The organism is Paenibacillus amylolyticus (assembly GCF_003719335.1).
In the GTDB taxonomy this organism is placed as follows: Bacteria; Bacillota; Bacilli; order Paenibacillales; family Paenibacillaceae; genus Paenibacillus; species Paenibacillus amylolyticus_D.
Genome location: NZ_RIAS01000003.1, coordinates 115343 through 230685, shown reverse-complemented (window position 1 = coordinate 230685; position 115343 = coordinate 115343). Strand labels below are relative to the sequence as shown.

General features: G+C 44.9%; 98 protein-coding genes and 2 pseudogenes (2 of these 100 running past the window's edge). 83 read left to right on the top strand and 17 right to left on the bottom strand.

The annotated features are described in order from the left end of the window. From EC604_RS07790 to EC604_RS07690, 21 genes are all read left to right on the top strand, one after another. Positions 1 to 4698: the 3' portion of a S8 family serine peptidase gene (locus EC604_RS07790; protein ID WP_123063612.1), read on the top strand. The gene continues 615 nt to the left of window position 1, outside the view; 4698 of the gene's 5313 nt are visible here — the last part of the coding sequence; its start codon lies off the left edge, out of view; its stop codon occupies positions 4696 to 4698. A gap of 228 nt (positions 4699 to 4926) precedes the next feature. After that, positions 4927 to 6114, top strand: coding sequence for a GntR family transcriptional regulator (locus tag EC604_RS07785; RefSeq protein ID WP_345789262.1), 1188 nt, complete (start codon positions 4927 to 4929; stop codon positions 6112 to 6114). Positions 6115 to 6434: 320 nt separating this feature from the next. After that, positions 6435 to 7736: a glycoside hydrolase family 125 protein gene (locus tag EC604_RS07780; protein WP_123063610.1), complete on the top strand. Its 1302-nt coding sequence runs from the start codon at positions 6435 to 6437 to the stop codon at positions 7734 to 7736. A gap of 20 nt (positions 7737 to 7756) precedes the next feature. Further along, entirely contained in the window at positions 7757 to 9136 is a 1380-nt protein-coding gene (locus EC604_RS07775) for an extracellular solute-binding protein (protein WP_123063609.1), read from the top strand. A gap of 64 nt (positions 9137 to 9200) precedes the next feature. Then, positions 9201 to 10067, top strand: coding sequence for a carbohydrate ABC transporter permease (locus tag EC604_RS07770; RefSeq protein WP_123063608.1), 867 nt, complete (start codon positions 9201 to 9203; stop codon positions 10065 to 10067). Between the two features lie 27 nt (positions 10068 to 10094). After that, a complete protein-coding gene (locus EC604_RS07765) occupies positions 10095 to 10919 on the top strand; it encodes a carbohydrate ABC transporter permease (protein ID WP_123063799.1) in 825 nt (274 codons plus the stop codon). A gap of 12 nt (positions 10920 to 10931) precedes the next feature. Beyond that, positions 10932 to 13736, top strand: a complete 2805-nt coding sequence (locus tag EC604_RS07760; RefSeq protein ID WP_123063607.1) for an alpha-mannosidase — start codon at positions 10932 to 10934, stop codon at positions 13734 to 13736. Between the two features lie 259 nt (positions 13737 to 13995). Then, the gene (locus EC604_RS07755) at positions 13996 to 15000 is read left to right on the top strand and encodes a Gfo/Idh/MocA family protein (RefSeq protein WP_123063606.1); all 1005 of its coding nucleotides are present in this window, start codon (positions 13996 to 13998) and stop codon (positions 14998 to 15000) included. A gap of 296 nt (positions 15001 to 15296) precedes the next feature. Next, the gene (locus tag EC604_RS07750) at positions 15297 to 16220 is read left to right on the top strand and encodes an AraC family transcriptional regulator (protein WP_240036713.1); all 924 of its coding nucleotides are present in this window, start codon (positions 15297 to 15299) and stop codon (positions 16218 to 16220) included. A gap of 12 nt (positions 16221 to 16232) precedes the next feature. Beyond that, entirely contained in the window at positions 16233 to 17318 is a 1086-nt protein-coding gene (locus EC604_RS07745; protein WP_123063798.1) for a Gfo/Idh/MocA family protein, read from the top strand. A gap of 226 nt (positions 17319 to 17544) precedes the next feature. Beyond that, entirely contained in the window at positions 17545 to 18258 is a 714-nt protein-coding gene (locus tag EC604_RS07740; protein WP_240036712.1) for a glycosyltransferase, read from the top strand. Positions 18259 to 18524: 266 nt separating this feature from the next. Next, on the top strand, positions 18525 to 19277 hold the full coding sequence (locus tag EC604_RS07735) for a FadR/GntR family transcriptional regulator (RefSeq protein WP_123063603.1): 753 nt from the start codon (positions 18525 to 18527) through the stop codon (positions 19275 to 19277). Further along, a complete protein-coding gene (locus tag EC604_RS07730; protein ID WP_123063602.1) occupies positions 19274 to 20485 on the top strand; it encodes a M20 metallopeptidase family protein in 1212 nt (403 codons plus the stop codon). Before EC604_RS07735 ends, EC604_RS07730 begins: the two co-directional genes overlap by 4 nt. Beyond that, entirely contained in the window at positions 20482 to 22053 is a 1572-nt protein-coding gene (locus tag EC604_RS07725; RefSeq protein WP_123063601.1) for an ABC transporter substrate-binding protein, read from the top strand. The genes EC604_RS07730 and EC604_RS07725 overlap by 4 nt, the downstream gene beginning before the upstream one ends. Before the next feature lie 105 nt (positions 22054 to 22158). After that, complete coding sequence (locus tag EC604_RS07720) at positions 22159 to 23076, top strand: ABC transporter permease (protein WP_123063600.1); 918 nt, start codon at positions 22159 to 22161, stop codon at positions 23074 to 23076. A 15-nt stretch (positions 23077 to 23091) separates the two neighbouring features. Then, entirely contained in the window at positions 23092 to 24024 is a 933-nt protein-coding gene (locus tag EC604_RS07715) for an ABC transporter permease (protein WP_123063599.1), read from the top strand. Between the two features lie 18 nt (positions 24025 to 24042). Next, entirely contained in the window at positions 24043 to 26154 is a 2112-nt protein-coding gene (locus EC604_RS07710; RefSeq protein WP_123063598.1) for an alpha/beta hydrolase family protein, read from the top strand. A 214-nt stretch (positions 26155 to 26368) separates the two neighbouring features. Further along, a complete protein-coding gene (locus EC604_RS07705) occupies positions 26369 to 26731 on the top strand; it encodes an Asp23/Gls24 family envelope stress response protein (protein WP_123063597.1) in 363 nt (120 codons plus the stop codon). Positions 26732 to 26788: 57 nt separating this feature from the next. Continuing rightward, complete coding sequence (locus EC604_RS07700; RefSeq protein WP_123063596.1) at positions 26789 to 27397, top strand: GNAT family N-acetyltransferase; 609 nt, start codon at positions 26789 to 26791, stop codon at positions 27395 to 27397. 86 nt (positions 27398 to 27483) lie between these two features. After that, positions 27484 to 28089, top strand: a complete 606-nt coding sequence (locus tag EC604_RS07695; RefSeq protein ID WP_123063595.1) for a pentapeptide repeat-containing protein — start codon at positions 27484 to 27486, stop codon at positions 28087 to 28089. Positions 28090 to 28210: 121 nt separating this feature from the next. Beyond that, the gene (locus EC604_RS07690) at positions 28211 to 28777 is read left to right on the top strand and encodes a TetR/AcrR family transcriptional regulator (protein ID WP_123063594.1); all 567 of its coding nucleotides are present in this window, start codon (positions 28211 to 28213) and stop codon (positions 28775 to 28777) included. Positions 28778 to 29001: 224 nt separating this feature from the next. Here EC604_RS07690 and dapA read toward each other — a convergent pair whose 3' ends face one another. After that, positions 29002 to 29871 (bottom strand): 4-hydroxy-tetrahydrodipicolinate synthase, encoded by an 870-nt coding sequence (gene dapA, locus EC604_RS07685; RefSeq protein WP_123063593.1) that lies wholly within the window; start codon positions 29869 to 29871, stop codon positions 29002 to 29004. A 122-nt stretch (positions 29872 to 29993) separates the two neighbouring features. On the opposite strand from dapA, the gene EC604_RS07680 reads away from it, so the two are divergent. The 6 genes from EC604_RS07680 to EC604_RS07655 all read left to right on the top strand — a co-directional run bounded on the left by EC604_RS07680 (position 29994) and on the right by EC604_RS07655 (position 36738). Continuing rightward, positions 29994 to 30899, top strand: a complete 906-nt coding sequence (locus EC604_RS07680; protein ID WP_318286355.1) for a LysR family transcriptional regulator — start codon at positions 29994 to 29996, stop codon at positions 30897 to 30899. Between the two features lie 317 nt (positions 30900 to 31216). Then, positions 31217 to 32371, top strand: a complete 1155-nt coding sequence (locus tag EC604_RS07675; RefSeq protein ID WP_161556880.1) for a glycosyltransferase family 2 protein — start codon at positions 31217 to 31219, stop codon at positions 32369 to 32371. Between the two features lie 54 nt (positions 32372 to 32425). After that, positions 32426 to 33712, top strand: a complete 1287-nt coding sequence (locus EC604_RS07670) for an aminotransferase class III-fold pyridoxal phosphate-dependent enzyme (protein WP_123063591.1) — start codon at positions 32426 to 32428, stop codon at positions 33710 to 33712. Between the two features lie 44 nt (positions 33713 to 33756). Beyond that, the gene (locus tag EC604_RS07665; protein WP_123063590.1) at positions 33757 to 34788 is read left to right on the top strand and encodes a zinc-dependent alcohol dehydrogenase; all 1032 of its coding nucleotides are present in this window, start codon (positions 33757 to 33759) and stop codon (positions 34786 to 34788) included. Positions 34789 to 34821: 33 nt separating this feature from the next. Next, on the top strand, positions 34822 to 36066 hold the full coding sequence (locus EC604_RS07660; protein ID WP_123063589.1) for an MFS transporter: 1245 nt from the start codon (positions 34822 to 34824) through the stop codon (positions 36064 to 36066). A gap of 78 nt (positions 36067 to 36144) precedes the next feature. Further along, positions 36145 to 36738, top strand: a complete 594-nt coding sequence (locus EC604_RS07655) for a DUF1349 domain-containing protein (RefSeq protein ID WP_192895071.1) — start codon at positions 36145 to 36147, stop codon at positions 36736 to 36738. 221 nt (positions 36739 to 36959) lie between these two features. Here the strand turns inward: EC604_RS07655 and EC604_RS07650 are convergent, their stop codons facing one another. Then, a complete protein-coding gene (locus EC604_RS07650) occupies positions 36960 to 37775 on the bottom strand; it encodes an AraC family transcriptional regulator (protein ID WP_123063587.1) in 816 nt (271 codons plus the stop codon). 227 nt (positions 37776 to 38002) lie between these two features. On the opposite strand from EC604_RS07650, the gene EC604_RS07645 reads away from it, so the two are divergent. The 23 genes from EC604_RS07645 (at position 38003) to EC604_RS07535 (ending at position 64125) form a co-directional block, all read left to right on the top strand. Further along, positions 38003 to 39136: an NAD(P)/FAD-dependent oxidoreductase gene (locus EC604_RS07645; RefSeq protein WP_123063586.1), complete on the top strand. Its 1134-nt coding sequence runs from the start codon at positions 38003 to 38005 to the stop codon at positions 39134 to 39136. 24 nt (positions 39137 to 39160) lie between these two features. Then, the gene (locus tag EC604_RS07640; protein ID WP_123063585.1) at positions 39161 to 39457 is read left to right on the top strand and encodes a hypothetical protein; all 297 of its coding nucleotides are present in this window, start codon (positions 39161 to 39163) and stop codon (positions 39455 to 39457) included. 46 nt (positions 39458 to 39503) lie between these two features. After that, complete coding sequence (locus EC604_RS07635; RefSeq protein WP_123063584.1) at positions 39504 to 40046, top strand: GNAT family N-acetyltransferase; 543 nt, start codon at positions 39504 to 39506, stop codon at positions 40044 to 40046. Positions 40047 to 40143: 97 nt separating this feature from the next. Continuing rightward, positions 40144 to 40821, top strand: a complete 678-nt coding sequence (locus EC604_RS07630) for a response regulator transcription factor (RefSeq protein WP_123063583.1) — start codon at positions 40144 to 40146, stop codon at positions 40819 to 40821. Further along, positions 40814 to 42184, top strand: coding sequence for a sensor histidine kinase (locus tag EC604_RS07625; RefSeq protein ID WP_123063582.1), 1371 nt, complete (start codon positions 40814 to 40816; stop codon positions 42182 to 42184). The genes EC604_RS07630 and EC604_RS07625 overlap by 8 nt, the downstream gene beginning before the upstream one ends. Positions 42185 to 42429: 245 nt before the next feature. Beyond that, on the top strand, positions 42430 to 43884 hold the full coding sequence (locus tag EC604_RS07620) for an alpha/beta hydrolase family protein (RefSeq protein ID WP_123063581.1): 1455 nt from the start codon (positions 42430 to 42432) through the stop codon (positions 43882 to 43884). Positions 43885 to 43921: 37 nt separating this feature from the next. Further along, positions 43922 to 46054, top strand: a complete 2133-nt coding sequence (locus EC604_RS07615; protein ID WP_123063580.1) for a serine hydrolase domain-containing protein — start codon at positions 43922 to 43924, stop codon at positions 46052 to 46054. A gap of 210 nt (positions 46055 to 46264) precedes the next feature. Beyond that, entirely contained in the window at positions 46265 to 47983 is a 1719-nt protein-coding gene (locus tag EC604_RS07610; protein WP_123063579.1) for an ABC transporter ATP-binding protein, read from the top strand. Positions 47984 to 48161: 178 nt separating this feature from the next. Then, on the top strand, positions 48162 to 48623 hold the full coding sequence (locus EC604_RS07605; protein ID WP_240036711.1) for a MarR family winged helix-turn-helix transcriptional regulator: 462 nt from the start codon (positions 48162 to 48164) through the stop codon (positions 48621 to 48623). Continuing rightward, entirely contained in the window at positions 48620 to 49723 is a 1104-nt protein-coding gene (locus EC604_RS07600) for a threonine aldolase family protein (protein WP_123063578.1), read from the top strand. The genes EC604_RS07605 and EC604_RS07600 overlap by 4 nt, the downstream gene beginning before the upstream one ends. Before the next feature lie 944 nt (positions 49724 to 50667). Continuing rightward, entirely contained in the window at positions 50668 to 51477 is an 810-nt protein-coding gene (locus EC604_RS07595) for a class I SAM-dependent methyltransferase (protein ID WP_240036710.1), read from the top strand. A gap of 54 nt (positions 51478 to 51531) precedes the next feature. Continuing rightward, positions 51532 to 52161 carry a pentapeptide repeat-containing protein gene (locus EC604_RS07590; protein ID WP_123063577.1) on the top strand — a complete coding sequence of 210 codons (630 nt, stop codon included), beginning with the start codon at positions 51532 to 51534 and terminating at the stop codon, positions 52159 to 52161. A gap of 105 nt (positions 52162 to 52266) precedes the next feature. Further along, the gene (locus EC604_RS07585) at positions 52267 to 53700 is read left to right on the top strand and encodes a DEAD/DEAH box helicase (protein WP_123063576.1); all 1434 of its coding nucleotides are present in this window, start codon (positions 52267 to 52269) and stop codon (positions 53698 to 53700) included. 137 nt (positions 53701 to 53837) lie between these two features. Beyond that, positions 53838 to 54191, top strand: a complete 354-nt coding sequence (locus EC604_RS07580; protein ID WP_123063575.1) for an MmcQ/YjbR family DNA-binding protein — start codon at positions 53838 to 53840, stop codon at positions 54189 to 54191. 70 nt (positions 54192 to 54261) lie between these two features. Further along, positions 54262 to 55176, top strand: a complete 915-nt coding sequence (locus EC604_RS07575) for an alpha/beta hydrolase (protein ID WP_123063574.1) — start codon at positions 54262 to 54264, stop codon at positions 55174 to 55176. A gap of 296 nt (positions 55177 to 55472) precedes the next feature. After that, positions 55473 to 56897: a hypothetical protein gene (locus tag EC604_RS07570; RefSeq protein ID WP_161556879.1), complete on the top strand. Its 1425-nt coding sequence runs from the start codon at positions 55473 to 55475 to the stop codon at positions 56895 to 56897. A gap of 368 nt (positions 56898 to 57265) precedes the next feature. Further along, entirely contained in the window at positions 57266 to 58423 is a 1158-nt protein-coding gene (locus EC604_RS07565; protein WP_123063572.1) for a type III polyketide synthase, read from the top strand. Further along, the gene (locus tag EC604_RS07560) at positions 58410 to 59138 is read left to right on the top strand and encodes an SAM-dependent methyltransferase (protein ID WP_123063571.1); all 729 of its coding nucleotides are present in this window, start codon (positions 58410 to 58412) and stop codon (positions 59136 to 59138) included. Before EC604_RS07565 ends, EC604_RS07560 begins: the two co-directional genes overlap by 14 nt. Beyond that, entirely contained in the window at positions 59135 to 60274 is a 1140-nt protein-coding gene (locus EC604_RS07555; RefSeq protein WP_123063570.1) for an NAD(P)/FAD-dependent oxidoreductase, read from the top strand. The genes EC604_RS07560 and EC604_RS07555 overlap by 4 nt, the downstream gene beginning before the upstream one ends. A 156-nt stretch (positions 60275 to 60430) precedes the next feature. Continuing rightward, complete coding sequence (locus EC604_RS07550) at positions 60431 to 61141, top strand: DUF421 domain-containing protein (protein WP_123063569.1); 711 nt, start codon at positions 60431 to 60433, stop codon at positions 61139 to 61141. Positions 61142 to 61310: 169 nt separating this feature from the next. Further along, entirely contained in the window at positions 61311 to 62501 is a 1191-nt protein-coding gene (locus EC604_RS07545) for a PLP-dependent aminotransferase family protein (RefSeq protein WP_123063568.1), read from the top strand. Between the two features lie 568 nt (positions 62502 to 63069). Further along, a complete protein-coding gene (locus EC604_RS30425) occupies positions 63070 to 63507 on the top strand; it encodes a CPBP family intramembrane glutamic endopeptidase (RefSeq protein WP_345789258.1) in 438 nt (145 codons plus the stop codon). A gap of 18 nt (positions 63508 to 63525) precedes the next feature. Next, complete coding sequence (locus EC604_RS07535; RefSeq protein WP_123063567.1) at positions 63526 to 64125, top strand: TetR/AcrR family transcriptional regulator; 600 nt, start codon at positions 63526 to 63528, stop codon at positions 64123 to 64125. Between the two features lie 147 nt (positions 64126 to 64272). Here the strand turns inward: EC604_RS07535 and EC604_RS07530 are convergent, their stop codons facing one another. Beyond that, positions 64273 to 64698 carry a MaoC family dehydratase gene (locus tag EC604_RS07530; protein ID WP_123063566.1) on the bottom strand — a complete coding sequence of 142 codons (426 nt, stop codon included), beginning with the start codon at positions 64696 to 64698 and terminating at the stop codon, positions 64273 to 64275. Positions 64699 to 64895: 197 nt separating this feature from the next. Here EC604_RS07530 and EC604_RS07525 point away from each other — a divergent pair, with 197 nt between their 5' ends. The 8 genes from EC604_RS07525 (at position 64896) to EC604_RS07490 (ending at position 73811) form a co-directional block, all read left to right on the top strand. Beyond that, positions 64896 to 65771 carry an AraC family transcriptional regulator gene (locus EC604_RS07525; protein ID WP_123063565.1) on the top strand — a complete coding sequence of 292 codons (876 nt, stop codon included), beginning with the start codon at positions 64896 to 64898 and terminating at the stop codon, positions 65769 to 65771. 85 nt (positions 65772 to 65856) lie between these two features. Then, positions 65857 to 67134, top strand: coding sequence for an ABC transporter substrate-binding protein (locus EC604_RS07520; RefSeq protein WP_123063564.1), 1278 nt, complete (start codon positions 65857 to 65859; stop codon positions 67132 to 67134). Between the two features lie 269 nt (positions 67135 to 67403). Beyond that, positions 67404 to 68294, top strand: a complete 891-nt coding sequence (locus tag EC604_RS07515; protein WP_123063563.1) for a carbohydrate ABC transporter permease — start codon at positions 67404 to 67406, stop codon at positions 68292 to 68294. A gap of 15 nt (positions 68295 to 68309) precedes the next feature. Next, positions 68310 to 69191, top strand: coding sequence for a carbohydrate ABC transporter permease (locus EC604_RS07510; RefSeq protein ID WP_123063562.1), 882 nt, complete (start codon positions 68310 to 68312; stop codon positions 69189 to 69191). 163 nt (positions 69192 to 69354) lie between these two features. Further along, positions 69355 to 71166: a spore germination protein gene (locus EC604_RS07505; RefSeq protein ID WP_240036708.1), complete on the top strand. Its 1812-nt coding sequence runs from the start codon at positions 69355 to 69357 to the stop codon at positions 71164 to 71166. A 45-nt stretch (positions 71167 to 71211) separates the two neighbouring features. Further along, a complete protein-coding gene (locus EC604_RS07500) occupies positions 71212 to 72327 on the top strand; it encodes a GerAB/ArcD/ProY family transporter (RefSeq protein WP_123063561.1) in 1116 nt (371 codons plus the stop codon). Then, positions 72320 to 73522 (top strand): Ger(x)C family spore germination protein, encoded by a 1203-nt coding sequence (locus tag EC604_RS07495; protein ID WP_161556878.1) that lies wholly within the window; start codon positions 72320 to 72322, stop codon positions 73520 to 73522. Before EC604_RS07500 ends, EC604_RS07495 begins: the two co-directional genes overlap by 8 nt. 70 nt (positions 73523 to 73592) lie before the next feature. Further along, positions 73593 to 73811 (top strand): hypothetical protein, encoded by a 219-nt coding sequence (locus EC604_RS07490; protein WP_123063559.1) that lies wholly within the window; start codon positions 73593 to 73595, stop codon positions 73809 to 73811. A gap of 190 nt (positions 73812 to 74001) precedes the next feature. On the opposite strand, the gene EC604_RS07485 is transcribed toward EC604_RS07490, so the two are convergent. Further along, positions 74002 to 75282 carry a stalk domain-containing protein gene (locus tag EC604_RS07485; RefSeq protein WP_123063558.1) on the bottom strand — a complete coding sequence of 427 codons (1281 nt, stop codon included), beginning with the start codon at positions 75280 to 75282 and terminating at the stop codon, positions 74002 to 74004. A gap of 179 nt (positions 75283 to 75461) precedes the next feature. Here EC604_RS07485 and EC604_RS07480 point away from each other — a divergent pair, with 179 nt between their 5' ends. After that, positions 75462 to 75830, top strand: a complete 369-nt coding sequence (locus tag EC604_RS07480) for a hypothetical protein (protein ID WP_123063557.1) — start codon at positions 75462 to 75464, stop codon at positions 75828 to 75830. Between the two features lie 17 nt (positions 75831 to 75847). Beyond that, a complete protein-coding gene (locus EC604_RS07475; RefSeq protein WP_123063556.1) occupies positions 75848 to 77080 on the top strand; it encodes an exo-alpha-sialidase in 1233 nt (410 codons plus the stop codon). A gap of 98 nt (positions 77081 to 77178) precedes the next feature. Here EC604_RS07475 and EC604_RS07470 read toward each other — a convergent pair whose 3' ends face one another. Next, positions 77179 to 77604, bottom strand: a complete 426-nt coding sequence (locus EC604_RS07470) for a hypothetical protein (RefSeq protein ID WP_123063555.1) — start codon at positions 77602 to 77604, stop codon at positions 77179 to 77181. Positions 77605 to 77817: 213 nt separating this feature from the next. On the opposite strand from EC604_RS07470, the gene EC604_RS07465 reads away from it, so the two are divergent. From EC604_RS07465 to EC604_RS07425, 9 genes are all read left to right on the top strand, one after another. Then, on the top strand, positions 77818 to 78126 hold the full coding sequence (locus EC604_RS07465) for a hypothetical protein (RefSeq protein WP_123063554.1): 309 nt from the start codon (positions 77818 to 77820) through the stop codon (positions 78124 to 78126). A gap of 214 nt (positions 78127 to 78340) precedes the next feature. Then, a complete protein-coding gene (locus EC604_RS07460) occupies positions 78341 to 78913 on the top strand; it encodes an esterase/lipase family protein (protein ID WP_429350822.1) in 573 nt (190 codons plus the stop codon). A 294-nt stretch (positions 78914 to 79207) separates the two neighbouring features. After that, positions 79208 to 79948 (top strand): LytR/AlgR family response regulator transcription factor, encoded by a 741-nt coding sequence (locus tag EC604_RS07455; RefSeq protein WP_123063552.1) that lies wholly within the window; start codon positions 79208 to 79210, stop codon positions 79946 to 79948. 1 nt (position 79949) lies between these two features. Further along, positions 79950 to 81248 (top strand): sensor histidine kinase, encoded by a 1299-nt coding sequence (locus EC604_RS07450; protein ID WP_123063551.1) that lies wholly within the window; start codon positions 79950 to 79952, stop codon positions 81246 to 81248. A gap of 112 nt (positions 81249 to 81360) precedes the next feature. Continuing rightward, positions 81361 to 83412, top strand: a complete 2052-nt coding sequence (locus tag EC604_RS07445) for a serine hydrolase domain-containing protein (protein ID WP_123063550.1) — start codon at positions 81361 to 81363, stop codon at positions 83410 to 83412. A gap of 156 nt (positions 83413 to 83568) precedes the next feature. After that, entirely contained in the window at positions 83569 to 84972 is a 1404-nt protein-coding gene (locus EC604_RS07440) for a PQQ-binding-like beta-propeller repeat protein (protein ID WP_123063549.1), read from the top strand. Between the two features lie 119 nt (positions 84973 to 85091). Next, positions 85092 to 86081 carry an SDR family NAD(P)-dependent oxidoreductase gene (locus EC604_RS07435; RefSeq protein ID WP_205127917.1) on the top strand — a complete coding sequence of 330 codons (990 nt, stop codon included), beginning with the start codon at positions 85092 to 85094 and terminating at the stop codon, positions 86079 to 86081. A gap of 301 nt (positions 86082 to 86382) precedes the next feature. Beyond that, positions 86383 to 87276 (top strand): UDP-N-acetylmuramate dehydrogenase, encoded by an 894-nt coding sequence (gene murB / locus EC604_RS07430; RefSeq protein ID WP_123063548.1) that lies wholly within the window; start codon positions 86383 to 86385, stop codon positions 87274 to 87276. Positions 87277 to 87480: 204 nt separating this feature from the next. Beyond that, a complete protein-coding gene (locus tag EC604_RS07425; RefSeq protein WP_123063547.1) occupies positions 87481 to 88200 on the top strand; it encodes a hypothetical protein in 720 nt (239 codons plus the stop codon). A gap of 23 nt (positions 88201 to 88223) precedes the next feature. On the opposite strand, the gene EC604_RS07420 is transcribed toward EC604_RS07425, so the two are convergent. Next, complete coding sequence (locus tag EC604_RS07420; protein ID WP_123063546.1) at positions 88224 to 88994, bottom strand: DUF817 domain-containing protein; 771 nt, start codon at positions 88992 to 88994, stop codon at positions 88224 to 88226. Positions 88995 to 89295: 301 nt separating this feature from the next. On the opposite strand from EC604_RS07420, the gene EC604_RS07415 reads away from it, so the two are divergent. The 8 genes from EC604_RS07415 (at position 89296) to EC604_RS07380 (ending at position 95413) form a co-directional block, all read left to right on the top strand. Then, complete coding sequence (locus EC604_RS07415; protein WP_123063545.1) at positions 89296 to 89640, top strand: YojF family protein; 345 nt, start codon at positions 89296 to 89298, stop codon at positions 89638 to 89640. Positions 89641 to 89660: 20 nt separating this feature from the next. Then, positions 89661 to 90338 (top strand): bacillithiol biosynthesis deacetylase BshB2, encoded by a 678-nt coding sequence (bshB2, locus tag EC604_RS07410; RefSeq protein ID WP_123063792.1) that lies wholly within the window; start codon positions 89661 to 89663, stop codon positions 90336 to 90338. 218 nt (positions 90339 to 90556) lie between these two features. Next, the gene (locus tag EC604_RS07405) at positions 90557 to 91954 is read left to right on the top strand and encodes a right-handed parallel beta-helix repeat-containing protein (RefSeq protein ID WP_123063544.1); all 1398 of its coding nucleotides are present in this window, start codon (positions 90557 to 90559) and stop codon (positions 91952 to 91954) included. Then, positions 91951 to 92553 carry a nitrous oxide reductase accessory protein NosL gene (locus tag EC604_RS07400; RefSeq protein ID WP_240036707.1) on the top strand — a complete coding sequence of 201 codons (603 nt, stop codon included), beginning with the start codon at positions 91951 to 91953 and terminating at the stop codon, positions 92551 to 92553. The genes EC604_RS07405 and EC604_RS07400 overlap by 4 nt, the downstream gene beginning before the upstream one ends. A gap of 24 nt (positions 92554 to 92577) precedes the next feature. Next, a complete protein-coding gene (locus EC604_RS07395) occupies positions 92578 to 93399 on the top strand; it encodes an ABC transporter permease (protein WP_123063542.1) in 822 nt (273 codons plus the stop codon). Next, positions 93392 to 94105 (top strand): ABC transporter ATP-binding protein, encoded by a 714-nt coding sequence (locus EC604_RS07390; protein WP_123063541.1) that lies wholly within the window; start codon positions 93392 to 93394, stop codon positions 94103 to 94105. Before EC604_RS07395 ends, EC604_RS07390 begins: the two co-directional genes overlap by 8 nt. Positions 94106 to 94118: 13 nt before the next feature. Then, a complete protein-coding gene (locus EC604_RS07385) occupies positions 94119 to 94712 on the top strand; it encodes a redoxin domain-containing protein (RefSeq protein ID WP_240036706.1) in 594 nt (197 codons plus the stop codon). A gap of 272 nt (positions 94713 to 94984) precedes the next feature. After that, complete coding sequence (locus EC604_RS07380) at positions 94985 to 95413, top strand: nuclear transport factor 2 family protein (protein ID WP_240036705.1); 429 nt, start codon at positions 94985 to 94987, stop codon at positions 95411 to 95413. Between the two features lie 345 nt (positions 95414 to 95758). On the opposite strand, the gene EC604_RS07375 is transcribed toward EC604_RS07380, so the two are convergent. Further along, complete coding sequence (locus EC604_RS07375; RefSeq protein ID WP_123063540.1) at positions 95759 to 96352, bottom strand: TetR/AcrR family transcriptional regulator; 594 nt, start codon at positions 96350 to 96352, stop codon at positions 95759 to 95761. Positions 96353 to 96513: 161 nt separating this feature from the next. On the opposite strand from EC604_RS07375, the gene EC604_RS07370 reads away from it, so the two are divergent. Continuing rightward, positions 96514 to 97506, top strand: coding sequence for an acryloyl-CoA reductase (locus tag EC604_RS07370; protein WP_123063539.1), 993 nt, complete (start codon positions 96514 to 96516; stop codon positions 97504 to 97506). A gap of 318 nt (positions 97507 to 97824) precedes the next feature. On the opposite strand, the pseudogene EC604_RS07365 reads toward EC604_RS07370, so the two are convergent. Continuing rightward, a pseudogene (locus EC604_RS07365) lies at positions 97825 to 99228 on the bottom strand (glycoside hydrolase family 1 protein). A gap of 21 nt (positions 99229 to 99249) precedes the next feature. Continuing rightward, a complete protein-coding gene (locus EC604_RS07360) occupies positions 99250 to 99969 on the bottom strand; it encodes a glucose PTS transporter subunit IIA (RefSeq protein ID WP_123063538.1) in 720 nt (239 codons plus the stop codon). 243 nt (positions 99970 to 100212) lie between these two features. Between EC604_RS07360 and EC604_RS07355 the strand changes: the two genes are divergently transcribed. Continuing rightward, the gene (locus EC604_RS07355) at positions 100213 to 102144 is read left to right on the top strand and encodes a fructose-1,6-bisphosphatase (RefSeq protein ID WP_123063537.1); all 1932 of its coding nucleotides are present in this window, start codon (positions 100213 to 100215) and stop codon (positions 102142 to 102144) included. A gap of 92 nt (positions 102145 to 102236) precedes the next feature. On the opposite strand, the gene EC604_RS07350 is transcribed toward EC604_RS07355, so the two are convergent. From EC604_RS07350 to metE, 3 genes and pseudogenes are all read right to left on the bottom strand, one after another. Beyond that, a complete protein-coding gene (locus EC604_RS07350; protein ID WP_123063536.1) occupies positions 102237 to 102518 on the bottom strand; it encodes a GNAT family N-acetyltransferase in 282 nt (93 codons plus the stop codon). Beyond that, positions 102511 to 102762, bottom strand: a pseudogene (locus EC604_RS07345) ((4Fe-4S)-binding protein). The gene EC604_RS07350 and the pseudogene EC604_RS07345 overlap by 8 nt, the downstream one beginning before the upstream one ends. Before the next feature lie 270 nt (positions 102763 to 103032). After that, positions 103033 to 105330: a 5-methyltetrahydropteroyltriglutamate--homocysteine S-methyltransferase gene (metE, locus tag EC604_RS07340; RefSeq protein ID WP_123063535.1), complete on the bottom strand. Its 2298-nt coding sequence runs from the start codon at positions 105328 to 105330 to the stop codon at positions 103033 to 103035. Between the two features lie 210 nt (positions 105331 to 105540). Here metE and EC604_RS07335 point away from each other — a divergent pair, with 210 nt between their 5' ends. Beyond that, complete coding sequence (locus EC604_RS07335) at positions 105541 to 106164, top strand: hypothetical protein (protein ID WP_123063534.1); 624 nt, start codon at positions 105541 to 105543, stop codon at positions 106162 to 106164. Positions 106165 to 106201: 37 nt separating this feature from the next. Here EC604_RS07335 and EC604_RS07330 read toward each other — a convergent pair whose 3' ends face one another. Both EC604_RS07330 and EC604_RS07325 read right to left on the bottom strand, forming a co-directional pair. After that, positions 106202 to 106858 (bottom strand): MBL fold metallo-hydrolase, encoded by a 657-nt coding sequence (locus tag EC604_RS07330; protein WP_123063533.1) that lies wholly within the window; start codon positions 106856 to 106858, stop codon positions 106202 to 106204. 152 nt (positions 106859 to 107010) lie between these two features. Continuing rightward, positions 107011 to 107844: an undecaprenyl-diphosphate phosphatase gene (locus EC604_RS07325; RefSeq protein WP_123063532.1), complete on the bottom strand. Its 834-nt coding sequence runs from the start codon at positions 107842 to 107844 to the stop codon at positions 107011 to 107013. Positions 107845 to 108154: 310 nt separating this feature from the next. Here EC604_RS07325 and EC604_RS07320 point away from each other — a divergent pair, with 310 nt between their 5' ends. Next, the gene (locus EC604_RS07320; RefSeq protein WP_240036704.1) at positions 108155 to 109195 is read left to right on the top strand and encodes an ABC transporter substrate-binding protein; all 1041 of its coding nucleotides are present in this window, start codon (positions 108155 to 108157) and stop codon (positions 109193 to 109195) included. A gap of 111 nt (positions 109196 to 109306) precedes the next feature. Here the strand turns inward: EC604_RS07320 and EC604_RS07315 are convergent, their stop codons facing one another. Together EC604_RS07315 and EC604_RS07310 are read right to left on the bottom strand one after the other, a co-directional pair. After that, entirely contained in the window at positions 109307 to 110212 is a 906-nt protein-coding gene (locus EC604_RS07315) for an AraC family transcriptional regulator (protein WP_123063530.1), read from the bottom strand. Positions 110213 to 110235: 23 nt separating this feature from the next. After that, positions 110236 to 110658, bottom strand: a complete 423-nt coding sequence (locus EC604_RS07310) for a MerR family transcriptional regulator (RefSeq protein ID WP_123063529.1) — start codon at positions 110656 to 110658, stop codon at positions 110236 to 110238. Between the two features lie 210 nt (positions 110659 to 110868). On the opposite strand from EC604_RS07310, the gene EC604_RS07305 reads away from it, so the two are divergent. Beyond that, positions 110869 to 111909 carry an NAD(P)-dependent alcohol dehydrogenase gene (locus EC604_RS07305; RefSeq protein ID WP_123063528.1) on the top strand — a complete coding sequence of 347 codons (1041 nt, stop codon included), beginning with the start codon at positions 110869 to 110871 and terminating at the stop codon, positions 111907 to 111909. A 199-nt stretch (positions 111910 to 112108) separates the two neighbouring features. Here EC604_RS07305 and EC604_RS07300 read toward each other — a convergent pair whose 3' ends face one another. After that, positions 112109 to 113089 (bottom strand): aldo/keto reductase, encoded by a 981-nt coding sequence (locus EC604_RS07300; RefSeq protein ID WP_123063527.1) that lies wholly within the window; start codon positions 113087 to 113089, stop codon positions 112109 to 112111. Between the two features lie 462 nt (positions 113090 to 113551). On the opposite strand from EC604_RS07300, the gene helD reads away from it, so the two are divergent. Further along, on the top strand, positions 113552 to 115343 hold the 5' portion of the coding sequence (helD, locus tag EC604_RS07295; RefSeq protein ID WP_123063526.1) for an RNA polymerase recycling motor HelD. The gene runs 629 nt beyond the window's last position; the window shows 1792 of its 2421 coding nt (coding positions 1–1792); it begins with the start codon at positions 113552 to 113554; its stop codon lies beyond the right edge, outside the window.

Sequence of the window (115343 nt, the reverse complement as noted above, 5' to 3'; positions counted from 1 at the left end):
AAACCAACAACGAAAGAGTCAGCTTCACAAGGAACTGCAACCAAAGAAGCGGATTCCAAGGTGAAGAAACAGACTGAAAATGTGGAATGGAATATAGACTACATCAATGCGCCTGCAGTCTGGGAGCGAGGCATTGATGGCACAGGCATCGTGGTTGCGAACCTGGACAGTGGCGTGGATTACACGCATCCTGCGCTTCGCAGTAAATGGCGTGGTCTGGACGCTTCGGGCAACGTCGTCGATCCGGAACTAAGCTGGTACGATCCGCATAGCGGAGCCACTCTTCCTGCCGATGCAGACGGACACGGTACTCACACCATGGGAACGATGGTGGGTTCCGAAGCAAACGGCACGAATCAGATCGGCGTTGCACCTGGTGCAAAGTGGATCGGAGTGCGTATTTTTAATCCGGAAACAACGGATGCCATTATTCTGGATGGCGGACAATGGCTTATTGCTCCAGTGGATGCCGAGGGCAATCTGCATCCTGAACTCGCACCGGACGTTGTAAACAATTCATGGGGCGGAGGAGCAGGGCTCGACGAATGGTTTAGACCGATGGTTCAGGCTTGGCGTGATGCTCAGATTTTTCCTGAATTCTCCGCAGGGAATGTACGTTTGGGCAATCCGGGCGGTCCCGGTTCCGTTGCGAACCCGGCCAACTATCCTGAGAGTTTTGCTACAGGAGCAACCGATATTAACGGCAATTTAGGTTCATTCTCATTGCTGGGACCATCCCCGTATAATGAGATCAAACCAGAAGTATCCGCCCCTGGCGTGAACATTCGTTCAGCCGTGCCTGGAGGTACATATGAAGGTGGATGGAACGGCACATCCATGGCAGGTCCGCATACGACTGCGCTCGCTGCATTGTTGCTTCAAGCGAACCACTCCCTTAACGTGGATCAGCTGGAACAGATCATCATGGATACGGCGACACCGCGAACCGATAGCAATTTTCCGGTTACCCCGAACAACGGTTATGGTCACGGAATCATTAACGCACTGGATGCGGTTGGTTCGGTTCTTGAAGGCATCGGCACTGTCTCTGGAAGAGTTGTTACGGCTGGAGATGACCTGGAAGAGCCGGTGCTGGAGCACACGCCAGTAAATACGGCGTTTACGGGTCTGGACATTCCTTTAACGGCACATGTGACAGATAATGTAGCGGTGGTTTCCGTCGAAGCTTTTGCCAGAACCAAAGGCACGAAGCAGTACGTCTATCTGCCAATGAATCGGATTGAAGGAGACAGTAAAGCGGGTACGTATACTGCGACGATTCCGGCTTTCCTGATTGAACCAGAAGGCGTGGAGTATTATATTCGAGTGAATGATTATGGCAACAATGGATTCGAGAGCAAGGTATATAACATTGCTGTGTCTAATGGTGTGAAACCCGGATACTTGCAGGACTTTGAAGCAGATCAGCTTGGTTTTACTACAGGCGGTACAGGAAGCACCTGGGTATGGGGGGCACCTGTGAGCGGACCGAAGGCTGCTTATTCAGGTGACAAAGTTATCGCTACGAATCTGCAAGGCACGTATCTGCCTAACAGCAACGCGTACTTGCTTGCTCCGCCGATCGACCTGACCGAGAGTCCTGAAGGGGCACTGTTAACATTCAAGCATTGGTATGATCTCGAGAATAATCTCGATTTTGGCAAAGTATACATTGCTTCTGAAGATAACGACTATGTATTTGAGGAACTGCTTAGTTATACAGGAACGAGCGGTGGATGGAAAACACAGTACATTGATCTGCGTGATTATGCCGGACAGCAGGTGTTCATCCAGTTTAATCTGACCAGTGATGCTACAGTTCAGAAAGCTGGCTGGTATATCGATGACTTTGCAGTGCAGGAACTGGACGATATTGCTCCACAAACGCCTTCAGCATTGTCCGCAACTTCGGATATTTTAGGTAACGTAACCCTGAACTGGACGGGTTCGGATGACGAGGATCTTGAATCTTATGTGGTCTACCGTTCCGAAACGGCTGGTTCCGGTTATGAGGCTGTCGGCACGGTGAAGAAAACTTCTTATACAGATACGGCTACGGAGTCGAACGCTACGTATTATTACACCGTAGCGGCACTTGATTACAGTGGCAATGAAAGTGAGAAATCGAATGAGGTTTCCATCACGGTAGAGGTGCCGGAAGATATTTATATCGATTCGTTTGACGGAAACGATGATAATGGATGGACACACGCCGGAACCAAGGATGAATGGGAGCGGGGTATCCCGTTGACGGGTCCTTTAAGTGCGGTATCCCCGCCTAATGTGTGGGCAACCGACCTCGACAACACGTATGAAAATGGTTCTAACTATTCGCTGGTATCCCCGGTGATTGATTTGACGGATGTTACTGATGCGACACTTACCTTTAATCACTGGTATGAGATTGAGGGTGGATATGATTTCGGTTATGTCGAAGCAACCAAAGATGGAGGAACAACCTGGACGGAACTCGGCAAATTCTCGCATAATACTAACGGAAAACAGTGGACACCTGTCTTCTATGAACTGAATGCACTGACGGGGAACGAAGTTCAATTCCGCTTCCGGTTAACCTCGGATAACAGTGTGGTGAGAACGGGCTGGTTTATCGATGATTTCCGTGTACTGGGTGTTGCTGCACCAACGGTAACAAAGGATGAAGCCGTTGTGCTTTCAAGTGACAAACCTAAACCGGACTATGATAATCCATGGTACAAAGTCACGCGAACAGACAAAGCAGAATTCAATAAGACGAAACAACAGGAGCCTGCTGTCCTAGAACCGGGAACAGGTTCAGTTCAGCCGCAAAGTCTTCCGGCGAGTGCAACGGTTACCGTGCTTGAAACCGGACGCTCTGTGAAAACAGACTCTTCTACAGGCAAGTACAGCTTCACACATGTTGCAGGAGAGTATACGTTAAAAGCGGAGGCGTACGGTTATTATCCGCAAACGAAAACCGTGACCATCACGGACGGCGGCGGAGCCAAAGCCAATTTCAATCTGGAAACGATCCCTTATGGAGAGATCAAAGGGGTAGTTAAGGATGAACGCTCAGGTCAACCGATAGCGGATGCTTCTGTGCTCGTTGTGGAGGATGCTAAAGTAGCAGAGGTTCGTACAGGAGCAGACGGAAGTTTTACGCTTCAAGTGTTAGAGGGAAGTTACACGTTGTCGGTTCGTGCAGCGGACTATTACAGCAATAAAGTTACGGTGACTGTACCGGGCAACGGTACAGTAGATAGTAATATCGCTTTGAAACCATTTATCGGTTTCCCTGGTGAAATTGCTTATGACGACGGTACAGCAGAGAATGCAAGAGCATTTAATGCAGCTGATAATGCATGGGCCGTTCGAATGACTCCGGAGCTCGAAACAGCTCAAGTCACGGGAGCTTCGTTCCGATTCTGGAATACGGAGTGGCCTGTACCTGGAGGCACGGCTTTCCAATACGCAGTTTATGATGCATCAGGCGCTGGTGGAGCACCAGGCAAAAAGCTTGCAGGACCGTTCAATGGTACGGCACTGCGGAACGATCAGTGGACTTCTGTGGAATTCCCTGAGCCAATTATTGTGACAGGTGATTTCTACATCGTCTATATCCAGAGTTTAGCGGGTACAGCTGCTCCTGGTCTGGCTACCGACGAGGACGGAGATTACGCAGCGCGTAGCTGGCAACGCGTGAGTGGGGCATGGAGCGCATCTCCTGCTGAAGAAGGAAATTACATGATTCGTGCGGTCGTTAAGTATCCGGTAAACGCACCGGTGCTTACATCACCAGCGAATACGTATACCAATCAGTCAACCTTTACAATATCCGGAACATCGCCTGCTTCTGGAGCACAGATCAAGTTTTACAACGGCAAGGATGCTGCAGGAACAACAACCGTAAATAACGGAAAATTCTCACATGGTGTAAAGTTGCGCGCGGGTGTTAATGTAATTACGGCAGAAGCCGTCATTAATGGTAAAACGACAGAACGTTCACTTCCCGTGATTATCATTCTTGACCAGACCAAACCTCAAGTGAACGTTGTCAGTCCAGCGGAAGGAAGCCGGATTAATACCGAGGTCGTTCATGTGACAGGCAGTGTGGTCGAACAATTCCTCGACAAAGTCACCGTGAATGGTCAGACCGTGCAGGTCGACAGAGACAGAAAGTTCAGTCATCGTGTACTGGTGAACAAGGGTGAAAACATCATCACAATTGTGGCAACCGATCTTGCTGGAAATAAAACGACAGAAACACGTAAGGTATACGTTGAGACAGAAGTGCCTGAACTTACCGATATCACACCATCCGAAGATGTACGAATTACATCAGGGGAGAGTGTCAACGTTTCATTCAAAAGCAAACCGGGGTTGCAAGCCTCATTCAGAATTCAATTGCCTCTGAATCTGAACGCTGAGGGTACCGGAGAGGTGGCTCTGGTGGAAACAGAACCGGGTGTATACACAGGTTCGTACACAACACCTGCTAATCTTGTGCTTGAAGGTGGAGTCATTGTGATCCGGGCACAGGATGCCGCAGGAAACAAGGCTGAAGCTCAAGCTGCTGGAAAATTGTTTGTCCATGCAGAACAAGGAGAAAACAAAACAGAAGGGCAACCTGCTCCAGAGAAGGGAGCTGAGGCAGGGAGTGACCTGAAATCGGACCCAACCGATACAGGCTCTAATCCCGCTGAAAGTCTTGAACCATAGTCTGATCCGTCAGAGAGCATAACCTGCCAATGCTTTGAGTGAATCGGAATGAAAGATGGTTTTAAGATAATATCATCGTATTATAAAAAACGGTAAGCCTGTAATTAGGGCTTGCCGTTTTTTGCGGTTTAACTATGCACACATACAATAATTTTCATTTTCCTTCACTTTAATGATATAACATGATATATTAGGGTATGAGACTTATGAAGTGAAGTGTTTATGGAGGTGCTTGTATTGGCGAAAGACTCGGCTTCCAAGCCGATGTATGAACAGATCTTTGAGTCGTTGAGAGAACGAATACAGCAGCAACAATATAAAATTGGTGATCGCGTTCCGTCGGAAAAAGAACTATGTGACGAATTCGGCGTGAGCCGGATTACAACGAAGAAAGCACTGGAAATGCTGGCAAATGAGCAGCTAATTGTTCGACAGCCGGGACGTGGTTCATTTGTGGCCGATACCGCCTTGGATGAGTTAGGACGTGAAGGTGCGTCTGTAGCAATCAAAGGCCAAGAGCAGGAACGTAAACTGCTCATCGGTCTGGTCATTACCAATTTCAGCGATATGTATGGAACGGAGCTATTATACGGTATGGAGGAAGCTTCACGAAAACATGACAGCTTTCTTGTGCTTAGACGCTCTTTCGGTATTCCCGAGCAGGAAGAACAGTGTATCCGTGAGTTGCTGGAGCTTGGGGTAGACGGTTTGATTATTTTCCCTGCACAGGGGGAATATTTTAGTGACGAAATTTTAAAACTGGTGGTTGGCAAGTTCCCATTTGTAATGATTGACCGGTATCTTAAAGGGATTCCTGCTTCTTCGGTTAGCACGGACAATGTCAGAGCCGCAAGAGAAGGGACAAAGTATCTGTTCGATCTGGGACATCAGCATATTGCTTTTCTTACGCAACCTCCAGTGAATACAACGACCATTGAGGAACGAATTGAGGGTTTCATAGAGGCACACAACGATCAGGGTATTCTTGTGAATCGAGAAATGTGGGTGGAGTCCATCCTTTCTTCCTTGCCGAATGAATTCGATCCTGAAGCCAAGCATCGTGACGTGGAGAAGCTCGTTGCCCATTTTAAAAAATACCCGCAGATTACAGCGGTTTTTGCAGCTGAATATGACATTGCACTACTTGCTTTAGAGGCCGCAGAACAGTTGGGTATGCGCGTACCCGAAGAGTTGTCCATCCTGTGTTTTGACAGTCCGCATACCGAAAGGCATTCTCGAATTACACACCTCAAGCAGAACCAGTTTGATATGGGGGAAAAGGCGTTTGAAATGGTTTTGCAACATATGCAGGCTCAAGAACAAAGTGGGGTTAAGCGAGTTGTTCTGCCTGCATCCATGGTGAAGGGAACATCGACAAGTCAGGTAAGAGAGCATGCTGTTTTCCAACCGAAATAAGAGCATTAGATTTGTGAAATTCGATGCAATAGGGTTAAGAATAAGAATAGATGGATATAACGGAGGCTTCGTTGACGGAGTCTCTTTTTGTTGTACAAACACAAGCCTGAAAGAATCCCGACTGAAATTTGAATCTGTGATGGGCTGAGCACGGCATTTTTGGTATATATTCTTATTGACTTTAATGACAAAAGTTAACATACCAATTAATTTTTTTAGCTTAAATAGCATGATGTTATATAATTAAATATATTGACATAACATTTAATTCGTTTTAGGATGATGAAAGCGGTTAAACTTTTGATGTTTAAGGAGGACTCATGCACACAACGAGAAAAGATCAGAACATTTCTCCTTCCATTCAGCAGATGATCGGCAAAGTGAAGGCGGGTTTGCCAGACCATCCCAAGCTTGTGGAGATGTTTGAAAACTGCTTTACCAATACATTAACAACGACGATTCAGCGTAAGGACGATGGAACGACATTTGTTATCACCGGGGATATTCCCGCAATGTGGCTCAGGGATTCTGCGGCTCAGGTTAGACCGTATCTGATTCTTGCTACCGAAGATCAGGAACTGTCGGATATGATTGCCGGGCTGGTTGAAAGGCAACTGAGATACATTCTGTTAGACCCTTATGCAAACGCTTTTAACGAAACAGAGAGTGGCAATGGACATCAATCGGATCTCACGGATATGAATGCTTGGATCTGGGAGCGGAAGTACGAGATTGATTCACTGGCGTATCCAATTCAGCTCAGTTATCTTCTGTGGAAAAATACAGGCCGAACCGATCAGTTTAATGCGACGTTCCGTAACGCCGTCAACGAGATCATCTCTCTATGGCAAGTGGAGCAACATCATGAGACCCGTTCTCCATACACATTTCAGCGTCTGGACGCCCCCGAGACGGATACACTCGGAAGAGAAGGAAAAGGCACAGAGACAGCCTATACGGGCATGACCTGGTCGGGTTTCCGACCAAGTGATGACAGATGTGAATACGGATATCTGATTCCATCCAACATGTTCGCGGTGGTAGCTCTCCGATATGTAGAGGAGATCGCACTTGCGTTACTGGATGAACCTGTGCTGGCTGAGACAGCTCGAAAGCTGGCGGAACAGATTGACGAAGGAATTCGGAAATATGGAATTGTGGAGCATCCTGAATACGGGACAATCTATGCGTATGAAACGGACGGGAAAGGCAACCACAATCTGATGGATGATGCCAACGTACCAAGTCTCTTATCTTTACCCTATCTCGGATATGTTACGGAAGATGACGAGATTTACCAGAACACACGCCAGTTCATATTGTCGGCACAGAACCCTTATTTTTATGAAGGTTCTTCGGCTTCCGGAATTGGTAGTCCGCATACACCCGAAGGATATATATGGCATATCGCCTTATCGATGCAGGGACTGACTTCTGCGGATCTGAATGAAAAAATGAACATGCTTCAGCTTATCCAGCGGACGGATGCAGATACAGGTCTGACACATGAGGGTTTCTCGGCAAATGATCCACATGAGTATACCCGTCCATGGTTTTCCTGGTCCAACATGTTATATAGCGAGTTAGTTATGGATTATTGCGGATTCCGCATACAGAAATAGGAAAAAAAGGAGACCCCGACATGAGAAAATTTTCGATGAAACTGCCAGTGGCAGCTGTTATGACTTCTTTGCTTATTCTGACCACTGCCTGCTCAAGTGGTAGCTCTTCCACAGGCACGACTAGTGATGGAAAAAAAGAAGTAACCGTATCGTTCCGTTCCTCTGGTTCGGAGGACACCCTTACGAAGTTTTTCAAATCCGGACTGGTGGAGCAGTTTGAGAAGGATCATCCCGATATCAAGATCAACATAGCACCTGTGCTTGCTAGTGAAGGTGATTACACTTCCAAAATGGTGCTACAGATGAAATCGCCGGATACTGCACCTGACGTCATTGCCGAGGATACCTCCATCATTAAATCGGACGCGGCAGCAGGTTATCTGGAGTCTCTGGACGAGCAGGTGAAGGGCTGGGCGGATTGGAACGGCAAAATTATCGATAACCTGAAAGCCGGTGTAACTGGCGAGGACGGCAAAATATATGGTATACCAGCCACTTCGGATACACGCGGCATTTGGTATAACAAAGAGCTGTTCCAGCAGGCTGGACTGACTGTTCCGTTTAAACCGGCAAGCTGGGATGAAGTGCTTGAAGCTGCCCGGACGATCAAGCAGAAGCTGCCTGGCGTAACGCCGCTGAATCTAATTGTGGGTAAAGCGAACGGTGAAGGCGTAACGATGCAGACGCTGGAAATGCTGTTATATGGTACAACGGATACGCTCTACGACGATGCAACGAAGAAATGGGTTGTGAACAGTCCGGGATTGCTGGATTCCTTCAAGTTTATTGATCAGGTGTTCAACAAGGACAAAACAGGACCATCTATGCAAGTAGCACTTAACGGACAAGCAGGAAGCATTGCGTTCCAGCAGCAATTTCCTCAAGGCAAGCTGGCAATGGCAGTCGATGGAAGCTGGGCAGGTTCTACGTGGGCAGCAAATGGAGCTGCGCCGATTCCAAATGTAGAAGAAAAAATCGGTTTTGCTCCGTTCCCGACACAGAATGGGCAGGAGCCAGGTGCAACAACGATGTCTGGAGGCTGGGCGTGGTCCGTTCCTGCTCAGGCGAAGAATAAAGAAGCAGCCTGGACGTTTATTGAGTTTCTGATGAACAAAGAAAATGCAACAGCGCGTGTCGTTGCCGAGGGCAGTCTCAGTCCACGCAACGATTCAACAGAAGTGGAAGGATACACGAATCGCCCTTACACGAAGGAAGCACAAGAGCTGTTGAATGTGGCTCACTTCCGTCCGGCCAATGATCAGTATGCAGCAGTATCCGCTCAATTGCAAAGCATTGTGGAGAGCATTGCCTCCGGCAAACTCACACCGGAAGACGGCATCAAACAGTTCAAGGATAATGTCTCCCGATCGGTGGGAGCGGAGCATATCGAAGAAAAATAACATCGATAGATTCGGAGGGGGGGCGAAAAACTCCCCTTTTTCCGGTTCGAATGGAGAGTGACGTATGAAAAGAAAAGCCCCGGGCTCATTTCTGTTTCTGATGCCTTCCGTAACGCTGTTATTGGTGTTTTTTATTGTGCCGATTGTGCTCACAATCTGCTTTGCCTTCACCAATATGGCATTGACTGGTGCTGCAGCCAAAAGCCTGGAATTCGTAGGATTCCAAAACTTTATTAACATGTTTCAGGACCCTGACTTTCGGATCAGTGTATGGCGTACGCTGGTATTTCTGATCTTCTCGGCAGTGATCGGTCAGGTCGTGCTCGGATTTATTCTTGCCTTACTGATGAAAGAAAAAAATGTAACTTTCCGCCGGATCATCGGCATAATCGTAATTGCTGGCTGGGTCACGCCCGAGATTGTCGTGGCATTTTGTATGGTAGCCTTTTTCAGTGACAATGGTTCATTAAACCAAATTCTGGGCTGGTTCGGCGTAAGTCCGATCTCATGGCTGTTCAGTTTTCCCATGGTGAGTGTCATTATCGCCAATATCTGGCACGGAACGGCTTTTTCCATGATGGTTTATCAGTCTGCACTGGATGATATTCCGAAGGAAGTAGAAGAGGCAGCCATTATTGACGGTTCCACCGGATTCCAGATTATTCGCCATATTACCATTCCGATGGTGAAAGGCTCCATCGTTACCAATATGATGCTGGTTACTTTGCAGACACTGGGTGTATTTACCCTGATTTATACGATGACGGGCGGTGGCCCGGGCACCTCTACGCAGACTTTGCCTATATTTATGTATAACCAGGCTTTTGTGAATTACCAGTTCGGATACGGTACAGCCATTTCTCTTGTATTACTGCTCATTGGCATTATCGCCAGCCTGTTCTACATCCGTTCAATGAAAGTAAAAGTGTAACGATGAAGGAGGTGTCATGTTCTTATGATGGTCAAACACGGTATTCAACGCAAAATCCAGTACGGTATTCTGGTTTTCCTCGGTCTATGTTTTTTATTGCCGTTGCTTTGGATTATTCTGGCATCCTTTGATCCGAACGCACAGCAAGGCATCAAGATGCCTGCAACGTGGACACTGCAAAATTTCAAGGATGTACTTGGGGATGAAAGTAATCTGCGCTCGTTCGGGGTAGGTCTGATTCTGTCAGGAGGGCAGGCGGCACTTGTTGTCGCAGTGTCTGTGCTGGCGGCCTATCCGTTGTCACGCTACGAGATGCGGTTTAAGAAAAGCTTTTTATTATCCATTCTGTTTATGACGGCTTTGCCGATTACGGCTGTGATGGTGCCGGTGTTCCAGATGTTTCTGTTCTTCAAAATGCAGAACTCCATCATTGCTACGATGCTGTTCCTGACGGCTTCATCTCTTCCATACGGCATCTGGATGATGAAAAACTTCATGGATTCTGTTCCGATCGATCTGGAAGAATCGGCTTGGATTGATGGTGCATCGGTCTGGAGAGGCTTGCGAAGCATTGTTGCTCCGCTGATGCTGCCAGGCATCGCAACCATCGCGATCTTTACTTTTTCAGGCAGCTGGGGCAACTTTTTTGTACCTTACATTTTGCTTCAAACCCCGGAGAAACTCCCGGCATCGGTCACGATTTACCAATTCTTCGGCAGTCATGGCATGGTGGAATACGGCAGATTGGCCGCATTTTCGATGTTATACACGATGCCTTCGGTAGTACTCTATATTTTCTCCCAACGTTATATGTCCAAAGGATTTAGTATGGGTGGAGCGACAAAAGGATAGGAGGATACACATATGACGAATACGACGAATCAAAAAACAGCGCATCTGATCTCACACACGCATTGGGATCGGGAATGGTATATGCCATACGAGCATCATCATGTGTTACTGGTTGAACTGATGGACAAGCTGCTGGATACACTCGACCGGGACCCGGAATATCGGTACTTTCATCTCGACGGACAGACCATCATTCGGGAAGATTATTTACAAGTTCGGCCAGACCAGCAAGAGCGGCTGGATCGTTACATTCGGGAGGGGCGTATTCAATTTGGCCCATGGTATGTGCTCCAGGATGAGTTTCTGACGAGTAGTGAGGCTAACCTGCGCAATCTGCTCATTGGGCATCGGGACGCCAAACCTTTTGGAATCATCTCCAAAACCGGGTATTTCCCGGATTCGTTCGGCAATATGGGACAAGCCCCGCAGATTTTAGAGCAGGCCGATATCCAGAATGCGATCTTTGGGCGCGGGGTGAAACCTACCGGATTCAACAACGCTGTTGTAGATGCAGAAGCTTATGAATCTCCTTACTCAGAGATGATCTGGCGTTCCCCGGACGGTTCGGAAGTGCTCGGTATTCTGTTTGCCAATTGGTATTGTAACGGGATGGAAGTACCTGTAGACCCAGAGAAAGCACGAGTATACTGGGACAAAAATCTGCAGGATGCTGAGAAATTCGCATCAACACCCCATTTGCTTTTCATGAATGGATGCGATCATCAGCCTATTCAGACGGATCTGCCTGAGGCACTTCGTACCGCTTCGAAGCTGTACCCTGAAGTGAAATTTGTACACTCCAACTTTGATGACTACGTCGAGGCGGTATCGCAGCAGGTGCCCGATCATCTGGCAACAATTGAAGGGGAACTTCGCAGTCAGCATACGGACGGATGGGGAACACTGGTGAATACGGCCTCTGCACGCGTGTATCTGAAACAGTTAAACCAGCAAGGTCAGACGTTATTGGAAAAAGTTGCAGAGCCCCTGGCGGCCATGGCCCATGTAGTCGGGGTTAAAGATTACCCGCATCATCTGCTTACCCATGCCTGGAAGATGCTTATGCAGAATCATCCTCATGACAGCATCTGTGGCTGTAGTGTAGATGAGGTGCATCGGGAGATGGTAACCCGGTTTGCCAAGAGCAGGCAACTCGCCGAGAAGCTGGTATCCCAGACGTCGCAAGCCATTGCGGATTCCATTGAGGTACAGAATGCCGAAGCTTGGGCCGAGGATGCGGTGTTGTTCACCGTGTTTAATACGGCTGGGTGGATGCGAAGCGGTATCATAGAGAAAGAATTGATCGTAGATAAATCCTTTTTCCCGGAAGGTCCGAATCCCGAGGCTCTTGCGCGCAAATTGGAGGAAGTCGTGCTGCCGACATATCAAGTGATCGATGCAGAAGGCAATATATACGTAGCCGAAATCCTTGATCTGGGTGTTCATTTCGGTTACGAGCTTCCGAAAGATCGCTTCCGTCAGCCATATATGGCACGTAAGGTTAAGGTGATTTTCCAGGCGAAGAATGTTCCTGCACTGGGTTATCAGACGTATGGTCTGGTTCCAGTCGGGGAAAAGGAAGAAAGATTGGCGGCTGGCGTTGAAGTTAACGTTGAGATTGAAGCGAACATGATGGAAAATGAATATTTGCGAGTGAGTGTGGGGCAGAATGGCACGATCACACTGCTCGATAAACGCTCGGGAACAGAATATCACGGACTGAACGTCTACGAAAATACCGGGGATATCGGCAACGAATATGTGTACCGTCAGCCTGAAGGTGAGCAAGCGTTATCCACTAAACAACTCAAGGCGGAGCTACGTCTTGTGGAGCATTCCCCTTATCGTGCCGTAATGGAAAGCGTGCTGCGTTGGAACATTCCGGCCGGGGCAGATGAGTTGTTTGAACGGGAGAAGCGTTACATGGTTCCTTTCACGGAGCGTAAGGCTCAACGTGTTCAGGATACCGTTCCTCTCACGATCACAACAACATATACACTGGAAGCAGGCAGTGACGTGATCAAGGTAAAGACCGAATTTAACAATCAGGCGAAGGATCATCGTCTGCGTGCGCTTTTCCCATCCGGTCTGGTCACGGACAATCATTATGCCGATTCCATCTTTGAAGTCGCCAAACGACCAAACATTCCGGCGAAGGAGTGGGTGAATCCGAGTAATGCACAGCATCAGCAAACATTTGTTCATGTGACGGATGGGAGCGCTGGGCTGATGATCGCGAACAAAGGGCTCAATGAATATGAGATTTTGCAGGAAACTGCAGGAAGTACAATTGCGGTTACGCTGCTCCGAGCTTCATCCGAACTGGGAGATTGGGGTGTATTCGAGACACCGGAGGCTCAATGTTTGGGACCTCAGTCGGTGGAGTATGCTATTATTCCATTTGCAGGCGATGCAGCGAAATCAGGTGCTTGTGCAAGTGCATACACGTATCCTATCCCGTGGACGACGGTGCAGCTCGGGGCACTGGCTTATACGTATGAAAAAGAAGCGCAGCCTGTAAATGGAATGAATGATGGCCAACTGAAATTACCACTGAGCAAACAGTGGCTGGACTGGCAAGCCGAGAATTCAACGCTGGCGTTTTCCACATTAAAGATTGCAGAAGAAACAGGAGATGTGATTGCACGTTGGTTCAACTTGAGTGCTGATCCGGCTGAGTTGCATGTACAGACTGGCTTCGAGTGTGTTTTCACTTATGAGAGTGATGTGCTAGAGCGGGTGAAGGGTGCGCTTGAAAATAATCATCGGACGGTAGCGGGATATAAAATTGTTACACAAGGTTACGAGCTTGTGTGATACAGAATTAATGAATAGAGTCAGCTGAAGTTTCGAGTTTGGAGTTTAAAGTGTTAAACGTTAGAGGAAAAGCCGCCTGTGAGCGGCTTTTTCATGTTTTGGGAGAATGAGGGGTAAGTACAACTTCGATATTTCAGCAGTATTATATGTCGTAATTTTATATAATAATTGTCGTGAGTTTCGATTAAAAATAAATAAATCATGTGATACCTTATAGGTACGTTGTCAGAATATTATATACTATGGGGGGAAGACATCCGTGACCATTCGAATTGGAAAAATCAGTTTGTGGCATGTACATGCATGGGACTACATCAAGCAAGCGCAGGAACATGAGGATACAGTGATCGCCGCTGTGTGGGACGAAGACCCGAAGCGTGGGCAGGAAGCCGCTGACCGCTTGAACGTGCCCTTTTATGAATCGCTTGCGGATATGCTGGCACAAGACGACATTGATGCGGTAATTGTGGATGCGCCTACACGTCTCCATGAAGAGGTGGTTACGGCTGCTGCCAAGGCGGGGAAACATATTTTTACCGAAAAAGTCATTGCCGCTACACAAGCGGAGTCTAATGTTATTCTGAGAGAGGTTCAGGCCAACGGAGTTAAAATGACCGTTTCTCTTCCGCGCTTATATGCTGGATATACGCTCACCATTCAAGACGTGCTTGAGCGTGGATTAATCGGTCAAGTTACATACGTGAGGGCACGATTATCGCATGATGGAGCCATCACAGACTGGCTGCCGCAACATTTCTATAATCTGCATGACTGCCAGGGCGGAGCACTGATTGATCTGGGCTGTCACCCGATGTATTTAACGCGATTGTTTCTCAATCAGGAAATTACCGATGTGAGCGCAAACTTTGGTTATATTACAGGTAAAGAAGTTGAGGATAATGCAGTGGCAACACTCTCTACATCGTCAGGAGCTATCGGGGTAGTGGAAGCGGGATTTGTGAACAGTCACTCGCCGTTTACCATTGAAGTCCATGGTACAGAGGGTACGTTGTTGTATGGAACACCTGAGTCCACATTGTTGATCCGTACGAAAGCAGCAGAAGGACAGTATACGGATTGGACCGAACTTCCTGTTGCAGAAAATGTAGAAAGCGCATTCAATCAATGGGTAGGTCACATTCAAAATGATACCGAGGACAGCGCAAACATCAACATGGCGCTGGAATTGACCCGGTTGATGGAAGCGGCTAACCGCTCAGCGAAGGAAGGTAGACGAATTGCGCTGACCGAGTTGCAAAATTAGATATCAAGCTAGACAGGATAGATTGGATTATATAAGTTGAACTGTTTATTTACACGTTAACGGAGAGGACAGAAAAAACCTGAAAAAGCGAAGCAAAAAGCTTTCTGAAAGAAAGCTAGCATCGGAAGCATACGCTTCGCCTTTATCACCGGATTTTTCCCTTTATAAAAGGGAATCAAAAAAATCTGGGGATAACAGCGATTGAAAGGTTATTCTGTCATCGGAGTGGACTGTGTAAAATTTGTTAGTTCAACTTATATAAATTCTTCCTGTAAAGCGTTAAGGAGGAAGGCATCTTGAGTCTGTATCCGTATGAGAAAATGCTTGATCGGCAGGATCTCCTGGAGCGGCTTGATATTACCGTGGTATGGGGGCATTACGAGATTCGTGTGCTGCGATTTCATCTAACGACGTTTCCAGCGGGGCGGATTGTTGATTTTCATAACCATGCGGAGTATGAGTTTCATCTGATCCCTAGAGGCAAAGGCAAGGTTGTTATTGATGATCAGTCCCATGCACTATCGGAAGGGCTGTTGTATCTGACCGGACCTGGGGTTGTTCATTATCAGGAAGCCGATGCCGAGCAGGACATGGATGAGCTGTGTCTTCATGTGGATATCGTGCATAAACCACGAGAGCATGTCGATCCATGGGAAGTGGCGGAATCGGAAGAGACCATTGAAAAACTAAAAACACTTCCGCATACCCCGGTTCAGGATTATCACCGTGCGATGCTCTGTTTTCTCGAAGCATATGAAGCATGTGACCACAAGATGGTCGGATATTATACCTCGATTAAGCAGCTGGTAATTAGCATTTTATTAAAAACGGTTCGCGCTTACGATACTGGCGGAATTCGAGCTGAAGCCCCTGTAAGGGATATGACAGTGTATCGATATGAATATGCCGTACAGTACTTGGAAGCTAATCATGCTTCTGTCGTGACGCTGGAGCATGTCGCCGAGAAGCTTCACATCAGCAGCCGCCAGTTGCAGCGCATTTTTTATCAGGTACAGCCTGATATGCCGTTCAGCCGTGTGCTGGAGGATATTCGCCTGCGTGCGGTGTGTCGTAATTTACAGGAAAGCAACGTGTCCATTGAGCAGATTGCGGTTGGCTCTGGCTTTAACAACGCCAACTATTTACATGCTGTGTTTCGAAAACGCCTCGGGATGACCCCATCAGCTTTTCGCAAAATGAAACAACCAATACTAAAGTGAGGGTGACTTATGATGAGTAAAGTGTATCGTATTGGAATTATTGGCTGTGGCGGGATCGCAAATGGCAAACATCTGCCAAGTCTGAGTAAGCTGGAAAACGTTGAACTGGTTGCTTTCTGTGACATTGAGGAGGAACGTGCCGCAGAGGCGAAGAAACAATATGGTTCTGGCGATGCTGAGATATACACGGATTATCAGGAACTGCTGAAGGATGAGTCACTCGATATTGTACATGTCCTTACCCCTAACATTTCCCACGCGGAGATTTCAATTGCGGCGCTGGAGGCTGGCAAACATGTCATGTGTGAAAAACCGATGGCCAAGACTGCAGCTGAAGCTCAGCTTATGTTGGAAGCAGCGGAACGCACAGGTAAAAAATTGACGATCGGTTACAACAACCGATTCCGTCAGGATAGCATGTATTTAAAGCAACTGTGCGAAGCGGGCGAGCTAGGCTCGATTTATTTTGCCAAAGCCCATGCGATTCGAAGAAGAGCCGTACCGACTTGGGGTGTGTTTCTGGATGAAGAGAAACAAGGCGGCGGACCGCTGATTGACATTGGAACACACGCACTGGATCTAACCTTATGGATGATGGACAATTATCAGCCCAAAGTGGTACTTGGCACCACGCATCATGAGCTCTCCCAAAGAGAAAATGCAGCGAATGCCTGGGGGCCGTGGGACCCACAGAAGTTCTCGGTGGAGGATTCAGCCTTTGGTATGATTGTCATGCAAAACGGGGCAACGATCATGCTGGAATCCAGCTGGGCGCTGAACTCGCTTGATGTGGACGAAGCTAAATGCAGTCTGAGTGGTACCGAGGCAGGCGCTGACATGAAAAACGGACTGCGTATCAATGGCGAGAAGTTCAGCCGTCTGTATACCAATGAAATTGAACTCAGCTCTGGCGGTGTAGACTTCTATGAAGGACAGTCCGAAAATGCACCAGATGTGGAGATGCGCAAATGGATCGAAGCGATCGACAAAGATTTGGAGCCGGTGGTAACACCGAAACAGGCGCTGGTGGTATCGCAGATTTTGGAAGCTATTTACGAGTCGGCACATACGGGCAAAGCAGTTTACTTCGATAATTAACGGAGAAGCTTGAATAGATTGTTCTGTTTTTGTGATGCAATGTTTTCTTTTTAGCCAATAAGTAATGATAATGAGTAATGCTAAAATAATCAGATTTCTTAAACCTTTGCCCGTTTATCCGGGCAGAGGTTTTTTTGTTATTTTTACACAATAGAGGGAGCCGTCCATACCGGGTAGGAATCAAACACATAGGATGACAGGAAATAAGCTGAAAGAGGGGGATGTTGTGTCTAGATATCGTACACCTCTGGGAGTTTCTATCGTTGTTTGCACTAATCGTCCACAATTTTTGGATAACATCCTGCAGAATTATTTTCGCCAGCGTTACAAGGTCAAGGAATTGATAATCATTCTGAATCTCGACAGCATGAACATGCGTGAGGTTCGCAAAAAGGTACAAAAATACGCGAATGTCCACGTACACCAGGTACCCGAACGCATCTCACTAGGACAGTGTCTAAATGCAGGCATCACTAGAACCCGTTTTTCACTCGTTGCGAAAATGGATGATGACGACTACTACTCTCCTTATTATCTGGAAGAACAGGTACGTGCGCTCAGGCAAACCGGCAGTGATATTGTGGGTAAACACTCTTGTCTGGTTTATCTGGAAGCTTCCCGAACATTGCTGATGAGGTCACCGGGCGAGAGTAATAAACCTGTGGAATTCATCCAGGGTGGCACCCTGTTATTCAGAAAAAAAGTGTTAAAGAGGGTTCGATTCACGGATCGTTCGGTTGGGGAAGATGTTACGTTTCTAAGGCAATGCAGGAAGAGAGGGTACAAAACGTATGCAACATCACCTTACAACTATGTGTATCTGCGCAGGCAGAACAAGGCAAGTCATACGTGGAGAGCAGAGGATCAGTTCTACCTTGAAGGAAGCGAACGTCTGGCTGTAACCAGGAAATTCAAACCTTTTGCAAACCAAGAGTTATAGAAAAGGGAGACACCGCATTTTAAAGCGGAGAGTTGGGTCGTCATTCAAAAAAAAAATATAACATGCACTTGATCCAGAGAGGTTCTGACCGATGCAGAGCGTCTTTTTTTCTTTACAGGTCGAGTTTAATTCGATGAGGAAAGAAGTGACCTGTGCCGAGGATTAAAATAATTGTTGGATTTTATCAAAAAAGTATTGCATATCAGTTTAGTCGGAATTATATTAATGGTATAAGGTCTAGACCATATACAGATCGGAGTGCTCAGATGTCTAATCCATTCTCCTTTCATTTCGAAAAAGTATCGACTAAAAAGGTTAGTGAATTTATTCGGGAACAGCTGGAAGAAGCCATTATTTTAAAAGAGTTGATGAGTGAGGAGCAGCTTCCCGCTGAACGGGATTTAGCCGAGATGTTCGATGTAAGCCGCATTACGGTTCGTGAAGCGCTCTCCGCACTGGAAGATAAAGGACTGATTGAAAAAAGAGTTGGAGCCAAAGGTGGAACTTTTGTCCTGCCTCTTACGACCAATTCGCATAAACGGACGAGAGAAGAGATCAAACGAGGCTGGGCTCAGATGCTCAAGGTGTTTGAATACCGGACAATTATTGAGCCCGAGGCGGCTTTTCTGGCTGCTGAGCGGATCACCGCAGGCGAACTGGAACAGCTTTATAACTATATGGAGCAAAGTATCGAGCCGGATTGTACACGGGAATGGTTCAGGGCACTGGATGTGAAATTCCATCTGACCATAGCCAAAGCATCACGAAATCCATACTGTGAAACAGCCGTCAGACAAATTCGAACGAAGATTAACCCGGCGCTCGATCTGATGCCTTACGATGACCGAATTCGTTCCGTAAACTACGGAGTACATATGGAGATTCTTGAAGCACTGAAGTCAAGAGACAGCGTGAGGTCACGAGATACGATGAAAAGGCACATCGAATTCTCGGCTGATGCCATCTATGCCCGCTTGGTGTCGGAATCCGAGGAACATGAAAGGAATGAGATCCAATGAAACAATCTGAACTAATACAGCTGGCTCAGCCGCTGCAAGAGAAGATGAGTGCCTGGCGCAGAGACTTACATCGCCATCCGGAGATTGGTTATGAGGAGCATCGCACCTCTGCCATTGTAGCCGAGCATCTGGAGAGCCTTGGACTAGAGGTTACTCGTCATGTTGGGAAGACCGGTGTAACCGGCCTGCTACGCGGAGAAACAGATGGTCCTACCTTTGCACTTCGAGCGGATATGGACGCTTTGCCGATTGAGGATCAAAAATCAGTGGAGTATCGCTCGACGGTGAAAGGCAAGGCGCATCTCTGTGGTCATGATGCACATACATCCATTCTGATGGGGGCTGCTGAACTGCTCACAGGGCTTGGCAGACCCAAGTCCGGCAACATTAAGTTCATCTTTCAACCCGCGGAAGAAGGACTTGCTGGTGCAAGGTCCATGATTCAGGACGGAGTGCTGGAGAATCCAAAGGTAGATGCCATTGCTGGCTTGCATATGACGCCCGGTCAAGATACGGGGACAGTGGGTGTGAGCCAGGGAGTTGCTTTTGCTTCGGCTGATCCGCTTGTCATCAAGATTGTTGGTCAGGGAGGTCACGCGGCTCGTCCGCATGAAGGCATTGATGCGATTGCCGTATCCGCTCAGGTGATTACTGCGCTACAGAATATCGCCAGCCGTATGGTTGACCCGCTTGAACCTGTAGTGGTCACGATTGGTAAAATCACCGGAGGTTATATGGGTACCGCTATAGCACCCGAAGTCGAGATGATTGGCACGGTCCGCACATTATCTCCTGCAGTGCGTGAACGGATGCCATCTCTGATCAAGCAAGTCGTTAACGGTGTCTGCGGTTCATTCGGAGCGGAATGTGAAGTCACCTACGGTGACGGTTATCCGGTCGTTGTAAATGACCTTGGCATGGTTGATCTGCTCACAGATGTCTGTGAAGAGGTGAATGCGCAGAAGGGATGGAGTTACATCAAACCGTCGACAGGCGGGGAAGACTTTGCTTTTTATTGCGAACATGTGCCTGGTGTGTTTTTCCGGTTAGGATCGGGAAATGAAGAGGAGCGTACACGATATCCGCTTCATCATCCGAGATTTGATCTTGACGAAACGGTCATGCCTTATGGCGTCGGCCTGTTGTCAGCAATTGCACTTGAATTTTTGGCAAGGAATACAACTTCCAAGGGGGAAGAAACACAATGAAAAAGAGACAATGGACAGGTTTGTGGATGACTTTGCTGGCAATCGTGATGGTGTTAAGTGCTTGTGGCGGAGGCAGTAAAGGTACGACGAACAATGCAACCTCTGAAGGAAACGGTAGCGAAAGTGCAGCTGCCAGTAGCACGTTAACGATTGCGGCGGCAACGGATATTGAAAGCTTTGATCCACACAACAATAACAATACCGCGAGTGAGGCTGTACTTGTAAACGTATTTGATTATTTGATTAAAAACGACAGTGAGCAGAAAAAAGTTCCTGCGCTCGCAACTTCATGGGAGCAAGTGAACGATACAACGTGGAGATTCAAGCTGCGTGAAGGAGTAACGTTCCACAATGGCGACCCGTTCACGTCCGCTGATGTGAAGTACACCCTGGAGAGAGTCGCGAAAGATAATACGCTGAAGCAAAATAGCTATTTCAAAAACATTGTTGAAGTCAAAGCAGTAGATGAGCATACGGTAGATATCATTACGGACGGACCGGATCCGTTGCTGCTCAATCGTTTGTCCAAAATGGGCGCTGGCATCCTGCCTTCCAAATATATCGCTGACAAGGGCATGGACACGTTCCTGAAAGAGCCGGTGGGTACTGGCGCATACAAGTTCAGCAAATGGACCAAAGACGACCGGATTGAGCTTGTGAAAAATGAAAACTATTTCGGCGGTGAGCCGAAGTGGAATGAAGTGGTGTTCCGAGTGATCCCAGAAGCTTCCACGCGTGTCTCCGAATTGCTAGCCGGCGGAGTTGACGTTGCGTCATCCATCCCATCAACAGATATTGCGCGTATTGAAGGCGAAGCAGACAAAAAAATTGTGAAAGCACCTATTCAGCGTGTTCTCCAACTGATCTTCCGTCAAACGGAAGGCAGCATTACAGCTGATCCAAAAGTGCGTGAAGCCATTGATCTGGCGATTGACAAACAAGGGATTGTAGACAGCATTGCCGGGGGAGCAGGAATCGTTACACGTACATCCGTAACACCTGGAAACTTTGGGGCTGACCCGTCACTGTATAAAACATCATTGTATGATTTGGAAAAAGCAAAGCAGCTGCTGAAAGAGGCAGGCTACGCTGAAGGCACAGCTGAGATGACCATCTCCGTTTCTTCTCAGTACAAGGAACAAGCTGAAGTTGTTGCAGCCATGCTGGATCAGGCCGGATTCAAAATCAATCTGGACGTACTTGAGCCGAGTGCATTCAGCGAGCGCTATAGCTCCAAATCGTTTAAAGAAATTTTCATGATCGGTATCGGGAACTCCCTGTTTGACGCTTCCAACAACTATAACCGTTATATGCTGGAAGAAGCCAAAGGGGAATCGGACTACAACAATCCGGAAGTGGAGAAGTTGCTGCAATCTGCACTTGTAAACATGAATCCTGAGTCTCGTGAGAAAGAATATCAGCAAGTGCAACAGATTTTTGCAGAAGAGCGCCCGGCCGTATATTTGTATCAGATGGAAGGCGTGTATGGAACCAATGACAAAGTGAACTTTGCACCGCGCAGTGATGAGATGTTCTATGCGGACGAGATTACACCTGCTGCAAAGTAAAATCAGGCTCATACCACCTGTCATTGCATCAGTAAGTCGTGAACGGCAGGGACTGGATGAACAAGTTCCTGCCGTTCTTTTTTGGAAAGAGGAGGTGAGCCGGGAGTGGGAAAATACGTATTCAAATCTTTACTGCAGGTCATTCCGGTGCTGTTTATTGTCTCATTAATTGTTTTTATTCTGGTTCGGGTCACAGGTGATCCTGTGGCTCTGATGTTACCTGAGACCGCTACAGCTGAGGACAGGGCTGTGTTGACGCAGGCACTGGGCCTCGATCAGCCTTTATACACGCAGTATATGAAGTTTCTCGGCAATGCCATTCAGGGAGATTTCGGTCAATCCTTCCGTTACGGGCAGCCTGCACTTGAGCTTGTGTTAGAGCGATTGCCTGCAAGCTTTGAACTTGCCGCGGCTGCCATGTTATTTGCAGTATTGATGGCTGTCCCGCTGGGAGTGATCTCGGCAGTGAAAAGAAATACATTTACCGATCTTCTCATTTCAGGTATTTCGGTGATTGGCAAGGCGATGCCAAACTTCTGGATGGGCATTATGCTGATTCTGCTATTCTCCGTTGTGCTGGGCGTTTTGCCGGTTTCGGGTCGCGGAGGTGTATCCCATCTGATTCTACCCGCTTTTACTTTGGGCGTGGGACTTGCTGCACAGATGACACGGCTAATCCGATCCAGCATGCTGGAGATTCTGAATCAAGATTACATTCGCACGGCACGCAGTAAAGGACTGGGACGAATGACAGTGATCGCGAAGCACGCGTTCCGTAACGGTTTAATTCCGGTTGTGACTATTATGAGTCTACAGTTTACCAGTCTGATTGGAGGTACTTTGATTACAGAAACCGTATTTTCCTGGCCAGGCTTGGGTCAACTGCTAGTTGTGGCCGTAAATACACATGATATGGCGATTGTGCAAGCAGCCGTGTTTGTAATTGCATTCATTGTAGTGGTTGTTAATATTCTCACGGACGTGTCTTACAGACTGCTGGATCCACGTATCAAATATGACTAGAAGGAGGTGCGATCTATGAGAGACAACGATGAAAAAAACGTTCTGGTTCCCGAACCGGACAATAACAGTTCGCGTACGATTGCCGGAATTCAATCCATCTGGCAACAGCTAATCATCAGCAAGACCGGATTCATCGGTGCAGTGCTTGTATTGGTTGTTGTCCTGATTGCAATAGCCGCACCTCTGCTAACGAGTCATGACCCGTCAGCGGTCAATCCGTTGAATCGTCTTAAACCACCTGCATGGCTTGAAGGGGGAACGGCCGAATACTGGCTGGGAACCGACAATCTGGGCAGAGATATGTGGAGCCGTATTGTCTATGGTGCACGGGTGTCTTTAATTGTAGGTATGGGTGCAGTCATTGTTTCCGGTTTGATCGGAGCTGTTCTGGGTCTGATATCCGGATTCTATGGAAAGTGGCTGGATGCCATTATTATGCGTGTGGGCGATGCTTTCATGGCGATACCAACGATCCTGTTCATGCTAGTGGTGATGGCAATTGTGGGTCCAGGTATGACCACATTGATCTTTGTTATCGGTGTAACCAATTGGGTGCCTTTCACCCGTGTAGTTCGTAGTGAAGTGCTTAGTATGAAAGAGCGGGATTTTGTATTTGCTGCCAGATCGATTGGTGCCAAAAATGGACGGCTGATTATCAAACATATTTTGCCTAACATATTGTCATCGTTTATTGTCATCTGCGGTATGAATGTAGGCACAACGATCATCATGGAAGCGTCGCTGAGTTTCCTTGGACTTGGAATAAAACCACCGGATGTATCGTGGGGCGGCATGTTAAGTGACGGACGACAGTATGTAGCCACGAGCTGGTGGGTTGCGACGTTCCCGGGACTAGCCATTACGTTTACTGTGCTGGGTGTTATTTTCCTCGGCGATTGGTTGCGGGATGTGCTTGATCCTCGCACAGAGTCAGCTCAGAAATCATAACGGAAGGGAGTTATGGATATGAAAAAAAGCCAGATTACGCCGGAGGATCTCTGTCACTACCGCTGGATCAGTCAGCCGGTGATCAGTGCAAATGGACAAGTAGCCTACGTTGAACAGACGATAGATCGGGCGAAGAACGAATATAATACACAAATTCGGGGAATTTCGCTGGATGGGACAGAAGATGTGGCGTTGACGGATGGAACGAAAGATTCCTCTCCAGCATGGTCACCAGACGGCAGTAAGTTGACGTTTATTCGATCTACTCAGGCTGGAAAAGGACTTTGGTCTGTTCATACGGAAGGTACAGAACCGTCCATGCTCATATCTCCTGAACGTAAAATCATGAATTACGTCTGGTCTCCCGACGGGAAGTATATTGCGTTTACAAGTAAAGTTCAGATGAGTTCAGCTCAATCACCGACCGATAAATCGGCGGAAGGGGCTAAAGATGAATCAGCGCGGCAACCAGAAGGAGTATTGCGCGGAAAAGTTTACGAGCGCACTACGCCGAAAGCCGAAGGATCGGGTTGGTGGGATGGTCAGTACAGCCATTTGTTTCTTTACGAGATCAAGAGTGGACTTATCAAACAGATGACGTCCGGGTTATGGAGCATCACTAGCCCCGTCTGGTCACCGGACAGCCTGAATCTTGCCTTTATTTCCAAACAGGTACAAGAAGCGGGATCAGATCCGGATCTGCTTCATTATACGGACGTGTATATGGTAAGCGTTGAAGCGGGCTCAGGAGAAGTTGAAGAACCTTTCAAGGTTACGGACTCCAGTCTCCAGATCGCCCAATTTTCTTTTACAGCCGATGGAAAACAACTGATTCTGATTGCAAGTGATCGTAAATATGGAAGTGGAAGTCATCATCAACTGTTTACACTTCCCGTGAAACGGGGGATACCCAGGCTATTCGCACCTGAGCTAGATATGCACATCGGCAATGCTGCATTGGGAGACATGAAGTCAGCAAGTGCTTCGCCTTCACCACTCATTAGTCGTTCATCTTCTCAACCGGGAGTATATGTACTAGGTACACATCACGGAAATGTTGATGTATACCGAATTCAGTCCGATGGAAACTGCGAAATGATCACAAATGCAGGAGAAATAGACGTTTATCAGTATACGATCTCTGCGGATGAAGAGACTTTGGTTGTAGCTGCACTCACGGATAAGCATCCAGGAGAGCTGTACACCGTGGGCATGAGAAGCGGTAAAATGGCTAGACTCACTCATCGTAATGATGAATTTATGGCGCAACGGATGGTTAACGTACCGGCAAGAGTGGAATTCACCTCATCGGACGGTTTGCGGATTCAAGGCTGGCTAGCCATACCTGCTTTAACGAAAGATGCGAATTCAGCTGAAATTAGGGGGGCAAAGGCGCCATCGTCCGGAATTCAGATTGAAGATGAACTGCAATCTGATCGTAAGTTGCCTTTGATTTTACAGATTCATGGTGGACCTCACGCGATGTATACCGGAACATTCAGTCATGAGATGCAGACACTTCTCGCAGAAGGGTATGCTGTATTATGGGTTAATCCTCGAGGCAGCATAGGTTATGGACAGGAGTTTGCCAGAGCTTGTCGTGGAGACTTCGCTGGCGGAGATTATCGGGATTTGATGGAAGCTGTCGATCATGCACTGGCGACGAATACAATACTGGATGTATCTCGATTAGGTGTTGCCGGCGGTAGTTATGGCGGGGTCATGACCAACTGGATTGTCGCTCACTCGAACCGATTCAAAGCAGCTGTGACACAACGCTGTATCTCCAACTGGTTATCCATGTATGGCACAAGTGATATCGGGATTTCTTACGTGGAGGGTGTGATTGGGGGGAATCCCGCGGAGAATGCTGCATATCTTTGGTCTCGATCGCCGCTTGCTCATGCGCACAACATCGAGACTCCGTTGCTTATCATGCACGGGGAACAGGATTACCGAACGCCGATAGCTCAGGCGGAGGAATTGTATACGACGTTGAAGCGATATGGAAAAACAACCAAGCTGATCCGCTACCCGGGTTCCAACCATTCACTGCTCAAAAGTGGCAAACCTTCTCTTCGAGTCGATAGTTTCGAACAGGTCAATGCGTGGTTTAACGAGTACTTGTAACTCATCAGATGGCGAATGAACTTAGGGGTTTAGGGTTAGCCTTTCATGAAAACCTTTTGTATAGAATGAAAGTCTAATATAGACATGCCAAAAAAACCGCAATGGATGCGGTTTTTTTGTGTTTTATACAGAAATAGTTGAATTCGACTCTTGTATGATATATATTTTAATTAAATGATAGTATTATCTATCAAAAAAAACGGAGGCGATTCATATGATGATTCAACAAACGTTAGGTCAGATTCAAATATCCGATGAAGTCATCTCCAAAATGGTCGGTAAAATAACAGGGGCTACCCGTGAAATTTCTTCCATGTCGGCTGGATTGGTTGAAAGTATCAGCAAAATATGGAGTGGCCGTAGCCAGCAGAACGGCATTGTCATTCGCAGAGTAGACAATAGCGTGGAGATTAACGTGAAAATTATTGTTCATTACGGCAATAAAGTACACGAGGTTTGCAGAGAGTTGCAGCAAAAGGTCATTGACCAGGTTGAACATCTTACTGGGGTATCCATTCAAGCGGTGAACGTTTTTGTAGACGGCATTACATCCGAACCGAATTACGCTAAAGCATAACGTATAGAACTAAAGATTCGAACAAGCGACCATAACAACACATGAGGAGTGATCACCATGAGCCAAATATCTATTCAAAAAGCAAACCCGCAAACCGCCGTCGGAGGAAAACTAACGGAAATGGCGCTTGATTACATGAAATATTCGCTGGCAGGTTCCAGAGAGCCCGCAGTTATCAATAACACCTTTCAGAAGCTATGGAAGGCTCGAAATAATCGGTTTAGTCACGAGTACGCTTATGAAGCGGTTCGGGAGGGGAAAACACTAGGCATGTTGATCTGTTATCCAACGACACTGATGAATAAGCTGGCATGGCCGACGTTCTCACAGCTGTTTGATATACACAAATGGAAGCTGATCGGATACAATCTGCGTAACTGGAAAGAGTTTTATACGATGGTCACGCTAAAAGAAGGAGAGAAGGATGAATTTCACATCGGCACTATAGCCGCTTTACCCGAAAGCAGAGGGCTTGGGATCGGAACAGAACTGATCCGGCATGCGGAGAAACAGGGAGTTTTGCAAGGTTTCGCAAAGTCATCCTTAACCGTCAAACAGGAGAATGCAGGCGCGATCAAGCTTTATGAACGTCTGGGGTACAACATAGTGGGCGTGATTAATAAACCTGCTGTTTCCATGTATCGAATGTCAAAAGCACTTATCTGAATGAAGTGATCTCATATGGTATAGTAGAATGAGTTGTTATTTAATATGACTACGACGTTAACACGATACCAAATGAGGTGTAATCCATGTATCAATATAAGGATCAGGAATATGAGGGCGTTCACTTTGAGGGACGAGATTTGCGTTACGGCGAGCTAGTTAGCTGTGTGTTCAAACATTGCACGTTCATGAATGCCTCCATGGAAGAAGTTGAAACAAGTCATTGCCGTTTCATTGAGTGTGATTTCAAAGGGGCATCCATGAATGGTTCCATACATACGGAGTCTGCGTTTGAGAATTGCCTGTTTGGGGGTGCCAACCTGTTTGCTTCCAAATTTACAGCTTGCAAGATGACGGGATCGGATTTTTCCGGTGCCCAGATGGACGGCATTACACTTGTCAAAGGAGATTGGTCTTATACCAATCTGAGACATACGCGACTTGGAAAACAGGATTTGCGGGGTATTCGTTTTTTTGAAGCGGATCTAGCTGAATCCGATTTAAGCAAAGCGGATTTGCGTGATTGTGACCTCACGAGAGTATCCATGAGTAAGGTGAAGCTACAGGGTGCGGATTTGCGGGGGGCCATTTTGGATGGCATTGATCTGAAATCTCTAGATCTGAAAGGGGTGCGCATGGACCGCGAACAGGCCGTTCTCATTGCGCGTTCCTATGGTGCGAAAGTGGATTAGCTTGACCTCTAATTGCAAATTTCCATCATCACTTTTGATTAATTCAGAAAAAGAACCAAAGTCATGTACCTATGACCAAAATAAAAAGTAATAGTCTATTCGTTCCGAGGTGCCGTTTGTGATGAAAAATGAGAAGTTAACATTTAAGCAAAATCGAATGCTTGCCATTCTGGATGAAGCCACAAAATTACTTATAGAGAAGCCCAATGCGTCGATGAATGACATTGCTGAAGCTGCAAACATCGGAATTGCCACATTACATCGATATGTGGAGAGCCGTGAGCAACTGATGATTCACTTGGCGATGCGTGCAATTGATGTTGTTAACGAGACGTTACAGCACGTCAAGCTGGACGAGGAGCAGGCTGAAAAGTATTTCCCAGAGCTGATTGAGGCGCTAATTCCACTCGGGGATAAAATTTATTTTCTGGCTCACGATGCAACCGTCAACTATAATGCCGAGATCGAAGGGGCCGATCAGAAACTGAGACAACCGGTGCTTCATGCCATTGGTGTCCTTCAAGAGAAAGGGTTTTTTCGTTCGGATGTGGACAAAACGTGGATTGTAGAGGTTCTGTATTCGATCCTCTTCTTGACGTGGCAGCAAGTGATCCGTGGCAATATCGCCAGAAATGCTGCACCTGCGCTCGTCGTGGACACGTTCTATCACGGGTTTGTTGCGAAATGAGCGGATCAATCGGAATGAACTTCGACAAAACCTGGAATACGTTGTTGCGTAGTTTGAGTAAATAAAAGGCACAAAACAAGCCGCAGATTATTCTGCGGCTTGTTTTATTTCCACATAGAGCAGCACAAATGCAGACACACCTACTTAATAAGTAGCAACATTTATTTTTAACACCGGTGGAATGCACCGATCCATTGCGCTTAACTATGTTCTACGTGTTTAATTTACAGTGCAATCTTTGCTTTTAACTGCTCAGATGCTGGCATGAGAGGCAGACGCAGCTGTGCAGAAGCGATAATGCCTTGCTGTGCAAGCAGATGTTTCAGCATGGCAGGCGCAGGCTCTTCGAAGAGATTTTTAATGAACGGAAGCAACTGCGTATAGAGACGGTAGGCATCTTCTTTTTCACCAGCCACAAAACGGTTATACACTTCCAGAAACCGCTCTGGATTAATACTGGCCGATGCCATCATGCCGCCGGCTGCACCTCTCGTTAACATATCAAAGAAGAAGGTATCATCTCCACACAAAATGGGCTTCGAGCCGCAACGTACCAGCTCGGTCATGAGGTCGAGGTTATTTGTGCTATCCTTAAGACCGATAACTCCATCGATATTCATAATTTTTTTCATCATATCTATAGAAACTCTAACCCCTGTACGGGCTGGGATTTCGTACACCATCACGGGGATGCCCACGCTGGCAGCCATGCGGAAGTGCTCGTAAATGCCCTCTTCCGTTGGTCTGTTATAGTATGGCGTAACGACAAGAACAGCATCGGCTCCGAGTGCGGCAGCTTTCTTGGTTCTCGCCACCGTTGAAGCGGTATCATTCGTTCCGGTTCCAACCATAATGGGTACGGAGGAGTTGATGCTGCTCAGTGTTTCCTTCGCGGCCTTCACAAGCTGTTCCACTTCATCCCATGTCACGGTAGGTGACTCTCCAGTCGTACCATTAATCACCAAGCCATGAATGCCACTGTTTACCATAACTTTGATGTAGTTTTGAAACGAAGGAAGATCAAGTTCGCGTTCTTTGGTGAAAGGTGTGATTACAGGTATATAAATACCTTGAATCTGTTGTTCGGTTAACATCGTATAACCCCCAAATGTATGTTGGAATTCCGTTTCATTCACTTTACCATGGGAAAACGTATCATAGTTAGCTATAATAGATGATAGGTGTTATCAATAATTTCGATGATGTGAGGGAATAAATGATGGATTTGAATTATTTTCAAACCTTTCGTGAGGTGGCATTGAGGCAAAGCTTTACCAAAGCGGCCGAAGAGCTTGGCTACGCCCAGTCAAGTGTGACAACCCAGATTCAAAAGCTGGAGAAAATTTATCAGGTCAAACTATTCGAGCGATTTAATAACAATAAAATCCGGCTTACTTCGGCTGGAGAAGAGCTATTTAAGTTGTCTGGACAGCTTCTGGAGATATTTGAACATTCTCAGGAGAAGCTGACCAAACAGGGCGGCGGATCACTTACCATTGCTACGATGGACTCGCTTGCATCTTATTATCTTCCGGTGCCCATTCAAACGACACGTAAACAATATCCCGAGCTCGGCATTCGGCTGCAGACCGATCGGGAAGATCTGATTCTACAAAAAGTCAGAGAAGGGGAGGCAGACGTCGGTCTTATTCTGGCTAATGCTTCACCGGAATCAGGATTGCAATGGATTACGATCCGCGAGGAACCGCTGGTGCTCATCGTGAATTCAGACCATCCACTTACAGCTAAATCCGAGGTTACATTGAGTGATCTGGCGGACGAAGAATGGATCATGCCGGAGGATTCGTGCAATTACAGGCAGCTGCTGGAGAAAGTACTTAGAACCAACGCTATTCCCTACAAAGTGGGACTGGAGCTGGGAAGTCCTGAGGCCATTAAACGAAGTATTATGGCTGGTCCGGGCATCTCGCTTTTACCTCGTATGATTGCCATGGATGAGATCCAAAGACAGAAGCTTACGGTACTACCTCTGGTTCATACTGATTTTACATTGGAAATTCAGTTAGTAATTCATGCCCGCAAATGGATATCACATGCACTGCAGCAATTCATTACGAATCTGGGTGCCAAAGAATCCGATTGGTTGCCTGCAAAGGCATAAAGTTAAGCAAGTAGAGGCTTATCTCATAAATGAAGAGCAACTTCTAAAAACTCTTGATCGGTTTGTCGCATTGGATGCGAGGGCCCATCGAGAGTTTTTTTTGATTTTTAAAGAGATTCGAATATTAATAGTGTTCAGAATTTAAGATTTAAAACTTTCAAAAAATGATATAAATTTCTACTAGATCCAAATAATTACCGAATTAAGACAAAGTTTGGGTGGAGGAGGACGACAGAGAACAAGTAGTTATATCAGGCACATGTTCATAATCTTGGCCAACGGGTTCCATCAATATTAACTTCATGAGGAGGAATTATATGCTTTACACCATTATTGTACCGGTCAATCAGGACTATAACATTTTGAATCTGTTTACAGACTCGCTGCTTCGAACGGTTGTTGCCTCAACGCAAATTATTTTTATCAACGACGGTTCGGGATCGGCTGTCTTTCAGCACTTGGACAAACTCAAACAAGAAGTCAGAGAAGGTGTGACCATTGACATTCTTCAGCATGACTTTCCACTTGGCTGCGCCGTATCCATTAACAGCGCCCTGAATATTGCTAAGGGAGAATACATCTTTTTCCTGGACTCCGACACGATATTACAGCCTCATTGGCAAACGATGATGAAGGAGACACTCGACACGGATATTACGATCGGTATGATCGGAGGCGTACTGTTGTATCCGCAGACTGGCGGTGTGCAGCATTGTGGTATCGCCTTTGCGGACTCGATTGGACGACATCTTTTTCTGAACGCATCCCCAGATGATATCCCGAAGGAGACGTTCTCCGTGCAGCTTGTTGTGTTTGCGATGTTTGGTATGAAACGGGAAGTATATGAGACGATTGGCGGCCTGGATGAAAAGTTTTTCAACGGATACGAAGATTTTGATTATCAGATGCGAGCCAGAGAAGCGGGTTATGACACGGTTATTAATCCTAACATTCAAGCCTATCACTGGGAACGCAGCAGCGGCATTCACCGCAATTTTAACCGCAAGAACAATCTGGCACGATTTTGGAAAAAGTGGGGAAATCAGATCGAAGCCGATGTATGGCCCTTCGTATTCAGTCATCTAAAGGAGCAATTGCATCATCAACGCGAATACGAGCATCTGCCAATGGTTGGTATCGATCTTGCCGAGGTACGCAGTGACGCGGATACGTTCTGGAGCAAGCTTGACGAGGCAGGTATCGCTCCCCTTGCCGACGTGCGAGACTACTCCAACCGCTTTAACTCGAATGGAGCCATTTGGCTACCCCAAGTATTAGGCAAGGAGTTAATTCATAGCGAAAATCGGTTGCTGTTTCTGGTGGACAACTTCACCCGATTGTTGGAGAACCGCTATTGGATCGAAATGAGACATGCCCACAGAGCCAAGGATCTAATTATCGACCTCTACGGTAACGTGATCACGATGGATCGTATCTATGATGGATGTTGGCCGGGCACGAAAGTGCGATAACTTAAGGATTCAGGTTGTCATACACACTATTAAGCCATAGGGAGGTACTTCAAAGTGAGCGATGAAAAAAGCACGCTGGATCGTGCCACAAGATTTACACAAAATCTGGAATGGCTAGAGAAGGTCAAAAAGGTGATTCCGAGTGGGTGCAGTACACTGGCCAAAGCTCCAGAGCGCTTATTTCCGGGACATACTCCGGTCTGCTGTGCGGAAGCATATCATTCCCGATTCACGGATATTGACGGTAATGAATGGCTGGATTGTGAGATGGCCATGGGCACGGTTCCTTGGGGGCACGCAAGACGAGAAATTCAGCTTACAGTCATTCATCAGTTGAAAAAAGGGACAGGATTTTCACTCCCAGCGGATATTGAACTGGAGTGTGCGGAGTTAATACTGGAGCGATTTGAGGCGCGTTATCCGTCTCTGCGCTTCACCAAGAGCGGTGCAGATGCGGTAAGTGGAGCGGTGCGGCTGGCCCGTGCCGGAAGTGGTAAAAGCAAGGTCATTGCAACAGCTTACCACGGGTGGCATGACTGGTCTGCATACGGTTATTACGGCAGTCAGACCAAAGAACGAGGGATTCCGGTAGATATAGAGCGTTCCACGATTTGGGTGGACAAGCCTTCCTATACTAACATTCGGGAACAGACTTCATCTATGGAGGACATTGCCTGTATAGTCTTGTGCCCCAACGAGTGGAATAAGGAAGAACTAAAGAAGGTAGTGGATTTATGCCGCTCCTTGGACATCATTATTATCTTCGACGAGGTTACTTCGGGAATACGAATGGGCAAACAGGCGACTGCAGGAGAGTATAATATTTGGCCGGACTTGCTCTGCATCTCCAAGGGCATGGCCAATGGACTTCCGCTTGCGGCGGTATTGGGGCCAGAGCACCTCATGTCCCTTGCAGGACAGGTGCGATTTAGCAATGCGCATTCCAGCGAGACGACAGCACTTGCGGCGGCTATTGCTTGCGAAAGGCTAATTAAAAATGCCAAAGTCTGGCCCACTTGGCGTGAACCCGCTACGCGGATCATGAAACGACTGGAATCCGAACTGGTGCTGCTTGGTCTCACGGAACAATTAGCCTTAAAGGGAACCTATGCTAGCTTTTATATTCAATCCCTGGATGAGCAGAATTTTCAGACGGACCCGTTCCGGGAATTTATGGTGAAGAAAATGGCTCATTACGGCATTTTCACTAAAGGTTACTTTATTTTCTCGGATACGCATACGCGGGAGGAATTGATTTGGGTGGAGGATGCACTGCTTCAGATCTTGTCGGACTGGAAAGAAATGCAGAAGCTTGAACATCTGAAATATGCCAATCTGTAAGGGAAATAACACGAAAATTCATTATATGACCAGGAGGAGTTCGCATGAAAGCACTCGTATATCAAGATTTGAAACAGGTGGAGCTGCAAGAGATTGAAGAGCCTAGTATTGAAAGACCGAATCAGGTCAAAGTGAAAATCTATGGATCGGGGATCTGTGGAACAGATCTGAACATTGTTAAAGGTAAAGTCCCGGCAAACATAGGAACCGTTATCGGTCACGAGGGCGTAGGGACTGTGGTCGAGGTGGGGGATGAAGTACGAGGTATTCGCGTAGGAGATCGGGTTCTTGTGGACCCGACTCAATCTTGCGGTCACTGCTCGTATTGTCGTGAAGGCTTGTTCGTCTACTGCGAAAATTTCGATGATTACCAGGTGGGCATGACCACACACGGAACGTTTGCCGAATACTATGTCGGAGATGAAAAATATATCTATTCGATCCCCGATTCTATGAGCTGGGAAACGGCAATGATGATTGAACCTTTGGGTTGTGTGTTGCAAACATTCATGAAAGCAGGCGTGAAGCCAAGTGACTCTGTACTCGTGCTGGGGTCAGGCGCCATTGGTTCACTGTGCCAGCTGGTGAGCAAACGACTGGCAAGACTTACGGTGGGTACTGAGATTGATCCTTATCGCAAACAATTCGCAGAAGGGATCGCTGATTATGTCTACTATCCACAGGATCTAACACGGGACAAAGTATACGAGATCAACAATAACAAAAAGTTTGATATTGTTGTCGATGCTGTAGGGAATCAGCTTCATGTCGGATTAGAGATGATTGCTAAAGGCGGCCGGATTATTCCGATGGGGTATGACGACAGTTACGAAGTGACTTTTAAATCAACCCATGTCATTAACGATGGACTCAGTATTATTGGTGCGGTAGCTGTACACTCCATGATCAGCACGGCATTGAAATTCGCACAAAGCCTTCCTGAGCTGGAGCAGATGGTAACCGCCAAAAAATATTTGACGGATTATGAACAGGCTTTCAATGGCACCATCGGTTATGACCTCCGAAGCGGGGAGAAGCTGCCGATGAATTCGGTGAAAACCGCATTGATTCTATAATGATGTAGAGCAGAGAGAAAGAAGGGATATGGAGTGAAGCTGCTTCGGGATTTGCCGAGAAATCCGCGGTATTCCATTTTACTCGAGCCGGTGTGGGCCATTCCGGGAACGATTGTTTTGTTTTATGCTCCTTTGTATATGAAAGAGGCCGGTTTGTCTGACATTGAGATTGGCATGATTAATTCGGTGAATCTGTATTTTGCCTTCATTTTTCAACTATTCGCAGGGTCAGTGACCAACAAGCTGGGGCGTAAACGAACGACACTAATCTTTGATTTACTCGCCTGGAGTGTACCGATGTTGATCTGGGCATTTTCACAAAATTTCTGGCTGTTCCTCGTGGCTTATCTGCTCAATGCGACATCAAAGTTTGTCACGGTGTCTTTCAATTGTCTGATTATAGAAGACGTGGAGGAACACAAACGCTCCAAGGTATTCGCCATGTTGAACATGATTATTACCGGTGCGGGAGTGCTTACACCGATTGCAGGAGCTGTGATTGCGGACTTTGGTATCGTGCCTACGCTAGCAAGCATTTATTTTGTGGGCGGGCTGCTGATGACAGCGATGTTTTTTATTCGTAATCGTTACACGGAAGAGACTGAAGTTGGCAAGGAACTGATGGGCATACACAGCAAAACGCATGTATTTCGCAGCCTTGTCAACAGTCTTCGTCTGTTTGGACGGTCGTTCTACAAGCGCAGGTTATTTCCGATCATTTTAATTACGGTATTGTCCAATCTGGTTCTACAGTTGAACTTCTTTCAGGTCATCTATTTTAAGGAACAGCTAAGCTTTGGCGATCGAGTGATCTCATTTATCCCGGTTGTGACAGCGGTAACCGTCATGCTGTTATATCTGGTTATTCTTCCGCGCTTGAAGCAGAGATCGGAAGAGAAGTATGTTAGCTTCTCCATTGTGCTCAGTACCGCGGGTGCTGTGTTATTTCTTCTGATCCCAGCTGGTAATATAGCGATGCTGTTTCTTACTCTTATTGTACTTGCTGCAGGGAACTTCATTCTGCAAACGTACCGTGATTCATTACTGATGAACCGACTGGGCACACATGAGAAGGCGGATATGTTCTCGGCTGTACAGACGGTTATGACCTTAACAGCAATACCTTCCGGGTATCTGACCGGGTTGCTGTATCATTATCATCCGGTTCTTCTATTCGGCGTTATTCTTGCACTGTATATTTTGTTAATGATTATCATGTTGTTTTTACATGATCCACAGCAACGCCCCCAAGTGATTGAATCTTACGAAAATATGTAGAAGAAGGGCTTTTCTGTATGTTGCCGAATATATAAAACGGTAAAATACAGTTAACAGCACAATCCTTGGGAGGTTTGAATGATGAATGTAATGACAACGGAAGCAAGGGAGAAACTGAGCTGGATCAATGAGCCGAACAGCTGGTCATATACGGATCAAGGCGGACTCATCATAGAGGCGCAAGCCGACTCGGATTTTTTCCAAGACCCGGCAGGCAAGCATATTCGAGCGACCGCACCGTTCTTGTCGATGCCCGTGGCTGGTGATTTCGAAATGACTGCACAGCTGACGGTAGAGATGAAGCATCAATATGATTCCGGTTGTTTGATGGTGATGGTCGACGAACGTAACTGGTGCAAACTGTGTTTTGAATATGATGGTAAAGCCGCAACGATCGTATCTGTCGTTACGCGTGATGGATCATCCGATGATTGCAACTCGACAGAGGTCCCTGTGTCAGATCCTTACCTGCGTATACGAAAAGTGGAGGGATGTCTGTCCTTCTTTTATTCTCCCGATGGGGAAGAATGGAAGTTAATTCGATACTTTGGCATGCCGATGGATGGAGAGCTTCGAGCTGGAGTTGTTGCTCAGTCACCGACTGGCACGGGTTGCACTTGCCACTTTTTATCCGTAAGCATGACCCAGCCGGATTTGACTGCACGCTTCTGATCAGAAACTTGGCGCGGAGGCAGATGAAGCGATTGTTTTTGAAGATTCACCCAATGGACTAAAGGTCAGCAAATGCCGCAGGTATCCGTTGTTATATCGTGCCAAACGAGGTAACACGCGGTTTGGAATTCACCATGCATGAACGGCGGTTATCCTCGCTGGCCGAGATGAAGATATAATTCCTGCATCTCTAATCTCGTATCTCATACCGCATACCTCTTTTATCTGTGAAACTTCTTGCGGAGCTCGATGGGTGAGATGCCTTCATATTTTTTGAACACGGAACCGAAATAACTGGCACTGTTAAAACCGACGGCTTTTGCGATCTCATGTGCGGTGATATCCTCTTGCTGTACAAGCATCTCCTTGGCCTTAAGCAAGCGATAGCGAACCAAGTAATCGAGTGGAGTCATATGGAACTCTTTTTTAAAAATGCGGTTCAGATGTTGCTCGGTCACATTCATCTGTTCCGCGAGTAGGGAGAGGGAGAGATCCTGTCGATAGTTTTCTTTAATAAAAGCAACAAGCTCTGTCAGACGCAGGCGAGCCTCAGAGCGCTCAACCTTGCTGTAGCGTTCACTCTCAATGGTTAAACGAACCAAAAGAGTATAGAGCAGTGTAGAACCGTGCCAGATATAATCCTTGTGACGGGACTGTAGCGCCAGTGTGATCTCACGTAACAGGAGGCCAAGTATGCCATCCGGTTTGAAGGTGCGCAGTTCCCCGATCTGCAAGGAGTGCAGGAAACGCGGCAAAATGTAGCCATTAAACGACAAACAATCAAACTGTAATGTGTTACTTGAATTGTTATAACGGTAGGGTACTTCAGGAAACAAGATAAGCGCTGTTCCTTTCCGAACAGAAAACTCAAGATCTTTGGCTGCGATTCTCCCTGTTCCGCCGATGCACTGTACAATGGTGTAATCCCGTGAATGGTCGCTCCAATCCATTAATTCATTAACGGTCAACCGGTTTTGCCCAGTAATCATGAGAGGCATATCGGGCACCAGCAGGTTTCCCATGTTAGGTTTCGGCATCGTTGAATAATTCCTCTTTTCGTTAAAAGGTCTTGTGCACAGGTAGCATGATTAGAGCATGAAAGAAACCTAAAAAGAATTATATTACATAAATGGAATTATTTTAAATGTGTTAACATTTTACATTATATTTTTTTGATAACGGTATCCGGGTGACTCAGCTTGCCAACAGAATATCAAAAAGGGTACGCTATATAGATGAATGGAAGAAGGAAAGGAATACTCGCATGAAAAAAATCATCGTAGTCGGAGCGGGAATATTAGGAGCATCAACAGCTTATCATCTAGCAAAATCAGGAGCAGAAGTTCTGCTTATCGATCGGAAAGATGCAGGGCAGGCCACGGATGCGGCTGCGGGTATTATCTGTCCTTGGTTGTCTCAGCGTCGGAATCAGGATTGGTATCAGCTAGCCAAGGCAGGTGCACGTTATTACCCTGAGCTTATAACCGAATTAAAACGTGCTGGGGAAACCGATACTGGGTATGCGCAGACAGGTGCACTCAGCATACATACCGATCAGAATAAGATTAACAAAATGGCGGAGAGGGCCAAGTTGCGTAGGGAAGATGCACCTGAAATTGGCACAATCACATGTCTCGATGAAAAAGACACGCTTGCACGTTTTCCTTTACTTGGAGAAGGTTATTCATCCGTGCACATCAGCGGTGCTGCGCGTGTGGATGGACGGGCGCTGCGTGATGCGTTGATCCGCTCTGCACAGCGGCATGGCGCTCGTCTGATTGAGGGAGAGGCCCTACTTCTCTATGAGGGCGAGAAAGTAACTGGCGCACAGGTGCAATCAGAGCGTTACATTGCGGATCGGGTGGTTGTGTGTGCTGGTGCGTGGGCGAATGAGTTGATGAAGCCACTGGGGATTCATTTTAACGTCCATTATCAGAAGGGTCAGATTGTGCATTTGCGTACTTCTAATCAGCAAAATACAGAAGAGTGGCCTGTCATCATGCCGCCTACAGATCAGTATTTACTTGCGTTTGCAGCACAGAAAATAGTCATTGGCGCCACACATGAAAATGATGTCGACGGTTACGATACACGAACTACTGCCGGAGGCATGCAAGAAGTGTTGAACAAGGGCTTAGAGCTGGCACCTGAGCTTGCAGACAGTACACTTGATGAGGTTCGTGTAGGTTTTCGCCCGTTCACCCCAGGATTTTTGCCCGTTATGGGACATGTCCCGGGATGGTCAGGTCTGATTACAGCCAATGGATTGGGGGCTTCCGGTCTAACCATGGGGCCTTACATTGGTAGTCAGCTTGCCAAATTGGCATTGGATGCAGAAACCGATATCAACATAGAAGCGTACGATGTGAGTAAAGCGATGGAGATGAAGGTTGAATAAAAAGCTGCATGAAGAGGTGCGTATATGACGTATTCACAACGTTTATCAGGCGGAGCAAGCCTGTCCGAAGTATTGTATCTGGAACAGCAGATCGATCAAATAAAAGAAGAACAGGTTGCAGCTGTTGAAAAACTGAAGCGGTATGAACAAGAATGGACTCAAACTCAGATTAATTTTGAAACCCGGGAGACAGAAGCAGACGCAGAGAACGAACAGACAAAGGTTTTACAGAAAAAGATTGCTGACGTGCAAATGCATGTGAATATGCTGTCAACTCGGCTTGAAGAGCTGGAGAACACATTGGATGAACTAGTGGATTAGGTTGTTTTCAGATGACTTGAACTGAACTTCTAAGGAGTAACTTGAGATGAAATATGAGGCGCAACGAATTTATATCAGAGCTTGGACGTTAGAAGATGCTACACTGCTTCAGGAGTTTCAGTTGGGCAATAGAGAGGAAATAGAGAGGACTTCGGCTGGTCGTCGAGATGAAGCATTTTATACTCTGGATGGACAGATCCGTCTGATTGAGAAATGGCTTGAGCTTAGAAAAGAAGGAAAACGGCATTCTTTTGGCATTTTTCTTAAAGATACAGATGAACTGGTGGGAGAAATCTCATTATTTCGAATCGAACTGAATGGTGCAGCAAAATGGGTAATTGGTTATGCAACAGATCGGCAACACCACGGTAAAGGGTATATGAGCGAAGCATTGAAACGTGTGCTTCAATATGCCAAACATGAGATGAACATTACGCAAGTTGAGGCGGGGGCTGTTCCTGACAATGCAGGCTCCATTCGTGTGCTTTTGAAAGCTGGCTTCCGGGAAAATGGCACACACGATGTACCTATTCAGGGAGTGTTGAAAAAACACACGATGTTCACGATATCCCTGACGGATGTGGAATAAGCAAAAAGCATCGAATGAAATTGCGAACTCACTAAATTAACGAACTGGCGATATAAGATGGATAACAAGTAGTATAATGTTGCCGAAGGAGAAGCATATGGCTACCATATTAGTTGCAGACGATGACGCGAATATTCGTGAGCTTGTCTGTTTGTTTTTACGAAATGACGGATTTGATACCGTAGAGGCTGTGGACGGCCATCAGGCGCTCACGCTATACAAGGAACGCTCCATTGAGCTGGTGGTACTGGATATCATGATGCCGATTATGGACGGCTGGACCTTGTGCAGAGAATTGAGACAAATGAACGCAGATCTCCCCTTACTTATGTTGACAGCTAGAGGTGAGACATGGGAAAAGGTGAAAGGTTTCGAACTGGGAACGGATGATTATTTAACGAAACCATTTGACCCGTTGGAGTTAACTGTACGTGTGAAAGCTCTGCTGAAACGTTACAAGATCGGCTCCACGCACATGATACAGTTTGGGGACGTCACACTGGACCGTCAGAGTTACAAAGTTATTCTGGGAACAGAGTCGTTAACTTTGCCACTCAAGGAATTTGAATTGTTGTACAAGCTGGCCGGAACGCCGGGACAAGTCTATACGCGGGAGCAATTGATCGATCAGATCTGGGGGCTGGATTACACTGGGGATGATCGGACGGTTGATGTACATATCAAACGTTTGCGCGAACGTTTTGTGACGACTTCAGATTTTCAGATTGAAACCGTTCGTGGTCTGGGGTATCGGCTTGAGGTCAAGCATGATTAAGTCTTTGTATATCCGCGTGGTTGTGACTTTTCTGGTCTCTGTGATTGCCGGGACTGTGATTGCTTTTCTCTTATCCACCTGGATTTTTGAAGATCAACTCAATGAGAATGCACATATTAACATACGTAACTTTGGTCAGGATGTTGTAGAGATATACAAAACGCTGCCGCTATCCGAGGCGGACACATTTGTCAACAAGATGAAGCAACTCGATTTATACTATATTCGAATGATTGAGCCGTCTGGGCAGGTTCATACGTTCGGGAAGACTATAGATCATAAACCGATTTCAGTGACGAAGGAGCAGGTTCAGAAGGTACTTGAAGGAGCCGTAGTGGAGGCGACACCGAATGGTCTTGGTACAGTTCTACTGGGATTGCCAGTCCGGACTGTTAACGGGACTCGAGCCATGTTTCTGGAGACTCTGTCACCCCCCGCTGCTGCTGCAGTGATCCAATGGGGGACGATCTTTGCTACCTCATCTCTGGCCGCCGGAAGTCTGATCATTCTGATTGCTTCCATGTTTTTGGTCAGACCAATCAAAACATTAACCCAGGCAACCAAACGTATTGCAGCGGGTGACTTCAATGTAAAGCTGAATATTAAGCAATCTAGTGAACTGGGCACACTCGCTCGTAGTTTCGAAGATATGATGAAGGATCTAAAGCAGCTGGAGCAGATGAGAAGAGAGTTTGTAGCCAACGTCTCACACGAGGTACAATCACCGCTTACTTCCATATCAGGGTATGCCCAAGCTTTGAAGAATGTAGAGTTACCGGATCAGGAACGAGGACGCTATCTCGACATTATCATCTCAGAGGCGAAACGCATGTCTAAAATGAGTGATAGCTTGCTTAAGCTCAGTATGCTGGAATCACAATCCCATCAGCTGCAACTCGCCACGCGTGATCAGGATGAACAGATCAGACGGGTTATCGTTGCATTGCAGCCTCAATGGTCTGATCGGAATATTCGCTTTGAGCTGGACTTGCAGAAGGTTCAAGTTATCGCAGATCACGATCAATTGAATCAGGTATGGACGAACATTCTGAGTAATGCGATTAAGTTTTCAGAGAATAACGGCGTAATTCACGTCAGGATGGAACGAGATGTGCGAAATGTAACGGTGCAGATATCAGATCAGGGAATTGGTATTCCTCTTGAGGATCAAAAACGTATATTTGAGCGCTTCTTCAAGGCTGATCGTTCCCACAGTCGGAAATATGATGGCAGCGGGATGGGGCTTGCGATCGTGAAACAAATTATTTCATTACATAAAGGGGATATCACGGTGGAGAGTAAAATGGGTCAAGGAACAACATTTATAGTAACCTTGCCAATTAGTCCACCGACGGCAGGATAGTCAACTTCTTTTTGTATGGTTGTTGATTCCTCATAAGATCATTCAATGCTCCAAATCTATCTTTGCTACGTTCATGTACAAGATTCCTTGTATGTGACGTAGCTTTTTTTAGTTTGTTCATGTTCTGTTCATATGGATGTCATGAGCAGTACACGATTAGTAAGTATTATTTTCTAGGAGACCGAATAATACACAGATCAAACACTCGATGAAGTGAGATCTATTGAGAAAAGTGGGGATTCTGAATGAGGTTATTTGAATTACTTTTAACGTTATCTTGTTTCGTTTTGTTAATCGATTTATTGTTTGTTACAAGAAATGCAAAGAAAACAGATATGGCTCTTGGCATTGGAAGCAGTATTTTGTTTGTGGTTCAGTTGGCAGTGGAGGGATACAGGTGGCAGATGCTTTTGATATATGGCTTAACGGGTCTGTTCATACTCATCATTCTCTTTAAGCATGCTAAAAAGAGGATGGCAATTAAAATAGGGAAACCGCTCAGATACAGTATAGCCTCTTTCATTGTTATTTTATTAGCGTTATCTGTCTGCTTGATGGTGTACTTGCCTGTCTTTCATCTGCCTAAACCTGATGGAGCAGAGAAAGTGGGGACTCAAACCTTTCACTTTACGGATTCAAGTAGAGATGAAGTCCTAACGGAGGAACAGAGTGACAAGAGGGAGCTCATGGTTCAGATTTGGTATCCTACTGAAAATAGAGATAACAACAAGAGTGAATTTCTTTTCCCTAAAGATAAAGAGATGTTCAAGAAGTACATTCAAACATACTCTAATTCTTTAAACCTGCCTGATTTTGTGTTTGATTACTGGAAGTATAGTAAAACCAACTCCTATGAAAATGTGGAAATATTACCTTCAACAAGTCCTTATCCGGTGGTACTGTTATCCCATGGCATGGGAACCAGCAGGTTTTTACATGCATCACAGGCCGAGAATCTAGCAAGTCATGGTTATATCGTGGTAACCATCGATCATACGTATAGTACCTTTGCTACTATTTTTCCAGATGGAAGTGTAACGGATTATAGAACCAAGATGAAAACCGTTGACGAGCGTAGAAAGATCGGGAAAATATGGACACAAGACGTGGAGTTTGTAATTGATCAGATAGAAAAGCTGAATTCAGGCGCAATCGAGAGTCAATTCCAAGGAAAGATAGATTTAAATCATATGGGCGCAATGGGTCATTCGTTTGGGGGGGCTACAGCGTTTAATACCACTTATTTAGATAACAGAATTAAGGCCGGAATTAATATGGATGGGTCACTGTATGAAGTGGAGAATCGAGACGTTATTAATAAGCCGTTTATGTTCATCAGATCAGGGGTTTTCAAGGCATGGTTGGAAGAGTTTAAAAACAATACAGATCCAGATAACGAAGTGATTAAACAGCTTTCGGATGAGCTTCAAATTATGAAAAATGTAATTAACCATCAGGGAAATGTGATTTATATAGAAGGAACTCAGCATTTCAATTTTGCGGATCTGCAATTTTATTCTCCGTTGATTAAACTGACAGGCATCACGGGAGATATCAATGGTAGCAGAGGATCATTGATTGTAAACCAGTATGTACTTGATTTTTTCAATAAACATTTGAAAGGAACAGGTGGAAACCTGATCCAAGGACCAAACGACAGATATCCTGAGGTGAAATTCATAGAACCGAGGGAACTGTAACGAAGGCTGTCTGATGATAGATCAGGAGGAGATGTGAATGATAACCCAAGATATAAAGAACATCAACAAGGGCATGATCAAAACAATAGTCAAGAGACGGACTTCAATTGCTGCCTTGAGTCTGGTGATAATCATGTTAACACCATGGACTGTTATGGCTGCACCATCTGTCACTAAAAGCAATGACCTGATGTATGGAACCACCAAGAAAACAGTGATGGAGAAGGCTAGCCTACTTACTGAAACATACGGGGTAACCAGTGTGCAATATGCACTTATGGATCAAGGAGAGATTGTTGTTTCCGGGCAGACAGGTAAAAATGACTCAAAAGGGGAAGTTCCACTCTCATCCAATACCGTTTATGGCATAGGGTCGACTAGTAAAATGTTTCTTACAGCATCTGTGATGAAGCTTGTTGATGAAGGCAAGGTAAATCTGGATCAACCAGTGACGAGTTATATTCCAGAATTTAAGATGAAAGATCAGCGGTATAAACAGATTACACCACGTATGCTGTTGAATCATTCGGCGGGTCTTCTAGGCACTTCAAGTCACAATGCAACATTGTACGGGGATAATGATACGCTCTCACATGATACTTTCTTGGATCAACTCGCAACGCAGAATCTAAAGGCAGAACCAGGTTCGTATTCAGTATATTCTAACGATGCATTTACATTAGCTGAACATCTGGTTGAGAGAGTCAGTGGGTTGAGCTTTACGGCATATATACACAAATATTTTACAGAACCTCTGAACATGGAGCACACCAAAACACCGCAGGATGTGGTTAACACGGCAGAAATGGCGGCTATTTATTCTCCTTTGTCTAAGGTGCAGCTCCCTCAAGAGAATTATAATATCATCGCTACCGGAGGCATGTATTCCACCGCTAAGGATCTTGTGAAATTTTCACAAATCTTCACAGGTGAGGTTGAAGGTATTCTTTCCGAGAAGTCGGTAAAAGCCATGGAACAAAAGGAGTACCAACGAGGCATGTGGCCAGAAGAGAGTGATTCTTCCATTTCTTACGGATTAGGGTGGGATAGTGTGGACTTGTTCCCATTCAGTGACTACGGTATTAAGGCGGTCACGAAAGGTGGGGATACCATATCGTATCATTCATCCCTGGTCGTACTTCCAGAGCATAATCTGGCTGCAGCCGTTACTTCTTCAGGAGGATCGAGTGCAATTGATCAATTGATAGCGAGCGAACTGTTACTTAGCGCACTCGAAGCCAAAGATATCATTCAAGAACGCAAGCCTGAGAAATCGTTTGGCTTACCTGTAAAGGCGGATATGTCGAAAGAGATGTCTGCGTATGCAGGATTTTATGGAGGAAATAATACCGTATTGAAAGTGGATGTGAACACTGCTGGAGAACTGTTGATTACTCCCCAAATGGTTCCGAATAGTCCTTCGGATCAATACATCTATACGTCGGATGGAACATTTGTAAATAAGGAAGGCACAGAAAAATTGAAGTTTGTTGAAGAGTCAAACGGTCATGTCTACTTGTGGTCTCGATCCTATCTGTCCGTACCTGGGTTAGGACAACTTGCTTTCTCGGAATATACGGCACAAAAGCTGGAGAACAATGAATTGCCTAAGGATATTCAGGCGGCATGGGATCAGCGTGATGGGCAGAGGTATTATTTGATGAATGAAAAATATAGCTCCACGGCATATCTTCATGCTTCATCCATCATTCCATTGGATACAGTGAATGGCGTTCCCGGTTATATGATCAACCACAAAATGGTTGGAGCCGACCATGCAGTGAACCAACTCCAGATTCCCGGCATGGCTGGCAGGGATGCGAGGGATATCTACTTTTCCAGGAAAAATGGTATAGAGTATGTTCATTTTACAGGCTATGAATATGCAAGTGAAGAGATTGTTCAAGCACTTTATGCAGGCAAGCAATCCAAGATAACGATTCAGCCGAATGCTAATGCCCGATGGTTCTCGGTACCCGCAGCAGCCAAAGGTAAGATCATGACCGTGAAGATGCCTGCAAAAGGGGCTGTTGCAGTATTTGACCAGGCGGGTGTTTGTATAAATCACACGGTAATTAGTGGCAATAACGAGGTTGTCCTACCCGAAAACGGGCGTATTGCGTTTGCGGGTGAGGCAGGTTCTCGATTTGAAGTTTCATTAAAAAAATAGAAAGTAAAGTTCATCATTCAATCATATTTCTCGTTTGATCGTATTCGCACGTATTTGCAGAATGAACATGCAAAAAGTCTTCTCTATGATATGGAGAAGGCTTTTTAGCTATAGATCAACGAGAATAGGTTTACATGTTTTGGAAGACTGTATAGAATGGTATACACTGTACAAATCGAATATGAATGTGGAGAGTGAGTGTGAATCGAAATGCTTCGTCGCTTTTTTTCGTATTACCGACCGTATAAAAAACTGTTTTTAATCGATTTTGGCTGTGCTGTATTTGCGGGATTGTTAGAGCTGGCATTTCCTCTCGCCGTAAGTAAGTTCATCAATGAACTGCTGCCAGGACAGGACTGGCCGCTGATTTTACTGGCCTGTATCGTGCTGTTATCGATCTATGCATTGAATACGGTGTTAAACTATGTCGTTACATACTGGGGACATATGCTTGGGATTAACATTGAAACGAATATGCGGGAAAAAATGTTCGCCCACCTGCAGAAGCTTTCTTTCCGGTTCTTTGATAATCGTAAAACGGGGCATTTGATCGGTCATCTGACGAATGACCTTAATGATATTGGTGAAGTGGCTCACCACGGACCAGAGGATGTGTTCATCGCTGTAATGACACTGATCGGCTCATTCTGGCTGATGGCCAATATCAATCTGGAGCTGGCTCTGCTGACATTTATCATCATTCCGATTATGGCGTGGGTGATCATTGTATTTGGCGGTCGGATGACCAAAACGTACCGGAGACTCTTCGGTGACGTGGGTAACTTTAATGCACGTATTGAAGACAACGTAGGCGGGATGCGTGTCGTTCAATCTTTTGCCAATGAAGAGCATGAGAAAAAGCTGTTTGCTGTAGATAACGCCAATTTCCGTCTAACCAAACTACTTGCTTACAAAACGATGGCAAAAAGCATCTCGGTGAGTTATATGATGATGCGTCTGGTGACCGTTTTTGTCATGATCAGCGGCGCGTGGTTTTACATCGATGGCCGAATCAACATGGGCGATTTCATGGCGTTCCTGCTATTGTCGAATATTTTCTTCCGCCCGATTGAGAAGATTAATGCCGTAATTGAGAGTTACCCGAAGGGTATTGCAGGGTTCAAACGTTATCTGGAGATCATTGACACGGAGCCTGAGATTGCGGATCGCAAAGAGGCGGTTGAGCTGCATGAGGTGAAGGGAGATATCCGCTTCGAAAATGTGTCGTTTGGTTATGAGCCCAGCCGGCGCATCTTGAATCAGATTAGCTTGTCGGTTCGTCCAGGGGAAACGATTGCTTTTGTCGGCCCTTCAGGCGCAGGGAAAACGACGATCTGTAGCTTGCTTCCACGCTTTTATGAGGTAGAAGAAGGCCGAATTACGGTGGATGGGATGGATATTCGAGACATTAAGCTGCAATCCTTGCGCAAACAGATCGGGATCGTACAGCAGGATGTATTTCTGTTCTCGGGTACGATCAAGGAAAATATTGCATATGGCGATCTGACCGCAACCGAGGATCAGATCTGGGAAGCGGCTCGCCGTGCTTCACTGGAAGAACTGATTCTAAGCTTGCCGGACGGCATGGACACAATTATTGGAGAACGAGGAGTAAAGCTGTCTGGAGGGCAAAAACAACGTTTGTCCATCGCCCGCATGTTCCTCAAAAATCCGCCCATTCTTATTTTGGATGAAGCGACATCTGCCCTGGATACGGAAACGGAAGCACTCATTCAGCAATCTCTTGCCGAATTGTCGGTAGGCAGAACAACGCTGGTGATTGCTCACCGACTGACCACTATCAAGAATGCAGACCGCATTATCGTGGTGAACACCGAAGGCATCGCTGAACAAGGCAATCACGAAGAGCTGGTTGCTGCCGGAGGTATCTACAGCCGCCTGCATCAAGTTCAACACAATCACTCGTAGGCAGGTATTTCACCAAGTTCTTTAAAATTCATTAAAGTTGCCGCGCAATGCGCGGCTTTTTTGTGTTTTTTTATATATTCGATGTCTGGAGATGTTGATATGGAAGAATATTGTTGACAGTGTCCACAATCCTGATTAATATAATGTTGACAATGTCCACTAAAAGGGAGGTTTCGTGATGAACTCTCAACATATTCAACCGGAAGTTCTCGCAGACATGCGGCGGTTTAACCGTTTTTATACTAATATTCTCGGGGTGCTTGATAAGCATATTCTCGGGACGGGATATTCTTTTGCCGAAGTCCGGGTCATTATTGAGATTGGCATGCGTGGGGAAAGCATTGCGAACAACCTGGTCGATACACTCACCATTGATCGCAGCTATATGAGCCGGATCGTGAACAAGCTGACAAAGGAAGGGCTGCTTATTAAGGTGGATTCCACAGAGGACAGCCGGGTTAGCCTCATTCGCCTGACGGAAAAAGGGCAAGTGTTGTTTAATGAGCTGAATGACCGATCCGATCAGCAGATTATGAAATTAATGCAAAACCTGAATGAAGAAGAGATTCAAGAGGTATATGCCTCTATGATGAACATCCAAGAGAAGCTGAACAAGAAGGCAGGAGAGAGAGCACGATGATACGATTTGAATGTGATTATAACGAAGGTGCGCACGAACGCATTTTGCAGCGATTAATGGAAACCAATATGGAGCAAACGAGTGGTTATGGCACAGATGATCATTGTGAGCGCGCACGTATGCTGATTCGGGATGTCTGTGGCAATGAAGAGGCAGATGTACATTTTCTCGTTGGAGGTACACAGACCAACACAACGGTAATTGCATCTATTCTTCGTCCACATCAAGGCGTCATTGCAGCGGTATCCGGCCATATTGCTGTTCATGAGACAGGTGCGATTGAGGCGACAGGACACAAGGTGCTGACGGTTCCGAGTCTGGATGGCAAAATCACGGCTGCGCAAGTAAAAGCTGTCTATGATGCACATGCGCAGGAATCGTCACCAGAGCACAGTGTGCAACCGGGCATGGTATACATATCCCAACCGACCGAGTATGGCACCATGTATAGCAAAGCTGAACTTGAAGCGCTGTATGCGGTAAGCAAGGCGTGCGGTCTTCCATTTTTTGTGGATGGAGCACGTCTCGGTTATGCTCTTGCATCCAAAGATTGTGATATGACGATGGCCGATCTTGCTCGACTATGCGATGTATTTTATATTGGCGGAACCAAAATTGGTGCATTGATGGGTGAGGCGGTTGTTATTCTCAATGATGCGTTGAAGCGGGATTTCCGTTATATTATCAAGCAAAAAGGCGGTCTGCTGGCCAAAGGTAGATTGCTCGGTATCCAGTTTGAAACATTGTTTGAAGATGGTCTGTATCTGGAAATTTCCCGTCATGCCGTAGATATGGCTTTGAAAATTCATGATACCCTTAAGCAACATGGTGTGAAGTTCTTGTATGATTCTCCCACGAATCAGCAGTTCCCGATTCTGCCGGATTCCTTGCTGGCACAATTGAGCGAAGACTACACATTTACATTTTGGGAAAAGGTTGACCACTCCCGCAGTGCAGTTCGCTTCTGTACCAGTTGGGCCACTCGCCCAGAAAACGTAGAAGCACTAGCACGTGATATTGCATCACTGTTGCAGAAGGATGAAGGTCAAGCTGAATTCGCTGAAGCGGTTGCAGTGATAGAGACAGCGGTAATGGTGTAATTGAATTGGTGTAATTGAATGCGTAAATAACATCGCAGATAGAGTTACGAGGTGCCCCAATAAGCAGAGAAACGTGGATACTGAAAAAAAGTAATAGGACTGATTTATACTGCATTTGAATTGCAATTGAGTGCCGTTGAAGTCCATCTCGACTGTAGCTGAAGTGCCGTTGAAGTGTGGTTGAACAGCACTTGGATTGCTCTAGAGGTGCAGTAGAATGAAGTGGGCCATCCGAATATAAACATGCTGTCTCTGAAGTAGAGCACCTTTATCAAAGGTATGGAAGAGAACTGAGTGAGGTTTCAAACGCTAACGATCATGACAGAGCTTATTTGGGGCATTTTAGCGATTGAATTTTTCTAACGATCACCACAGACGTTATTCGAATAAGAATCGCGCTTTTTCAGGATAAAATGCTGATTTATTATAAAATAAGCTTCCTGGTGATCGTTAGAATTTAGAATTGCCTGATTCGAGCCAAATAGCGTTTCTGGTGATCGTTAGAAATTTCTAACTGGCCAGGAGTGGTCTACTGTTTTCATAAATTAATGCCACATACAATCATCCAAGGATAGAGAGCTAATTATAGGGATGAGATGTGCCTGGAATAGAATTTGGGGGTGTCTTGCAGGTTAGCTGTAACCTGTAGGGCACTTCTTTCTTTTTATTTTATATGAAAATGATGCAATCCGGATTTTATGTGCATGCTAAATATTAGTAGGAATTATTTTATTAGAAGTGGTTTATTAGAAATTAGTTTACTAGATGTGAGTTTATTAAGGGTTAGTTTAGCAGGAGGTAGAAACATTAGACCTCCATTGTTAGACCGTGATTGTTAAATCTTAGTGGTTAAGACCTTAGTTGTTAGATTAGATTGACATCTTTCTCTGATTGAATTAAGCTATTATAGACACTTTATGTCTCTAATCTGAAGGAGAGATGTTATGATACCGGAAGGGCAATCCTTTTCAACGAATACTTCACTGGCTGGAAAACAGTCTACTTTTTCAATAAATGAATCGACTCCAGCGATCCAAGCTCTACAAGCGAAGCTTCCCATACAATCCATGCCTCTTCTAACGATGTTACAGCCATCCCCCGGAGAACGCATTCTGGATTTGGGATGTGGGAATGGCGTGCTGACGGCTAAAATTGCGGCAACCGGAGCGATCACCACAGGCATTGATTTTTCGAAAGAGAATATTGCACAGGCTATGGAGAAACATCCCGAACTGGATTTTCAGATCGCGGATGCTTGTGAATATCGGACGAATGAACGTTATGACGCTGTATTTTCTCATGCTGCATTCCATTGGATGGCGGATGCTACTGCTGTTGTGAAAACCGTGCAATTGGCGTTAAAGGAAGGAGGGCGTCTTGTTACTGAGTTTGCAGGAAGTGGAAATACGGCGATCCTTCTTCATGCGGTTCGGGACGAGTTGCTCACACGAGGATACACATGGGAAGGACGTAATCCGTGGTATCACCCTACCGTAGGAGAATTTTCAACCTTACTGGAGCAACATGGATTCCGGGTGATGTTCATACAACATTCCGACACGATGAGGCCGCTGAAACAGGGAGTCCGTCCATGGCTCAGCAGCTTTGCATCGTATCTGTTCCACGATATTGAAGCAGCGGAGCAGGAGATGATAATGGAGATTGTCGAAAAGCAAGTAGAACCGGTGCTTTATCATGAAGGACAGTGGAATCTGGATATTGCCAGAATGCGAGTTGTGGCTGTAAAAGGTTAGCGAACGAGAATAGCCAGGCTGGCATAAACCCGACCAAGATCAAAGGAGGATCGCATGAAAATAGAGAAACCAAAGCTGACCGAACAGTTGCTTGAATCTGAACCGATCTATACTTTGGATTCGAAAACAGAATACAAGGACAGACTGTTTGAACATATGACACTGGACATGCTGGAGGTGAGCAAAGTATCATTCGAGAACGTGGTGTTCCGGCATGTAACCATTCTGGAGTCATCACTTGAACATTGTGAATTTACGGATGTGCGGTTCGAGCACTGTGACTTTTCCAATGTGAATCTGCAAAATACGTTTATGCATCGTACGGAGTGGGCCAATTGTAAACTGGTCGGCACGGACTTTTCCGGTAGCAGGTGGCAGAACGTCAGCATCGGCCAGAGTATATGTGACTATAGCAATTTTCGTTTTGCCCATCTCAAACAGGTTGAGTACACCGAGTGTAGCTTGATTGGTGCGGACTTTGCCTATTTAAAATTACAAAAGATCGCATATGGTGCATGTAGACTGGATCAGGTCACGTTTACCGGAACACCAATGAAAGGGTTGGACCTCAGTGATAGTGAATTTGATGCTCTTATTCTTACGCTGGAGGATCTGGCCGGGTGTGCGATCGCGCCGCATCAAGCAGCAACATTTGCCGGATTAATGGGACTAATCATCAAATAAAGTTCAAAAAGATATACAGAATCGTGATTTAGTGTTATCCTTAACCGTTACGTGTGACATAAAGATTCGTTTTATGTAGAGATGTGCGTAGATGAAGGAGATAACATGACATTTCAGGAATTAAACATTATCCCTCCGATTTTGGAAGGATTGAAAAAAGCAAATTACAGTAAACCTACTCCGATTCAGGAGCAATCCATACCAGCCGTGCTTGCGGGCAGAGATTTACTTGGTTGTGCGCAGACGGGAACAGGTAAGACAGCAGCATTTTCGGTGCCCATTATCCAGTTACTGAGCCAAGGCAGCAAGCAGAAACAAGGGACTCCCGGTAAACAGTCAGATCCAAAAGCAAAATCCGTCCGTGCGATTCGCTCACTGATCTTGTCCCCAACAAGGGAGCTAGCCATTCAAATATCCGATAATGTTAAAATGTACAGCAGATACACCGACATTCGCTCCGTGGCGATTGTGGGGGGCGTATCTCAAAGAGTGCAGGAGCGCGCACTGCAACAGGGAGCAGACATTATCATTGCTACACCTGGACGTTTGATGGATCTGGTGAATCAGAAGCAGATTGATCTGAGCAAAGTGGAAATTCTTGTACTGGATGAAGCTGACCGCATGCTCGATATGGGTTTTATCCACGATGTGAAACGCATTATTGCCAAGATGCCAAACAAAAAACAGACTTTATTCTTCTCAGCAACCATGCCGCCAGAGATTGTGAAGATGGTGCAAACACTGCTGGTGAACCCCGTCAAAGTGGAGATTACCCCGGTATCTTCAACGGTAGATCGTATTCAACAGTCTGTATATTTGCTGGAGCAAGGCAAGAAGCAGAACATGTTAAATCATATTTTGCAGGATAAATCCATTGCTACTGCACTGGTATTCACTCGGACCAAACGCGGAGCTGATCGGGTTACGCGAGATTTGGCCAAAATAAACGTGACTGCGCAGGCCATTCACGGTAACAAGTCACAGAATGAACGGCAACGTGCGCTGAGCAATTTTAAAAGTGGTGCAACTCGTGTGCTGGTCGCAACCGACATTGCGGCGAGAGGTATCGATGTGGAAGAGTTGACTCATGTCATCAACTTCAATCTGCCGAACATCCCTGAAACTTATGTTCACCGCATTGGACGGACAGGCCGAGCTGGGAAAAGCGGGATGGCGATCTCGTTCTGTGAGAAGGATGAGCTTCCTTTCCTGAAAGATATCGAGAAAGTCATCAAGAAATCGATTCCCGAAGTGAAGGATCATCCTTACCCGATGACGAATACGCCCGTTTTTGCCCCAATGAATCAAACGAGTCAAGGTAAACGAACGAAACAAAGTTCCAGAACAGCTGATAGTAGATCTGGATTTAATCGCGCTGCTGCGGATAAACCGGGGAAATCCAAAACCAATCCGGCGCGTAAGCCAAAGTCCGAATGGTTTACCAAACGGGATAAAGCAGAGCATAGCCAAACTAACAGCCGTTCTTCCTATCAAGGTCAAGAGCGCCGGAACAAAACGCGCCGTGATAAGGTCAATTAACAGCCAACAGAACCAAGCCTTCTCCGATATATAGGAGAAGGTTTTCTTTGTGGATGGCTAGTAAACTTCATTTACAACCAAACATACATTCGATTAAAATGGAAGGTAAACGAGTTGAGTTTAGAGGAGGAAGTATTGTGACGGATGGCATCCTGGATTATTGTCTTGGCAAAAAAGGTGCTGTGAAGGAATTTCCATTCGGGCCTGAGGCGGCCGTAATTAAGGTAGCAGACAAAATGTTTGCACTTCTGTTTGAAGGCAATGGAGAGAATAGCCGTTTGAATCTGAAATGTGATCCGATGATTGCGGAGAACCTGAGAGAGCAGCATGAGGCTGTTATTCCCGGTTACCATATGAATAAAAAGCACTGGAATACCGTTAAACTTGATGGTTCCTTACCGAACGAGGACATTTATGCTATGATTGATCACTCCTATGACTTGATCGTGCAGAAGCTTCCAAAGAGGATTCAGGAGACACTGAGCGAATAGATTTAAATGAAGCTAGATGTGCTTGTAGCAGTTTTCGCTATACACAAAGATGATGAAGGAGTGGATGTGAATGGATCAACAGCAGCAGATCGCCATGGTTCAACAAATGCGTCAGCATAGCTCGGGAAATGATCAGAGTCTCCAACCAAGTCTTACATATGATGTTACTGTAAAAGAATACATGATTCCTACCTCCGCCGGAGAAACCCGGGTGCTGGTGTATGTGCCGAACCGAAAGAAGAACGAACAAGTCGTAACTTGGCCCGTGTTCTTTAACATGCATGGAGGCGGGTTTGTGCTGGGTCAGGCCGACGGAGACGACCCATGGTGCCGTTTGATTGCAGATCGTGCAGCATGTCTCGTCGTGAACATTGATTACAAGTTAGCACCTGAACATAAATTTCCCACTGCTGTCCATGAGTGCTATGACGTCGTGAAGTGGATGCATTCCAATGCAGATCAGTTCTCCGCTAATGCGGCTATGTTTGCTATTGGCGGCCATAGTGCGGGAGGTAATCTGGCTACATCGGTATGTTTGTTAAATAGGGAACGTGGGGACGAATTCCAAATTTTGCTCCAAATCATGGATTACGCTGTGCTGGATTTGGCTACAGATCCGGGGGAGAAACCTGATTTTCCGGAAGCTATTCCGGCCCATGTGGCTAGGACGTTTAATGCGATGTATTTAACGAAACCAGAGGATGCCGCGAACCCGTTTGCTTCTCCCGTGCTTGCCGAATCGCTCTCTAATTTGCCTGAGGCTTTGATTCTTACTGCAGAGAGAGATTCTTTAGCCCAGGAGGCACGTACATACGCAGCGAAGCTGGAAGCAGACGGTGTAAAGGTGACCCACAAAGAGTACGCAGGAGCAATACACGGTTTTACACATCATGGCGATATTGAAATGGCTGAAGATGCTTGGTACTTGATGAGTGACAAGTTGAGGGATGTTTTTAGCCGGGCAGAAGTTAACAAAGAACAATGATATTGAAGCCGCCTGCGAGCGGCTTTTTTTGTGTGAAAACAAGTTTCCTTCTTATGACCGTCAAAGTTCAAAAGATGAACTGGATTTATAATCCTTGTAGGCTAATATCTCTCACATTTATAATAGTCCTGAAAGTCTATTGATTACATTTAAGATAGGAGATTGGGATGAGAAAACTTCATTTTACAGCATCATTTCTAATTATGTTATTTTTGTTAATTTGTACTTTTCCGGGGAAAGCAGCTATGGCTAGTGGGGAAGGAGCTGGAGTAAAGCAAAAGATATATTTTCAATGGATGTATCATACTTACAAGCAAAACGAAACGAAAGAGCCTGTTATTCGAAAGACGATGGTAGATTATTCGACAGGTCTGTTTCGTCATGAAGATACGGTAATTGATTTTATAGACACATCAAAGGACTATTCTTTTACAGAAGCATATGGATCGAATACAAAGAGCCCTTGGATCAGGTACAGTACATTATACACGGCATCTAACCAGCAAATTTTGAAGTATGATAGTCGATCCAACAAGGTATCTGTAATCGGAAATGTAAGTAAATCTACGGGTACGATAGATGAAATTTATCCCGATGCGAACATGTATGTTGTCGAAAAAGGACCACGTGAGTATCTCGTATATTCGTTATCAACGAATAAGCTAATACATAGAACTAAAGAAAGACCTTCCGAACACACGAGTCTTTATGTAACAAATTTGTTATTTCATAATGATTTCGATCCAGAACCAACTAAAGGTTCGTTATATGTTACGCCAGGAAAAAATTACGTTTCTGGTCGAGGTTATGTGGACAATCCCGGTGAATATTCTTACGAGATCAGGCCAGATGGGAGCGAGCGCAGACTAGGTTCCTATAGAAAAAAAAACACGGATGATTACGTCTACAAGAAAATGTTAACTTCATCTACAATGTATAAGCAAACGAAGCAAAAAAGAATGTTCAAACACGAATTGATTATTAACGGCAAGGCACATACATTACTCGAATCCAATTCAGCTAAGGCGAATTACACATTCGGTGTTGCGCAGTTTAGTCCTAACGGGAAATATGTTGTACTCTGGGTTAACTATACGGAGAATGGCCGCCGCGTTCCTGGCAAGGAAGAATACCGTATATTTGACACCTCATCCGCGAAATTAATCCAAACGATCCCTATTAATACGACAGGTGGATCTTCTGCGATTGACTTCGGACTGGGTTGGGTGAATAATAATAATACGGATCACATTATGCAATCTGGATTGTTAAATAAAGGTGCATTACGAGTCATTGGCTCTAATCTGATGACACCTTCCAGAAGCGGAAATGTCATTAACGCTTCAAGTCAGAGAGAGTACTTTTATACATTTGACCTGGCCAATTATTTAACCATTAATGATCCTGTGCCAGTTAAATACAAAGGGGAATATATGCAATTCCAGGGTCAAGGAACATTCAGAGCGATGGACTCTACAATCTACACTCCTGTAGACGAATTAGTAAAATTAATTGATGGCAATGTAAATCGCAGTAAGGATGAGATCATCGTGAAATATCAAGACAAGTCCTTCACTCTAAATCCGGCTAAACAAATCATGTGGAAGAATCGGATCTATTATCCTTTGAGAGAAATCCTGACCGGGGTATCGTTAAAATTGCTGGTCGAATCCAATCCGCAAGCTGCTGAAGATTGGAAAGAATTAAAAATCGTTGATTGATCTAATGTGGAGATGAGGAAACATACAAGCAGCCAACGAGATATAATATAGAACAAAAATAGATATAACGCCTTCTAAGGATGAAAGCCGCCTGTAAGTAGCGGAAAGATTCATCCCTTAGGAGGTGTTTTTTTTCTATAAATTGTTGAAGTTCGTCAAACGGGGCTTCTGAGTAAGTAATCATCATAATAAAATATATAATCCGAGCAGAGAACACGTCGCCTGGAAATAGTGATGTCATGTTATGGCTTCAATACATTTTAGCACCAATTTTATGTGGATCAATATCATTTTGGGGATTACAACTTTTTCATAAAGGGTAAGAGGTGTTAATTGCAGGTAATCATAACCAAAATCAGGAGGTTCATATGAATCCAAATAACCCTTTGAGTGATATCGCCATTCTTGGCATGGGAACGGCTCTCCCTGTACACAAGGTAGCTCAGCCAGACATTGCGGAGCTTATCGCTTCTTCACTGGTTGATCGACCGGATTTGGCGAGGTTTGGCAAGCGCATTTTCAGATCCTGCGGTGTAGAGACACGGTATACCGTGGAACCGAGTTATCTTGGCATATTGGAAGAATGCCGTTATATCCCCTCAGGTGAACAGCCAGATATTCCAACGACACGGGAACGAATGGATACATACCAGCGGGAGGCGCTCCCTCTGGCGATCAGAGCAGCGGAAGAAGCGATGCAAGACGCGCAGATCTCTTCCGAAGCGATAACTCAAATGATAACGGTTAGCTGCACCGGGCAGTATCTGCCAGGACTTGATGTGCAATTGATTCAACACTTTGGACTTTCTGCTCGGGTGAACCGATTACCGCTCATTTTTCAGGGCTGCGCAGCAGGGTTAAAAGCAATCCAGATGGCTCGCGACGTCGTGCAGGGTGCTCCAGGTTCGGTGGTGTTGATCGTTTGCGTTGAATTGTGCACACTCCATTTCCAGCCGGTGCAGGATCGAGAGGCACTGTTTGCTGCATCGTTCTTTGGAGACGCTGCTTCTGCATCTATCGTAGGTACGCCTGAAGCGAAGCACAGAGACTACCTGGGTCTGGGAACTGGCTATTCGGTGTTGCTACCCGATTCGACGGAGGACATGACTTGGAAAGTGGCCGATTATGGTTATGATTTGCATCTGTCGCCCCGTATTCCGAAATTGCTTGGCAACCATTTGCAAGAAGAATTGGGTCTTTTGCTGCAAAGTGAACATCTTCCCGAACTATGGGCAATACATCCGGGCGGACGAGGAATCGTAGATTCTGTTCAGGAAGTTATGAATTTGAAGTCAGAACAGACAAAGTATAGTCGGGATGTTTTGAGAGATTACGGCAACTTGTCTTCGAATACCATCTTGTTTGTGATGCAAGCGATGCGCATGGATATGAAAAATCAGGAGCAGTCGTCTACGGAAGGCGTAGCCATGGCTTTTGGGCCAGGACTTACTGCAGAATTAATGAAATTCACGTATGTTCCGGCGCTAACATCGGTCATGGAGGAGCAGGATCATGTCCTTCTTTAGAAGATTGAGCAGCCGTGCCAAGGAAGACGAATTGATGGATGACTTTTCGATGGGTGGAGAAGAATTGCGTGAAGCGCTGCGACATCTGCGGCGGTTGAACAAAATATTTGCTGCGCCTGGTCCCACCGTGTCCGGTGTGGAGAAGTTATGGAAATCCATAGGTAAGCCGGATACGTTAACCCTTCTGGACGTTGGTGCGGGTTCAGGTGATGTGAATCAGAAGCTATTACATTGGGCGAAAAAACAAGGGGTAGATATGCAAATTACGCTAGTGGATCTGACCGAAGAGGCTTGTGAAGAAGCAAGACAGTTGTTCCAGAGCGAGCCTCGTGTTCGAGTACAGCGTGCCGATCTAAAAGCGTTGCCTGATGCTTCAGCCGATATTGTGACAGGCTCACAGTTTATTCACCATTTTGAAGGAGAACAGCTTGTGGGCATGGTCAGTCATATGCTTCGTGCTTCGAGATATGGTGTGGTTATTAATGATATTCACCGTCATCCGGTGTCTTACAAAGCGGTATGGATTACAACCAGACTTATCTCACGTAACCGTTATATTCGTCATGACGGGCCGTTGTCGGTAGCCAAGGGATTTACAGATCAGGATTGGCAGGAACTCAAACATCGATTGAAGCACGAGACAATGACCTATGAGTGGCAACCGTTATTCCGGTATTCTGTGGTGATTCCTCAAAAGGGGGGTGTACTAACGTGACGAGATCAACGGATGTGATTATTGTTGGAGCTGGCATTGCGGGCAGTAGCTGTGCGATTGAACTGGCCAGGCAAGGTCATCGAACGATGTTGCTGGATCGGCAACAGTTCCCAAGGCATAAAACATGTGGAGAGTTCATGTCACCTGAAACGAGGGAGATGCTGGAGCACCTTGGCATTCATCTTTTGAAGCAGGATAAGAGCCCCAGCAGAATGGATCATGCCCGAATTACGATGCCGGATGGTGGAGAGATTGAAGCACCTTTGCCTGGATTCGCCTATGGAATAAGCCGATATGAGCTGGATCAACTACTGCATCAGCAGGCTTATGCCGCAGGGGCCGAAATTTTAACTAAAGTGAATATTACCTCGATCCGGAAGCTTGAGAATCAGAGCTATGAAGTCGAAGTAAAGCAGGGCAATGAGCAGAGATGTTATCAAGCCAAGGCAGTTATCGGGGCACACGGCAGCAAAAAGCTGAGAGGATCAAGCAGCGAAAAAGGAGTTCGAGACGAGACCATATACGTCGGTGTCAAATCTCATTACAGAGGTATTAACATACCGGCGAGAGTAGAATTATATTTTTGTGATGGTGGTTATGTGGGTATATCTCCGATTGAAAACGACACGGTTAATGTTGCAGCGCTGTTAACGCTTGATTCCGTACAAGGGAGCGGCAAGTCCGTAACAGAGATTTTGCAGGCAGCCGCGATGACGAATTCAAATCTGGTAGCTCGTTTAGCAGCAGGGGAGGCCATTCAGGGAACCCAAGTGTCTGTTGCGCCTTTACAACTGTCTAATGTCCCGGAACCATGGGGCGATTATCCGCATATTGGGGATACAATGATGGTCATTCCCCCCCTGTGCGGAGACGGAATGTCCATTGCCCTTCGCTCTTCGATCTTGTGCGCGCGTTGCACAGATGCATATCTCAAGGATCAAATAGACTATACCACGTGGCAAAGCGAGTATACGCTCGAAGCGAATCGGGAGTTCGCACCGTTGCTTCGAAGAGCCAGAATGATTCAGAATCTGGCTTTTGCGAAAACCAACCGCTTTTATCCAGCTCTCGCTCGAATGTTTCCCTGGCTTGCGACCTACGTTGTGAAAGCGACGAGACTGTCTGAGATGAAGTAAGATAAGATAAGGGCTGCCAGCGGCAGCTTTTTGCTGTTTTAAGCCTACATATCATGATTTTCTAATCGGGTTCTATTTCTTGTATTATATTTTAAATTTTATATGTGAATACTTTTAGTGAATGTACTCTAATTTTGATATGGAAGGATGATTTAGTTGATCGATCATCTTAATATTTTGGTTCGAAGTATATCTGCTTTTCTACTCTTACTCCTCATTACGAGAATGCTTGGCAAACAGACATTATCTAATATGAACTTTCATGATTTCGTCACCGCTGTAATTATGGGAGCGATTGCTGCAAATTTAGCATTTAATGAAAAAATGGAGGTGATACATCTCTTAATTTCGCTTGTTGTTTTCACCGGGACTTCTTATTTATTGTCTAAATGGAATTTAAAGAGTAGAAAAATGCGTTTGCTAGCGGAAGGTTCACCGACGGTATTAATAGAGGGTGGCAAAGTTCTTGAGGATAATTTAGCCAAGAGTAAAATGACGCTGGATTCTCTTAACCAAGCACTTAGACAAAAAGAGGTTTTTGATATCAATGAAGTCGAATACGCTTTACTTGAGGTCAACGGTCAAATTTCAGTCATGAAAAAAAAGCAATTCAGAACGATAACAATGCAAGATATAAATCAAAAAAAAGATACAAAAGAACGTTTACCCATTGAAATGATTATGGATGGCCAGTTGTTGAAAGAAAATATAAATCTAAATGATGTATCTGAGGATCAGTTATTGAAACAACTCAAGTCTAATGAAAAACAGGTTAGCGATGTTTTTTATGCTGTTATAGGGAGCAATGGCAAACTATATATCGACTATTATAAAGATCAATTACAACATCCAGTTGACGTAGAGTAGATAGTTTAACCAGAAATATAATAACCATTTTAATAATGATTTTAATTAGAAAATGATACGCTTTGAAATCGTCTCTTTGGCAAAATGAAAAATGCTCGTATAATAGAGTCTAATGTATCATTAGAGCTAGAACTCAGATCGATTAGATGCCGAGAGGATGTTATTGAAGATGAATTATACCTTTTCCAACCGGATTGCATCTTTGCAACCATCAATTATTCGTGAAATTTTAAAAGCTTCTTCAGGTCAAAATGTAATTCCATTCTCAGCGGGCAACCCTGCGCCAGAAACGTTTCCGATTGAAGCGATTCGTACATTCACCCAGTCGATTCTTGAAGAAGACCCGATTACCGCGTTGCAATATGGCATCACGGAAGGATATGTACCGCTTCGCGAGGCGCTCCAGCAACACCTCGAGCAGAATTTCAACACAGGTAAGCCGTCCGACCAACTCTTTATCGTGTCCGGGGCCCAACAAGGGATTGAGCTTGCGTGTAAAGTGCTGTGTAATGAAGGCGATACGATTATCTGTGAAAGTCCCAGCTTTATCGGTTCACTGAATTCCTTCCGTGCTTCCGGTGCGAAGCTGGCAGGGGTTCCGATGGAGATGGACGGTATGGACATTGATAAACTTGAGCATGCACTGCAAACCGAGGCGAATGTAAAGATGATCTATGTCATTCCTAGTTTCCAAAATCCTACAGGCGTAACCACCAGTCTGGAGAAGCGCCAAGCGATCTATGCACTGGCTAAGAAGTACGGTGTTATGATTCTGGAGGATAATCCATACGGAGAGCTTCGATTTAATGGTGAGGACGTACCGACGATTAAGTCCATGGACGAAGATGGCTTGGTCATCTATGTCGGGTCATTCTCCAAAATTTTGTCGGCCGGACTGCGAGTTGGCTTTGTACAGGCTCCGCATGAAGTCGTGGAGAAGATGGTTGTAGCCAAGCAGGGGGAAGACGTACATACAGCGATGCTTCCGCAGATTCTGGCTCATCGTTTTATGACGGAGTATGATTATGCCGGGCATATCAGTCACATTCGCGAAGTTTACCTCCGAAAGGCGACACTGATGATGGACAAACTGCAAGAGCATCTAGGCGATGCTGTGAGCTACACTCGTCCAGATGGCGGACTATTCCTATGGTGCGATCTGCCTGCTCATGTACCGATGGTGGATTATGCGAAAACAGCGGCCGCGCAAGGTGTAGCCGTAGTACCAGGAAATGCCTTCCTCGTGAATGAGCAAGACCCTTGCAATGCGATTCGACTTAATTTCTCAACACCATCCGATGAACAAATTGCTAAAGGTGTCGAGATTCTTGGACAAGTGTTAAGGAACTCGTTTTCGTAAAACCATTGAATGATCATACAAAAAGCCGCCCTCGGGCGGCTTTTTGTGTGATCATTTTAGCCAGTAATTATCGTTGACAGAAATGATTTGGATATATATATTGTATTTACCGACTATATAGTCGGTAAATACAATAAGAGATGGGTGTGTATCATGGAAAGGAATTATGGCCTTCAACCGCCGATACCATCAAGTTTAAAATCCGCAGCATGCCTCGTACTTATTTTGATTATTTGGCAGGGCGGTACTTTATTATGGTTCAATCTACTGAATACTCTGATTCCTGCTACTCGTTCTGGATTACCCCAATTGATCACACTATATTTGTCTTTTTCTTTCCTGATTCTCGGCGTCTACATGATCACCAGGTATTTCTTTAAAATCCCTTTTAGAACATTTTTTTCTTGAAGGTAGAAGGCCTGATTTCCGCAAGTTTGCTATTTATTTTGCATGGTACTTCACTGCGCTTATCCTGTATTTACTTGTCGATATCGCTCTGCATCCTCAAGCTTTTGCGTTTAATTTCGATCCCCTTCCGTGGTTAGGTGTACTCATCGTTACTGCTCCTTTGATTTTGTTTCAAAGTGCTGCTGAAGAGATTTTGTTTAGAGGTTATATGTACCGTATGTTCAGATCATTAAGAGGCGGTGCATTCTGGTCTATCTTTGTCACTTCCCTGATCTTTGCTCTGCTCCATGGGTTTAACCCCGAAATGCTGCATTACGGGATTTTTGGACCCCTGTATTATATGCTGGCAGCGCTCTTTTTGGGAATCGTAGCTTACCATACGAATGGTCTGGCTGCTCCCATCGGTATTCATTTTGCCACGAACATGTTTAATACATCCATCTGGGGATATGGAACGTCGACTTTGGAAAACATGGGTCTGCAAAATATTGTATACCGCCACACATTAGATATGCCATTTGCATTGTTTGGGATTTTTGTTATCGTTATCTCATATGGTGCTTTTCAATTTTTCAAGCATAAAATGAACCGTTCATAAGGTTTCGGGAGGAAACTCATGACCAGAAGAAGATTGCCAGCAGAGGAAGCTAAAACGATTATTTTAAACCATGCCAAACTGTTATTTATTGAAAAAGGTTATGATCGAGCTACTATGGATGACTTGTGTGCATTGACACAGATGAGCAAAGGAAACCTATACCATCACTTTAAAAATAAAGAGGTACTATTTCTCCAACTGCTTACTCAGCATACCGAACAAATGTCTCAAAAATGGCTTCGTTTGATGGAGCAATCTTCGTCTCCCAGCGAACAGTTACTTGAAATGGCTGATTTATTCGGAAGAGACTGTGAAAGTCCATTAATCCAGGCACTTGAAGAGTATTCTAGAACACTTTCTAGCGAATCCGAGTCATTGACTACATTAAAGGAAATCACAGAAGTAGCTTATGCTGCAATTAGGCAGGTGTTGCAGACGGGGATTAATCAAGGCATTTTTATTAATGAAGACATCGAAACATTGAGCTTTGGGGTCATGTCAACCTTGGCTGGAGCAACTCAACTCTGCTTAACTAAGCCAAATCTAAGCGGGGATGAATATGCGGCTCTGCATGTCAAAGCGGTTAACTTGCTTCTAAAAGGAATTGCTACAGGCTGACCAGAGAGTCGTCTCTTTTCGGTTGTTTGTAGGATACAAACATTCCACTGTCGAGACGACTCTTTTTCTATATTTTTGTAGATAACCAACAAGAAACGATATCGGTAATTCTCCGTTATTATGACATTACATAACCAGCCTCGCCTTTCAATTATCCACCAGCGCACTCAACTCCGCTCGAAATACGTTCTGACCCTTTTGGTTAAAAGTACTGAGCAAGACCGTCACCGTGCCATTCCCAGTTCGTCTCGGACGAAGTTCGGTGACTTCAGCCATAACGCGAAGTTCATCCCCTGGATAGACAGGTTTCAAAAATTGAATGTGGTTCATACCTGTTCCAGCGATAATATGCTCACCATACACGCCAACATCGATCCACAGCCGGAACGTGACGTTCAGGGTCTGCATGCCGGATGCAATCAGACCTCCGAAGCGTCCTTTTTTCGCTTTGTCCTCATCCAGATGCATATATTGCGGGTCGTAAAGTTCGGCAAAACGAAGGATGTCCTCCTTCGTTAAGAGAACCGACCCGGTTTCATAACGCTGTCCTATTTTAAAATCGCTGAATTTCATGTCTGACCACTCCGATTTCATTGGATTTCCTTAGCCTATATTAACATGCTTATAGTCAATTTCACTAACCGTTGAGATCTGCGAATTTGGATGTTTGGTCCTATTTTAGATAGAATATGAGAAACGGGGAAGTACATTCAGGCATAAGCATAGAAACATGAGACAGATGTGTATGGAAAAAAGAGGAGGCAAATGGCATGGGCGTACCTACTTTTCTGGAAACAGGTCACATGGCCGACGGTTTTCCCATTCGGTTAATTTATACAGGAGCAGAATTCAATTATGCCGCACATTGGCATGATGAAGTTGAACTTGTCGTTGTGAATGGAAATCATGCGCGAATTGGTGTAAATGAGCAAATGTTCGAACTGAACCAAGGAGATATGATTCTGATCAAGCCGGGGGATGTGCATTATTTTATGCCAGGCACCGGACGGCTGACGATTCTGTTGTTTCGGCTTGAATTGTTAACCGGGAGCTTCACGAGTGAAGCGGAGATGCAGGAGCTGGGGACACTTTTTAATCAAACGTCCATCATTCCGTGCAGCAGTCAGTTCAACCCCAGTCCTTATATTGATGCAATTGCAACGGAGATAAAAAATCAGAAACCCGGTTACCGCTGGCTTATGGTATCTCGGTTATATGATCTGATCGTCCTGCTACTGCGTACTGCGCCACCGGCTCCACATAAGGATACGCCATCATGCTGGCCTTGTGTGTCTTCCAAGAAGTTCGAGTTTCTCGAATCCGTATGCGAGTATCTGGAAGAGCACTATGCCGAACCGATTAAGCTGGAACAGGTGGCGGAACATATGAAGTTCAGTAAATTCCATATCTGCAAACTATTCAAAGAAATCAAAGGGATCACGCTAATGGAATATTTAAATCATTTTCGCATTATTAAGTCGGAGTGGGCGCTTTTGTTTCGTCAGGAATCCATTTTGGAGATTGCGATCAGTCATGGATTCAACAATGTGAATTCTTATAATCGTCTGTTTAAAAAATATAATAACTGCACGCCGTCCGAATTTCGCAAACGTCATCGTTCCAATATCACAAAATATCAAGGATGATTGACAATATTTGTGGAGAAAGCTACCGCTCAAATTCTTATACTCAAATAAATTGTAAGCGTTTCCTTTTTAGGGAGGGTACTTTATGAAGAGATGGTTTAAGCGGTTAGTTGTACCAGTCACGCTGCTTGCAAGTTCAGTACTATTGCTCGCGGGTTGTCAGACAGGTGCATCAAATCCAGCGAAGCAACAGGAGATTACGGTCTGGAGTTTTACGGATGAAGCAGACTATGCCATTGAGAAATTCGAAGAGAAGTATCCAGATATCAAAGTGAATTTCGTTAATATTCCAGGCAACTTTTACCTGACCAAGCTCAAATCAGCACTTCAGACCAGTTCCAAAGCACCCGACGTGTTTATGATTGAGAATGGAAATATTCGGGAACTCATTGATGTACCCTATTTGGAAAACTTGTCAGCTGCACCATACAACGCAAACGAGTTAATTAAGGAGCAGTACCCTTTTGTGCAGGCTAATGAGCAGGATAGTGAGGGAAACGTCAGGGCTATTGGATATCAAGGGACGCCTGGTGGCATCTATTATCGCCGTGATCTGGCGAAAGAATATCTGGGTACCGACGATCCAGATAAAGTCAGCGCTCAGATTGATACATGGGAGAAGATTTTTGCTATCGGAGAAAAAGTGAAAGAACAAAGTGGCAACAAGGTACATGCACTTGCGAACTGGAATGGCATAGCCAATTCATATGATGGAATTCCTTGGGTGAAGGACGGGAAGCTGGTTATTGATCCAACTTATATGAAAGTGCTTGATCTGGTGCGTGAGGCACGGGAACGGCATGTACTTGCTGAGTACGAGGATGGAAGCGCAGGTTATGCAGCCTCGATGCAAAAAGGAGAAGTGATGTTCTACCCGGCAGCGACTTGGGGACTTCAGTTTACGTTTAAAGCCAATGCACCCGATACCGAAGGCTTATGGGGGCTGGCACACGGGCCTTCGTCCTTCAGTTCAGGAGGGACTTACATTGCGATGTATAACAAGAGTGACCAGAAGGATGCCGCCTGGAAATTCATTCAATTTTACAACTTTGACCATGAATTTTTGAAGGGGCTTGCCAAAGAGCAGGATTACTTTACGAGTAACATGGTCGTGAATGACCAGCTTGCGGAATCGCTCACCTCGGCCTATCTGGGTGGACAAAAACATTTTGAATTTTTCTCGGAGGCCGCCAAGCAGGTTCCGGTGTATGAGCGAACCAAATATGACGGCATTATCAACACGGATATCTATCGAAATCTGCTGCAGCTGTATCTGAACGGTGATATCCAGACCAAGGAGGACGTGGTCAAACGCATTAAGCGTGATGTACGCTTAAGGTTCCCGGAATTAGAGGTAGAGTAAGTTTACTACTCCAGAACCTACGAAGTTAACTAAGTGTTTACACAAACAACGTAGAGGACAGAAGAAAGCTGGAAAAGCGAAGCGGTTGCCTAAAAGCTTTCTGCAAGAAAGCTACTTCGAAAGCATTCGCTTATCACCGAATTTTCCCCTTTTAAAAAGGGAATCAGAAAATCCGGGGATAACAGCGATTGGAAGACTCTTCTGTCATCGAAGTGCTTGTGTAACCATCGTAGTTCGCTTTAGGTCAATTAATGATTGGGGGACAGCGTATGTTTGCCAAAACAATTCGCAAAGACCATTACGGGTACTACTTTATTGCTCCTTTTTTTATCGTGTTTGCCATTTTTGGGCTGTATCCGATTCTGTACTCGCTATATATCAGTTTCACGAACTTCGACGGAATCACCACGCCTGAGTTCGTCGGAATCGGTAACTATGTCGCCGTGCTTCAGGACCCGCTTTTCTACAAAACGTTATTTAATACGCTCTTTATATGGGGGGTGTCGGTAGTACCGCAATTGACGGTATCCCTCGTGCTGGCATTTATTTTAAACGATAAGCTGTTAAAGGGTCGGGATATTTTCCGGGCCGTATACTTTTTCCCCAACATCGTCACCGCGGCTTCGCTCGGTTTGCTTGTCAGTCTGATTTTTGATTGGCAGTCAGGCGGACTGAATCATTTCCTCATGCAGGTAGGTTTAATACAAGATCCGATCAATTGGAAAAATGACCCTTGGTTTATGCGATTAATTGTCTCATCGATCCTGTTCTTTCAATATTTCGGCTACTCGATGGTCATCTATCTGGCCGGTCTGCAGGGGATTGACCCGGCATTGCAGGAAGCCGCCCAGATTGATGGAGCCAAGAAAAAACATATCTTCATGCATATCATCGTGCCGATGCTTAAACCGATTATTTTATTCCAGATCATTACATCGATCATTGGCGGCATTCAGATTTTCGATCAGCCGTTTACCTTGACGAATGGTAATGGCGGTCCGGACCGCGCGGCAATGACCAGCATTATGTACCTCTATAATGTGGCGTTCCAGAGTACACGTTTTGGTTATGGAGCTGCCATTGCATTTTGTCTGTTCGTCATTATCATTCTGTTATCGGTTGCATCCTTCATCATGACCAAACGGAAGAGCCGTTCATAGGGAGGGAGAGATTGTATGCAAACTGCTAAGGTTGCCGCGCAGCGAGAGGCCGTAGTTCAGCATCATGCGCTTCGTCAGCGGCTGACATTGGGGAAAATCCTCATTTATCTGTTTCTGATCGCCCTCGCTGTCTTGTGTGTGATTCCGTTTTACCTGATGCTGATCTATTCTACACATAACAATGCGTCGATTGCTTCGAGTTTTACGTTTCTTCCGGGTACGTTTCTGATAGACAATTATGTGAATATGGCTTCTAAAATTAACATCTGGCGTGGCTTCGCCAACAGTTTTTTTATCGCTGGCAGCTCCACCGTACTGTCCCTGTATATCGGTGCTTTAACGGCCTACGGCTTTGCCAAGTTTAATTTTAAAGGCCGTACCGGATTGTTCTTGTTTCTGCTCGCCACGATGATGGTTCCGGGTCAACTGGCGCTAATTGGGGTATACCGGCTGTTCAGTACGCTTGGCCTGCTGGACAGTTATGCAGCGATTATTCTACCTGCGGCGGCGAATGCCTTTAACGTATTTTTCATCAAACAGTTTATGGAGAGCAGTATTCCCGATGAGATCATTGAATCATCCCGCGTGGACGGTGCGAATGAGTTCAGAACATTTAATCAGATTGTGCTGCCCATCCTTGGGCCAGCGATCTCGGCTCTGGGGATTTTCACCTTTATCGGGTCATGGAATAACTTCCTGACACCACTCGTACTCTTTTTCTCCCTTGATAAGTATCCGCTGCCTGTGTTGGTGGCTCTAGTTCAGGGCTACTACGGTATGGATTACGGATTGTTGTATCTGGGAGTAGCAATTTCCATTTTGCCGATTATTGTTGTGTTCGCCGTATTTTCCAAGCAGATTATCGGAAGTGTCGCTTTGGGTGCTGTTAAAGGATAGTTACATGAACAATCTTCACAGTGTAAGTTAATGTTAGTTTAGAAGAGAGTCGCTCGCGGAGCGGCTCTTTTCGTCGTTTCCACTGCATATTTCTGGTGAAGGAAGCAAATGATATCTTTTACTGAGAATACTTGGACTTATCGGTGGAAAGGGGGTGGAGCCCATGAGTCAAAACAGCCAAAATACAAATTCTAACTCAAGCACAAACTCAAACACGAATACGAACTCAAGTACAAATACCGAATCAAGCACAAATAATAATACAGACACCAATTCAAACTCAAGCACCGCAGAACAACAGGATTCGAAGCAAGATACAGATCAGTCAACCGAGCAAAATATGAAACAGGATACAAAAGAAGAACAGAAAGAACAAGAACAAGAACAAGAACAAGAACAAGAACAAGATCAGCAAGAAAAAGAAAAAGAAAACGGCGAAAAATCAACACAGAATACCGATCAAAACGCGGAGAAAAATACGGATCAGGATTCAAACGAGAACGAGAAGAAGAAAGAGAAGAAAGAGAAAAAAGGCAAGGATCAATCGGATCAAGAAGGACAATCGGATCAAGAACAAGAAGAAACGCGTCAGGACTTGCCCTTAACAGGGGATCTGGCCATTGATGAAGAGACATTGCGCGCCGTATTTACGGACTGTTCCGATGTGATTTTTCATTCATTCGAAACCGCGGGCTTCACCTCGGCATTATGTGTATATTGTGTGGGTTTATGTGATACTGAGCGGCTTGAGCGTCAGGTGTTAGCCCCTGTTCAGGAGATTGGTTTGGAGTCTGCACAGGTTCCTCTATCTTCCGTAAAAACCGTGGAAACGTCCAAACAGGCCGCAGAAGCGATATTGGAAGGAGAAGCACTTCTACTTCTGGAAGGCTCCAATGTGGCAACAACGTATCCGCTCTATAAAGCCGCTAATCGTTCGACGGAGGAACCACTAGCTGAATCTACGGTTCGTGGTGCAAGGGATGGCTTCACCGAATCGCTCACAATGAATCTTTCTTTGGTTCGTAAACGGCTCAAAACACCTGCACTAAAATTCCGAACACGCACCGTTGGTGAAAGCTCCAATACCAGCATTGCACTTGCGTACGTGGAGGGTATTATAGATGCCTCTTTGGTGAAAGAGGTAGAGCAGCGACTTGATCGGTTAAGAGTCCGCGACATTCTGGAAAGTCAGTATATTGAAGAAGATATCATCGATCAGCGATTCTCACCTTTTCCTCAAATGATTGCTACTGAACGTCCGGACGTTGTGGCCTCCAATCTGATGGAAGGGCGGTTTGCGATACTGGTGGACGGAACACCGTTCACACTGGTGGCTCCTGTAACGCTGTTTTCGATGCTTCAGTCACCTGAAGATTATTATCAATATGTGTTTATGAGCGTATTTCTCCGCTGGCTGCGATACGTATTTTATGTTCTGTCACTGCTGCTGCCCTCGGCTTATGTCGCGATCACGACCTATCACCAAGAGATGATTCCTACAGTATTACTACTCAGTATCGCTAGAGCGAGAGAGGAAATTCCGTTTCCCGCACTTGTAGAGGCACTTATTATGGAAATTGCCTTTGAAGCACTCCGGGAAGCTGGTGTTCGCCTGCCCAAACAGGTAGGTTCCGCGGTCAGCATCGTCGGCGCGCTCATTATTGGACAGGCTGCAACCACGGCTGGCATCGTCTCCGCTCCGATGATTATCATCGTTGCGATCACAGGGATTGCATCCTTTATGATTCCACGCTACTCCGCTAGCATTTCGACACGATTGCTTCGTTTTCCCATTATGCTTTTGGCTGGAACGCTGGGTTTAATCGGGGTTATGTTGGGTATCATTTTGATCGTCATTCATTTGAGCAGTCTTCGCTCATTTGGGGCACCGTATCTGTCTCCAGTTGCACCGACGAATGCCAAAGGGTTGAAGGATTTGTGGTGGCGTCCAGCACCTTGGAACAAGCCACGATAGGAATTAAATTGCGCTTAATGATTTAGAAGAGGGGCGGGAAGAGTCATGTTAACTGACCAAGGAAGAATATCTGAGACACAGCTGGCTTTCATGATCTTCCCAGCTGTTATAGCCACTGCGATCTTGTCTGTACCTGGAATCACAATGCATTATGCCGGACATGATATGTGGTTATCTCCCATTATTGGGTCGGTTATAGGACTTGCAGCGATTGGTGTTTCACTTGGCCTTGCGCGGATGTATCCCGGAAAATCCCTCATTCAATCGAGTGTACTCGTAGCCGGTCTCATTCCAGGCAAGCTTGTGGGACTTATTTATATTTTGTTCATGCCTCATCTAACCGGGCTGATTATAAGGGAATATGGCGAGTTTATTGCTAATAATGCACTTCCACGCACACCGATGTTTGTAATCATGGGCACCATGATGCTCGTTTGTGCGATTAATGTCAGACTTGGTATTGAAGTGGTTGGCAGGACAGCACAGGTTTTTGTGACACTGGTCATGGCTATGCTGGGTCTTGTTTTTGTACTGCTCATTGGGGAATTGCATCCGTCTGAATTGTTTCCTTTTATGGAAAATGGGCCAATGCCTGCCGTCAAAGGAGCGCTCGCTCCTGCCGCCTGGTTTAGTGAATATATCGTGATTGCCTTTCTCCTGCCGTATGTAAATCGCCAAAAAAGAACCGCTCATGTGATGCTCGGATCTTTATTTACAACAACAATAGTAATGACTGTTATTAATGTGGTATGTCTCTTTTTAACTGGAGATTTGACAGACACGTTTGTTTTCCCGGTGATGATTGCTGCCCGGTACATTACGATTGCAGACTTTTTACAACACATTGAATCCCTTATTATTGCCGTGTGGATCTTTGGCATGTTTGTGAAGGTTTCCGTGTTCCTGTATATATCTGTTACGTCGACAGCGGAATGGTTTGGTCTGAAGGATTACAAACCGCTAGTGAGCCCGCTCTCCCTTCTCTGTATGATTTTTTCGTTTTGGGTAGCTTCCAGCAGTTCCGGGTTATCCAGTTTGGTGAGTCCTTCAGCCAATTTGTATACGATCGCCGTTTTGCTGGTTCTTCCGGGGTTGACTTACGGGATAGCTTGGGTGAAAAAGGGGTGGGCTTATGTGCGAAAAAAACGTACGGATGCCTAAACCCATCAAAAAAAGAATGATCCCAGTATGCAAGGCGTGGCTTCTTGTTTGTGTATGCTGCACATTACTCACGGGATGCTGGGATCGGATTGAGATTAATGATCTCGCCATTGTGCTGGCAACCGGAGTGGATTACAAAAATGATCAGATCGAACTGACATCACAGATATTTATTCCCCGCAAAGCCGGGGGAGGAGACAGTACGGGCAGTGGAGGCAGCCCAAGCGGGGTAACACTAACTCGATCGGCTGAAGGCCATACCATTGCAGAGGCTCTGAATCGCTTGCAACGGAAAGTGCCGAGAAATATGTTCTGGGGACACTGCGAAGTAATTGTGATTAGCGAAGACGCAGGAAAAAAAGGCATACGCGAATTCATTGATTTTTTCCTTCGATACCCCCAGATCAGGGAACATGCTTACGTGTTTTCGACACCTGACCCTGCCAAAAACATTCTTGCCTTGCTGGACCCATTGGAACGAAGCTCTGCCGAATCCTTGCGTGAGATGGCCAATATGAAACTGGGTACACGGATAACCGTTTTGGAACTCGCTCAATCGATCGAAGGCCCTAACCAATCTGTCATTTTGTCCCGTATGTTGACTCTTCCACCTGACGAGGGGCAGGATAAATTAACAACGACACCATATATCAAAGGACTAAGTCTATATAAGGGCGATACGTTTAATCGGAGTGTACAGGAGCCGTTAACCGTCGGCATTTTAATGCTCGCTAATGAATTAAACAACATTATCATGCCTGTAAATGTAGAGCCGGAGAGAGGTTCTTTTTCGATCCAGCCGCTAGAAGTGAAGACGATTTTGAAGCCGAATATTTCAGGTTCTCAGTGGAGTATGCAGGTGGATGTGCAGACACGGGGAGAAGTCTTGCTAAATACAACAGATGGGAATCTTACAGATCCTGCTGTACTGAAAAAGCTGGAGGAAACCTGGGCATCTCAACTGAAAGAAATGGCAGAATCGGCACTCCGGTTATCCCAGCGAGAGATGCGAACGGATCTGTTTAAGTTCGCGGTGGAGTTTCGCAGATATTATCCGAAACAGTGGAAGGAGCAGGAGAAGAGATGGGAGCAGATCTACTCCGAGCTGGATGTAGATCTCCAGATACATGCGCAGGTTGTACGTACAGGTAAATCTGCCGGGCCTCAGGGAATCCCGGATGAGCAGGGGAGATGAGCGTTTAACCGTGGCAGTAACAGCATTGCTCATAGGGATACAAGATATGATAGACAGAAGGTGATAAGTCATGAAGATTGCTTCAATGCTAGGTATTCTGTTGTTAGCCGGAACGATCATCTATGTGGAATGGAAACGTAGCGAAGAAAAAAAAGTCCGGATGATCACAGCAGGAATCAGCGCTGTCAGTGCGGTTATTGGCACGATCCTGTTATTTGATCCCCGGTTGCCGGGACCGGGTTTGATCATTAAGCTGCTGTTTGGCAGTATAGATAAGGTCATGAAATGAAAAGAGGATTTACGGATTGAATCCATAAGATTAGAACAAACATAAGTTAGAGAAGCACATATAAGAGCATCAGTAAAAATGAGTACACAAAAAAGCACGCTCCTTGACTGACTGCACAAGGAACGTGCTTTTTCTTGCTTCTTTTGAAGCAGATCCTTAAGTTCAATATAGCTATAAGAAGATGGCTTTATTATTCCTTGATTACTGATGCTTGCACAGCAGATTGCATATCTGCGCTGTACGTGCGGAATAAGCCGAGTCGCCAGAAGGCTGCACCCTTCAGATCGTATCGCTTGGCAAGTCCAAGTTTGTCCCCGACAGATGCAGGTGTCTCACTATTGATACTGATGCCAAGCAAAAGCTTTTCTTTGGGCACTCCTGCCTTGAGTGCAAGTACAATAGCCTGATTAACCAGGCTGTTCGGCTCTGCAACTTGGGCTTTGGTTCCTGCAGGATTATATTGGTAAGCCATAATGATAAGGTCATCTGCCAGCGTAGCCAGTGTTTTGTAATCATACCCTTTGTATGCGCTATTGAGCGGAGGAATAGCCAGAGAGAGGGCAATCTCTTGAGGCAGCGATTCCCTCAGTTGTTTCACGTACTGATTCAGCAATTGTTGTTGCTCTACAGCGTCCAGCTTGAAGCCGAGTCCTTCAAAATCAAGCACAACTCCACCAAAACCATACTCCTGAATGGCTGCTTGAATGCCTTCGATAGACTTTTGCCTTAAACTGCTGTCACTCAGAACTTTAGTTAGCTCGCCATTTCCATCCAGGGCATACACCATCAAACTGGGCTGGATTTGTTGACTGGCCGCGTCAGCCACAATGGATTTAGGGGTTACTTCACCAGCGGCAGCAGGAACCTGATATTCTTTCCCTTCCAGCGTAAACGTACCATCCCGGTCAATGCGGCTCCAGCCAAAAGCAACCGAGTTCATAGAAGGTAACAGATCTATCTCGTGGTAGGCTTTTACGGCATAGAAGGCTCGGAGATGCATTTCACGTTGCGGTGAAGTCATAGAAACTGTTCGTGTCGTCTGATCCCAGCCTGTGCGGACGCCGAACTGGCTGCTGAAGGAACTTAGAGGAATGAGGACACGGCCTTCGTGTTGCAAAGGTGGAGCAGCAAGGTTCACTTTAGTGCCATTTACAGTGGCGGTCTTCCTGCCCACCTGAAGTACGACTTTCGTCGTTTTCCCTTTGGATGTATTCACCGCAGTTACGGTCTGTGTTTTGTTGTTCCAGTTAATATCGATGCCGAGAGCTTCTCCGACTGTACGGAAAGGCACATAGGTTACCCCTTTATCAATTCGAGGTGCTGCATCGAACGTTAAGGGCGCATGATCCAATTGAACAGAAATCGCAGGGGCTGCTTGGAGTTTATGGGATTGAGTTGCAGGTATACTGCCTATCATGGATATTACCATGACGGCTGCCACAGCGATTTTTCCAGTACGTTGCATGAACATAAAAAGGTGTACCTCCAGGCGTTGTGGTTTTTGAATAAGTCTACCAAACTAATGAAATTCGGCAAATCTATCATAACAAAATTTTCATATTGTTCCAATACGAGAAAACATAGAGTCTGCATAACACAAGCTTAGTGGAAAGTATAGTGGAGTATATGGTGTTAAAGGAGTGTGACTCTTTGCCGAACTCTACAGGGTTCATCTACAATCCGGCTTCAGGCCCGACACAGTCTACGCAGATTATCGTTACTTGCATTAACGACTCACTTAATGCTCCTGTTAATGTTGAACTGGAAGTTTTCAGATGGGACACGGCACAACAAGCACGTGTTCCTATTGGTCATGATTTAGTTGAAATTTTGCCGCAAGCCACAAGGACCTTCATTTATCCGTTGATTAATGCTGCTTTTTTTGAAGTGCAAAGTGATTTTTTCAGTGCAACGAGTACCATTATTCATGTCTATGGCGTTGATTCTACGGGTCAGATTATACAGCGCGTCCTTCAATCTGAAATGACGTTAATTGACCGATTTACTAATATCCCTTAGAAAAAGAGGTGATAAGAATGGCCGTTGTGAATATTACCGGGGCTTTAGGAGGGAACCAGTTCGAACCTTCCATTGCGGTTAACACATTGAATCCCAATATTATGTGTGTCGTTGCTGTCGATACAAGCACGGGGCCGACGCTTACGGGGTTTTATCGCTCCATCGATGGTGGAACGACCTGGTCCACAACCGTACTTACACAACCCGCAGGCTATTCAGGGGCGGAAGCACCGACCATCGACTATACGTTTCCGAGCACGTTTATCGTCACAGTACATTTATTTAACGGAATCAATGACGGAACGATTGTAAGTTATACTTCCTTTGATGATGGGGCTACGTTTCAGCCTCCAGTCATTGTGCAACTGGGATTTGGAACCATCGTGCATAATGATGAACCTTTCATTGCTGTAGATCGCTCTCCTGGCAGTCCATATCGAGGCCATGCGTATGTAGGTTATACACCGCTTGCAACAACTTCTTCTGCTATTTTTACTCAAAGATCTGTTGATCAAGGACTCTCGTGGGAACCGCCAGATCGACAATCGAGTCCTCGTGGAATTCATGACCGGGCAGCTTTGGCCGTTGGTTTCTCCGGCGAAGTCTATGCAGGTTATATCATTACAGGCCCAGCCAGCCCTTCGGCATTGCTACGCATATCGTATGATGGCGGAATCAATTATCAACCGCCTATAGAACGGCAGTCAACGTTTATTTCTTCCGTTGTGCCATCGCCATCGCCTCTGCCTGTGCCCAACTATAATTTTCGAGTGCAAACCAATCTCAGTTTGGCAGCTGACATATCCATTGGACCGAACAGCGGCACCGTGTATGCTGTATGGAATGACGCTCGCGCGGGGTATACCGATGTTTTGCTATGTGAATCTCCAGATGGGCTGCTTTGGTCAGATCCGATAAGCATTACTAGCGCACCGCCAGGTACGCAGAACTTTTTTCCGGCCATCACCGTTTCTCCATTCGCGGGAACGATTCGGGTAATCTATTACAGCAATCGAATTGACGGGTTTCTACTGGACGTATTCGTTGCAGAGTCCTTTGATGGCGGAGCAAGCTTCAGTAATCGCCGCCTAACAACGACCTCATTTAATCCGAATGGTGTCTCTCCAGTGCCAACCGTTCTAATCGGCGACTATATTACAGCAGCTACATATGCTCCGGATAATCTGGCTGCCGTGTGGATGGCAACTACACCCCCGACTGGCAAGCTGGATGTTTATTTCGGAAATTAATCTTATGTATAATCGTCCCATACCTGTTTTCTACAATGCATATGCAGATTACAGGGATGGGGCGTTAGGCATTACATACGAGACCGTAATCGAAAACATTAATCAGAAACGATAAATCCGTCGAAGCTTTCGGGACCTACCCGGACTGTGCCAAGTAGATTGGTGCTGATAAAAGCAGTATACGTTATTTGTGGAGTTACAGGCGGGTTATAGTCATTTGCAGAAAACATGATGACCTCGGGCACAAGCAATCCGTTCAAACCAAACGTGTGATTCGCTGAATATATGAGAGGATCCGTTGCAACCGTACCACGTACAATTGTGATTCGGACTTGGAAAAGAGCGAGTGGAAGCTGAACTGTAATCGTTCCTTTCAGAGAAACTCTGGGATTAGGGCCTGCCCCTGCAGTCAGTAACCCGATCTGTGCAAATAATGTAGGGGTATTAATGACGGGAATAGGAATGGCAATGGAATTAAATGTAGCTGCATTCAACGATACCCTTGCATCAAGTAGTTGGGTCATATGATATTCCTCCTTCGCATTCAGATAGAATACTATATTCAATGAGGTCACATTCGCATGGACGAGCGCTTAGGACTAGCCAAATTAGGAAAGTTACATGGACTATTAAAGCGCTTTTGAACGTATGTTTTGACACATCAAGAACGAAATGAGAAAATACGTTTCTATGATATAAAGTAAAAATAAATAATTTGAAGTTGGAGGCATAACGAGATGAACCAGCGTTTTAAAATAACGAGATCGATGCAGGAAAACAATTCGGAACAACATATTTCTGTGGAGGAATGCAAAGCATATTTTGCTACCAAGCCGGAGTTTACCTACTCCACAGTGCTTAATATCGTCGGGGCGGAGAGTACGATGACCATTGAAGGTGACTTTTTTATGTGGGAACATGAAGGACAACAATACCCATTCCGATTGTATATGGGGGAGTTGTACGTTGCTATTTCGAACGAAGCCATCGTTCCGGTTATGATGGAAGCGGCGTCGCAACTGCATGCGGATATTGTAGAGGGATAGTTGTCTAGTGCTCCGAGGCAGTATGAAGAGGCAAGCCAAAAGAGAAGTACACCTGTATTTCGACAAAATAATTAGCAGTAAACATCATACTTGATTGGTTAAATGAGACTAAAATACCATGTTATTTACATTTAATAAATTGTAAAATGTGGATATCTCATTTCACAGGAGGATGATCTGATTGAAAAGGTTAAGACCACTGCTAATTATTTTGATGAGTACGATCTTTGCTTTTACTTTACCTGGAATTGGGCAGAGTACGACCGCTTCTGCTGCCACTGCGCGGACACCTATTGTCTTTGTTCATGGATTGACAGGGTCGGACAGCAATTTTGCTTTAATTGAGAGATACCTACGGGGTGAAGGATGGTCAAGTGATGAATTATTTGCCATGGATCTCCCGAGCAAAGCAGGGAATCAGCTGTTGAACTCTGCGGCGATCAGCCGATTTGTGGACGATGTGCTTCGCCAAACGGGGCATTCTAAAGTTCATATCGTTGCACATAGCATGGGCGGAGCTAACAGCCTGTACTACATATTGAACCGCGGAGGCAGAGATAAGGTGGATAAATTGATTACGCTGGGCGGGGCGAATCGGTTGACAACGAACAGCGCACCAAGCGGCATTAGAGTTACCTCAATCTATTCAACCAGCGACACCATTGTTTCGCCTCTTTTATCCAGACTGGACGGGGCAAACAATATTTCCGTTAATCTGGTATCTCATATCGGATTGCTCTATAACTCAAGGGTAAATGCATTGATTAAGGCCGCACTCATCGAATAGGGTGGTTTAAGAACTTATATACTCATCATATATTAGCGCTTATAACAAGACTGACCACTTCTGGTCAGTCGTTTTTTTCAAGACTAAGGTGGTGCTCACAACCCCATAAGTTGAAAGATCGAAAACAATCCAAGGATAGAACAAGGCAGCGTCATCACTGTGTTGTGTTTTTTGCGTTTGCCTGCATTTCAGGGTGCTGTAGATGCTTTTCAATCCATACTTAACCTTCTAAGCATGATAAGATAGTATATTAGTATGAATAAAACGGCTTGTGTTCGAGGAAGGCGGGATGGGATGTATCATGTAGCGATATGTGACGACAACGAGCAACAGCGAGAACTGGTGAGGCATATGTTGACAGTGTTCTCGCTCAAAACCAATATCGAGTTTCATATCACGATGTTCAGTTCAGGAGAACAACTTCTGGCTCATTATAAAGATCAGAGAGAGACGTTTCACCTGCTCATTCTGGACGTAGAGATGGGTGGGTTGAATGGTATACAGACAGCACAGGAAATTAGAAAACTCAAGATCATGGATGTGCAAATCATGTTTTTGACCAGTTATCCGGAGTATATGGTTCAGAGTTTCGATGTCATGACGTTCCAATATTTGATCAAGCCGATTCAAGAGGCTGTACTGGAAGAGAAGCTGATCAAACTGCATCAATATTTTCAAGCTATGGATAAAAAGTATCTGGTGATTAAATCAGATTACGATGATTTGATGTTGAAATATGAAGATATTTTATGGATTGAGGTGATCAAAAGCCTCACGGTTAAAAACAAGCTAAAGGTGATTACTCGTGATAACTCTTATGAAACCAAAGGTATTCTATCGGCTTATGCTACAACGCTGACAGAGCACGGTTTTATGCAAATTCACCGATCTGTGCTTATTAATCTAATGCATGTACACAAGTTCACGGGGGCACAAGTCACGATGCTGGATGGAACCTCTTTACCTATAGGTCGTTCCAAAATCAAAGAAGTCAAGGATACGTATACCAAATACATGATCATGAGGGTTCAGTAAAATGATTATTTTGCAACTGGTACCCGTCTTTGTTATGACCCTGCTCATGACGTTTCAAGCCAATTATTATTTTGATGCTGTGCTGGGCAAATCCAGACGTAAACCCCGCAGAACGATCTATTTTGTTGTGTTTATCCTGCTCGATTTCTTTTATTTGGCTACGCGTTTACCTTCTTTTCTTTCGACTTCGCTTGCATTGATCTTTATCTTTACTCTGGCACAATCCTACCGGGTAGAATTAAAACTGAAGATTATGTTTACGGTTATGTATGCAGCACTGCTAACAACAGTGAACATCATTTCAGTGTATATTCTGAGTGTGATTGATGGAATTGACTATCTGAAAGAGGCTCTCTATGGACCAGAAGCTCTATGGTTGTTCACCAAAGTGATGCTGTTAGGATGCAGCATTATGTTTGTTGTGATCCCCATTGTTCATCTCATTGCCAAACGCAGGAGCTTCAGAGTGCATCATCGGTCTTATCTTTTATTTTTGATCGTAACTGCGATTACGGTGTACCAGATCAATGTCATTTCAATATATAGCGAAAAAAATATTTTTTATATTTTTTCGGTGCTAGGCTCCCTTTTTCTCAATGTATTTATTGTATATGTGTTTGATAATATCGTGGAGAAGGCGCATCTCGCTCATGAGAATGAACAATTGCAGCGGCAGATGGATTACCAGGATGCCAACTACGAAAAGACCGTGCACAGTTTCAAAAGCATTAAAAGTATTATCCACGATATCCATCAGCAGTTTCTATATATCGAAGAGTGTGTGAAACGTAACGAACTTGCGGCAGCAACAGAGCATATGCATGTTACTATGAACACCATTGAGCATGCTTACCAACGTGTGAATAGCGGTAATCTGGTCATTGATGCTCTGGTTACGAATACGCTGACCGTCGGGCAGGCGAACGGCATTCGAATCGATACGCGCATCAATCTCCATTCTCAGCATATAGGCATTGAACGGTATGATTTGTGTGTGGTGCTCGGAAATATCCTGGATAATGCAGTTGAAGCATCCAAGAAAGTACGCGTCGCCGAGGATCGTTATATCGTAGTATCTATTTATTCCACAGCTTCTGCTCTGGTAATCCAGATTATGAATCATACAGCCCAACCGGCAACGGATCTCAACAGTGACAAAACGGATTCAGAATTTCATGGTTTTGGCCTGACCAATATATCCAGAATATGCAATAAATATGGAGGGCACATGACCATTGAGCAAGCACAAGGGTCTTTTAACAATATGGTCGTTCTTCCGTACAACAAAAACAACGTCTGAACTGTCGTTCAGGGGTTGTTTTTTTCCATTCGGGGTTCTTTTCCGCTGGCTATGCCTTTGCCGGATATGATGAATTCATTCAAGTATATCGATCTGAAGGAGGAAGTATGGAATGAAAAGGATAATTACGGTTTTGTGTGCGTTTATGCTTATTATCATGCCTGTAACTGGAGTCAAGGCTGAGGCGACTGAAAAGCAGGCGATTCAAGCGAAAGCTAAACAAATCGCTGACATGCTGGTTCAGAATTACGGCGTCACAAGTCTGCAATATGCGATTATGGAAAATGGGGAAATGATTTTATCGGACGGCGCTGGATTTCATGATAAGGCGAACCAGAAAGCCGTGGACAAAGACACCATGTACGGTATAGGCTCCGTAAGCAAAATGGTAGTCACTACTGCGGTCATGATGTTGGTCGATTCTGGTGAAGTTGACCTGGATCAGCCACTTACCACGTATATTACCGATTTCAAAATGGCAGATCCCCGCTATAAGGAAATCACACCGCGTATGTTAATGAATCATTCATCCGGCTTATATGGTTCGCAGTACGGAAACAGCATACTGTTTAATGATAACGATACACGTAATCATGATGAACTGCTGATCAAACTTCAGGCCGAACGTCTCAAGTCTAAACCCGGGGAATACTCGGTCTATTGCAATGATGGCTTTCAATTGCTCGAGATTTTAGTTGAGCGCGTGAGTGAACTAAGTTACAGCAAATATGTGGAACAGTTTATAAGTAAGCCGTTGCAGCTCGATTCTACGAAGACACCACTGGATTCTTTCGACAGAGGAAAATTAGCTGCAACCTATTGGCCAACATTTAAACCGAAGATGCCTGTTGAAAATGCGAATATCATCGGAACGGGTGGCATTTATTCAACGGCTGAGGAGTTAACACAATTTGCGGAGTTGCTGATGGGCAATCGCCCGGATCTTCTATCGGAGGCTTCTGTTAAAGCGATGCAAAGTCCAGAATATCGCAAAGGTATCTGGGTATCTGACGAAATCAATTCGTTCAACTTTGGACTCGGCTGGGATGCTGTAGAACTTGCTCCATTCAGTGAGTATGGCATTAAAGCACTGACCAAGGGTGGCGATACGATCATGTATCACGCTTCATTAATTACGATTCCAGAGCACGACATATCCATGGCTGTGTTATCCTCAGGTGGATCTTCTGTTTTTGACCAGATGTTTGCCTCTAAAGTGTTGCTGGAAGTACTGAAGGAACAGGGCATCATTGATAACATCAAACCGGATCGTACCTTCTCTGCGCCAGTTCAGACCGAGATGCCTGCTGAGCTGCAAGATTACTCCGGTTTGTATGGAACCGTTGGTGCAACAACGGAAATCGATATTAAGAATGGAGCATTCACATTACCAGCTATGCTGGGCGGACTAATTGCTGAACAAAAGTATGTGTATACAGGTGACGGGTATTTTACCAGCAAGGACGGAAGTGTGAAAGTAAGCTTTGTGAAAGAAAGCAACGCCAAGACCTATGTGAAAGTTCAAGGATATCTTAGCTTGCCAGGACTTGGACAGATGGGGATGAACACGTACGATTACCAAAAGCTGGAGCCTAACAAGCTGGATGCAGTTACCCAAGAGAAGTGGGTTGCACGGAACGGTTTGAACTATTTTGCGCTGGACGAAAAAATTACATCGCTCTTCTACCTGGTTCCATCACAGCTCATTAAAAACTTCAAGGTCAACACAGAGCACGGTTATGTGAATGGGACGCAAATTAAAGATGTGAACCATACCGTTAATGTTGCAGAGATCCCGATTATGAATGGCCGAGATGCTTTTGACCTGGAATTAATGAAGAAAAAGGATGCAGAAATTTTAACCCAGAACGGACAGCAGTACATTTCGGAAAAGGCGATTCGTCCTATTTTTAGTGGGAAATCAGGAATTGCGACCATTCCAGCAAATGGTCAAGCGCGCTGGTATGCGATTGACGGGAAATCTGCTGAAAAGACGATAACGGTGGATTCTCCTGAGCAAGGTGGTTACGCGGTTTATAATGATCAAGGTCAGGTGCTACAGTTCTCTATCGCGACTGGCGAACAGACAACCAAACTTCCGAAAAAAGGATTTATTGTATTTGGGGGTAAAGCCGGGGATGTCTTCCAGATTCGTTTAAAATAAAAAAACGATTTGAGTACAATATTCATTACAAAGGGCTGCCGTAAGGCGGCTTTTTGTATATTTGAATTTTCTTCATTCAGAATGGTACATTTTGGATGAGTGCTACGTTATATAAGTGATGGCATACATCTACTTTCGTCAGGAGGAATAACGACCATGGAATTAAAAACTAAACATTCTACTTCTGTAACTCACAAGACACGTAAACTGAAACCCGTTATCGCTGGACTGACCGCTGGAGTACTCATGCTACAATGCGCTGTCGCGGCTTTACCTTCCCAAGTTTATGCTGAGCAAGCAGATATCTCCGCACGTAATTGGTATGCCGGACAAAACCTGCATTTACCTGAATTGAAACCTTCTTGGACGGCTAAGGTCGATAATTATCTGAACATGAACGAATCATTTATAGCGAGTAACGCTGTTGCAGAAGATGGGAAAATATTTACGTTTAGAGATTCAAAACTAATCGCGCTGGATGCAAAGACAGGCAAGGTATTATGGACTTATGGCAGTAAATTAACGCCAACGATAGCTTATCTGGATGGTGTTCTCTACGGACTTAGTGGTAGTCACAAGCCTTATGCTTTGAATGCCAAAACGGGCAAAGTGAAGTGGCAGTCCGACATAGCGGTTGCTAGCGATACTGATCCTTATACCAAAGCTGTCATCCCGACCCCCAATATGTTATACGTTATTTACGGTAGTCAAACCTATGCATTCAATATGAAGTCAGGTAAACTTCAGTGGAAAGCTAATGAATCGGCTGGAGAAGGGAATGGAACAGAGTATTTGGTAGAATCCGGGGGCGTTGTCCTTCGAAGTTTCATGGTGCAGGGTGCTCTGACCTCTATTCAGCTTAACGCTTATGATCAGAAAACAGGCAAGAAACTATGGGGCAAATTCGGTCAGGGAGATGCCATTCAGATCAAAAACGGACTTGTCTATTCGGTGGATTATCATTCACCCATGCTAGAGGATGATGAGTCCTCACCCGTTCGAAAATGGACGATCAACGTATATAACTTGAAGACAGGAGCGTTAAAAGGAAGTCAAGAATACAGCTGGAATCTGTCTGGACAAGCCCCATATGTAAATGGTCGTGGAGGAATTATGGCCTTCGAAGGCAAGCTGTATATGGAACAGGACGGCAAAATTGCAGAGTATGCGCTTGATCAATATAAGTCTGGAGATGCCCCATTACGCACATTCTTGAAACCTTATGGCGAAAATATGGAAATGCTTGGTGTCGCACAGCAGCGTTTGATATTCAGAAATCCTGCCAATGGAGAACTTGCTGCAGTTAAGCTGGCTAATGGACAGAATGTTTCATGGAACGGGGATGCTCCTGTTTCGCAGATTGATATATATGGAAAAGGGTTGTACCGGGCACAACGCAATGGCACAATGGTGGCGATTAATATGGTCACAGGCCAACCCGTTTTTCGTGTGAAAACGGGGGGAGATATGTATAATCAAACGCTAAAAACGGGAGATACGATCATTATACATTCGGAAGGTAAAATCGCAGGAGTTAGGTTACCTGCATCTTTAAAGTAAGTTTTAACGCGCCTGATTTGACTTCGAGTTTACTCTAAGGTGTAGACTGATTATGGAAGTCCCAACAGGGATTAATACGATAAGCAGCTATAAGTGAGAGTATGAAGGAGCTGAATCAAATGAATATGAACAAAGAGACAAGAACAGTGCAACAGAATATACATTCAGGTTTTGACAAGAGCAGTACAGCGGATGAGGTATTACGCGGACTGGATCTATCAGGGCAGCTTGCCGTAGTGACAGGCGGATATTCCGGTCTGGGACTGGAAACGACACGTGCATTGGTGCGAGCGGGAGCAAATGTTGTTGTGACTGCGCGCAGACCAGAAGTTGCGCGTGAAGCTTTGGCAGATCTTGAGAACGTGGAAGTGGACGAGCTTGATTTGGCTGACTTGTCCAGTGTTGCTGCATTTGCGGAACGTTTTCTGGCAAGCGCACGCAGCATCGATATGTTAATCTTGAACGCAGGTATTATGGCCTGCCCAGAGACCCGTATTGGTGAGGGCTGGGAAGCACAGTTTGCTACGAACCATCTGGGACATTTCGCGCTAACCAATCAATTGTGGCCTGCGCTGGTCAGTGAAGGTGGAGCCCGTGTCGTTTCGCTTTCCTCCGCAGGGCATCATTTCTCACCCATCCGCTGGCATGATATTCATTTTGAACAGGGATACGAGAAGTTCCCGGCATACGGTCAGTCCAAAACAGCGATCAGCTTGTTCACGGTAGAACTCGATAGACTTGGCAAGCAGCATGGAGTTCGTGCATTTGCTGTACATCCGGGCGGAATCATGACTCCCTTACAGCGTCATATGCCCAAAGATGAGATGGTTGCTCTCGGTTGGATTGATGAATCCGGCAACGTGGCTAATCCGGGGTTCAAATCACCGGAGCAGGGTGCAGCAACCCAGGTATGGGCCGCAACTGCTCCCAAGCTTGAAGGCATGGGTGGTGTGTACTGTGAAGATTGCAATATCAGTGAGATGGCTCCCGAAGATGGCGGTTTTTACGGTGTGAAGCCGTACGCCATTGATGCTGAGCAGGCGGAGCGCTTATGGGCGTTATCTGCTGAATTGACGAAGACGGACATTCCGGCTAACGGACGGGAATGAAGCGGACTTCTATTCAGAAGCTAGAGAATGTTAAGAATATGTGGTAGAATGTTCAAGCGCAGCGGTTTATAAATCCGCAGCGCTATTATTTTTTATGCCTGACGATCTAATAAATGTTGTTCATTTATAATTTAACGTGTACTTGAGTACCTATTCAGCAAATAGGGGAATATCATTATAGTACACGGTTGAATTTCATCAGTATGTACAGGGAATTATGAGGATAGATTGTCATCGGAGTGTGTTTCGATTTACAATGTAGGAATCATGTTCTTTTTGAAGAACGCAGGGAGAGAAAATCATGAATATTTTTGAGAATCATATACCTAACGAAAAAGTGAAATGTAATGAACCGCTAAAAAATCATACGTTTATTCAAATTGGAGGCAAGGCCGATATTCTCGTTCATCCGACCACGGTGGAGGAGATCACCAAAGTGGTGGAAATAGCGAACAGCCATCAGTTGCCGCTGACCGTTATTGGCAAAGGCTCTAACGTTATTATTAAGGATGGAGGCATCCGGGGAGTCACGATTTCGCTCAGCCGCTTCGATCAGATCGAAGTCAGTGGAACACGCATCATGGCACAAAGCGGCTCCGATATTATTGACGTATCTAGAGCAGCTTTGGCACATAGCCTGACGGGAATGGAATTCGCCTGTGGCATTCCTGGTAGTACAGGAGGCGCTCTATATATGAATGCCGGTGCTTACGGTGGTCAGATCGCGGATGTAATTGAAAAGGCTACGGTCATTACCCGTGAAGGCAACGTTGTTGTTATTCCACGTGAAGAGATGAAGCTGAGTTACCGCAATAGTCTCTTCAAGATGGATCATTATATTATTTTGGATGCCGAGTTTACGCTTAGCGAAGGGAACAAAGAGGAGATCTCCAGCAAGATGAAGGAATTAACGTTCCTGAGAGAATCGAAGCAGCCTTTGGAATACCCTTCTTGCGGAAGTGTGTTCAAACGTCCGGAAGGACATTTTGCCGGTAAACTAATTCAGGATTGTCAATTGCAAGGCACCCGCATCGGTGGGGCTGAAATTTCAACCAAACATGCTGGATTTATCGTGAACGTGGATCACGCCACTGCCAAGGATTATGAGGATCTGATTCAGTTTATTCAGAAAAAGGTGTGGGATACGTTCCAGGTGGAATTAGAAACTGAAGTGATATTCCTTGGAGAATATTAATTCAGGACAGGATATAAAGATGGAGCACTAGGCCATGCCTAAAGCATGACTATACTATGTGCCGTTAATGAGATGAAGCCGCCGATTGGCGGCTTTTTTGTCGTAGATTATAGAAATGAAAGAACGATTATGATAATTATGGTAATATTAGATGGGTTTGTGTGTTGAATTAATTATTATCTATTTTTAAAAGGAGGCCCGAGCATGAGTAAAGGAAAGGGAAACATTCTCAAGATTATAGTCGTAACGATAGCGCTCTTAGCGATCTCTGTGATATCGGGATACACCTATATGTATATAAAAGAAAAGCCAGGTGGTCTGGCGGATCGGACATTGTCCAAAGCTATGGGACTGGACGAAACCATGTCGATTCCGATCGGCAGTACTCCTGAGGATGCAGTTCAACAATTCAGGGAGTCAACCTCTAATACCCGTTTAGTTCATCAGGAGCCTGTTGACGACGGGATGATCTTGTTTACGCAGAGAAAAAACAGTGAAGCAGCAAGTAATTTGCAGTTGGAATACGTACGAAAAAATAGTTTTGGGTGGAAGTGGGTGTGGGGCGGAGGTTATGGAATAGGGGATATAGATCCGTCTGAGTATGCATTGTATTATATGAATTTACCAAAGCTTGACGGGATAGACACTCCTTTTCCGATGGTATTTGGTACAATCGAGCATCCGGGTATCCAGCGTGTAACTGCTGAAACAGAGCAGAACGGCTCCATGTCCATAACGGAAGCCAAATTGATCAAAACAGATATGGGAGAGTATGTCTGGTTTATGATGCTGCCTTCATCGGAGGGTACACCATATACCGTTAAAGTATATGATGAAGAGGGGAAACAAGTTGGAAGCAAGCAAAATGAAATGGTAAACGATAGCGGATCAGTGACGCTGGGGAAAAGGTCAGCGTCAATGTGATCCGGACATAGCTCTCTTTGAAGCTATTTCGCTGTGCGATTGGCTTTCACATATTTGAGCTGTGCAACGATGATTACACTGATAATGACCAGCAGAAACCATGAACTGATCTTGCTGAAGCTTACCAGTTGCCAACTCTCATGCTGATCCGGATATTTCCAGCCATTAAAGAAGGTAGCGATATTTTCTGCCAGCCAGATAAAGAACCCTACGATAATGAAAGCAAGGGATAAAGGCATACGGTAGGTTGTATGGCGTACGCGGTAGATAATCCACGTTTTCCAGAAGACGACAAAGACCAGTGCTGTCAGCCACCAGCGAAAATCCGGGATAAAGTGATGCGTGAAAAAATTAAGATATATCGCTGCGCCAAGTAACATAGAGGGAGCCATGCCCGGCCAGCCGGTCATATCCATACGCAGCCTTCGCCAGATCTGGCACATGAAGCTGGCTACACTGGCGTACATAAATCCGCTGTAAAGCGGAACGCCCAATATTTTACTATACGCAGGTTCCGGATAAGACCATGATCCCATATGTACTTTGTAAATCTCCAGCAGGAGACCGATCAAGTGGAACACACATATGACCTTGATTTCATCCAATGTCTCTATCCCACTGCGAAACATCAAATATTGAACAGCAAGCAGAATAAGCAGGATTGCATCATAGCGATGGATATAAGGAAATGGAATGACCGTTGAAAGAGCCAGCGTACCAAAAATAGCTACGGGAAAAATGCAGCTCATGGCCTGATGATAGCCAAAATGTAATAACTGAATGATTGATTTCATAGGAAGTAGCTCCTTTTTGACACTTCTGATCTCAAGTAAATTTGAAAGTGTATAATTACTTAATATTAATCTAATCGATATTGTACCATTTGAAAAATAGAAAAAAGTGAAGAAGAAAGTTCATATTTTGTTCAAGTGTGCAGATTAGGTCTGGGATCGATAGAAAGAAAAAACGGAATAAAGTGAGTAAACGTAGGCTAAAGCCCTGTCATTTTATGCATGGGAGCAGCTTTAAATGTATATTCTTTGTTGCATATGATAAAATGGAATTCATACTTTAACATGAAACAGGGAGGCCGTCATGCAACTGATACAACCACAAGATATCCAGCTTCGGCTCGATCGCCTTGTTAATCAGGATGTATATATGCATCTTGAGATGACAACGGGCGCTTACGCTCAACATTACGATAGTTCACGGCATCCGGCTTCGGCTTTTATCACCAATGCGGCCATTCGATATACACAGGGCTCTATTTCAGGTGAGGGACCCTACCGTGTCGGTCTGAAGACGACAGATGGCTGGGTCTATGCTGAAGGGCTCACCCATATTGATGAGCAGGAACAAGATAGATTGATTATGGCCGGCCATGATACCCAGGGCAAACTGGTTGTGGCTCTGCAGCTGAGCCGGGAGAAGTTCTAATGGAAGTGGAGGAACAACATATGACAAAGAATGCACACGATGAGCATCAACGCATCCTGGTGGTTTATCCTCATCCAGACGACGAAGCATTCTCCGTATCGGGTACGTTAGCCAAATACATTGATTCTGGAGCACAGGTTACATATGCTTGTCTAACGCTGGGTGAGATGGGACGTAACATGGGGATTCCGCCGTTTGCGAACCGCGTGACCTTGCCATCTATCCGCAAAGAGGAGCTTATTGAAGCAGCTAGTGCCATTGGTATTCAAGATTTAAGAATGCTGGGCTTTCACGATAAAATGGTAGAGTTTGAAGATCCTCAATTGCTGGATGGCAGCATTATGGCTCTTCTTGAGGAGATTAAACCATCACTGGTCTTTACATTTTATCCTGGATACAGTGTTCACCCCGATCATGATGCGACAGGAGCCGCGGTGATCAGGGCTGTTAGCCGTCTACCGCTGGAAGAGCGTCCTGTCGTTCACTGCGTAGCTTTTTCTAATAATCATGAGCAGCATATTGGCAAGCCAGATGTAACCGTAGATGTCTCCCAATTTCTGGCGCAAAAACTGGCCTCGATTCGTGCCCACCGCTCGCAGTTTCAAGCCGCAGAGTTGCTTGGTAACCGCAAGCTAAACGATGAAGAACTTCAAGCACGCTTTGGGCGTGAACGGTTCTGGACCTATCCATTTGCATAAGTTCAAAGCTACTAAAGCCGCCAAATTGGCGGCTTTTTTTCATTCACTCACAATTTGGACACAAAAGAAAGCAAGCTATAGCCTAATGGGGCTATATGGGAAATCTATCATTTTCGATACACTGTGTGAAGGACTGGGATAACGCTTTACTGCGGCAACAATAAGAAGGAACGGAGGGAAGTGGTGATGATATGAATGCAAAATACAGGAGTAAAAATATGAACATTGATAAACGATTCAGGCTCGGGAAACGTCTTCTGGTTGCCCTCATTGTGATCGGACTGGGGCTCCTTCCAGTGTTTCAAACTACCGTGAATGCTACTGGGGTCACTGGAGATCGTGAATCCATCCTGCTTCAGCCCATTATAGACCAAGCGGATACCGGTGCGGTTATTCATCTTGAATCTGGTCGATATGCAGGCCCCGTTCTCATCTCTAAAGCACTCACTCTCATTGGGGATGATTCGGTTACCATCCATAATGAACAGGAACAAAGTGCGATATCCATTCAGGCGGAAGGTGTGAAATTGGAAGGGTTTACAATTGAACATAACGTTCGTCAGCCAGCAGCAGCTGTGCAGATTACGGGCAGCAATAACGAAGTATCTGACCTTAAGCTTCGTACCAAGGGAGCTGGTTTGCTTCTACGTGATGCGACTACTTCTGTAATACGAAATAATTCAATTCAATGGGCAGGTGCAAGCACAGCATCCAGCAGTCAAAAAGGCAACGGAATAGAACTCTACAATTCACATAACAGTAGGATTGAAGAGAATCAAATTCAGGGCGTGCTCGATGGAATCTATCTGGAGAACAGTCGAAACGTGGCGGTGAACGATAATCGTTTCATGCAAACCAGGTACGGTATTCATTGCATGTATATCGATGGGTCATCTGTTACGAATAACACAGGAGAAGGTAACATGACAGGTGCCATGATCATGGGTGTGAAAAATACGATTGTGTCAGGCAATACCTTTCGCAAACAAAGTTCGAATGTTCATTCCCAAGGGATCTTGCTCTATGACGTGCATCAGTCCAAGATCCACAGCAATACAGTAGAGGGCAATCGTGTGGGCATGAATATCGCTGAATCCTCAGGCAATGAAATTGATGACAACGGCTTAATCCGTAATTTCGTTGGAATCCAGATGGTGCTTGCTGAGGGAAATCAATTTACGAAAAATCGATTTATCTCCAACGTTATTGATGCCTCGACAATGGACAGCAAGGATAATATTTTGAAAGAAAACTATTGGGATTCATTTCAGGGACTCGACCTGAATCACGATGGAATCAGCGAGCTTTCCTATGCAATCAACCCGTTCTATGAACAATTAATAAGCAGAAATGCTGCATATCAACTGTTTTTTCAATCACCGGGTATGGTCTTTCTGAGTGAGTTGCACTCGGAAGGGAAAAGCAATTGGACAACAGATGAATCACCGCAAATGAGCATTGTGAAAAACGATACTGAAGTTTCAGGAACATCCGGAACATTCAAGACAGATGGAACAAATGTGGAAACCCAATCAAGTCTGGTTATGATAATTGGTTTAATTCTACTTGGTTTGTCTGCAAGTACGATGATCTATATGGGGGTATGGAGAAAATGAATAAACGTTGGATTTTGGCAATGGTTTTGCTGTTAGGTACTGTGATGTTAACGGCGTGTGGGCAGAAGTATGCGGCTGTGCCCATTAACGAGGATGTGGATATCTGTGCGATCTGTAATATGCAGGTGAAGGATGATGCGTTTGCAACACAGCTTACAACGAAGGACGGTAAAAACTTCAAGTTCGATGACCTTGGCTGCATGAATGAATGGAAAAAAGAAAATGGAACAGACAACATTGGCATGGACTATGTACGTGATTATAACGATAAAGAATGGATCGAATTCAATAAAGCGACCTATGTATATGACCCTTCACTCAGAACACCCATGGCCTATGGCATTGTTAACTTCAAGGATAAAGCTGCTGCCGAGGCTTTCGTAGCCGAGCAGGGTGTAGGCAAGGTTATGACTGCGGATGAACTTGCTTCTCATGATTGGACTCAGAATATGGATAACATGAATATGGACGGAGACGGGCACGGACATGGTCACGATGAGGGCGGGACGGATCAAGGCTCGAAGCATGATATGGGTGAAGATATGAGCAAAGATATGCATCAAGAAGGTGAGTCGAAAGAAGGATCAGGCAGCCACTGATGCTGACAGGGAGTGGTGAAGCCGATGTCTGATATGTTACAGATTGCTAAAAGAGAGTTAAAAACGGGGTTTCGTAACCCTTGGTCGTATTCGTTTCTCATCCTTTTTTGCACATTTAGCTTAAGTTTACTGCTTCTCAATGCACAGACTCCAGTACAAGGATACTCTGGCACGACAGGGTCTATGCTCAATCTTATTCTGTATCTTTTGCCGTTGATGACGCTATTTCTGGGTTCATTCTCGTTGACGGCTGAAAAGGAAGACGGAAGCTGGCAGCTTCTCTCCACGTATCCCATCGGCACGTTATCCTTCATTACAGGCAAATATCTTGGACTAGCCGCCGTGTTGCTGCTCATCGTGACATTTGGCTACGGCCTGATGGGGCTGGTTAGCGGGTTGCTTGGCAATCCGATTGATCTGTTGACCTATCTGCTGTTTTTGGCTTTTTCTTGTGGACTTGTGCTGCTATTTCTAAGTGTTGCGTTATGGATTGGATCGTTGTCCCGTAACCGCTGGCAGGCGTTAACGATTTCCGTATCGATCTGGTTTTTCACCGTTATTGGCTGGCCTACATTATTACTTGCGATATTAGGACTAATGCCGTACCTCTGGATAAAACCGCTGCTGGTGGTGTTGACCTTTCTGAACCCGGCTGAGCTGGTACGTCTATTTATTGTGATCAAACTCGGCGGCGGTTCTATCTTGGGGCCCGAGTATTATCAATGGGTGACGTGGGTTCAACAGCCATGGGGAAGTACGATATTTATCGGGATATGCCTGTTATGGATAAGCTTCTCTATCCTCATTGTCTACGCCATCTGGGAAAGGGGGCGCTCTCGTGCATGAATCGGAAGTTGTTGTGAACGGACTAGGAAAACAAATCAAAAGTCAAATAATTGTAGATGATATCTCCTTTCAACTTGGTTCCGGTCAAGTATTTGCAATATGCGGCGGGAATGGTGCAGGGAAAAGTACCTTGCTACGTATGCTTGCCGGGATTCTGCGTCCAACGTCAGGGGAAATTATGGTGAATAACGTACGCTGGTCACAGGATCGCAAGCGGTATGCGAATCAGATCGGATATATGCCGGATGACTATCAGTTCAGCCAAGGGCTTACGGCCGAAGAAGCTTTATTATTCTGGGCTTCGCTCCGTAAGCTTCCCCGAGAGCGGGTGCAGGAAGTGTTAGAGATGGTGGGACTCAGCGAGCAAAAACATAAACGGGTAACTACCTTTTCCAAAGGCATGCGGCAACGTATATTGTTTGCTCAGGCGATGCTTGCAAAGCCTGCTCTTTTGATCATGGACGAGCCTACCAATGGACTAGACCCCTTCTGGATGCAGGAGTTTGTGCATTTGCTGAGAGGTATCAAACAGGAAGGGCATATGGTTGTGTTCTCCACACATCAGCTTGAAGTGGCGAATGACATTGCAGACCAGGTGATGTTTATGAATCAGGGTTCAAATGTCGGGGAAGGCACCGTAGAAGATATTCGAAATCAGTATGGTTCACTTCATGCTGCTTTTCATCAGAGTCTGGGAATAAAGTGAAGGTGATGTGATCATGCAAAACAAGCCGCAAAGCATGGATACGAACAGTGAGCAACAGGACGGACAAAGAAAGAAAGGGTCGAAAATAAGACGGATTGTTACGATGTTGATTGCACTGGCAGCATTGACTACAGGTATATGGGCCGTGCTAACGAATTTATCGAGTTCCGGCTCCGAACACAGCAATCCGATCCGGGCAGGAGCTAAGGCTCCTGACTTTACAGCAGTTAATTCCAAAGGGGAGAAAGTCCAGTTGTCTGATTACCGGGGCAAAGCCGTGATGATTAACTTCTGGGCGTCCTGGTGCACGCCATGCGTAAGAGAAATGCCCTTGGTTCATGAGGTTGCGCAGCAAAACCAAAACAGCGTGGAGACACTGTTTGTTAACGTGGGGGAGAGCAAGGGCACAATTAACGAGTTTATGAAAAGTCATCAGTTCGATTTTCCGGTGATCATTGACGCAACGGGTAAGGTATCCAAGCTGTACCGTATCAATGGCCTGCCAGCCACAATGGTTATTGATCAAGGGGGGCATTTCAGCCATATCTTGCTCGGTGAACTGACTGAGGATATTCCTTTGCAACAATGGCTGGAGGAAAGTATGTGAATGTTGACGATTAATATATGATTGTTAAAAATAAGGGGCATTTCAAAATAATGATCAAACAAGCTGGTTTCCTTAATGTAAGGAATTTCAGATTGTTTGATCATTTTTTAGCGCTATTGTTCTACATTCTTATTATTGTTCGAAAATTTTCGAATTATTAATTGCAGCTTTGTGGTAAGTATGATATATTTCTTTTCAGGCTAAACAGTTCGAAAATATTCGAACTAAATTATGCTACATAAAATAATGTAGAAAATACAGGAGGTAATACTATGTCTAATACAGCAACAGCTGGTAACACTACTAACTCTCTGAACACCGATGCAAACATCACGATGTTAAATAACTATTTCCGCTTGTTTGATGCATCTCGCACTGACGATCGGGCTATGAAGGATTTGTTATCCTTGTTCACGCAGGATGCTGAAATTGTTTCAAACGGTAGCAGTCGTACAGGATTCGAAGTAGTTGTTAAGACTATTTATGAATACAACAAAGACATTAAACATATGTGGGATGCATGGGTTCTTCAGCCCGACGGCAGTTATCGAACGAACTGGGTGGTATGCGGTCAAGCAGTAGATGGCACGGTTTTCACCAAAGCAGGTATAGATATTATGCGTTTAAATGAAGAGGGAAAGATTATGTATATGAAGAACGTGCAGACGACTGAAGATGCTTACAATGAATATAACTCGTAAGATGAATATAGGTGGTATTACTTCAGCGGCCTAAGGTAAGCAACAGCTTCTGGCTTGCTACATACTAACCCATGCAACCCTTCTTTTGATCTAATTTTTTGACTTGTTTTTTCGATTCATGGCATTTGTGGCCTGTACCAAACTATCCTAAAATTAAAGAAACCGATGGAACTTTACATATGTAAAATGCCCATCGGTTTTTATATTATCTCAACAAAAAGATGTCTTCTTCAGGATGATATCCATCACGTCACGAGTAAACTGATCACCCACGAGTAATATTCGGGAAAGAGGCTTTTTTTTATTTTACCACTGGTGGTTTCTAAACATGTCACTTTTATTTAACTATTTTAAGATTTTTAAAATAGAAGCAAGGCATCCTTCATGATAGATATCATGAAGTTGATCTTCATCCATCATTAGCCACTGAATAAGGTATCCATCAATAATAGCCCGAATTTCTCGAGAAGCCTCTTTTGGAGATAAATGGGGATTAAAAACTCCTTCCTTTTGACCAATAGTGATAATTTCGGAACCAATTTGACTACAATTGTCATAAAATCTTTGGTTTATTTCTCTGTAAACTGAATTTCTACTTGCTTTAGCTAAAAAGTCCAGGTATACACGATAGAATTTTCGATTTTCTTCTGGGGAAATGAATACCGAACGAATATATGATTGTAGTTTTGGAATCGCTTTTTCCTCAAGAGCAATGCTTGATGATTCCTTTTTGAAAATTTTGTCTGTAAGCCATGTAAGTAATTCAATGAATATTGCCTCTTTATTCTCGAAATAGTAGTGAGCAACACCCTTACTAACCTTGGCATAGTCCGAAATAATCTGTAGTGTAACTGCATCATAACCGAGATCTGACAATGCTTGAAAAGCGGCATAAAGCAAATGACTTTTCTTTTCCTCAGTTTTTTTATAACGAGCCATAAAACCTCCGTAATTAAAACGTAATATATTTCACAGTGAGAATACAAAATTTCTTATATTATATCACATATAAAACGGAAGTATAAAAAAGTTGACCGGTCAGAATAAAAATGTTTAAATAGCTTTAGATCGTCTCAACATAACAGAAGGAGAGAAAATCTATGATAAAAGACTTTAACGCTCTATTGGTTGAAAAAAATTTAGAGGAGTTTTCAGTTTCAGTGAAAACGATCCCGTTTGAGCAATTACCGACTGGGGATGTACTTATTAAAGTTGCTTATTCTAGTATTAACTATAAAGATGCATTAGCAACCAATTCAGAGGGGAAAATTGTAAAGTCTTATCCGTTTGTTCCCGGAATAGATTTATCAGGTCATGTAGTTTCTTCCGCTGACTCACGCTTTCATGAAGGACAGAAGGTTATCGTGACAGGTTACGAATTAGGGGTCTCACATTACGGTGGGTTAAGTGAGTACGCCTGTGTTCCTGCGGAATGGGTGGTGCCACTTCCCGAGAATCTTACTCTGAAGGAAGCAATGATATATGGAACCGCTGGATTTACTGCCGCTTTATCCATTAAACGTCTGGAAGACAACGGAGTCCTGCCGCAAAATGGAAAGGTGCTAGTCACAGGAGCTACTGGAGGTGTTGGTGGCGTGGCAGTGGCCATATTCAATAAAAAAGGCTATGATGTGACTGCAAGTACCGGGAAATCTCAAGCTGAAGAATATTTAAAGCTTATTGGTGCAAGAGAAGTGATTACTCGTGACGAAGTACAAGCTGGCAATAAACCACTAAATAAACAGCTCTGGCAGGCTGCCGTTGATCCTGTTGGAGGACAGCAGCTTGCATCCGTTTTAAGCCAGATCATGTATGGTGGTTCGGTTGCAGTTAGTGGCTTGACTGGAGGCAGCAACCTTCCAACAACAGTACTACCGTTCATCTTACGTGGAGTTAATTTGTTAGGCATTGATTCGGTTTATTGTCCACAAGAAGAAAGAAATATTTTGTGGAAAGAAATGGCAGGAGAAATGAAACCCACTACTTTAGAGAAGTTAATAGATCGTGAAATTTCACTTCAGGAGGTTCCTGAGGCAGTATCAACAGTTTTACATTCTAAAACTTTCGGACGTATACTTGTACGTGTATCTTAAATTTATGTAGATCATCACCTCACTAGCGTATAGAGAACTTGATGTAAAAAGATCTCTATGTGCTGTAGTTTAAAAATCACATCTTGTTATTATGAAAAAATGAAGTAGCTGCGTCATAAGACCAGCTACTTCATTCGTTTTGTAATTCAGAACTTGAGAAACTTAAAGAGATTCCAGTCTGAATTATCCTGTTTTTGTTTTCCTTCGAAGTTTATGCTGGAGGAGTAGGAGAAAATAACCAGTAAACCTGGAATTTAAATTATAAATTTCTTCTACGCTGGTCCAAGTCACTTAGCACTTTTTATTGGGGATTGTTGTTTAGGCCAAATCCTCTCCATTGGTTTCGATTACTTTCTTATACCAGTTGAAGCTTTTCTTTCTTGTTCTCTTCAATGTTCCTTTTCCTTCATTATCCCGATCTACATAAATAAATCCGTATCTTTTCTTCAGTTCTCCCGTTCCGGCACTGACAATGTCAATCGGTCCCCAATAGGTATAACCCATAAGCTCTACGCCATCCACAACGGCTTCTTTCAATTCTTTGATATGGGCTCTTACATAGTCAATGCGATAATCGTCATTGATTTCACCATTCTCAAATTCGTCAATGGTTCCCATACCGTTTTCCACAATGAAGAGCGGCTTCTGATAACGGTCATATAATTCATTACATACATAACGAAGGCCTTTAGAGTCGATCTGCCAACCCTAGGGAGTAGCCTCCAAGTATGGATTCGGTGTTCCAGCTATTCCGCCCGTGTGTCCCAAGATTCGGGTTCCTGCTTTGTGTGTAGTGGATCGGTAATAACTAAAGCCTAAATAGTCGGAGGGATATTGTTTGATCAGTTCCAAATCCTTTTCTTCCATTTTGATATGAACATCATGTTCATCCCAAATACGATAAATATAACTTGGATACGTTCCCCGAAGCAGAACATCACCAAAGAATAGGAAACGTCTTCTTACTTCATAGGTTTCAAACACATCATCTGGATGACATGTATTCGGATAAAGCGCACTAAGTGCTAACATAGCACCCATTTGAGAACCAGGGATTATTTCGTGACATAATTTCGTTGCTAATGCACTAGCTACAAAACAATTGTGACTTGCCTGATAGATGGCTTGGAGACGATTTTCATGTTCTTCTATAAGGATTGCTCCAGCCGCCGTGGGGCCTGTATAAATATTATTTATTTCGTTAAAACCCATCCAATATTTAACTTTATCTTTGTAGCGATTAAAGATGGTTTCACAATAACGCATATAGAAATCGATCATCTTACGATTTTTCCAACCACCATATTCCTTGACTAAATGCCAAGGGGTTTCAAAGTGAGAAATAGTCACAACAGGTTCGATTCCATACTTCAGTAATTCATCGAATACATTGTCGTAGAACTCCAAGCCCTTTTCATTTGGACTTTGTTCGTCTCCTTTAGGAAAGATACGGCTCCAGGCAATAGATGTACGAAATGCCTTGAATCCCATTTCTGCGAACATGGCTATGTCTTCCTTGTAATGATGATAGAAACCAATCCCTTCATGATAAAGGTTAAGGTCAGTACTATCCTCTTTAAGGTCTGCGAGAAGTCCATTTGGCATTAAATCAACAATGGATAATCCCTTGCCATCTTCAAGATAAGCGCCTTCGGTTTGGTTTGCTGCAATTGCTCCTCCCCATAGGAAGTCTTTTGGAAATGATTTATTTCTTTGATTCATGGTTATTCCTCCTAGTTCAGCTTATTTTATAACAGTTAGTATCTGATCCCCTGCATTTGTTTGCTTACTGTCAGCAGGGAGTACATCTAGATAGTCACTGGTATTCGCAATAATAACAGGTGTAACGGTTTGAAACCCTGCATCCTTGATTCCTTGAACATCAAAAGTAACTAATTTGTCTCCCTTTTTCACCACGGCACCACTCTCAACATGAGCTTCAAAATATTTGCCTTTTAATTTGACCGTGTCAATTCCAATATGAATGAGTATCTCAATACCTTCATCACTTGCTAAACCAATGGCATGTTTTGTGCGGAATAAATCGACCACTTTTCCGTCAAACGGAGAAAATACGATCCCCTCAGTAGGTTCAATTCCAATTCCTTTACCCATTGCGCCCGTCGAAAATACAGGATCATCCATTTTTTCCAACGGTACGACTTCACCTTTCAAAGGTGAAAAGATTTCAACGACTGCGCTCGAAACCATCTGATCTTTCTTTGGAGTGGTTGTATTATCCTGAGCTTTTTCGTTTGAAGCATTTTCTTTCTCTTTTTCTTTTATTCCAAAGATAAATGCCAATATCGTCGCGGCGAAAAAGGCTGAGCCAATTCCAATCACATATCCAAGTGCAGGGGTATAATTAGGAATTGTAAAAATACTGTTGAATACAAATGTCGAAATCCTTACATCCAATATGGCAATCAATGCTCCGCCAATCGCTCCTGAAATAAGCAACAAAGGAATTAGTCTTCTATGACGTAAAATCGACTTTTTTTGTATTATGAATATGGTACAGGCTCGTGATTCTACAGGGCAGCTTATTCCTCTTGGCAAAATTCATTCGATGAAATTTGTTCATAGTTGATGAACTGGAGTATGATTAGGGAGGACAATGCTGATAATCATCATATAAGTAAACGTCCCTTGGAAACTTACTATAGATTCAATACCACATAACTTATTTGAAGGGGGACATCTGTTTTGGATGAGCAGTTTCTAGATTTATTGGCCCAGAAATATGATACGGAAGAAAAAATCATCACCGAGATCATCAACCTTGAAGCGATCTCCAATCTCCCAAAGGGAACCGAGCATTTTGTCAGTGATTTGCATGGGGAGTTTCAGGCTTTTCAACATGTACTCCGAAACGGTTCGGGTACCGTAAAAGAAAAAATCAAGGAATTATTCCGGGAGGTATGGACGGATCAGGAAATTAATGATTTTGCAGCGTTGGTTTATTATCCGGAAGAAAAAATACAGCAGGTTATAGGGGAACTGAGCAATAAACAGGCTTTGAACCAGTGGTATAGACAAACGATTGAACACATGCTTAAGCTTATTTCTTATGCCTCTTCCAAGTATACGCGCTCGAAATTGCGTAAAGCTCTGCCGGAGCAGTACGTATATATTGTAGAGGAGCTTCTATACAAGACGGATTCGACCAACAATAAAGATCCTTATTATGAGGAAATATATCGGCAAATTATATCCCTAGGCCAAGCGGACAAGCTCATTATTGGCCTTGCTTATACGACCCAGCGCCTGGTGGTTGACCATCTTCATGTGGTTGGAGATATTTATGACCGGGGTCCGGACCCCGATAAAATTATGGATACACTAATCAATTACCATTCTGTAGACATTCAGTGGGGGAACCATGATGTCCTCTGGATCGGTGCGTACGCGGGTTCTCTGGTCTGCCTTGCGAATATTATCCGGATCTGTGCCAGATACGACAATCTGGACATCATAGAAGATGTATATGGAATAAATCTGCGCCCACTGCTAAACTTGGCGGAGAAATACTATGAAGACAATCTGCCCTTCAGACCTAAGCTACAGACTGGCCATAATGTATCAGAGCAGGAAACTTTGCAGATCACCAAAATTCACCAAGCCATTGCCATGATCCAGTTTAAACTTGAAAGCCCGATTATCAAGAGACGCCCATACTTTAATATGTCTGAAAGACTTTTGCTGGAACAGATTGATTACGACAAAAATGAAATCAAAATCTGTGGAAAAACGTACAAGCTGGAAAACACCTGTTTTACAACCGTAAATCCGCAAATGCCTGAACAATTGCTGGAGGAAGAACGCCAAGTGATGGAGAAACTGCTGTTCTCCGTTCAGCATTCCGAAAAGCTGGCTAGACATATGAATTTCCTCATGAAAAAGGGAAGCCTTTATTTAAAATACAACGGAAATTTGTTAATCCACGGCTGTATTCCTATGGATGAAGAAGGAAATATGGAAGAAATGCAGATTGAAGACAAGACATATGCGGGCCGTCAATTGCTTGATGTTTTTGAAGATTATTTACGTTACGCCTTTGCCCATCCGGAAGAGACAGAAGATCTGGCGACCGATATGGTATGGTACATCTGGACAGGAGAATGTTCCTCACTCTTTGGCAAGAGAGAAATGACCACTTTTGAACGTTATTTTATTCAAGAAAAAGAAGCACATAAGGAGAAAAAAAATCCTTATTACCATTTACGTGAAAATGAAGAGATCTGTCGAAGAATCTTGCAGGAGTTTGATTTGAATCCAGATCATGGACATGTCATTAACGGCCACACCCCAGTCAAAGAAATCAGTGGAGAGAGCCCTGTGAAAGCAAACGGAAAAATGATCGTGATTGACGGCGGTTTTTCCAAAGCCTATCAATCCACAACAGGCATTGCCGGATATACCTTGCTTTACAACTCTTTTGGCATGCAGCTCGTCGCCCATCAAAAATTCAATTCAAAAGAAGATGTGTTATGCAACGGAACGGACGTATTGTCTGTAAAAAGACTGGTTGATAAAGAACTGGAACGGAAACTGGTGAAAGAAACCAATGTTGGCGAGAAGCTGCTTCGGAAAATCTCAAACTTGAAGGATCTACTAGACTATCGCTACATGAAATGAGGGCAAATGCTAAAAGTACAAAAAGCACTCATGCGAGGGAGGCTTTTTGTACTTTTTTCTGCACTTATAAAAATCAATTGCAACTATTCGTATTATTGATGGAGAACATCTGCATATTCAGAGATACGTTCGAAACGACCCTTGGCAAAAGGACATAAAGGTAAAATCTTAATATCGTTTTCCCGCGCGTATTCCACCATAGCTTTGATAAGCTCATCACCAAGCCCTTGTCCCCGGTATGCATTTTCGACCAATGTGTGATCAATAATGTACAGCTCTGGACTTGAAATTACATATGTCATCACCGCAGCAATGTTGCCGTTATCTTGAATCATAAATCTTTTATTGGCAGCTTCATGTTCTACATTATGCATGTTCATCCTCTTTCTTTGTTGTGAATTTATCGTTCAGAAGCTTGTACGTCAATGCTCCGCTTGGACATGTATCAATATGCCGGGCAACAGCCTCCGAAGTGTCACCTTCGGGATCAACCCAAGGACGCTTGCTCAAATCAAAAACAGCAGGGAGGCCCTATACGCAGATACCGGAATGAATGCATACATCCGAATTAAACATGACCTCGATATCTTTACCGTAGTATAACTTCTCCTTACTCATATTCTCTTCACATCTTTCACTTTAGAGTTTGAATTTTATACGGATCGCTCTCCCATGCATTCATGGAAATCATGTCTGCCGGGCTCTCAATGTTCGAATTATAATGAGGAATCAGAGATTAGTCAACGGTGAAGAATTACCTAATACGTGGATGTAATACTGATTTTAAACGTGATAACTTTAAAAAGCCGGAATCCAGCATGATACAGGATTCCGGCTTTTAATGATTGAAACGTCCGTATACATCATCAGTTGTTCAGTTCAGCTTATCTAGCTTAGAACAGGAGTAGCATTATACTTCGCCCGTGCAATTCGGGTTGCATCCACCATGTTTTTCAGAGAAGCAACGGTTTCTTCCTGTCCACGGGTTTTCAGACCGCAATCCGGATTGATCCAAAACAGCTTCGGATCGAGTACACGCAAGGCACGGTCAATCATATTGCTCATTTCTTCGACGCTTGGCACACGCGGGCTGTGGATGTCGTATACGCCAAGTCCAATACCGAGCTCATACGTATTCTCTTCAAAGCTGTGAATCAGCTCACCATGACTGCGTGAAGTCTCAATAGAGATCACGTCGGCATCCATCGCTTCAATAGAATCAATCATATCGTGGAATTCGCAATAGCACATATGGGTATGAATTTGGGTTGTTTCCTGTACGGTGCATGTCGTAATGCGGAATGCTTTGACTGCCCAATCCAGATAATTGGCTTGTTTATTTTCCTTGAGCGGCAGACCTTCACGGACCGCAGGTTCATCCACTTGAATCATGCCGATGCCTGCTTTTTCGAGCGCTTCAACCTCTTGTCTGAGTGCGTATGCCAATTGATAGGCTATCGTTTCCCGTTCAATATCATCCCGTACAAAGGACCAGTTCATGATCGTGATCGGGCCTGTCAACATACCTTTAACAGGGCGGTCTGTTTTCGACTGTGCGTACTTTGTTTCCTCAACCGTCATTTCACCTACAAATTCAACATCTCCGAAAATAACAGGTGGTTTCACGCAGCGTGATCCGTAGGACTGTACCCAGCCATATTGCGTAAAGGCAAATCCAGCTAGCTTCTCACCGAAAAATTCAACCATGTCCGTGCGTTCAAACTCACCATGAACGAGTACATCAATGCCGATCTCTTCTTGAATGTTAATCCAGCTGTCAATCTGATCGCGGATAAAGGAAGAGTATTGTTCGTTGCTTAGTTCGTTTTTACGCCATTGTTGTCGAGCTTTTCTAACCTCCGTGGATTGCGGGAAACTGCCAATCGTTGTTGTGGGGAACAACGGCAATTGCCATTTCTGTTGCTGGGCAACATGACGTTCTGCAAATGCACGTGAGCGGTTGGGCTCTTGTACACGGATGGAAGCTATGGCTTCCTGCACGGCTTTGCGGTTACGATCCCCGGAGCTTTGTAATGCCTGTAGTTTCTGCTCGGCGTCTTTAATTTTAGCAGTGATGTCCGCATCGGTGCTGCGGATTGCTTTGGTCAAAATAACGATCTCATCCAGTTTTTCATCCGCAAATGCAAGTGCATCTTTGAGTTCAGCAGCAAGTTTTGCTTCACGTGCTGTTGTCACAGGCACATGCAGCAAGCTGCAGGAGGATTGCACAACTAACCTTTCAGTTGTTACGAGAGAAGTAAGGGTGCCCAGCAATGTCAGCTTGTCCTGAAGGGATGCTTTCCAGATGCCGCGTCCATCAATGATACCTGCACCCAGCACTTTGTCTGCCGGAAAACCGCTCGTTTGAATGGATTGCAAGTTACCTTCAAGTCCATGCACGAAGTCAAGACCGATGCCTTGAACGGGCAAGCTGATGATTTCGTTGTAGTTTTCAACGGATTCAAAGTACGTTTGCAGCAAGATGTTTAAACCCGGAACAGCGGATGCAAAAGCAGTATAGATTTTGTTCAAGCGCTGCAGATCCGCGTCATTCAATTTGGTTACGAGAACCGGCTCATCAATCTGTACCCACTGCACGCCAGCATCCGCAAGTTCTTGCAGCACCTGAGTGTAGAGAGGAAGTAGCTGATCGATCCATGCATCCGTTTCGGATGCATCATAGCCTTTGGAGAGCTTCAGGAAGGTCAGCGGTCCAACGATAACCGGTTTGCCTTCAATGCCCAGTTTCTCTTTGGCTTCCAGGTATGCGATTAGTGGTTTGTTCTCGGTCAATTCCGGCGAAGCATCGTTCAGTTCAGGTACAATATAGTGATAGTTCGTATTGAACCATTTGGTCATTTCACTGGCTGCGGCATCTTTCGTTCCTCGGGCGATGCCGTAATAGACGGAGAGAGGCACAGCGCCTCCGGTATAAGCGAAGCGTTTTGGCACAATACCAAACATTACGGCTGTATCCAGAATATGATCATAATAGCTGAAGTCGTTCACTGGAATCAGATCAATGCCTTTCGCTTGTTGCTTGCGCAAATGATCTAAACGAATCTCTTGTAATCTCGCGTGAAGTTCGTTTTCTTCTAATTTTCCTGACCAGAAGGCCTCAAGTGCTTTTTTCCATTCCCGATCGGCTCCGATTCGTGGATACCCCAATACGCTGCTTTTTGTCATTTGCCATAACCCCTCTGCAATGTGTTAACAAAAATTTATCACAAATACACGGCTATAACGTAATTCCCTTATATTATATCTAGTTATAGCCTTAGGATATAACAAAAAAAGGTTGGTATGAGTTTAAGAATGTGTAAGTTTGAAAGAGACACCGCTGATGTTACAATGACTAATTATGTTCATATGAATGAGTGAAAGGAAGGAACACCAATGAATCTGTATTACATTCAAACTATATTGCAAGGCTTCAACAGGACAACATCATTTCTGGAAGATAACTTCATTGGCATCCCTTGGTCTGGTCTAGGGAACCTTGAGCTTACACCACCGGAGCAATGGAAAGAACAACTGGCTAAGCGGTATAGCCTGGGGGAGACGGAATTAACTCATACACTTGCAACACTACATATGTTTGCTAACCTAATGCAGGATGGGGACTACGTCTTAATAAGGGATGAGGAATGGACCTATGTAGGGGATATCGGAGATTATTATTACGACGACTCCTTAGGTGCTGAGGATGAATTGATCTGTCACCGTCGGGGAATCACTTGGTTAGGACGTATTCCATACGCAGAATTGAACGATAAAGTCCAAGCTTTGTGGAACACACCATCCATCCTCGTGAAATTTGAGCATCCTGTATCAGAAGCTCAGCTGGATCGCGCGCTTGCAGTCAGCGCAGCAGCCGAAACAAGCAACACTCTCACAGCAAATGTGGATGAAGCTTTGATTCAAGCGGCACTTCAAGTGCTGAAAGAAGCCTTGGAAAGCGAAGAAGAAGTGCTGCGAGTGCGAGCGGCGACAGCCATTTTACAGTATACCAAACCTTAATATATGAAAATAGAAACTGGAATCTGCATTTTTAATTCTAAATCAGCCGTGAGATCTGTTCCTTTATATGCATATCACTGAGACCACCGTGATAACAAATTACGGATGAAATGTCTAGTGCCAGATACTTTTTCAAGGAGAAGCGCGCTGCCTCTATATCCAGTGTAGTCGGAACGTGAATACCTCCAAGCTGGCCGTTAACACTGTACATGGAATCTCCGGCGATCAGCGTTTTGCTACGCATTAAATAAAGGCTGATATGACCAGGAGTATGCCCAGGCGTGTGAATAACGCGAATTCCGCCGCAAAACGGCAATTCCTGACCATCCGTTACAGTTTCATCAATCTTGCCTTTTGGAGGATGTTCCAGGTGGTCGTCTTTGAGAAGTGGGAGATGTCCCTCAATATACGGCTTATCCAGTTCGTGTGCATATATCCTGACCCCCGTACCACACTCCTGCAAAATCTCGGGAAGACAGCCTATATGGTCCACATCCTGATGCGTCAAAATCACTGCTTTTAGTTGGCTGATCGGCACGCCTATCTTCTCTAATGCAAGACATAAATCGTCATATTGTCCCGGAAAACCGGAATCAATTAACACGGCTGTTTTTTCATCCCATATCAGAACAGGATGAATCATAACCCCTTCGAAATCGAGTTCAAGCATCTGGATTCCTTTCGAAATTAACATCAACATCAAACCTCCTAATAACAAGTTTCAATAGATCTTTACATTTCTTAAGTAAACGAATAGGGACTGCCAAAAGATACGGTTGTCATGAATCCTAATAAAAGAGGGACAACCGCGATAGTTGTCCCTTTGCTGTGTATAGAGAATCTCTTTTATAAAAAGATAAGTAACAATGTTCCTGCCGCAAAACAGTAATATGAAAAATACTTCAGATTGCCTCGGGCCATAATGCCCATAAACCATCTCATCGAGAAATAGGTAACGACCAGCGTCGTAATAAACGCGATCAGGTAAGGAATAGCGAGCTGAGAACGGTTAGGATCATGCGCTATATCTGAAGCGCCCATGATCAAACCGCCGATACTGATCGGGATGTAGAGCATAAAGGAGAACTTTAACGCCGTTTCCTGCTTCATGCCGACTGCAATGGACGAAATAACGGTAGCACCCGAACGGCTGATGCCCGGAATAAGAGCAACGGCTTGAGCAAGTCCAACCAGCACAGCATCCTTTGTTTTTAAATCACCGTCCTGTTTGCGGCCGCGCAGATTACGAATAAGCCAGAGCGCTACACCCGTAATTAGCAGGGCCACTGCGACCGTATAAACAGATGAGAAGATGCTCTCAATCTGATCTTTGAACAGCACAGCAGCAACGGCAGCAGGAATCGTACCGATAACGATATATAAGCAAAACATAAAGTCTGCCCGATATTCCGGTTTATCTGCCCGATATTCCGGTTTACGAGTTGTTAAGTAACCCCATCCACCGGTAATCAGCTTCATGATGTCTTCCCGAAAAATAAAAACAATGGCAATTAATGAGGCGGTGTTCGTCAAAATTTCAAAAGAAAGGCCGTTTTGCTTCAGTCCCATTAGGCGCTGGGCAATAATTAAATGACCGCTGGAGGAGACTGGAATCGGCTCCGTTGCACCTTGAACAATGCCCAAAAAAAAGTACTTTAACCACAGTATAATCTGATCCATCTTGTCCTCCTTGAAACATTTCTCTACAATCTCTAAAACCATGTTCTAAAACCATACTCTAAAATCATTCTCTTTGTTAAATCTCTCTATCCACTCTCATGATGATAGCCTTTTAACTTACTAGATGGCAAGTTTGGAATGAAATTTCCAGTAGAAATGTAAGGGAGAGGCTGTTTTGCAAGGAGTAGACGAAGTGAGAAATGAATATATTAAACTTGTATTGTCAAAATGCTAGAGTCATGATATCGTTGATAACGATTATCAATATCATTTAATTGATAGAATCCAATACACTAAAGGTGGGGTTATTTTGCGTAGTACGAAAAGAAGTTCAATATGGATGATGATGGCGCTGGTGTTCATACTCATCCTGAGCGCATGTGGTCAGTCTGCTACAAATCCAGCTAAAGATGGAGAAGAGAACACTGCTGCATCATCAGATGCCGTAGGCAAAACAAGTAGCAACTCAGATGGTTCGACCGACACAGGAGCAGGTGCAGAAGATGAGATGGTTTTATTCCAGTCTGATGCTGGTGAAGTGAAAGTGCCGAAAAATCCTAAACGGATTGTAGATCTGACGGCCTTCTCTACAGGATACTTTGTAGCACTGGATGCTCCTGTCGTTGGAGCAAATTCAGGCGCGATGAATAACAAATACATCAAAGAGCAACTTGCTGCTCAAGGAACAACAGATTTAGGTGAACAGGCGCCTACGCCAGAGCAGCTACTTGCTCTGAAACCTGATCTGATTTTTGTGTACACGGGTACAGAAGGCATCGACAAGCTGTCACAGATTGCACCTGTTGTGCAGATGGAATACGGTAAGCGCAATTACAAAGATTTGATGCTGGAGATGGGCAAACTCACGAACAGAGAAGATGCGGCCAAAGCGTGGGTTACCCAATGGAGTGCTCAGATTAACGAGCTGAAACCAAAAGTCTTAGCTGCTGTAGGCAATCGTACCGTATCCATTTTGAATCCATATGAAAAAGGGTTATTTGTGTTCGGTCATAACTATGGTCGCGGGGGAGAGATCATCTACGGCGAGTTTGGACTTAAAGCACCAACCAAGGCCCAAGCGGAAGCGATTGATAGCGGAACGGGCTGGGCTTCTATCTCGATGGAGGTGGTGCCGGAGTATGCAGGGGACATTATTTTCACCAGCCCGTGGTCTGGAGATCAAAGTGATGCCAGGAAGGTATATGAAAATACGTTATGGAAAAACCTCCCGGCTGTGAAAGCCAATCATGTATTTCAGCTAGATCCATCGTCTGACACCTATAATGATCCGGTATCGTTGGAAGGACAGCTTAAATTTATTACGGATAGCTTACTTTCGGCATCCAAGTAGTTTCAGCAGGCAGACTGTATTTAGAGCAAATTGAACCAAGGAAAAGAAGAGGCTCTCACCGTTTAGGTGGAAGCCTCTTTGCGTGGATCGAGATAATGTTAAGGGAAGATGTTAGTACATACTCCCTCTCAATCGTTTAATATCCTCCATTGGAGGACAACCAAACAAGCGGGAATACTCACGGCTGAATTGTGACGGACTCTCGTATCCAACCTGATAAGCAGCCTCTGATGCGTCCACAGCTTGAGACATTAACAGACGACGAGCTTCTTGTAAACGCAGTTGTTTGATGAACTGAAGCGGGCTCATCGCAGTAACTGCTTTGAAATGTCGATGGAAGGAAGCCTGGCTCATATTCGCCAGCTCCGCCAGTTCTTCAATCCGGACTGGCTGACTAATATGTGTCACCATGTGTTCGATCACGTTACGAATACGATACGTGTGTGATCCTTCTTGTGCCATCTGCTTCAGTGCACTGCCCTGAGGTCCTTTTAGTATTCTGTACAAAATCTCCTTTTTAAACAACGGGAAGAGCATGAAGATATCCTCCGCGTCCCCTTCAAGCAACTGAGCTAATCGGATCACGGCATTCAGCAGTTCTGGAGAGGTTTTGCTCACATACATGGCTCGTCTGGTAGCATCGTTCGACATAGGAGAGAGACGGGTATGCTGAACTATCTCCAGAATTTCACTGCATGTGAATTCAAGCTTTAATGCGAGATAAGGAGTGGCAGGCGAAGCCTCTATGACTTGGCCGCTTACAGGCAAATCCATCGTAGCTACAATATAGCTGCCAGATCCGTACTGGAAACGTTCTTGTCCGAGCAGCATTTCCTTTTGACCCTGAACGACGATACAAAAAGAAGCTTCGTTCAACCTGAAAATCGGCTCAGTGATGTCAGATTCACGAATCAGAGAAAGGGAGGGAAGCTCGGTTGAATTGACACCTTCATTGACCGTGTACGGATGAATAAGTCTGGCAAGTTCAACTAACTGCTGCTGATATGGCTTAGACATAGGATAAGATCCTTTCATTTACTTTAGGAGCTTGCTGCGTGCTCAGGGTTAGGAGCCAGTGCAGTTTTATGAATGTTCTCCGTTCCAGCTTCAATGGCCTGCTGATAATAACTGCGCTTATGCTCAATAACTTCCATTGTTCTCCGGAGTTCCTCCATCTGAGCTTCTACACAGGCTTTGCGTTCGGAAAACATGTCATACCTCTGATGCAAGGTTGCATCACCTTCAGAGCACCAGGCTATGAATTCCCGGATATCCTTGATAGGCATTCCTGTAGCTTTCAAACATTGGATTATTTTCAGAAAATCAATATCGGACTCCTTGAATTGTCTCGTTCCGGTCGAATTGCGTTCGACGAAGGGCATGAGCCCCTCTTTGTCATAATAGCGTAATGTATACACAGTCAGATCCAATTTTTTAGCGACTTCACTAATGGAATATGTCATATAGGGTTGTTCCTTTCAGTTCTAGATCAGATCGAGATTAAAGCCGGTAGGCTGCATGGCTTTCGCTGATGCGAGTGAATTCTATCATGCGGTCAGGAGTGATGTCAAAACGAACACTTTTTTTAAAAAAGTAGAGCAAAACATTTGACCTAGAGTTAACTATAGGGCGTAAGATAAAGAAGATTCCAAAATCATGAGGAGGTTATCATATTGATTACAGCTAAAGCCAGAGCCGTGGATGGACCCGATCAAGCCTTCCGTTCCGCAGAAATTAACCGCCGTGATCTGGATACCACGGATGTATTAATTGAAATTAAGTTTGCTGGTATCTGCCACTCGGATATTCATACAGCCCATGGGGAGTGGGGACCCGTCAATTATCCACTCGTACCGGGTCACGAAATTGCCGGGATTGTGACCGAAGTAGGAAGTGGTGTAACAAAATATAAAGTAGGCGACCGAGTAGGCGTTGGATGTATGGTCGACTCTTGCGGCGAATGTGAGAATTGCCGTAAAGGAGAAGAGCAGTACTGCCTGAAAGGTAACATTCCAACATATGCAGGAGTAGACAAATACGGTGAGCCAACCCAAGGCGGTTATTCCACACATATCGTGGTAACCGAGGATTTTGTAGTGCGCATTCCTGACAATATTGAGCTGGATGCTGCTGCACCTCTGCTATGTGCCGGAATTACCACCTATTCTCCGTTGCATCACTGGGGCGCTGGTCCGGGTAAGAAGGTTGCAGTCGTAGGGATGGGTGGCCTCGGTCATATGGCGGTTAAAATCGCACATGCGATGGGAGCTGAGGTTACCGTTCTTTCTCAATCCCTGAGTAAAAAGCAAGACGGATTGCAGTTTGGGGCAGACCACTACTACGCAACGAACGAACCGGAAACATTCGAAAAGCTGGCAGGCTCATTAGACCTGATCATTAATACAGTAAGTGCCAGCATTGATATCAATGCTTATTTCTCGCTGCTCAAGTTGGACGGCACACTCGTTAATGTAGGGGCTCCGCCTGAGCCACTCGCCGTCAATGCATTCTCGCTGATCGGACATCGTCGTTCATTCGCCGGTTCGATGATTGGTGGCATACGTGAGACACAAGAAATGCTTGATTTCTGCGCCGAGCATGATATTGCACCTAGCATTGAGGTTATTTCGGCAGATCAGATTGACGAAGCATACAAGCGTGTACTCGCTTCAGATGTTAAATATCGCTTTGTAATTGATACAAGCACCATTTAAAAGAGCAGGTGGGAAGAGAGTTTAGTTAACGCCTTCGCCTTTGAATAAATAAAACTGAGCATCAGTAAATAGCCCCTATTTCCGCATAAGGAAAGGAGGGGCTATTTGTTTTTACGATAACATTTTGAAGACCCTAACACCTTACGGTCATATCGTTGACGGATCATAAGTATGTTTTATGATGCTCCATCTATAATGTTTATTGTGCGCCCACGACAGGATGTGGTATATAAGGCTCTTCTAGAAAAGCGACATCCTCTGAATTCAGCTTTACGGACAATGCAGCAATCGCAACATCGAGATGTGAATGTTTCGTTGCGCCGATAATCGGAGCAGTCACAGTCTCTTTCTGTAACAGCCATGCCAGAGCAATGTGTGTACGAGGCACATCATACTTCTCGGCAATAGCCGCCACCCGTTCGACAACAATGCGATCCGCGTCACTTGTGGCATTGTACTTTGATTTCTGTATCACATCCGTCTCTGAACGATGTGTGGTCACAGACCAATCTCTTGTCAATCTGCCGGATGCGAGTGGGCTGTATGGCGTAACGCCGATTTTTTCCTCTTTGCACAGCGGAAGCATCTCCCGTTCCTCTTCACGGTAAATCAGGTTCAAATGGTTTTGCATCGAAACAAATTTGGTCCAGCCATTTTTCTCCGCTGTATATAATGCTTTCTGGAACTGCCACGCAAACATAGCCGAAGCACCAATATATCTGGCTTTACCGGACTTCACCACATCATGGAGTGCTTCCATCGTTTCTTCGATAGGCGTGTTGTAGTCCCATCGATGAATGATATACAAATCTACATAATCGGTTTCGAGTCGTTTCAGACTTTTGTCAATTTCACTCAAAATGGCTTTCCTGGACAACCCGGAGCCGTTGGGGCCTTCATGCATTCGCCCATGAACCTTGGTCGCAATCACAACTTCATCCCGGCTCGCATAGTCCTTTAAAGCTCGTCCTAAATATTCTTCACTTGTGCCGAGTGAGTAGATATTGGCCGTATCAAAAAAATTAATACCTAGATCCAGCGCCTTGCGAATCACGGATCGGGAGTCTTCTTCGTTCAGCACCCACTCGTGAACCCATTTACTGGCATCACCAAAGCCCATACATCCGAGACAAAAGCGAGAGACATCGAGTCCTGTATTACCAAGCTTAACGTATTCCATCGTGATCACAATTCCTTTCAAATCAAAGTTGCCACGTATTTCACATATCTAATAGGATGGCTGTTTTCTGTTCTATTATGTCATGGTTCTCTAATGAAACTGTAGTATATTTCAATCAAAGGTTTGCCTGATCCGATCAAAATGGGAAGTAGGAGTCCTTTACGTATGGAAACGTAGCGCATCAAATGAAATAAAGCCCCTTGGAATAGACCAAAAGGCTTTAATGAGAGTGGAATTATAATTTAAAATGTTGGGCCTTTGAAAGGAAAAGGTCTCATGAGCGTAATAAAAAAGATTGAATGCAAAAATACGCTGTGATATAATCATGAGCGCAGTTGAAATTCGTGGAATATGAATTGGTATATCATTATTTCTCCTAAAATAATCATACATCGAATTCTTCGATTTGTCAACGCGCTTTTTTTCTCCACAAAAATGGGTTGAGGAGTGTGGTTAACGGATATGGCAGAAACGAACGAGTGGCAATTGGAAAAAGAAAGATTGGCTTACGTGCGAAATGAATTGAAGGCGAGACTTGATGAACTTGAACCCCAAGTTGAAGGTCTTGCAGATCAGGCTACGGAAATTCGCAAACGTTTCTGGGAAGAAGTCACGATCAATACGAGTTCATACACGGATTTTGAAGAAGCCTTTTATACAATTAATCAGCAAGCGAGAGTACTTGCTGAGCGTGAACGTGGACATAAGTTGTTAGTGCAGCAGTGGAAAAATGTAAACCGTTTGTTGCCTTTACCTTACTTCGGACGTATAGATTTTAAGGAAAAGGGTCTTGGTTTTACGGAGCAAATTTACATTGGTGTGTCTTCTTTTACGGACAAAGAAGGCTTGGATTTTCTAATCTATGATTGGCGTACGCCGATAGCAAGTCTGTATTATGACTATGGCTCCGGTTCGGCAGATTATGAGACACCTATGGGAAAAATCGAGGGGACGGTTGAACTGAAACGTCAGTTTCAAATCCAGGATGGTCAGTTGCTGGGTATGTTTGATGCGAGTGAAACAATTGGAGATGCCATGCTCCAGGAAGTGCTCTCCAAAGGTGCGAATGCTCAGATGAAAAGCATCGTGGCCACGATTCAAAAGGAACAAAACGCGATTATCCGTAATGATCACAGCCGAATGCTGATTGTGCAAGGAGCAGCAGGCAGTGGGAAGACATCCGCCGCGCTTCAGCGAGTGGCCTATCTATTATATAAGCATCGCCAGACGATCAAGGCGGATCAGATGGTTCTTTTTTCGCCAAATCCGATGTTTGCCAGTTACATCTCGAGTGTATTGCCTGAGCTAGGTGAAGAGAACATTCAACAGACGACGTTTCAGGAGTATTTGAATTATTGGCTGGGATCTAGTTTGAGACCGGAAGATCCGCTTGACCAAATGGAGTATGTGCTTACTGCTGGTGGGGAACCAAGTTACGCTGCTCGTATGGAAGGCATTCGCTATAAAGCATCCGCGGAATTTATGAAAGCTTTGAAGAACTATGGGGAATGGCTTGGACGGGAAGGGTTAAACTTTATCGGCATTCGGTTCCGTGAACGGGAGTTTATTACTTCAGCTCAAATGAAGGCACAATTCTCTACGTATGATATCCACCTTTCGTTACCAAGCCGTATATTGTTATTACAGGAATGGCTACTGAAACAGCTGACTGTTCTAGAGCAACAGGAACGACAAGCGGACTGGGTGGAGGAAGAGTTAAATTACCTCGACACGGACGACTATGCGGATGCATACGGTAAGCTGCACAAGGAAAAGGCTGTGTTCGAAGTGGCGGAGCAGTATGCAGCACGGGAGAATGCTGGCAAACACCCTGATCTGGATGAAGGCTCATTTGATTTTCTGGAACGAGAAGAAGAATTGCTACGGCGAAAAATAGTGAAACAGACGTTCAAGCCGTTGAGGCAGCGTGTACGAAAGTTCAAGTTCGTCAATGTTCAGTCAGCTTATGAACAACTATTTGTAGATGCCGTAGCTTATCAAGAACGTACGAATGGAGCGGCAGTTCCACCTCACTGGGATGAAATCTGCAAACAAACCAAAGACATGTTGCGTCAGAACAAGCTGTTTCATGAAGATGCTACCCCGTATTTATATGTAAAAGAAATGATCGAAGGCGTGCGAATCAACACGGATATCCGTCATGTGTTCGTCGACGAGGGTCAGGATTATTCGGCGTTCCAATATGAATATCTCAAAAAGCTGTTTCCTCGTGCCCGCATGACGGTACTAGGTG

Excerpts from the sequence above, each read along its gene's own strand:
- EC604_RS07655 (WP_192895071.1), top strand. The coding sequence starts at position 36,145 with ATGATGAATGTAATGACAACGGAAGCAAGGGAGAAACTGAGCTGGATC.
- EC604_RS07510 (WP_123063562.1), top strand. The coding sequence starts at position 68,310 with ATGCAAACTGCTAAGGTTGCCGCGCAGCGAGAGGCCGTAGTTCAGCAT.
- EC604_RS07730 (WP_123063602.1), top strand. The coding sequence starts at position 19,274 with ATGAAACAATCTGAACTAATACAGCTGGCTCAGCCGCTGCAAGAGAAG.
- EC604_RS07380 (WP_240036705.1), top strand. The coding sequence starts at position 94,985 with ATGTCTAATACAGCAACAGCTGGTAACACTACTAACTCTCTGAACACC.
- EC604_RS07760 (WP_123063607.1), top strand. The coding sequence starts at position 10,932 with ATGACGAATACGACGAATCAAAAAACAGCGCATCTGATCTCACACACG.
- EC604_RS07425 (WP_123063547.1), top strand. The coding sequence starts at position 87,481 with ATGAGTAAAGGAAAGGGAAACATTCTCAAGATTATAGTCGTAACGATA.
- EC604_RS07535 (WP_123063567.1), top strand. The coding sequence starts at position 63,526 with ATGACCAGAAGAAGATTGCCAGCAGAGGAAGCTAAAACGATTATTTTA.
- EC604_RS07715 (WP_123063599.1), top strand. The coding sequence starts at position 23,092 with ATGAGAGACAACGATGAAAAAAACGTTCTGGTTCCCGAACCGGACAAT.
- EC604_RS07530 (WP_123063566.1), bottom strand. The coding sequence starts at position 64,698 with ATGAAATTCAGCGATTTTAAAATAGGACAGCGTTATGAAACCGGGTCG.
- EC604_RS07590 (WP_123063577.1), top strand. The coding sequence starts at position 51,532 with ATGAAAATAGAGAAACCAAAGCTGACCGAACAGTTGCTTGAATCTGAA.
- EC604_RS07490 (WP_123063559.1), top strand. The coding sequence starts at position 73,593 with ATGAAGATTGCTTCAATGCTAGGTATTCTGTTGTTAGCCGGAACGATC.
- EC604_RS07330 (WP_123063533.1), bottom strand. The coding sequence starts at position 106,858 with ATGTTAATTTCGAAAGGAATCCAGATGCTTGAACTCGATTTCGAAGGG.
- EC604_RS07620 (WP_123063581.1), top strand. The coding sequence starts at position 42,430 with ATGAGGTTATTTGAATTACTTTTAACGTTATCTTGTTTCGTTTTGTTA.
- EC604_RS07310 (WP_123063529.1), bottom strand. The coding sequence starts at position 110,658 with ATGACATATTCCATTAGTGAAGTCGCTAAAAAATTGGATCTGACTGTG.
- EC604_RS07315 (WP_123063530.1), bottom strand. The coding sequence starts at position 110,212 with ATGTCTAAGCCATATCAGCAGCAGTTAGTTGAACTTGCCAGACTTATT.
- EC604_RS07775 (WP_123063609.1), top strand. The coding sequence starts at position 7,757 with ATGAGAAAATTTTCGATGAAACTGCCAGTGGCAGCTGTTATGACTTCT.
- EC604_RS07690 (WP_123063594.1), top strand. The coding sequence starts at position 28,211 with ATGAAAAATGAGAAGTTAACATTTAAGCAAAATCGAATGCTTGCCATT.
- murB (WP_123063548.1), top strand. The coding sequence starts at position 86,383 with ATGAATATTTTTGAGAATCATATACCTAACGAAAAAGTGAAATGTAAT.
- EC604_RS07465 (WP_123063554.1), top strand. The coding sequence starts at position 77,818 with ATGAACCAGCGTTTTAAAATAACGAGATCGATGCAGGAAAACAATTCG.
- metE (WP_123063535.1), bottom strand. The coding sequence starts at position 105,330 with ATGACAAAAAGCAGCGTATTGGGGTATCCACGAATCGGAGCCGATCGG.
- EC604_RS07300 (WP_123063527.1), bottom strand. The coding sequence starts at position 113,089 with ATGGAATACGTTAAGCTTGGTAATACAGGACTCGATGTCTCTCGCTTT.
- EC604_RS07700 (WP_123063596.1), top strand. The coding sequence starts at position 26,789 with ATGAGCCAAATATCTATTCAAAAAGCAAACCCGCAAACCGCCGTCGGA.
- EC604_RS07705 (WP_123063597.1), top strand. The coding sequence starts at position 26,369 with ATGATGATTCAACAAACGTTAGGTCAGATTCAAATATCCGATGAAGTC.
- EC604_RS07680 (WP_318286355.1), top strand. The coding sequence starts at position 29,994 with ATGATGGATTTGAATTATTTTCAAACCTTTCGTGAGGTGGCATTGAGG.
- EC604_RS07415 (WP_123063545.1), top strand. The coding sequence starts at position 89,296 with ATGCAACTGATACAACCACAAGATATCCAGCTTCGGCTCGATCGCCTT.
- dapA (WP_123063593.1), bottom strand. The coding sequence starts at position 29,871 with ATGTTAACCGAACAACAGATTCAAGGTATTTATATACCTGTAATCACA.
- EC604_RS07645 (WP_123063586.1), top strand. The coding sequence starts at position 38,003 with ATGAAAAAAATCATCGTAGTCGGAGCGGGAATATTAGGAGCATCAACA.
- EC604_RS07630 (WP_123063583.1), top strand. The coding sequence starts at position 40,144 with ATGGCTACCATATTAGTTGCAGACGATGACGCGAATATTCGTGAGCTT.
- EC604_RS07485 (WP_123063558.1), bottom strand. The coding sequence starts at position 75,282 with ATGTTCATGCAACGTACTGGAAAAATCGCTGTGGCAGCCGTCATGGTA.
- EC604_RS07615 (WP_123063580.1), top strand. The coding sequence starts at position 43,922 with ATGATAACCCAAGATATAAAGAACATCAACAAGGGCATGATCAAAACA.
- EC604_RS07350 (WP_123063536.1), bottom strand. The coding sequence starts at position 102,518 with ATGCATAATGTAGAACATGAAGCTGCCAATAAAAGATTTATGATTCAA.
- EC604_RS07600 (WP_123063578.1), top strand. The coding sequence starts at position 48,620 with ATGATACGATTTGAATGTGATTATAACGAAGGTGCGCACGAACGCATT.
- EC604_RS07710 (WP_123063598.1), top strand. The coding sequence starts at position 24,043 with ATGAAAAAAAGCCAGATTACGCCGGAGGATCTCTGTCACTACCGCTGG.
- EC604_RS07500 (WP_123063561.1), top strand. The coding sequence starts at position 71,212 with ATGTTAACTGACCAAGGAAGAATATCTGAGACACAGCTGGCTTTCATG.
- EC604_RS07325 (WP_123063532.1), bottom strand. The coding sequence starts at position 107,844 with ATGGATCAGATTATACTGTGGTTAAAGTACTTTTTTTTGGGCATTGTT.
- EC604_RS07455 (WP_123063552.1), top strand. The coding sequence starts at position 79,208 with ATGTATCATGTAGCGATATGTGACGACAACGAGCAACAGCGAGAACTG.
- EC604_RS07370 (WP_123063539.1), top strand. The coding sequence starts at position 96,514 with ATGATAAAAGACTTTAACGCTCTATTGGTTGAAAAAAATTTAGAGGAG.
- EC604_RS07450 (WP_123063551.1), top strand. The coding sequence starts at position 79,950 with ATGATTATTTTGCAACTGGTACCCGTCTTTGTTATGACCCTGCTCATG.
- EC604_RS07765 (WP_123063799.1), top strand. The coding sequence starts at position 10,095 with ATGGTCAAACACGGTATTCAACGCAAAATCCAGTACGGTATTCTGGTT.
- EC604_RS07565 (WP_123063572.1), top strand. The coding sequence starts at position 57,266 with ATGAATCCAAATAACCCTTTGAGTGATATCGCCATTCTTGGCATGGGA.
- EC604_RS07770 (WP_123063608.1), top strand. The coding sequence starts at position 9,201 with ATGAAAAGAAAAGCCCCGGGCTCATTTCTGTTTCTGATGCCTTCCGTA.
- EC604_RS07405 (WP_123063544.1), top strand. The coding sequence starts at position 90,557 with ATGAACATTGATAAACGATTCAGGCTCGGGAAACGTCTTCTGGTTGCC.
- EC604_RS07560 (WP_123063571.1), top strand. The coding sequence starts at position 58,410 with ATGTCCTTCTTTAGAAGATTGAGCAGCCGTGCCAAGGAAGACGAATTG.
- EC604_RS07475 (WP_123063556.1), top strand. The coding sequence starts at position 75,848 with ATGGCCGTTGTGAATATTACCGGGGCTTTAGGAGGGAACCAGTTCGAA.
- EC604_RS07675 (WP_161556880.1), top strand. The coding sequence starts at position 31,217 with ATGCTTTACACCATTATTGTACCGGTCAATCAGGACTATAACATTTTG.
- EC604_RS07650 (WP_123063587.1), bottom strand. The coding sequence starts at position 37,775 with ATGCCGAAACCTAACATGGGAAACCTGCTGGTGCCCGATATGCCTCTC.
- EC604_RS07375 (WP_123063540.1), bottom strand. The coding sequence starts at position 96,352 with ATGGCTCGTTATAAAAAAACTGAGGAAAAGAAAAGTCATTTGCTTTAT.
- EC604_RS07610 (WP_123063579.1), top strand. The coding sequence starts at position 46,265 with ATGCTTCGTCGCTTTTTTTCGTATTACCGACCGTATAAAAAACTGTTT.
- EC604_RS07525 (WP_123063565.1), top strand. The coding sequence starts at position 64,896 with ATGGGCGTACCTACTTTTCTGGAAACAGGTCACATGGCCGACGGTTTT.
- EC604_RS07745 (WP_123063798.1), top strand. The coding sequence starts at position 16,233 with ATGAGTAAAGTGTATCGTATTGGAATTATTGGCTGTGGCGGGATCGCA.
- EC604_RS07575 (WP_123063574.1), top strand. The coding sequence starts at position 54,262 with ATGGATCAACAGCAGCAGATCGCCATGGTTCAACAAATGCGTCAGCAT.
- EC604_RS07605 (WP_240036711.1), top strand. The coding sequence starts at position 48,162 with ATGAACTCTCAACATATTCAACCGGAAGTTCTCGCAGACATGCGGCGG.
- EC604_RS07505 (WP_240036708.1), top strand. The coding sequence starts at position 69,355 with ATGAGTCAAAACAGCCAAAATACAAATTCTAACTCAAGCACAAACTCA.
- EC604_RS07725 (WP_123063601.1), top strand. The coding sequence starts at position 20,482 with ATGAAAAAGAGACAATGGACAGGTTTGTGGATGACTTTGCTGGCAATC.
- EC604_RS07780 (WP_123063610.1), top strand. The coding sequence starts at position 6,435 with ATGCACACAACGAGAAAAGATCAGAACATTTCTCCTTCCATTCAGCAG.
- EC604_RS07335 (WP_123063534.1), top strand. The coding sequence starts at position 105,541 with ATGAATCTGTATTACATTCAAACTATATTGCAAGGCTTCAACAGGACA.
- EC604_RS07585 (WP_123063576.1), top strand. The coding sequence starts at position 52,267 with ATGACATTTCAGGAATTAAACATTATCCCTCCGATTTTGGAAGGATTG.
- EC604_RS07395 (WP_123063542.1), top strand. The coding sequence starts at position 92,578 with ATGTCTGATATGTTACAGATTGCTAAAAGAGAGTTAAAAACGGGGTTT.
- EC604_RS07545 (WP_123063568.1), top strand. The coding sequence starts at position 61,311 with ATGAATTATACCTTTTCCAACCGGATTGCATCTTTGCAACCATCAATT.
- EC604_RS07515 (WP_123063563.1), top strand. The coding sequence starts at position 67,404 with ATGTTTGCCAAAACAATTCGCAAAGACCATTACGGGTACTACTTTATT.
- EC604_RS07400 (WP_240036707.1), top strand. The coding sequence starts at position 91,951 with ATGAATAAACGTTGGATTTTGGCAATGGTTTTGCTGTTAGGTACTGTG.
- EC604_RS07570 (WP_161556879.1), top strand. The coding sequence starts at position 55,473 with ATGTATCATACTTACAAGCAAAACGAAACGAAAGAGCCTGTTATTCGA.
- EC604_RS07665 (WP_123063590.1), top strand. The coding sequence starts at position 33,757 with ATGAAAGCACTCGTATATCAAGATTTGAAACAGGTGGAGCTGCAAGAG.
- EC604_RS07435 (WP_205127917.1), top strand. The coding sequence starts at position 85,092 with ATGAATATGAACAAAGAGACAAGAACAGTGCAACAGAATATACATTCA.
- bshB2 (WP_123063792.1), top strand. The coding sequence starts at position 89,661 with ATGACAAAGAATGCACACGATGAGCATCAACGCATCCTGGTGGTTTAT.
- EC604_RS07640 (WP_123063585.1), top strand. The coding sequence starts at position 39,161 with ATGACGTATTCACAACGTTTATCAGGCGGAGCAAGCCTGTCCGAAGTA.
- EC604_RS07635 (WP_123063584.1), top strand. The coding sequence starts at position 39,504 with ATGAAATATGAGGCGCAACGAATTTATATCAGAGCTTGGACGTTAGAA.
- EC604_RS07460 (WP_429350822.1), top strand. The coding sequence starts at position 78,341 with ATGAGTACGATCTTTGCTTTTACTTTACCTGGAATTGGGCAGAGTACG.
- EC604_RS07420 (WP_123063546.1), bottom strand. The coding sequence starts at position 88,994 with ATGAAATCAATCATTCAGTTATTACATTTTGGCTATCATCAGGCCATG.
- EC604_RS07440 (WP_123063549.1), top strand. The coding sequence starts at position 83,569 with ATGGAATTAAAAACTAAACATTCTACTTCTGTAACTCACAAGACACGT.
- EC604_RS07470 (WP_123063555.1), bottom strand. The coding sequence starts at position 77,604 with ATGACCCAACTACTTGATGCAAGGGTATCGTTGAATGCAGCTACATTT.
- EC604_RS07595 (WP_240036710.1), top strand. The coding sequence starts at position 50,668 with ATGATACCGGAAGGGCAATCCTTTTCAACGAATACTTCACTGGCTGGA.
- EC604_RS07495 (WP_161556878.1), top strand. The coding sequence starts at position 72,320 with ATGCCTAAACCCATCAAAAAAAGAATGATCCCAGTATGCAAGGCGTGG.
- EC604_RS07625 (WP_123063582.1), top strand. The coding sequence starts at position 40,814 with ATGATTAAGTCTTTGTATATCCGCGTGGTTGTGACTTTTCTGGTCTCT.
- EC604_RS07520 (WP_123063564.1), top strand. The coding sequence starts at position 65,857 with ATGAAGAGATGGTTTAAGCGGTTAGTTGTACCAGTCACGCTGCTTGCA.
- EC604_RS07735 (WP_123063603.1), top strand. The coding sequence starts at position 18,525 with ATGTCTAATCCATTCTCCTTTCATTTCGAAAAAGTATCGACTAAAAAG.
- EC604_RS07695 (WP_123063595.1), top strand. The coding sequence starts at position 27,484 with ATGTATCAATATAAGGATCAGGAATATGAGGGCGTTCACTTTGAGGGA.
- EC604_RS07385 (WP_240036706.1), top strand. The coding sequence starts at position 94,119 with ATGCAAAACAAGCCGCAAAGCATGGATACGAACAGTGAGCAACAGGAC.
- EC604_RS07445 (WP_123063550.1), top strand. The coding sequence starts at position 81,361 with ATGAAAAGGATAATTACGGTTTTGTGTGCGTTTATGCTTATTATCATG.